Origin of the sequence: Butyrivibrio sp. INlla18, from assembly GCF_900103635.1 — a bacterium.
Lineage (GTDB): Bacteria > Bacillota > Clostridia > Lachnospirales > Lachnospiraceae > Butyrivibrio.
The window spans coordinates 1-115,343 of sequence record NZ_FMXK01000013.1 but is presented as its reverse complement, the minus strand read 5'-3'; the positions used below and the strand labels follow the sequence as shown (position 1 = coordinate 115,343).

The window sequence follows — 115,343 nt, the reverse complement described above, 5'->3', positions numbered from 1 at the left end:
GAACTTGAAATCAATCAGGTAAAAGAATATTTGAAAGAAAAAGGAGTGTCTGTAAGACTCTAAAAAGCTATGGCAATGATCTCAAATGACTGGCTCCCTGCACTGCAAGAGGAGTTCCACAAAGACTATTACAAAAAACTCTTTACTTTTGTAAAGGACGAATATAGTAAGCACGTGGTCTATCCACCATCAGAGGACATTTTCAATGCCCTTCACCTGACACCACTTAAGGATGTAAAGGTGCTGATCCTAGGACAGGACCCATACCATGAACCAGGTCAGGCTCACGGACTGTCTTTTTCTGTGCTTCCAGAAAAGGCAGATACACCACCATCACTTGTTAATATCTACAAGGAATTAAATGACGACCTTGGGCTTTATATACCAAATAATGGATACCTCAAGAAGTGGGCGGATCAGGGAGTTCTTTTATTAAATACCGTATTAACAGTTAGGGCGCACCAGGCCAATTCTCATAAGGGAAAAGGCTGGGAGCAGTTCACAGACGCCATCATAAGAGCTGTAAATGAGCAGGATAGACCTGTAGTTTACATGCTTTGGGGTAAGCCAGCTCAGAACAAAAAAGTCATGCTTAATAATCCAAAACATCTGATCCTAGAAGCTCCACATCCAAGCCCTCTTTCAGCATATAGAGGCTTCTTTGGATGCAAACACTTTAGCAAATGCAATGAATTTCTGGTACAGAACGGCCTTGAGCCAATCGATTGGCAAATTGAAAATATTTAGCAATTTTTTCTCTTGCATTTTTATACATTACCATGTTAAAGTGATTTGAATGCAATTTAATTGTAGTTTGGAGGATAGAGGATATTATGAAAAAACCATTTGTAACCAAAGCTCAGATTGAAGAGATCGTAAAAAAATACCCTACACCATTCCACATTTATGATGAAAAGGGAATCATCGAAAATGCCAAGGCAGTACATGACGCCTTCTCATGGAATAAGGGGTTCAAAGAATATTTCGCAGTAAAAGCTAATCCTAATCCTGTTCTTTTAGATATCTTGAGAAGTGTTGGATGCGGATTTGACTGCTCATCCAAGACAGAGCTCATGTTAAGTAGTGCTGTAGGAGCAAGTGGTGAAGAGATAATGTTCTCATCCAATGACACTCCAGCTGATGAGTATGTTTACGCAGACAAGATAAACGCTATCATCAACCTTGATGATTTCACACATATTGAATTTTTAGAGAAGACAATCGGCAAGATTCCAGAGACTATTTCTTGCAGATACAATCCAGGCGGAGTTTTCCAGATGAGTAACGGAATCATGGATAACCCTGGAGATGCCAAGTACGGAATGACCAAGGATCAGCTCATTGAAGGCTTCAAGATCTTGAAGGAAAAAGGAGCTAAGAGATTTGGAATCCATGCTTTCCTTGCTAGTAATACAGTAACCAACGAGTACTACCCACAGCTTGCTGGTCAGCTCTTTGAACTGGCTGTAGAGCTCAAGGAAAAGACAGGTGCTCATATCACATTCATCAATCTCTCAGGCGGCGTAGGAATACCTTACAAGCCAGATCAGACAGGCAATGATATCGCAGAGATCGGTAAGGGTGTTCACGAGCAGTACGACAAGATCCTTGTGCCAGCAGGAATGGACGACGTAGCAATCTACACTGAGATGGGAAGATTCATGATGGCACCTTACGGAGCCCTTGTTACAAAGGCTATCCATGAGAAGCACATCTACAAAGAGTACATAGGTGTTGATGCCTGTGCTGTTAACCTCATGAGACCAGCTATGTACGGCGCTTACCACCACATCACAGTTCTTGGAAAAGAGAATGCGCCACTTGATCATGTTTATGACGTAACAGGATCTCTTTGTGAGAACAACGATAAATTCGCCATTGAAAGAAGCCTTCCTGAAATTGAAAAAGGAGATTATCTCTTTATTCATGATACAGGTGCACACGGCTACGCAATGGGTTATAATTACAATGGAAAATTAAAAAGCGCAGAGCTTTTATTAAAGCAAGATGGTTCAGTTGAACTTATCAGAAGGGCAGAGACACCAAAGGACTATTTTGCAACACTTGATTGTCTTTCAGTTTCAGCTAAACTTAATAAGATAATCGACGAAGAAAAATGATAGATAAGTGAGGGGAAGTAGTGTATCTAGCCTTTTTTGCTTGTTGGATGATTCAGCTTTTAGTAGGAATTACCGTTAGAAATCCTCTAACGGTAGTTCTTTTTGTATGCCTTTATTTGCTAGGTAAAAAAGCTGATTCCTACACTTACAAGCTTTCAAACCTTAAGAATATCGGGATCATCATATCCCTTATTTTTTCGGGAGTATTTACCTTTGTATTTAGGAAAAGAGTTACAGAAGCCTTTACAAGCGCAGTCTTTAAGCTCCTTGCTGTAATGATCTTGTTTGTGGGAGCATTTAGCTTATTTTTTATAATCTACAAGTATCTGATATCTCTTTTTATCAAGGATAAAGAGCTGGGAGAGATCAAAGAAAACTCTAAGCTCACAAAGATAAGAGAACGCTATTATGAGCTCATAGATAGCCCAAAGAAAGTGTTTATCATTACCTTTGTACTTTGCCTCATAGGGTGGCTTCCATACTTCCTGTACGAGTTTCCTGGCATCATGACAGCAGATTCCCTCGTTCAGTTTGAGCAGATCACAGGAGTCAGAGACTATTCAAATCATCACCCTGTGGCTCATACTCTTTTGATAAAACTCTTTCATAGTATAGGAAGGCTCTTTACAGAGGATAGGAGCGTAGCCATAAGCTTCTATACTGTATTTCAAGAGCTATTCTTTGCTACGTGCCTTGCTACCGGCGTTAGAAAGGTAAGAGAACTACTTGATAGAGAAGGCTTTATTCTTGAAGTCATCAGCATCTTATTTTTTGCATTTGTGCCATTTAACGCAGTATTTGCAGTTACGATCTGGAAGGACATCCCATTTGCAACCATCACAATACTCCTTGTTTGCCACGTGATCACCATGCAAAAGAAATCTGAAGCACAAATAAAAGACTTTGTTATAATGGCAGTTCTTGGCATATTATTTGCACTCTTTAGATCAAATGCGTGGTATGCCTTCATTCTATGGACACCAATATTCATCTATACATTTAGAAAAGATCTCGTAAAAGCCATCATAACTATGACCGTAGTCTCTGTAACAGTTGCGGCAATAAAAGGCCCAGTTATGGACAGCCTTGGAGTAGGTAAGCCTGATTTTGTGGAGTCCTTATCTGTTCCAACAGCCCAGATTGCAAGAGTACTTGTTAATGATAGAAAGCTCACACCCAAGCAGCAGGAACTTATAGATAACTGCATTGATACAACCTATATTCACGAGCTCTACGCACCAGATTATGCTGATAATATCAAAGAGCTTGTAAGAGCAGGAAACGTAGAGTATTTGGAGACTCACAAGGGAGACTATCTTAAACTCTGGGCAGAGCTTGGAGCTTTGTATTTCCCTGACTATGTAGCAGCCTGGTACGACCTTCTTGGTGGCTACATTTATCCTGACTTTGCCTATAGTGTTGGAGATATAGATGGAATCATGACTAACGAAATGGACCTAGTCTGGAAGCCACAGATAGGCGGCAAGATAGTAGTTAAGTCAAAAGAGATACTGATAAAGCTTGGAGATTTCGTTCCGATTTATGGAATGATGTGGAGCATAGGAACTTACTTCTGGTTCCTTGTAGTTACGCTTATTATCTGCATCAGAAAAAAAATCTCGCACCTTGAGTCATGGCTTTTACTTCTCATGATGGGAACCCTTTTAATAGCAGCACCAAATCTTGAGTTTAGATATGCCTATTCACTTGTTTTGATCTGGCCAATTCTAATTGCAAAAGCTAAAGGCAAAAAAACTGTAAAAATGGCTTGATTGCTAGGGATTTCTGTAGTATCATAACTAAAGTGCATATTTGTATACAATTATCCAATGATGTGAAATATCAGAGACGGTGAGTTATGAGAAAGCAGATATCAGAATTTGTAGATTACTTACAAAAAGTGAAGAAAACGTCACATAACACCTGCCTGTCCTACAAACGTGATCTTGAGAGGCTTGCTGATTACATGAGCAGCCGCGGCGTTTTAGATGTAACACAGATCACTGAGGACAAGCTTTCTGATTATGCTGCAAGTCTAAAGGAAGAGCAGTTCGCTGCCTCCTCCATCACAAGACACTTTACTTCTATCAAAGCTTTTTTCCGTTATCTAGAAGAGAATGGCAATATATCTGAGAATCCATCAGATGTGCTTAAGAGTCCCAAAGTTGAAAAGCTGCCACCTCGAGTTCTCACAACAATCGAAATTGAAGAGTTATTGTCTCAGGACTTTGGTTCAGATGCCAAAGGCATCAGAGACAAGGCAATACTTGAGCTTCTCTATGCCACTGGACTCAAGGCAACGGAGATGATAAGCCTCAAACTGTCCAATATTGATCTGGCTCTTGCATGCGTGCGCTTACCAATGGCTACAGGGATCAATAAGGAAAGGCTCATTCCCTATGGCAAAAAAGCCAAGGACGCCCTTCAGGACTATTTATTATATGCACGTAAAGAACTGCTTGGTGATTTTCAGGATGATGAAACAGTATTCTTAAACTGTAACGGCTCATCCCTTAGTAGGCAGGGACTATGGAAACTTATAAAGTCATATGTGTATAAAGCAGGCATTAAGTCTGACATAACTTTATTTACACTTAGACATTCTTTTGCTTCCCATCTGGTAGAAAATGGTACAGATCTTGCGGCAGTGCAGGAGATGATGGGATATTCAGACAGCAATACGATTTCTCGTTATGTTACCAAAACTAAAAAAGCTAATGACCCATTCGAATGGGCTCGTATAAGAAATTGAGTTAAAGAGGAGATATGAAATGCCTGAAGTTCAAAATGTCACAAAAAAGTATGCTGAGATGAACAAGGAAGAGCTTGGAAAGGAGCTTGTGAAACTCAAGGCTGAGTACAAAAAGTACCAGGAAATGGAATTGTCACTTAATATGGCAAGAGGAAAGCCTTGTAGAGAGCAGCTCGATCTGTCAATGGGAATGATGGATACACTTAGCTCAGATGCTGATCTTTCATGTGAGGATGGCACAGATTGCCGTAACTATGGCGTTCTTGACGGAATCAGAGAGGCAAAGGTTCTCATTGGAGCAATGATGGAGAACAAGCCAGAGAATATCATCATCTATGGCAATTCTTCTTTGAATGTCATGTACGATACAGTTTCAAGAGCATATACACACGGTGTTATGGGCAATACACCATGGTGCAAGCTCGACAAGGTTAAGTTCCTTTGTCCTGTACCTGGATATGACAGACATTTTGCGATCACAGAGTACTTTGGAATTGAGATGATCCCAGTACAGATGACACCTACAGGACCAGACATGGATGAAGTAGAAAGACTCGTAGCAAGTGATGAGTCCATCAAAGGTATCTGGTGCGTTCCTAAGTATTCAAACCCTCAGGGATATTCATATTCAGACGAAACAGTTAGACGTTTTGCACGTCTCCGCCCAGCAGCTAGAGACTTCCGTATCTTCTGGGATAACGCATATGGTATTCACCACCTCTATGATGATGATCAGGATTATCTCATCGAGATCTTGGAGGAGTGCAAGAAGGCAGGAAGCCCTGATCTTGTATATAAGTTCTCATCAACATCCAAGATCACCTTCCCAGGAAGTGGAATAGCAGCCATTGCTACATCACTTAATAACCTTGAAGAGATCAAGACTCAGCTAAGCTATCAGACAATCGGTCACGATAAGGTTAATCAGCTAAGGCACGTTCGCTTCTTTGGCGATCTTAACGGCATGAAGGAGCACATGAGAAAGCATGCGGCTATCATCAGACCTAAGTTTGAGGCAGTTTTAAATGCTCTTGAGAGAGACTTAAAGCCATGCGGAATCGGAAGCTGGACCAATCCAAAGGGAGGATACTTCATCAGCTTTGATGCTCCAGAAGGATGCGCTAAGGCCATCGTAGACAGAGCCAAGAAAGCAGGCGTTACAATGACAGGAGCAGGAGCAACTTACCCATATGGTAAGGACCCTCACGACAGCAATATCCGTATTGCTCCTACATTCCCTTCAGTAACTGATCTCAAGCTTGCAATGGACATCTTCACAGTTTGTGTAAGACTTGTAGCAGTAGATAAGATGTTAAAAGAAATGAATTAAGAATTTTAGGCATAATAATAGGCCGGTTCACCAAGAACCGGCCATAATTTTTGTATTAAACTATCAGGCAAGATCTGCCATTTCAAGGAGAAGTCTTTCTGTATCGTTCCAACCAAGACATGGATCTGTGATGGACTTACCATAGATTCCCTCGCCAATCTTCTGATTGCCTTCCTCGATGTAGCTCTCGATCATAACACCCTTAACAAGATTCTTGATATCATTGTTGAGGTTTCTGGAGTGAAGAACCTCTTTTACGATTCTCACCTGCTCCTTGTACTGCTTGTTTGAGTTGTTGTGGTTAGCATCAATGATAGCAGCAGGATTGATGATCTCTCTCTGTTCATAGAGCTTAAGGAGAAGATTAAGATCCTCGTAGTGGTAATTAGGAATTGACTGACCATGCTTGTTGCTAGAACCTCTAAGTACGCAGTGTGCAAGAGGATTACCATTGGTCTTAACTTCGTAGCCTCTGTAAACAAAAGAGTGTGACTGCTGAGCAGCATATACTGAATTGAGCATTACACTAAATGTGCCGCTTGTAGGATTCTTCATACCAGCTGGTACGTCAAAACCACTAGCTGTCATTCGATGTTCCTGATCCTCTACAGATCTGGCACCGATTGCCACGTAGGAGAGGATATCAGCTACATAACCCCAGTTCTCAGGGTAGAGCATCTCATCAGCTGCTGTAAGGCCTGATTCCTCAATAGCCTTGATCTGCATATGTCTCATTGCAACAAGACCAGCATGGAAATCTGTCTTGCCCTCTGGATCAGGCTGAGAAGTGATTCCCTTGTATCCTTCACCAGTTGTACGAGGCTTGTTGGTATAGATTCTAGGAATAAGGATAAGCTTGTCCTTAACCTTGTCGTTTAACTTACCAAGTCTGCTAACGTAGTCACAAACAGCTTCTTCATTGTCTGCTGAACAAGGGCCAACAATTACAAGGAACTTGTCGCTCTTACCTGTAAATACGTCAGAGATCTCTTTATCGCGCTGCGCCTTTATTTTAGCCAGCTCCTTAGTAAGAGGGAACTCATCTCTTATCTCTTCAGGAGTTGGAAGCTTTTGAATGTATTCGAATGACATTTCATTTTCCTCCAGATATAAATTTACATTGTCATACTATAGCACTTTAAACCGCAAAAGTAAACCAAATAAATAACCAATTTTTATCAAGTATTCTCAAGTTCATTGGCAGAAATACCATATAACTCAAGGATCCTGCTGTTAAGAAGTTTAACTTTTGCGCTATTTTGTGCAGTATCTAAAACAATCTCCCTTGCTAGCTCTGAGATTTTAGTCTCGGTCTCATGGTCGCAGCAAGCAATAGGAAGGTCTTCAATAGCAGATCTAAGGACCTTTACGCTCTTATACGTATGCCTGTAATAAAAGCTCATAACAGGCGAATTGAGGATTGCCATAATATAAAGAGCGCTATAATCAGGTACTTTTGGGATGACAATATTTGCACTGTTTAAAGTTAACGTGCACTTATTATCATAGGCAAATACCGGCTCATTTGCAATAAATTTATAGATGAGTTTTTCCTTGGCACGGTAGTATTTTACTGGCGCTACCTGCTGGAATTTGTCTGGGGTAAAAGAAATATAGCTACCCGGCTCGTCAGCATAGTATTTATGGATATCTTTGCCCTTAAGGATGCCCTCATAGCCTGTTTTTTCTGTATCAGTTAAAAAAGCTTTATTAGAGCCTGTAACTATACCAAGAGCAAAGTCCGCCTTATCCTTTAAGGTAAAGTGCTGAGCACTTCTGATCTTTTTTAGAACCTCGTATTCCTCATTGTTTGCAAGTATATGGAAGCTCTGCTTACCAATCCTATCTGAAGGAACAGAGTAGGAGTCCACAAGAAAAAGACTAGCTCTTTTCTTTTGATACTTGTAAACATCTATATCATGCGTACTAATCTTTTTGCTTGAAGTCCTGGACAGCGTCAGGATAATGCATGGACACTGAACCTTTTCAAATATCTCATTAAGATAGTGGATATTCTGAACATGAGATTTACCAAGGATAACTGTTCTGATATCCTCATGGAAGTCCGCATCTAACAAGGTCTCTGGAAGGACAAAAGAGATGCTTCCAGACTTTGATACCACCTTAAGAGCCTTCTCGATAAATAAAGAAAAAGACTCAGGCTTGCCGCTTGTTTGGGCTGATAAATACAGCTCTTTTAACCTTCCAGATTCATCAGAGCTATAGCCATAGCCCCAAGGCGGGTTACCAAGAAGTATATCGCAGGAAGGCGCATTATCAGAAAAGATAAAGTCCCTAACTACGATGTTCTTTTTGATGATATCAAGGGTATCTAGGTCCTTAACGCCGTATTTCATGGCAAGATTGATCCTTGTTAATCTAACTGCGATCTCGTCGATGTCAGAGCCGTAAACCGCTGATAAAGGATGATCATCAGGAAGTCTTAATAGGAAATTGCCAGTTCCGCAGGCCGGGTCAAATACCGATCTGCCTGCAATATCTATAGAGCCAACCAGCGTATCTACCGCAAAGAAAGGGGTGTAGTAGGAGCCGCTTTTCTTTTTATCAGAAAGCCTTCTAAGGGATAGGTACAAAAGTCCCAGAGTATCTTCGCCCTTAATATATTTAAGTGGAAATAGATCCAAAAGCTCGCTGTCAAGGGCTTTATTGGCTTCTAGAGATAGCTCTTTTACCACCGTCTTATTAGTTAGAGCCTTATTCAAAAGAGCATTAGAATACAAGGTCAGAACTGAATAAAGATCGAAGCCCTTGCCTGAAAGATGCTCTATAAGCGCCTTGACGGTTTTGAGATTAACTGACTTTGGATCAATGTAGACATTTGGAACATAGTTAGAATTGTGGAGACTCTTGTTGCGGCGACTCTGAAGTAGACCAGATCCAGCCAGGTCCCCTGAGAAGCTGTTAAAAGAGGTTTCATCTATATAGTAGCGACCATTGGACTTTGTGGCCGATAGCCTTCCTAGCTTGATCCAGTTAAGGACTGTAGCCGGTGAAACGCCCATGATATCGCCTGCTTGTCTTGGAGTTAGATTTTTTGTCTTCATAAGGTTATTATCTTTGCTTGCTAGATTATTTGCAAGCAATTTATGGTATGATATAAGTGAATTTGCGAAGGAATCGAGGTAAAAAATGGACAGAACAAAACAGATAGTAAAAACAAGTATCGTAGGCATCATAGCAAATATTTTTTTAGCTGGATTTAAAGCTTTTGTAGGCGTTTTGACAAGTTCAGTAGCTATCACACTGGATGCAGTCAACAATTTAAGCGATGCCTTATCATCGATCATCACCATCGTCGGAACCAAGCTCGCAGACAAAGAGCCTGACAAGAAGCATCCCTTCGGATATGGAAGGATCGAGTATCTGTCAGCCATGGTGATAGGTTTCATCATCCTGTACGCAGGTATCACTTCATTTATAGAATCAGTTCAGAAGATCCTAAGGCCCGTAACACCTGAGTACGGTGCAGTTTCACTTATTATCATCACAGTAGCTATCTTTGTTAAGGTATTCCTTGGACTATATACCAAGAAAAATGGTGAGAAGCTAGACTCAGATTCACTTATAGCTTCAGGTAAGGACGCCCTTAACGATTCACTTATTTCATCATCAACACTCCTTGCAGCCATTATCTTCATCTTAACAGGAGTCAGCATTGAAGCCTTTGTAGGTATCCTTATTTCAATACTCATCATCAAGACAGGCTTTGAGAGCCTTCATGAGACAGTAAGTGCAACCCTTGGAGAGAGAATACCTTCAGATATTTCCAAGGCTATCAAGAAGTCCATCACATCTTTTCCAGAGATAGAGGGAGCTTACGACCTTGTAGTTCATAACTATGGCAAAGAGACTCTTATAGGCTCAGTTCATATTCAGGTGCCACAGACTCTCACAGCATTAGAGCTTGACTCACTTGAAAGAAAGGTAGTTGACAAAGTCTTCATGGATACAGGCGTTACCATCACTGGTATCAGCATATATTCAGCTAACATCAATGATAGCGAAGCTACAGAAATGAAAAAGAAGATCGTAGAGATCATCGGAGAGTATCAGTATATTCTTCAGATGCACGGTTTTTTCAAGGATGATGAGAAAAAGCTCCTTAAGTTTGATATAGTCATTGACTACGACGCACCTCAGAAGAAAGCCCTTAGGGATGAAGTTTCTAAGAGGGTAAAAGAGCTTTATCCAGAGTATGACAACTACATTTCAATAGACTACGCAGTATCTGATTAACATGAGTACTTAAGGAGCGATTCAAAGTCCTTAGTACTAAGCGGTTTTGAAAAATAATAGCCCTGAATAGCATCGCAACCTGCATTCTTTAAAAGAAGATACTGCTTGGAATTCTCAACGCCTTCAGCAATAACAGTAAGATTAAGAAGTTTGGCTATTTCCAGAATGCACTCAAGAAGATTCATTTCCTTGTTGTTTTCTGCAATTCCCTTGATAAAGCCAATGTCCAGCTTAAGAGCATTAAGTGGAAGAGTGGTGAGCATGTTAAAAGAAGAATAGCCCTTACCAAAGTCATCCATTTCAACCTTAAATCCGGCATCCTGCAGCTCTTTTACCACCTTGACGATCTGCTCAACATTCTCAGTATAGGCGGTCTCTGTAATCTCAAGATGAAGATCCTTGGGATCAATGTGGTACTCGCTTACAGTCTTCTTAAGGTAATCAATAAGGTCATTGTCAAAAATATCGATCCTGGACACATTCACAGAAAATGGAATATTAACACCGTAGGTCTGTCTCCATTTGTGCATCTGCTTGGCAGCTTCATGCCAAACGTAGCGGTCAAGCTGTCTGATAAGGCCGTTCTGCTCAAATAATGGGATAAAGAAATCTGGCTTAACCTCGCCAAACTCAGGATGATCCCATCTGATAAGGACCTCAGCACTAGACATTGTAGGTTTGTCGCACTGTATATCATATTTTGGCTGGAATACCAGCTTGAACTGATTCTCATTCAAAGCATCGTTGATACTGTCAAGGAGCATAGCTTCGTAGAGCTCCTTGCGATGCATATTGTCATCATAGATAGCGTAAGTAGCAGAGTGCTTGTTCTTGCTAGCTGAGTTGCAGGCCTGAATAGCTCTGTCAAAGCGCTGACGGATAGTAGCCACCCTTTTTAGATCAGGATAGATACCAATCCTGATGCGGATATCAGGAGTATTCATCAGCGACTGAAGTACGTCACAGACCTGGTCTGTAAGAAATGAGTAGCTCTCCTGATGTCTTATGTACATATAAAAAATATCTGCGTCATAGCGGCAGGCTATTCCCTCATGTTCATTAGCCGCCTTCTGGACGCAGTCTGCAATGGCGCACAGAACTCTGTCGCCAAAATTTCGACCATATAATTCATTTATAAGGTGGAATTTGTTGTAATTAAGAACGATGGCATCAACGCCCTCTTCGGGGTGGAGCCTGTCATAATCATCTGCTGCACTAAAGAACTGATCTCTAGATAGAAGACCAGTTAATGGGTCAAGGTCGCTGTGCCTTGCTAATTCATGGCTAGGTCTAAATTTGCTTTTGAACATTTTTAGGCTTTTAGTCATCGCTTTACCCAACTACTCCTTTAGTAATGTGACTTTTAGAATTAATTAAATTATACATACAATACAAACAAAAAACACAAAGTTCGCAGAAAAATCACAATTATAATATAATTTTGACAAATATAACAAAAATTATGATTGAGAAGTTAGTACTAATAGATGATAAAATGAATAGAGACTTAACAATTGGGGTGTAACATTGAAAAGAAAAAGTTTGGCTCTGTTACTGAGTTTATTAACAATATTAAATCTTGTTTCATGTAAAAATAACGCTGAGGAAAGTGAAATTTTATATGAAGATATTGAGGTTTCTCCTAAGATAGAAGCTTCTATCGATGATAGTACTAAGCAAAGTAACAAGGAAGAAAAACAGGAAAAAGTAGATAAGATATCTTTATATGAATCTAAATATGAGGAAGCTGGAATACGAAAAGAATCCTTGGAACTCATAGAAGATATCATAAATTCTGACATTGAAAACGGCTTTACCAGCACTCAGATAGCAGTTATGAAGGACGGAGAGCTTGTATTTGAGGATAGCTTTGGACTTTTAAATAGCTATGATCAAAATGGCCAGCGCTTAACAGGTGGAGACATGGTAACTAGCGATACCATGTATGACCTAGCCTCCATTTCCAAGATGATAGGCGTAAATTACCCACTTCAAAAGCTCTTTTCAGAAGGAAAGATCAGCCTAGATGACAAGGTAACTGACTATCTTGGGGATGAGTTCGTCGATGATACTATCTTCATAGCATACGAGGGAGGCGAAGCAAAGGACCTAGAGACCATCAAGACTTGGAAAAAGAATCTTACTATAAAACAGCTCCTTCTTCATAGAGGAGGCTTTCCAGCTTCTCCCAAGTACTTTAACCCTTACGTTGACCAGACCAAGCAGGAATACAATCCTGAGATGGAAAATGAGCTCTTTTCATCATATGCTGGGGATGAGGCGGCCAAAGAAGCTACTATCAAAGCCATAAATAAGACGCCTCTCATGTACGAGCCAGGAACCAAGACCGTTTACTCAGATGTAGACTACATGATCCTAGGTGTGATCGTTGAAAAGGTAAGTGGAAAGAGTCTTGATCAGTACCTTAAGGATGAATTTGCAGGGCCATTGGGACTTACGAGAGTAACCTACAATCCGCTCCAGAACGGCTTCACACAGGAAGACTGCGCTGCAACTGAATTAAACGGCAATACCAGAGATGGATACGTTAATTTTGAAGGAATCCGCAAATATACTATATGGGGCGAAGTTCACGACGAGACAGCCTACTACTGTATGGGCGGCGTTTCTGGACATGCAGGTATTTTTGCAAGCGCTACGGACCTAGCCAAACTTGGAAATCTCATGATAGATGGAAGTTACGCCGGCAAGACCTATTTTACAAAGGAAGCAATCGATACCTTTTTGTCATCAGAGTATAGCGGCGATAATACCTGGGGCCTTGGCTGGTGGAAGCAGGGAAGCCAGAAAAGAGCAAAGTACTTTGGAAGCCTTTGTAGCAGTAATACCTTTGGACATCAGGGCTGGACAGGAACGCTTCTCATGGTAGATCCAGAGGAAAGGCTTGTCATAGCTCTTTTGACAAATAAGATAAATTCGCCTGTTACGGACATAGAGGCCAATCCTAATAAGTTCGATGGAAACTGGTATACAACGGCAGGTCTTGGGTTTGCCCCTGAGATAATTTATACTGGAATGGGGACAGATGAAGATATAACTGACACGCTCCTTGAATTCTGTGATAAGCTTATTACAGAGGCTGAGGGGAAGGTCAAGGACAGCTACGATGAAGATCACCCCGCAAGACTTAACTTAAAGAGCAAGAAAGAAGTTTATGAAAAAGCAAGCATACGGTGGAATAAGTAATATATCCAAGTATCTTTTGGAAAAATATGGTGATAAGCCAGTAATGGTCAAAAGAGGAAGGCCAATCGTCATGAACAGCCAGTCTATGGAGACCATAAGCGGCAGACGCACCAGAAACTGCTCAGTTGTGGCAGTTACGAGAGTACTTGATTTTTATCGAAGAACTGGAGCGGTCACAGGCGTTCCAGAAAATATACAGGAAACCTACAAGGTAGTAGAAGAGATCGCAGAGTGCTACGGCTACACAGACAAAAGAGGCACCGTTCCATTTTTTATCTCAGGTATAGCTAGGGAAGCCTTTGGAGAGTACGGCGCCAAGGTCAGATGCAAGGGCGTGTACGTTTGGAGCTTTGAAAAGCAGGTGGTAGACGAGATATCCCATGGAAGGCCTGTTATCATGAATATAGCAAGAGGCTTTTATAAGGACCACACCATCGTGGTTGTAGGCTATAGCATCTGGCGAGTTGGAGACAAGCTCTATCCTATGCTACGGGTTATCGACGGCTGGAAGAGTGGCTATCACTACATAGATTATGAGGCTTTTGCAAAAGACATATCGCAGTCAATATTTGGTTCTTTTAACACGATTCATGTAAAAGAGGGCAAAAAGTGAAGAAAAAGAGATTGGTGCTAGTCTTAGTACTGGCGGGGGCAATTGCATTAGCGCTTATTGTGGCTATTATCTTTACGAATCATAATTCCGTTCAGACAGGTAATCCCTCAAGAAGAGATGAAAGCGGGCAGAATCTATCTGACGACGATCTTCTAGCAGTTGATGGAAGCGAGAACTTTGCCGATCCCTCCAATAGCCCTATCTATTCATCTGAGGGTAAATCTGCGCCACTTCTTGAAGGCTCCATTATAGGAGAAGCCAATAATCCAATCTCAGAAAATGTTGAAACAGTTAGAAGGATAGTGATTCCTGAGGCTGTTACAATATTTGACGGCGACAACGTGGGCTTTTACGCCAACGAAGACTTTAAGGATGTGATTCCATCAGATGTATCAAGCTTTTCAGATACTGATCTTCCGGCTCAGTACGATTCCAGAAACTACGAAGGCAAATGCTACGTTACAGAAGTAGAAGATCAGGGCTATACATATCTTTGCTGGTCCTATGCCGCAATTGGTGCCATAGAATCAGATATCTTGAAGCACTACGCAGATATTTCCTATAAAGACCTTGATCTATCGGAGAAGCACCTTGCCTATTACAATGTTCATAAGCAGGAAGATACAGTAAATAACGGTATCAAGGATGATTATAGAGAACTAGTTAATGCTGACAATGTAGAAGGAGCCTGGATCTTTGACTATGACACCAACTACGTGGCAGTTGGTGGCGTCAATGATTTTTGCATCAGCCTTTTGACAGCCTGGAAGGGTCCCGTTACAGAAGCCGATAATGACGCATTTCAGGCAATTTACGGTTCAGAGTATTTGTTCAAGAACAACACTTCACTTCCTTCAAATGCCTATAATAGCGAGTATCACATTCAGGATGTCATAGAAGTATGCGCATCTGAAGAAAATATAAGCCTTGTAAAGCAGATGGTCATGGAGCACGGCGCAGCATCTATTGGTGTAAACGCAGACAGCAAGTTCTGGTCCAAGAATAAGGGAAGCCTTTATTCATACTTTGATGGCAAGACTCCGCCAACAGCCAATCACGAGGTTTTAATAGTTGGCTGGGATGATGAATATAGTGCTTCTAACTTTAGCCATAGACCCAAGGCTGACGGAGCCTGGATCTGCAAGAATAGTTGGGGAGAGGTTTCGGGAAAAGACGGATATTTTTATCTGTCTTATTACGACGAGACCGCAGGTATCAGTAATGCAGCGGCTTATTCAGCAGTAAGGCCTGGTGCAAAGGGCTGGTATGACAATAACTATCAGGTGGCAGGCTTTATTACTAATGTGTCTAGCACTCTTGATGATGCTGAAAACTATGTAGTTATTTATTCAAGCTCCAAGAACCCTTACGGAGTAATATATGAAGCAAAGGGAAACGAGAGTCTAAAAGCCTTTGGACTTATGGCAATAGATTCTTACCAGCAATACGAAGTAGAGATTTATTTAAATCCAGTTATGGATGACGACAAGCTAAGCTTTTCTGACCTGGGAGAGCCTTTCTATACACAGAAGGTCTCAGCTATAGGCGGCGGGTATCACACCTTTGACCTTTCAAGGAGCATTAGCCTTGAGGCAGGAGATAAGTTCTTTATACTGATAAAACCTGCAACTAGCGGTCGCCTTGTTATGGAAGAGGCAGGGGATACAGTCTCACAGGCTAACTATGACGAATGGAATAATCTAACAGGTAACTTCCACAATTATTACACTGCAAGTGGGCAGAGTTATTACATTTCCGATGATGGGAATGCCATGGAAGCGCAGTCTGACAAGGATTTCTTCATTAAGGCATATACGACAAATGGATAACTAATTATTAAAAATCTATAAATTTTATTTGATTTTTATAAACAGTTATGATATATTACTGACTGGTACTATTTGTCGATGGGATTCAGAAAGGTATATAAAAATGGCAAAAGTAGAGAAAGAACTTGAAGAGATCACAACAACAGACAAGATTAAGGCTATGAAAGCTCTTAAAGATGCTGGATATAGAGTAGAGATGGCAGGGAGCGGCGTTCCTACGATAATTGTTACAAACGCAGATGAGATCGAGAAGTCGATCAAGACCATCAGAAGTTTATTAAAAGGAATCAGTTATGTAGGAAGCTTTGGTATCAGAGCTGTTAGAAAGACAGACATGATCGCTACAGATTCTGAAGAAGTAAAGACAGAAGAGCTCACAGCAATTTCTGCATAAAATTTAAGATCAAACACTCATAAAAAAACCACCTCGAAAGAGGTGGTACTTTTTTTGGGAGGAGGGGTCGATCGGTGGGGAGCCGATCGACCCGGTATGAAAAAAGTTTTGTTGGGGGAGTCAGAAGTTTTATACTTCTGATAATGATATAATATATTCTAAATTTGGACAAAATATGGACGTTTTCTAAATAAAGCATAAATTAAGTCGAAATAATAAATAACCAATATACGGTATTTAGTCAATTTTAACTTACTATTTTTTATATTTACGAAATATTGTATAATACTATATATTGATGAACATGCTCAATTGACACACATAAAGACATTTAAAGAAGGAACATATATGGATCCAAGTTTTGTTATCAGCCCGTTAACTACAGGAGATTGTGCAGCAGCAGCCGCAAGAGCTGCCGCAGTTTGCTTGCTCTTTAAAACGGATTATGAATATGTTTCTATCCAACATGGAGATAATAGTCCCAGGACTATTTCTGTTTATCAGGTATCTTCGGCTTGTAATGAGGACTCAGCCCATTACTATGCCATTATGGAAGGTGGCAATGCACCTGACATCAGAGAAAAGGCTGAGATTCACGTAACAGTTTCCAGGATCAAAAATTTATATGACGTAAGCGACAATGCTCATATCGACATGAGATATGGGAATCTTTTCCTATGCGGCGGCGAGGGAATCGGCACATCACAGATGGATACTGCAGATATCAAAAAAGGTGAGCCCCTTATCGAAAAAGACGCTAGAAAGCTCATTTTTGATGCAGTTGGTGAAGCCTGCGAGATCTCAGATGGAGCGCAGCTACTTCAGATCACAGTTAGCTGCCCTGACGGAATGATGATAGCTGCCAAGCAGACCATGGGACAGACCATGTTTACTGGCGGTATTACAATTCTTGGTGATTATGGCAAGATCTTTAGGATCCACCAAAGAGATATTACTAGCTCAATTGCAGAGCAGGTCAAGAAGCAGGCAAACCTTGGAGTCAAGAACTTCCTTGTAGCTCCAGGTAATTACTGTGCAAAAGAGATAAATGACAGCCTTCACGTATCTTTAAATACAGCAGTTAGATGCTTTAACTATCCAGGAGACGCCATTGATGCTATAGTTGCAAATGGCGGCGAAAATATGCTCCTTGTAGGAAATGTAGGTAAGCTTGTTAAGCTTGCGGCAGGCATTATGAACACTAATTCCTATGCTTCTGACGGAAGAAGAGAGATCTTTTCCGCACATACAGCAATAGTGGGCGGCACCTCAAGTCAGGTTAGAACTGTCATGGGATGCGATACAACAGATGAGATCCTTGCACTTCTTGATTCATGGGGAATTAGGGATAAAGTAATGGCAAGCATCATGTCAGAGATCACAAACGCCGTATACAGAAGGAGTCATGGCAAGCTCAAATTCGGCGTTGCGCTTTTTTCAAAAGAATTTGGACTTTTGGGACAGACTGCCGATACCAAGAACGTACTTGTTAAGGTATCTCAGGAGCAGTATGCACTGTCACTTAAGTTAAAATGATATAGTAGGAGATATAGGTATGAAGAATATTCTTTTTGTGGCATCAGAAGGAGTTCCTTTTATAAAGACGGGTGGACTGGCAGATGTAGTAGGCTCTCTTCCTAAGGAGATTGATAAACGATATTTCGATGTTAGGGTGGTATTGCCACTATATAAGTGCATAAGCCAACCTATGAAAGACAAAATGGAATATGTTTCAAATTTCTACATGGATTTCCATTGGAAAAACGAATATGTAGGAATCTTCAAAGCAGAGATTGACGGAATTAAGTATTATTTTATTGATAATGAGTTCTTTTTTAACGGAATGAAGCCTTATGGCGACGACGTTATTTTTGAGATAGAGAAGTTTGCCTTCTTTTCTAAGGCAGCTCTTTCTATACTTCCTGTAATTGACTTTAGACCTGACATCATCCACTGCCACGACTGGCAGACAGGACTTGTGCCAGTTTACTTAAAAGAAAGATTCCAGGGAAGCGAGTTCTACAGAGGAATTAAGGCTGTTATGACAATCCATAACCTTAAGTTCCAAGGAAAATACGACATCAAGACAGTTCAGGATATCACAGGACTTCCAGATTATTACTTCACACCTGATAAGCTAGGTCTTTACAAGGATGCGAATCTCTTAAAAGGCGGCATTGTCTACTCAGATGCCATCACTACAGTTAGTAAGGCCTATGCTGAGGAAATCAAGACTGAATTCTATGGCGAAGAGCTTGACGGACTCCTTCGTGCAAGGGCTAATGACCTTAGAGGTATCGTAAACGGTATCGACTACGACGAATTCAATCCTGAAACTGACAAGTACATTCCTTATAATTACAACGCTATCAACTTCCGCAAGGAGAAGGTTAAGAATAAAAAGGCTCTCCAAAAAGAGCTTGGACTTAAGGAAGATGAGAAGGTCATGATGATCGGTATCGTCTCAAGACTTACAGATCAGAAGGGCTTTGATCTTATCAACTACGTTCTTGATGAGCTGTGCCAGGATGCGATTCAGCTTGTAGTCCTCGGAACAGGTTCTGAGCAGTACGAGAACTCTTTTAGACACTTTGATTGGAAGTACAACGACAAAGTCTCTGCAAATATCTATTATTCTGAGCCTATGTCACACAAGATATATGCGGCTTCTGACGTGTTTTTGATGCCATCACTTTTTGAGCCCTGTGGACTTTCTCAGCTAATGGCGTTAAGATATGGTACAATACCGATTGTAAGACAGACAGGCGGACTTATTGATACCGTTGAGCCTTACAACAAATTTGAAAGCACAGGAACAGGTTTTGGCTTCCTTAACTACAATGCTCACGAGATGCTGGGTACTATCCGCGAAGCAGAGCATGTGTATTATGATCAGAAGCGCGAATGGAACAAGATGATCGATCGTGCCATGGCAGTTGACTTCTCATGGAAGGTATCTGCTGAGAAGTACCAGGAGATGTACGATTGGCTGAGACCTTAAATATTTTTTATGAATAGTAATATAGAACAACAGGAAAATTCAAAGAAAAATCTATTAAAGCAGGCTGGTATTCTTGCGATAGCTGGTATTATCTCAAGAGTTATCGGCCTGTTATATGGTAGTCCACTGGCAGCCATAATAGGCGACGAAGGAAACGGCTATTATGGAGCTGCTTATAATGTTTACACCATAATTCTCTTAATATCTGCATATAGCATTCCATCTGCTATGTCCAAGATCATTTCAGGTAAACTGGCGGTAAAAGAGTATAGGAACGCCCACAGGATCTTTAAATGTGCCCTTGTGTATGTGGCAATTGTAGGCGGTATCGGAAGTCTCATTCTGTTCTTTGGAGCAGACATTCTGGCAACCGGTAATTCTGCGGTTGTACTTAGATTTTTTGCCCCAACAATATTCATATTTGGGTTCCTAGGAGTACTTCGTGGATATTTCCAGGCTCACAGGACCATGGTTCCAACATCAATATCACAGCTCATTGAGCAGATATTAAATGCCATTGTCAGTGTCGGCGGAGCCCTTATTCTCACTAATATTGCAGGTAACGAAGATGCTACTAAAAGGGCTGTTTACGGTGCAATAGGTAGCGCCATCGGTACAGGATCAGGCGTTGTCATAGCTCTTTTGTTCATGTACTTTGTGTACTCTGTAAATAGAAAAGGTATCCACAAGAGAGTAAATGCGGATTCTCATGAAGACATGCCAACTTCTGAGATATTCAGAATGATACTCATGATCGTGACACCTTTCATCATCAGTACTGCAATATACAATCTTTCTTCATATCTGAATAATGTTTTCTTTAACAGAATCCTTATGCATGTGAGAAATATTGATGAGCAGCAGGTTGCAACTATGTATGGAATCTTCATTAGAAAGTCCATGCTCATTACAAATATTCCTATAGCCTTTGCCAGTGCTGCAGCTTCTGCTATGATGCCAGAATTATCAGCGGCATTTTCTAAAGGGGATAAGGCAGAAGTTAGAGACATTGTCTCAAGGGTGCTTCGTGTGATCTATATGATCTCAGTACCATGCGCTGTTGGACTCTTTGCCCTTGCTAGACCTGTAGTTACAATTCTGTTCCCACAAAGATCTTCAATAGGAGAGGCTTCAATGCTCCTTATGGTGCTGTCTGTAACAGTTATCTTTTATTCAATTTCTACTGTCACAAATGCAGTTCTTCAGGGAATTGGCAAGCTCATTGCACCTGTTATCAACGCAGCAATCTCACTTGTTGCCCAGGGCGTGATCCTGGTGCCACTTCTCTTATATACAAATTTGAATGATATTGCACTTTGTATCGTGACTATTGTTTATTCACTTATGATGTGCGTTCTCAACAATATTGTCATGAAGAAGCATATTCATGCCCGCAATGACTTTAGGAAGGCATACCTTCTTCCATCAATTTCCGCCGCAGTTATGGGCGGCGTAGCCTTCGGAGTATTCAAGCTCTTTGAGCTTTTGTTTGGCCTCTTTGTGCCTAGCTGGTACTTCGTGAACCTCTTTGCAACTATGTTTGCCGTCGCCGCCGCAATTCCATGCTACTTTGTGGTGCTCATCAAGTCAGGCGGCGCTTCAGAGGAAGACATTAGACGCTTCCCTAAGGGCGCAGCAATCGTGAGGCTATTGAAGAAGTTTAGGGTGTTGTGAGTGTTTTTGAGCCCTAGGGACGGAGGTTAGGGCTCATTTTTGGCCTCCAAAAGTGCCCATTCCATGCGGAATGATCCCTAGGGACGGAGGTTAGGGCTCATTTTTGTTAAAAATGATTCTTAAGAAAAATTAAGAATTTCCTACAATAAATCTTAAGATTTATCTGCTACACTTATTTTTGTGCTCATTCAGAGCGAAATGCAACTTTCTGTTGCAAAGGCAATTTATGCCGACAATCCCATAATCTGCTACAAAATTACTTAGTTGTTGATAAAAAAAGGCGGTGATATAATTACAATGACTGAAAGCGAAAAACAGCGACTGGACTGGCATTCCGGATTTGAAGGTGGCTTGATGCTGAGTTTGCGTGCTTATGCAAATGATATTGAAGTTGAGCGCGAACATCCTTTATCAAGCGAGCCACTTAGAATTGACTATCTGGTTATCAAGAAGCGCCACGATGTGTATGTTGATAATGCAATCGGGCGAGATTACAGGACTTACAATATCATTGAGTACAAGAATCCGAATGATGAGCTCAATGTTGATGTTCTGTGGAAGGTGATTGGATATACTTGTATTTTCAAAAGCCTTGGAAAGACGGTCGATGAGATCAAAGCAAGCGAGATAACAATATCGATATTCAGAGCGGCCAAGCCAGTTAAGTTATTTAAGTATTTAAGAGAAAAAGGTGTGAGAGTCGAAGAGCAGGACCATGGTGTATACAAGGTTTACGGAATGATTGACATTCCGATATCCATTGTTGTCATCAGTGAGCTTAGAGATTCAAGTTTAAAAGCTTTGTCTGTCATGAGAAAGAAGGCAGACGAAGATACAGTAAGACAATTCCTTGAAGAGGCAAGTAAATACACTGAGCCTGGAGATAAGCGTTTTGCTGACGCGGTGCTACAGATCAGTACCATGAGCAACAAGGAACTGTATGACAAGCTGAAAGGAGATACTAGTATGTGTGAAGCATTAAGAGAACTTATGGCTGATGAACTTAAGGATGCTGAGAACAAAGGTGTTGAACTGGGAATAGAAAAAGGAATAGTACAGGGTATAGAGCAAGGAATAGAACAAGGAATAGAGCAAGGAATAGAGCAAGGTATAGAACAGAGAGACTTTGATAAGATTTCTGACATGCTCCGAAGAGGAAAAAAGCCAGAAGAGATTGCGGAGTTCTGTGACTATCCATTAGAGCAAATCTTGGACGTACAGAGTAAATTATAATAATCCAAATGGGTAAAAAATAAGCAAAAACATGTAAATATTGACAAAAAAGGCGACAAAACTGTTGCTAAGAATAAAGAGGCTTCTACCATCTTGGTAGAAGCCTTTTTACATTACATTGCTCCAAGTGACATATATTCGTGCACTGTGTAAACAATGGCGTAGACTATGGATAACAAGATCCACCATGTGGTTTTATTTCTGATGGTCCATTTTATTTCGATAATCCAAAGAACGATACCTACAAGTAAAAGACCTACTAGAAATGCCCCCAATAACATTCCACATAGAAATGCCATGCGTTAATCCTCCCTTTCCTAGAATATATAAAAATGAGCCACAACCTCCGTCCCTAGGGCTCATTTTCTCTCAAGCCAGAATACATGGGCATCACAATTCAAGCGTTTGCCACAAAAATGAGCCCTAACCTCCGTCCCTAGGGCTCAAAAAAAATTCAGCAGCAATACCCGATGAGCAATTTCAGCGTATTCTCTGCGCCGTCTCTATGGCTGCGTTCGTAGCCGTGGGAAGCGTAGACGCCGGCGCCGATGAGTCCGTGGCGGAGATCATTGCCGGAGCGGAGAGTAGCTTCAACGTCGCTACCGTAGTGAGGGTAGATGTCTACAGCGTAGTCAGCGCCTGTGTCCTTGGCGGCCTGCATAAGAGCCTGGACGATAGGATAGCTGTAAGGGCCGCCGCTGTCCTTGGCGCAGATAGAAACCTGACGCTCTGTGCAGGTAAGACCATCGCCCACACAACCCATGTCAACTGAGATAGCTTCTGTGCAGCCCTCAGGAACTGAGCCGCAGCCGCCGTGTCCAACTTCCTCGAATACAGTAATATGAGCATAAAGAGCTCTCTTAGGAGTGATCTTGTTCTCCTTGATGTACTTAGCAAGACCTAGAAGTATACCTACGCTAAGCTTGTCGTCAAGGAAACGAGACTTGATGTAGCCTGACTTAGTAACGCGAACATTAGGCTCAAAGCAAACAATGTCGCCAACAGAGATGCCAAGCTTCTCCACATCCTCCTTAGAATTAACATCCTCATCAAGGACGACCTCGCAGCTCTCCCAAGTTCTCTTGGTATCGTCGTAATCGCCATTTACATGGATAGAAGCGTTATTTAGCTGGAAAGTTCCCTCATAGATGCCATTAAACTTAGTAACAACGCGGACATTCTCAGTCTCAGCATTGTTAGGATTCATGCCACCAAGGTTTGTAAGCTGGAGACGGCCATTTGACTTGATCGTAGCAACCATGCCGCCCAGAGTATCAGTGTGAGCCTCAAGTAAAAGACCATTCTTCTTGTCCTTACCTGTAAGATCAACAATAACGCCGCCCTTGTTAGTGAGAGTAGCCTTAAAACCAAGCTTCTCAAATTCCTTCTTGACCCAAGCTGCAGCCTCCTCAGTGTAGCCAGTAGGAGAGTCAATGCTTAGAAGATCTGAAGTCTCTTTGACAATAAAGTCAGTGTACTTTTTAAGATTCAATTTTTTCATTTGTTTTCTCCTTCATTTATAAGTCTAAGTCCCGAAATGTCAGGAGCTATAGCCATTGAATAATTAGTGTAATATACCACAAAACCAGGCTTGGCGCCGTTTGGCTTCTTGACATCCTTGCGCCTTAAATAGTCGATCTCAACCTTTTCCTGGTTCTTGCCCTTGGAATAGTAGGCAGCAAGTGCCGCAGCCTCCTCGAAGGCTCTATCTGGAACTTCCTTACCCCCTGTTAAAAGAACTACGTGTGACCCGGCAATCTTCTTGGAATGGAACCACCAGTCGCCCCCGTTAGCCATCTTGAAAGTAAGCTCATCGTTCTGAATATTATTCTTGCCAACAAAAATATCAAAACCATCAGAGCTCACATAGTGTAAAGGCTTGGAAGTAACCTTGTCCCTTCGGCCCTTCTTGCCATTATAGTGAGCTTTAAGATATCCGCTATCAACAAGCTCTTGCCTAATCTGAGCAAGGTCAGCCTCATTTTCTGCAATCTCAAGAGCTGACTCTATTGATTCAAGCTGTGAAACCGCCTCCGAAACCTCTTTGATCTGTTCATCAAGAGCCTCGGCGGTACGCTTAAGCTTGATATATTTGTCAAAATATTTCTTGGCATTTTGATTAGGTGAAAGAGTAGGATCAAGAGGAATCGTCACATCCTCCCCAGTGTTGTAGTCATTCACTGTGATAGACTTGTCACCCTCCTTGGCGCTGTAGCCATAAACAGTAAGAAGCTCGCCGTAAACTCTGTATTTATCTTTCTTTTCGCTATCAGCAAGCTGCTTGGTCTGAAGGTCAAGTTTACGAACATTACGTTCAAGGGCAGTCTGAACAATCTTACGAAGGTCAACAGATTTCTGGCGGATCCTGGTAGCCACGTCCTTCTCAGCGTAGTACTGCAGAATAAGCTCAGATATATCGGTAGCTTCCACACACTCAAATCTACCAGAAGCCTCACCAGAACCCCCATAAATCTTAAGCGGAATAGAAGAATATTCCTTTGGCACATCATCCTCATACACAATCTGAGGCACAAACTCCCCATTCCTCACAATACTCATAACCTCATCAAAAGCCTTGTAAACCGCAATAGCCTCAGAAGTCTCAAGCGAGATAGCAGATTTATCCGCATCAACCCCAGCTCTGTAGCAGATTTCCTGAGAAATGATAGGACTAAGACCAGTATAAGAACCATAAATAGCCTTAAATATAGGCATACCCTTACTTAAGACGCAGGATGAAAACTCATCTGCAGAAGTCTCAAGAGGATTGCACTTGTCCTGACTAGGAATAAAGTACTTCCTGCCAGGCAAAACCTCACGAACAGAGCTCACAGAAGCAGGGATGTGCTTGATAGAGTCAATGATCACATCCTCCTCATCAGTAAATATGATGTTACTATACTTGCCCATGATCTCGATGATAAGAGTCTTGTGACGAAGATCCCCCATTTCATCAAGGTGCTCAACCTCCATCCTGATGACCCTCTCAAGTCCGCCCGGCTGAGTCACAGACACAATGCGGCCATTCTGGATGTGCTTTCTAAGCAGCATGCAGAAATTAGGCGCAGTCATAGGTGAGTTTTTGTTGTCATCAGTCATGTACACAAGAGGAAGAGTAGCATCAGAAGACAGCACAAGCCTCTTTTGCTTGATTCCGTACTTGTCAGCGTTCTCGTAGGACAACTTAACAGTGATAACAAGCTCGTCACTTTCCGGCTGAGCAATCTTATATATACGACCACCAACAAGGTAGTCCCCTAAATCTTTGGTAAGATTTGCAATTGTAATTCCATCAAATGCCATAATAAAAGCCCTTTCTATAAAAACAAACTAAGTATAGCATAGAATCAGCATATAAGCCCAAATTTATGCTAAAAAAATCTTCTTGTAAACGCTTACATTTCTATGCTATAACTTAAGATGAAAATTAACATTTGAAACTACAATGTAAGAGGTTACATTTCAAGGAGGATATAGCAATGGAACAATTAAACTATGATGTCTTATCAAAATCAGGCTACGAAGGCTTCATCCAGAAGGAAGCCCCTGTCAAGGTGCTCCAGTTCGGCGAAGGTAACTTCCTTAGAGCCTTTGTTGATTACTTTTTTGACATCAGCAATGAGAAGGCAGGCTTTAACGGCAAGGTAGCCCTCGTGCAGCCAATCGCTCAGGGCCTCACAGACCTCATCAACAAGCAGGAAGGTCTCTACACCCTGTACCTTCGTGGCAGCGAGAACGGTCAGAAGGTGGATATGAAAAGAGTCATCTCAGCCGTAGACTGTTGCCTCAACCCATACAATAAGAGCGACTACGACAAGATGATGGAGATCGCAGCAAGCGACGACCTTGATATCATCGCATCTAACACTACAGAAGCAGGTATCGCCTATGATCCAGCCTGCAATTTCGCAGACACTCCAGCAAGTAGCTTTCCTGGTAAGCTTACTCAGGTCCTCTATAAGAGATTTACGGCCGGCAAGAAAGGCGTAGTAGTTCTTTCCTGCGAGCTCATTGATAATAACGGAAAAGAGCTCCTTAAGTGCGTAAATCAGTACATCGACCAGTGGAACCTTGGAGGCGATTTCAAGACATGGGTGAATAAAGAAAATATCTTTTGCTCAACCCTTGTAGATAGGATCGTTCCAGGTAGGATCCGCGACGAAAAAGAAGTAGCAAAGCTCGAAGAAGCAAACGGCTACCACGACGAACTAATCGACGTAGGCGAGATCTTTGGCGTGTGGATCATTGAAGGCCCACAGGAACTTGAAGACAGACTCCCATTCAAAAAAGCCGGCGTAAACGTCCACGTTGTTCCAGACGTTATGCCATACAAGCACAGAAAGGTTAGGATCTTAAACGGCGCTCACACAGGCTTTGTCCTTGGAGCATACCTTGCTGGCTTCGACATCGTAAGAGACTGCATGCACAACGAGACAGTAGCAGGCTTCATGAACAAGATGTTAAACGAAGAGGTAATCCCAACTCTCGTAGATCACCTTGATGAGAACGACCTCAATAACTTCGCTGCAGCAGTTAAGGATAGATTCAATAACCCATTCGTAAACCACGAGCTCATGTCAATTTCCCTTAACTCAACAAGTAAGTGGAAAGCCCGCAACATGCCATCATTCCTGCAGTACATTGACAAGAATCATAAGCTCCCGGCTTGCCTTACAATGTCTCTTGCTGCTTACATCGCATTTTATTCAAATGATGTGCAGGAGCTCACAGAGGCAGGCCTTGTATGTAAGAGACCGGGAGGCACCTCCTACACAGTAAGCGATGACAGATGGGCTCTTGAGTTCTACTACGACCACAGAAATGATTCGGCAAAAGAACTCGTGGCAGCAGTACTTGGTAATGAAAAGATGTGGGATCAGGACCTTAACAAGATCGAAGGCCTCACAGAGAAAGTAACAGAAAATTTACAGCTCATCAGAGAAAAAGGTGCCGAAAAAGCTTACGCTTCCTGCCTATAAAAAACCATGCTATAATATTGCCTGTTGCGATTAAAAATAGATGAGGTAAATAATGAGTATTTTAAACGTTGAACACTTAACTCACGGTTTTGGTGATAGAGCAATATTTGATGATGTGTCTTTTAGACTGTTAAAAGGCGAACATATAGGCCTAGTAGGAGCTAACGGCGAAGGTAAGTCAACCTTTATGAATATTATAATAGGTAAGCTCATGCCAGATGCGGGCAAGATCGAGTGGGCCAAGAATGTAAAGGTAGGCTACCTTGATCAGCACGCAGTCCTCCATGAAGGCATGACCATCAGGGACGTGCTAGCATCAGCCTATGAGCCACTTTATGACATGGAGCGCAGGATGAACGAAATCTGCGACGCCATGGGTGATGCTGATGAAAAGACCCTTGAAGAGTACATGGAAGAGCTTGGAACCATTCAGGACCTTCTTACCAACCACGACTTCTACCTTATAGATTCCAAGATAGAAGAAGTTTCAAGAGCACTGGGCTTTTTGGACCTTGGTCTTGATAGAGATGTTACAGAGCTTTCCGGAGGTCAGAGAACCAAGATCCTCCTTGCTAAGCTTCTTTTGGAAAAGCCTGATATCCTGCTCCTGGACGAGCCTACCAACTACCTGGATGCAGAGCACATCGTAGGGCTCACCAGATACCTTCAGGAATATGAGAACGCTTTTATCCTCATATCCCATGACATTCCATTCCTCAATAGCGTAGTCAACATCATCTACCACATGGATGGCCAGACTCATACCCTTGAGAGATACGTTGGTGACTACGACAAGTTCATGGAAGTCTATGAGATGAAAAAAGCTCAGAGAGAAGCGGCATATAATAGACAGCAGCAGGAGATTGCAGAACTCAAGGACTTCGTTGCAAGAAATAAGGCCCGCGTTGCAACCAGAAACATGGCAATGGCAAGGCAAAAGAAACTTGACAGCATGGACCTTATCGAAAAGGTTCAGGAAAAGCCAAAGCCAGAGTTTAACTTTAAGACTGCAAGGACTCCAGGCAAGATGATCTTTGAGACCAAAGACCTTGTGATAGGCTATGATGAACCACTTTCATCGCCGCTTAATATAAGCATGGAGAGAAACTCTAGGATCGTCCTTGTAGGAGCTAACGGTATCGGTAAGACAACACTCCTTAAGAGCATCCTGGGTCTCATCCCAGCAATAAGCGGCTCAGTAGAACTTGGAGAAAACGTAGAGATCGGCTATTTCCAGCAGGAGATGGACCCTAACATAGAGACAACCTGTATGGAAGAAATCTGGCAGGAATTCCCAGGCTTCTCCCAGTACGAAGTTCGCTCAGCCCTTGCTAAGTGCGGCCTCACAACCAAGCACATCGAAAGCAAGTGCAAAGTCCTCTCCGGTGGCGAGCAGGCAAAGGTGCGCCTATGCAAACTCATAAACCGTGAGTCAAACCTCTTAGTCCTTGACGAGCCAACAAACCACCTGGACGTAGATGCCAAGGACGAACTTAAAAGAGCTCTCAAAGAATATAAGGGCAGCATCCTAATGGTATGCCATGAACCAGATTTCTATGAGGATATAGCTACAGAGATCGTGGATTGTTCAAAGTGGACAACGAGAATTTGATAGTATTATAGAGAATAGTATTGAGCCAGCCCTGAAAGGGGCTGGCTTTTTGGTGTGGTATTTATAGGACATATGTTGATTTAAAATTTGAATCATAGAAAACTAATAGAATGTTGCTGGAACTTAGTTTTATTCAGAAAGGATCAGGTGAGCATTATGAAGAATAAGTTTTGTGTAATATCCGCGGTAACTATGATTGTTTTATTAGTTTGCTTATCAAGTATTACAGTTCATGCTGAAAACTATGACGACTACGCAGAGAAATGGCTTCAGAAACAGCTTAAACAGCAAGAAAAGTATATGGATGAGCTAGAAGCAGATGGTAATCTTACTCAAGAAGCAATAGATTCCATTAGTAAAGGCACTTCAAAAAGAAAGCCAAATAAATCTAGTCAAAGTAGTGAAAACAGTAGTAAAAATACTACTTCAACTACTGGCAGCACAACATCTTCAGGAAAAGGATGGGTATATTCCACTGACGAACTCCATGTTGTTGGGCTCCCAGAAGGAGAGAATGGCTATACAAAACCAGGATGGTATGGTGATGTGGATTAACGAAAGGCGGTGGTCTTATGTTAGTATGGTTCGAAATACTAATAGCTATTATCGTCGTTGTAGTAAGACATTACAGGAAAAATAAGAGTGAATACCAATCCAAAATAAAAAGAATTATTCTTAAGCTTATAGCTACTGTGTTAGCAATACTCCTTGCGATAACAGTATTATTGCAGGAGGTGATACAGCGAATCCTTGATAAGGTCAGTATTGAGGAAAAGAAGTTAAGACAACCTGAGCTAAACAGTAGAAATTCTAAAAAATGATAAGAATAATGAGTCTGTCACTACGTAATTTTGTTATAATAAATAATGGTATGACAAAATAATTGTAGCAGGTGCAGCTGTTATGAATCCAAAATATTCAGTTCTTCTATGCGGACAGTCTGTCCATGAATATAGTGATAAGATTGGGGCTTGGCTAAGTCAGGGGATTAAGATAATCTGGCTTGGCTCTGATGAATCCTGCAAAGGATTAAAAGAAAAATATGAGATATTTGCAAAAGCATATCTATTACAATGCTTTGTGAACAATGGTGGTTTACGTGATATTATTGTGGACGGTGATGACCAGAGAGGCACCATAAAGTGCCTCGAGTCATCATGTCCACTTTTTAATTCTGCTCAGTACATGGTTGAACATTGTAAGGCAGATTTGATAACTGATATAGATACAGAGGGAGGGGATTAAGATTAGTTCACATGTTACAAAGGGACAGCATACAATAGACGAAGGTACCAGAGGACAAATATCTTCGAGGTATCATAGAATAACAAAAGCAGTTAATCAAGCATTTTGGGGCAGTAACAGCGATGTGGATCATAGTATTTATGTTGGTTCATATGGAAGAGGAACCGCAATAAATACCAGTGATTTGGATGTGCTCATTCAATTGCCGGACAGTGAATTTAATCGTTTCTCATCCATGTATGGAAATGGTCAGTCTAGACTTCTTCAAGCAGTTAAGAATGCAATTTTAGACACATACCCGAATACAGATATTAAAGGCGACGGGCAAGTTGTTGTTGTGAGTTTTACTGATGGGATGAGATTTGAAATACTGCCGGCCTTCAAGGTTCAGAATTACTGGGGATATGATGAGACATACAGATATCCAGATACTCATATGGGTGGTAATTGGATGACAACAAATCCCAAGGCGGAGCAAAACGCTATGAAGCAGAAGAATAGCAGTACTAATGGTCTGCTATATGAGACTTGCAAGCATATACGATACATAAGGGGTACTAAGTATTCTAGCTACCATTTGTCTGGAATTCTTATAGATTCATTTGTTTATGAAGCTATGGGAGGTTGGCATTTTACAAGAGATGGCGAGGAGCATGTTCCATCGCAGAAGACATATGAAGAAACTTTGTTACAACATTACAATGATATTTCCATGTATGGGATGTTTACACCTCGAATAATTGCACCAGGAAGTGGGCTGCCAGTCGATTCCACAAAAGGATGGGATGTTTTAGGTAAAGTATTAAATTATATGGTTTAGTGTTGGAGGGAGAAGATGAAAAACGATATTAAAATGCTACAAAACGTAGTAAGACATTCATTCACTGCGGTAGCGGAGACTCACAAGATACATGAAGTTCAGGCGGATATATATATAGCGAGATATACGGTACTTGAGTGGATTCGAATAATTGTTGCGGGTGCTACATCAGCTGGATTGATAGCGATATTATTTGAAAAAGACGAATTTTGGATTAAGTTAATCACTGCTATCGCATCATTTATCACAGCTATTATTACAGGAGTTATGCAGTCGTTTGATTTGAAGGACGGGGAATCATCTCAAAAAGCAACTGCAAGAAAACTCTTAAGATTACGTGACGAGTATATTACGTTATTAATGGAAATACGTAATGGTAGACGTGATTATGAAAGTCTTTTAGAACAATATAAATCTTTGGAGAAGCAAAAGCATGAGATTTATGAAGATGCACCAAGAACTACAGATAAAGCAAGTCGAAAAGCAATGAAAAAGCTCCATGTAAATTTGGATAATCAATTCAGCGAAGAAGAGACGGATATTTTATTGCCAGAGTATTTGAGGGGAGAGGGTGAAGTTGTCACTAAGCAGTGATTTTAAGCAGTTTTGTAAGAAAATAAAACTTGATGATAGTGCTATGAGGACTACAGCAGGAGAGATAGCGAAAAAGCTTAATAAAGTATACTACGACATTATAGGGGAAGAATCCGACCATATGTATATTGTCGGATCTGTAGGGAGAAAGACAGCTATTAAGGGAAGTAGTGATCTTGATTTGCTGTTTGTTCTACCACAAGAGATTTATGACAAATACAATGGATATGAGAGCGGTGGTAAGTCGCAATTACTTCAAGAAGTTAAAAAAGTTTTAAAAGAAAGATATCCTAAAACAGATATAAGTGGAGATGGGCAAGTTGTAGTCATTGACTTTGATGCATATACGGTAGAACTAGTTCCAGCTTTTATAAACGATGAAAGTTCCTTTATTTATCCTGATACTCATGACGGTGGCAGTTGGAAGATTACAAAACCGATATTAGAGCAAGAAGCATGTAATGATTTTGATGATTCTTCCAATGGAGCATTTCGTGACTTTACTGGTATTTTACGAGCATGGAAAAATAATGTTGGGTTCTCATTTAGTGGATTATTAATAGATACACTTGTCGCGGAGTTTTTTGAGGACAATGATTCTTTTGAAAATGCTACTTACTATGATTATAGGGAGATGTTATTAAATCTATTTAGCTTTTTAAAAGAAGAAGATTCAAATCAGAGTTACTGGTTTGCACTAGGCAGTAACCAACATGTTTCAGATAAGGGAAAGGGTAAATTTGTTGAAAAGGCTAAACAAGCGTATGACAAGCTTGTTGAAGCTAACGATAACAATATAAATGAAGTTCTTCGAGGAATTCTGGGATACGATTTTCCGAAATTCGAAAAAGACCAGCAAATATATAACTATAAGAAGTTTAGAAATACAGAAGAGTTTATTATGGATAAATTTCCAGTCGATATTATTTACAATTTGGATATCGATTGTGAGGTAAAGCAAGATGGTTGGCGTCCAAATCTACTTTCAAAAATTATAAAAACGGATGGATTTTTGAAAATAGATAAAAACTTGGAATTTATGATTATGTCAACAGATTGTCCACAGCCTTATGATATTTATTGGAAAGTAAGAAATGTTGGAAGAGAAGCGGAAATTAGAGATGATATTAGAGGGCAAATTGTCAAAGGACAGACATCGCATAGAGAACATTCTTTGTTTAAAGGGCCGCATTATACGGAATGTTACCTTGTTAAAAGTGGAGTTTGCGTTGCTAAAGCAAGGATAGCTGTGCCAATTAAGAACCAAAGCACTGTAACGTAAATTTTCATTGCAATGATTAAACGAAGTTCAAAATAATAAAAAAAGCTAAGAAAAGTGAGGCATCATACGTTTGCATTACATGCAAAGAAGCCAATTATGGATCATAAAGGGGTGTATAAATTGTTTAAGATACTGCGCATAGTTTCACAAAATGTATATTCAAGCTATGAATTCACGGTAGAGGATACAATGAGCAGCCTCATATGGGGGATATGTATGGATTAAAAAGGGAGGTTTATTGTACATCTTATATGGATAATAGAGTATAGTGGGAATTTTGCCTGATGATTTGTATAAGATGGAGGAATAAAAATGGCAACAATATTGGTTGATTATGAAAATGTCTAAGGATTTCAGGGACTTAAAGGTGTTGAATATCTGAATGAGAATGATCACCTTATAATTTTTTATAGTGCTACCTGCATGAAGATTGCTGCTGAGTATATGGACCCAATAAGAGAGAGCGGATGCCAGTTTTCAATTTACAAACTTAAGACAGCTAGAAAGAATGCTTTGGATTTTTATATTGCTACTGAAGCTGGCCGACTTAGTGCTATGGGCAATTACCAGATTGCGCTTATAACAAGAGATAAAGGCTTTGATTCTATCTCAGACTTTTTTAGTGTTAATGAGAATCTCAGAACTACTAAGCTTGTAGTGTGCGATAATGTGGAGCATGGCTTGGAAAAGCTTACGGATCCTGAAGATATTGAGAGAAGAAGACTCATCCGCCAGAAAATGCAGACTGTAGATCTTGAAATTGAGTATGGAAAGATTCAGGAAAAGAACGCAGTTAGAGATAAGATATCACAGCTGTTACAGGATACTGAATATATGCCAATGACTGACAATATCATTAGATTTTTTGCTGATAACAATAAAGAGAGTAGCAAGAAGCTATATACCGGAACGCTTCACGAATTTGGTCTTAAAGATGGAGTTGCTATATATAGGCTGCTTAAGAATGTGGTATAAAACTGAACCGTAGGTATATTTTTTTCTAGTGAATGCTTATGGTATTATATAGGAACGGGATGGTGTCGTAGATTCTTTTTGTTAATGGAGGAGGCAACCATGGACATTTTTGAAGTATTTGTTGATATGCAGGCTACTGGTAATAAAATCAAGCAGCTTCGAAAACAGAACCATTACAAGGTATTTGACCTTGCAAATGCGCTGGGACTTGAATCAGAGCAGGCAATTTACAAGTGGCAGCGTGGACAGTGTTTACCTAATGCTGATAACCTTGTAAGGCTTAGTATTTTATTTGGATGTCACATCGATGACATTCTTGTTCATAACATGACAGCTGGAGAGGACGAAAGTCCTCTTCTTCCTTTATGTGCATGATTTTTTGATTTAGGAGAGCTATCGCTATAGATAGCTCTTTTCCTATGTCACAGGAAATAGTATTAATGTTATCATTGATTGTAGGGGCATTATCTAAGATTTGATAAACATAATAAGGTGAAAAGTATGGTTGGAAATTATCCAGTTGTAACATTATGCGGTAGCACCCGCTTCAAAGATGAATTCATGGAAGCTCAGAAGAGACTTACATTGGAAGGTAATATAGTGATCAGCGTTGGTCTCTTTGGACATTCAGGAGACAGGGAAGTCTGGGAGAATATGGACGAAGGAACTCTCACCAAGACCAAGGAAATGCTTGATGATATGCACAAGCGCAAGATAGATATGGCTGATTCTATTTATGTTATCAATGTTGGTGGTTATATCGGTGACAGTACTAGGTCAGAGATTGAGTATGCCAAGAGCCATAGTAAGGAAGTGCGTTACCTGGAGAGTTAAAGGGGGATTAAATCATGAACTTTATTGGAAATCTTATATGGATAATATGTGGTGGCTTATTAAGTGCCATCGGCTGGTGGATTGCAGGAGTATTTTGGTGTATCACAGTAGTGGGCATTCCTGTGGGGCTGCAATGCTTTAAGATGTCATCTTTATCACTTAATCCATTTGGAAAAGAGGTAGTAGATGAAGGTGGAGCAGTGTCTTTTTTACTGAATATCATATGGCTATTTGTTTCCGGACTAGAACTTGCTTTAGCTAATCTATTTATTGGATGTATTCTTTGCATTACTATTATTGGAATTCCTTTTGGTAAGCAGTTTTTCAAGATTGCCAAGCTTTCTTTGTTTCCATTTGGGGCTAGGATTGTACGAGAGAGGATTATTGCGTGATAGGAGAGGACAACAGCTTACCGATTCAAGGGGTTAAGATTGAGTGGGACAAGATAGACAGATTTAGCTATTTGCGGAATATAGATGCATTTAGGGATTTGGAGTATCTTTCTTTTAATAAGAATATCACGATATTTGTGGGAGAAAATGGCAGCGGCAAGTCTACTATGCTTGAAGCAATTGCTGTCAGCTATGGCTTTAATCCTGAAGGAGGGACCAAGAATTATAGCTTTTCAACCTATGATTCTCATTCAGAATTGTGCGATGCTATTAGATTATCTAGAGGTTATAATAAGCCTGGCTGGGGATATTTCCTAAGGGCTGAGAGCTTTTATAATGTTGCAACGGCCGAAGAAATGTATAGCAGAGAAGATCCTAGAGGTAGACAGGAACATTTTCATGAGCGCTCTCATGGAGAAAGCTTTTTGCAACTTGTTCAGAGCAATTTTAAAGGTCATGGCTTATATCTTTTGGACGAGCCAGAAGCAGCTCTTTCTCTTCAAAGACAGCTGACACTCCTTTTGGAAATCGTAAATTGTGCAAAGGAAGATTCTCAGTTTATTATGGTGACACATTCGCCCATTCTACTTGGTATACCTGGAGCTGAGATCCTGAGCTTTGATGATGGACAGATACATCCGATAGAGTACGAGGATACTGATAGTTATCAGGTTACAAAGATGTTTGTGGAAAATAAAGAACAGCTGCTGAAAAGATTATTGAGTGATGACTAAAAATTTTAGGAAGATTTGCAAGGTAAGTGCAACACCTTGATTCCCGTTGCACTAAATCTGACATTTTTATTAAATGTAAAACAATGTATTGCAAAAGTGATACATAATGATATTATTATCTTAGGAGGTGATAATTATGTCAGCTACATTGGTTAAAGATACAAATTTTAACATGAGAATGAATAAACAAAAGAAAACAAGCCTTGAGGAACTTTATGGTAATCTTGGCATGACTTTAGCGGAAGCAGTAAATATTTTCTTTGAGAAGTCATTAATGGAAGGCGGAATCCCGTTTGATGTAAGAGTTCCAAAGTATAATAAGGAAACATTAGCAGCTTTTAATGAAGCCAAAGATATAATGTCAGGAAAGGTTGAAGCTAAGGCATACAGCTCTGCAAAAGAACTGTTTGATGAGCTTGATGCAGAATGAGTGAGTATAAATATGAATTAAAATCTACTACTAAGTTTAAGAAAGACTACAAACTTGCTAAGAAGCGTGGCTTGAACTTGGAACAACTAGAGTATGTCATTGACGAATTACAATTAGGACATACGCTAGATGCTAAGTATCTTGATCACCCTTTACATGGCGACTATGAAGGGTTTAATGAATGCCATATACAGCCTGACTGGTTACTTATCTACGGTAAAGATGAAGGCAATCTTGTACTTACTGCTGTAAGGACTGGAACACATACTGATCTATTCAAAAAATATTAAGACCGCTATTTAGGCGGTCTTTTGTTCTGGGAGAAGTGAAGGACGAAGATTTGCTTCTGTTGAAACTTCAGTTGTTGAATCTACAGTCGAAATATTTCTTGGCCCAGGCTCATTAGTTGATGGCTGTAACTGTTCCTTGCCGCAGCCCATTAAGAGCATTGCCATGCATGTAAGTGCTATTAAGTTACGTTTTTTCATATCTCTCTCCTTTGTAATGCAAAATCAGTATCCATTTTATCACAATAATTGGATCTACTTATTTAGATTCTTTTGTCAGATCCTTCTCAGTGAAGTATCCCTGTTTATATTCGTAGATGTCTTCTAGATGATCAATGTATCTCAGTTCGTCATAATATCTCTTTTTGCCGCTCTCCTCATCAGTGTTATAGCCAAGGGCAGTGAATCTAAGTGTGGCGCCAGAAACGAAGGTATTCTTGTAGTCATAAAAGTCGATGAATGTATCCCAGGAATCATCTACATATCCTATAAATTTGTAACCGTCAATAATTGCGACCTGTTCTTCGTGGGGAATAACCCATGCAGTCATGAGTAGTAGAAGGCCAAGGCGTGTTTTTAGGAAAAGAACTATTGCAGCAATTATGGCCACAATGGAGCCGATTTTTAATTTGATGTTTTTGATCTTGAAGATCTGCTGCAGTATTCCTAAGATGAACACTAATGCTGTGATACCAAGCCACCATACATTTATCCAGGCTCTAAGCTGTAGATCAAATAATCTGAGGCTCCCCTGAACCAGGAGATATAGCGCCAGTAGGATGCCGCTAATGGCTAATAGGTTTTTGAAGAATTTTTTCATAAAATTTACCTCTGGATGTGATTATACACAATAAACAGATGGTAGGATAAAATTGTTGATAATGGAATGCAAAATGAAATGCTAAATGTTATCATTTACTAAAAGGTTAATGCCAATGAAGGATGATAAAACTATGATAGAAACTAAATCTTCAGTACCATTTTGTACATGTACAGACACGGCTTGTCCATGTCATCCAACAAATCATGATAAGGGATGTACTCCCTGTATTTCCAAGAATTTAGCACAGCGCGAGATACCAAGCTGCTTTTTCAAAAAAGCTGGAGGAGTAAAGCCAACAAAGGATTGGTACTTTGAGGATTTTGCAGCTCTTATGAATAGCTTGGATGAAACTAAATCAGAATAATTGGAGGGTATGAAAATGGTTAAACACGTGATTATTTGGACTTTAAAATCTGAACTTACAGCTGATGACAAGGTTAAGATCAAGCAGGGGATCAAGGATGGCCTTGAGGGCTTGAAGGGAAAGATACCGGGACTTATTGATATAAAGGTTGTCACTAACGGACTAGCATCATCTAATGCTGACCTTATGCTTGATTCAACCTTTGAAAATGAGGATGCCCTTAAGAACTATGCAACTCATCCAGCTCATGTGGAGGTTGCTGATAGGGATGTTAGACCTTTTACAGAAGTTAGAAGTTGTTTGGATTATGAGATATGATAGTATAGTAGTTAATAACAGGTATAGGAGAGAATAGATAGATGAATCAAGAATCATTCTCATTTGTAATATATATGATTCACGCTTGTGCTAATAAATGGGGAAAGCTTCCATCGGAGGTTTATTCATTACTTAGCAGCGTTGACTGCATCAACAATTATTTGGTGAAGCACTTTGATATTATTCATACACAGAGTACTTCATATATTATTGATGATATTACAGACTATTTGAATGCAAGAGGGGTGAAAATATGATGCCTCTTCGTATGAGGTCAAATAATGGACGATAGAGCATTGGAACAAGTATATCAGGAAAATTTGGAAGAAAGGTTGATTTCATATATAGCTGAGGAAAATGGCATATCTTTGGAGAAAGCTATGGCTATATATTATGGGAGCAAGCTTTCTAACAAAATAAATCAAGGTAACGAGGGTATGCAGTATCTGGATTATAAGGTGCTTGCTGATTTATTAAAAGAGACAGAGCCGGAGCTCTTTGAAAAATGATGTTTTTTAAAAAGAAAACAGAAAAGAAAACCTATGACAAGGGTGACAAGAAGCCAGTGATCAAGGCAAGCATTTGCAATGGGGAGCAAGTTGCTGGATTTCAGGACATCCATACTGGGGCCTTTGAGGAAGTTATGCTGATCAGGGATTCTGAGGATCTGTATAAGTTCAAGGAAGAGTATGGAATCAGTTGTGACATAGATAAGATTTACTGAGATTATGCATTTGGGGGATATGCATGAGGGGACTAAAGCAGAGGAAAGCTGAGATTAAAAGGTTAGTTCTTGCAAAGACTGATGGAGTGTGTGCGCGTTGTGGACGAGTATTGTCTTTTGAAAAGGCGACGATTGAGCATTATATTCCTAAGTATCGTGGTGGAAGTGATGATGAGAGAAATCTTTTGCCATTATGCAAGAACTGTAATAAGCAAAAGGGTTCAAGGATAGTAACTGTTGAGGATTACTATCCTTTTTTTAAGACTGAGTTTTACTCAGAGGCAAATGATTACAAATTAGAATGGGAGAGTGAGAAAAATATCAAGGTCACACCTTAGAGTTATGATGTACTTGCGTTTTTGGAAGTAGACAGCATTTAGACGTGTAATAATTTGCAAAAAAACAATTACTAGATAAGGAAATTGGTTAAAGGATAGATTAAAAAAGCAGAGACTAAAAAAGTCTCTGCTTTATTCTTACATATGAAGCACTGCTTCCTTCATTTCATCTTCAGTTTTTACAAAACTGTAAGGCTCATATTCACCATAAGCTGATGGCCTACTGATTGTTACAAGCTGTATTCTATCAAGACCGACCTGATCAATAAGTTCTTTTTTTAATGATACAAGTGCAGGACCATGTTTTGTTTTAAAAGCAACACAGCCGCGTTTGTTGATATCTTTAGCAACTAGATAGCACATTTTTTAGCACCTCCTCAAAATCTATATCGGATTTTATTTTTCCAAGTTCATATTCCTGACGCATTCTTTTTCCGATACTGTTATCATATCCCTTTTTATACAGGAAAGAATGGAGCCAGTTGTTTAATTGTCTGTCATAATATGTATTGTACTGTATCTCTATAGGATAATGGTAATGGTCAACCTGAAAGTACACGTGAACACCTCTGTATCCATCATCATTAGCCTTGCCTTTGGTCATATCAGCAACTCTGAAGTTATCTTCATTTGATAGAGCAAGTATGTCTGAATATGAATCGCAGAGAGATCTGAATCCTAGTAAATCATTAAAGACTTTTTCTGTCAACGTATCAGGATAATAGCGTTCATATTTGTGATGTGCGGATTGTTCCGATTTTATCCTATAATCGATAGCCAAATTTTCAAGAAGTTCTCCTTGATTATCCATAAATGAGATTGCTTCATCAACATCTTTTATAGAGTTTCTTTATCAAAATGATGAAGATTTCTCTTTAAGTTTTTATCAAGGCTTGTCTTATATGAAAGTGATGTAAGTGTTTCGATAGAAAGGCCATCTTTTTCAAGAAGTTTAATGGTTTCCATTGTTTATTTCCTTGTTTTTTATTAGCTTCAATATACCATAAAGGCTAAACTACTTCAATTGTGTTCAATTTTGAACGTTATATTTGGAAAAGATAAGATGTTATTGACCGAACAGTAAAATGCTATATATTAGAGAGTGTAGATTTTGGGTTAAATAATACTTGCGGTTTTGGAAGTAGGCAGCATTTGGAGGTTTGATGAACATACAGATTTTTGGCACTAAGAAGTGCAATGATACCAAGAAGGCAGAGCGTTTCTTTAAGGAGCGCGGGATCAAGTTTCAGTTTATCGACATGAAGGAAAAGGGCATGAGTAAGGGTGAGCTTACTTCTGTAGCTTCTGTGTGTGGTGGTCTATTAAATATGATAGATGAGAATGCCAAGGATAAGGACGCTATAGCTCTTTTACAATATATTGCTGATGAGGACAAGCTGGAGAAACTCCTGGAGAATCAGCATATTATCAAGACTCCGGTTGTGAGAAATGGAAGGCAGGCCACACTTGGCTATCAGCCGGATGTTTGGAAGAAGTGGGAGTGATGCAACATCTGGGGGTGGATGATGTGTTTCACTTGTAGATACGCTTGTGGAGGAACAATATGAAGAGAGTAAATATAGGAATTGCGGCGCTTTCTGTAGCTCTTTTAACAGGGTGCGCAGAGCCTGCGCCGGTAAATACGGAACTAGGCTGGCCTAGCGCTTATGCGGAATATATCAGGACTGAGTACGGCGAAGAGTATTTTAGGAAAGATGAAATGCCCTTTGCGCTTATATATGTTGATGATAATACTGAGCCGGAGCTTTTGATCGATTCGGGGACTGAGGCAGGCGGCGAGTACATTTTGACATATTATGATGGACAGGTTGTCGAGGGGCATTTTTCTAGGATTGGTTCCAAGTACATTCAGTACGGTGGCCTCATTTATACGGATACGGGGCATCAGGACTATTATCCAGTGGAGATCACAGAGCTCAAGGATGGCAAGTTTACGCTAATTGCTTCTGGCCTTAAGTACGTGTCCGATGAAGACTGGGAGAAGATGACAACTGATGAGAATTATCCCTACACGCTGACCTACGAGTGGAAGGGCGAGACTGTGACTGAGGAGGAGTTCAATGCGCACGTGGCGGAGTATGTGGATGAATTCAAGCTCCAATATGCTGAGAAGTATCATACCTACGAGGATATGCTTGATATTTTAGATAATTGGGGACAATAATATATTATTAGTTTTTAGGAGGAAAAAGAGTTATGGGCGGAGTTTTCTTTTTTGCAATGATCATTGCGTTAATCGTATTTATTTGCATTGCGTCTTTTGTAATCGGTGCGTTTTTTACCGGACTTATCGGTGGAGGAATCCTTCTTTTTACTGGTAAGCATTTCTCTAAGGATTCAAGGAGAAAGGTTCTAAGTAGAGTTTGTATCGTGATCGGTGTTATCCTGTTGTGTGTTGCTGGAGCTTCTGCAGGAGTTATCATTAACTTCATAATGTCTATTGTGGGATGAGCGTCATAATTGGACCAGCGAATAAAGAGGAGGTCATTGAGATGGGTGTGTTAGGATATAATGCTGAGAAGCATTTACAGGTTATACAGGATGAGAGTTTTGATACTGTTTTTGATTTATATGAATGGTTATTTGATAATGACCGAGTTTCTGATGCAAAAAGGGCTAGTAAAGATCGGGAATTTAGGAAGCAGTTATTAGAAGAGTATGCGTCAGCATCTAAGAATGAATAAGTTTATTATGATAAAAATGGCTTAGCAATATGCTGCTAAGCCATTTTTTAATATCTCAATCCTTGATCTCAACAAGTTCAATCTCAAAGTTAAGTGCCTTACCAGCCATCTCGTGGTTGGCATCAAGTGTGATTGTCTTATCTGTTTTCTCAACAACCTTAACTGGGAAAGGTCTTCCAAAAGTATCCTGTAGATAAACTTTCTGATCTACTGTAAGGTTTTCTGAACCTGGGAGTTCTTCAATCTCTACCGTGAAGATTGCCTCTGGATCAACTTCGCCGTAAGCTTCGTTTGGTTCAAGGTGAACGTTGACTTTCTCGCCAACCTTCATCTCTGCAACAGCTTTATCAAAACCGTGGATCATCATGCCCATACCACATACGAACTGGATTGGCTCACCTCTGTCATAGGATGAATCAAATACAGTTCCATCATCAAAAGTTCCCTTGTAGTGAGTGCTGCATGTTTTACCAACGTTTGTACCTTCAAAGAGTGGAGTAGTAGGATGGCAACCACCACAACCGCCGCAGCCACCGCCACAGCCTTCTGAATCGTCGTCACTACAGTTTCCACATGATCCCTCTTTGGAATCATCGTGACCACAGTGTCCACATCCACCGTCCTCGTGATGATGCTCATGTTCGTGATCATGATGGTCACAGTTAACTCCTGTGCTTGTGAGCTTTCCATCAAGGTAAGCTTCTACAGCATCATCTGTATTTCCTGATACGCCTGATACGTATTCAATACCACTTTCTTCTAGAGCAGCAACAGCGCCGCCGCCAATACCACCGCAGATGAGCACCTTTACATCGCTGTCTGCAAGGAGAGTAGCAAGAGCTTCATGGCCTGTGCCGTTAGTATTCATTACTTCTGAAGATACGATCTTGTTATCTTCAACGCTATAGATCTTAAATTCGCTTGTATGTCCAAAGTGCTGGAACACTTGTCCGTTTTCGTATGTTACTGCAATTTTCATCTCATTATTCCTTTCAAAACTGTTTGTTAAACCAACATTCCATATATTATCACATGCAAACGGTTAAATGAAGATTTTTTTCAATAAAAGGAAGCTATGGCAGCTTAAATTACATCTATTATTTCCTTCTTTGGCTTGCCACATATCTGTATGTCATCTACTTTGCAGATGAGGAACTCATTTTCGTACTTGGAGAAAAACTCTTTTGACAAGGTACCTTCGATAACCGCCCAGGAACCATGAATGAGTTCATCAATCTGATCATAGTCGCAGATAACGCCAAAGAGGGAAAGATCTTGTTCGCAGCAGGTCATGGCCATTCTTCCTGCAAGGAAGGATTTTCTCGTCTGGTCCTTGGTCTTCATGACCTGGGCTGTGAATCTGACTCTTTTACCAATGTATCTGTCTATATTGTCTAGTGAATCTAGGTAAAATGCCGCGAAGGCATCGTCTGTGATGTCGATCAGTGGGGCATTTAGGTCGTATGGAAGCTCGTCCTCAAAGCGAGTTACAATGTCGTCGCCGTCTCTGTCCTTGAAGACAATGTTGAGCTTGGGATTAACGGCCTTGACGTTTCGTCTGTAGGTCGCAAGCTTGTCCTTGAACCCATCAGCACTAAAGAACACCGCCATATATGCATTTCTCACCTGCTCAGATAGAAGAGACTTCATGTTTCTTGCGTACATGTCAAAGGATGGAGTATCGAAGATCGCAATCTCCATGATGTCGTTCCAGTACCAGGGAAATTCTAGGTCTTTTCTCATCCACATGCCGTTGAACTCGATGATAATGCGCTCTGGGGTTGATTCTTTTTCTATATTTGTGAGATTGTCAGGTGTGAAGTCTTCCTCGTTTTCAATCTTTTTGATCTCTACGTTTAGGTTTTGCATGAGATAATCGTCGTATTCAGTTTCACCTTCTTCGCAGAGTAGTAGAAGTGTCTTGCCTTTTATCTTGAAATAATCTTCCTCTAGAAGCTCCTGTATGAATCTGGTCTTGCCAGCTCCCAGGAAGCCGTTTACGAAATATACTTTCCCCATTGATGTTGTGCTCCTTGTTATTCTAGTTGCAAATCATTCGCATTTAAATATACGCTAGCTAGGTGGGGAAGTCAATATTTTTGAGCCCTAGGGACGGAGGTTAGGGCTCATTTTTGTTAAAAATGATTCTTAAGAAAAATTAAGAATTTCCTACAATAAATCTTAAGATTTATCTGCTACACTTATTTTTGTGCTCATTCAGAGCGAAATGCAACTTTCTGTTGCAAAGGCGATTTATGCCGACAATCCCATAATCTGCTACAAAATTACTTAGTTGTTGATAAAAAAAGGCGGTGATATAATTACAATGACTGAAAGCGAAAAACAGCGACTTGACTGGCATTCCGGATTTGAAGGTGGCTTGATGCTGAGTTTGCGTGCTTATGCAAAAGATATTGAGGTGGAGCGAGAACATCCACTATCAAGCGAGCCACTTAGAATTGACTATCTAGTTATCAAGAAGCGCCACGATGTGTATGTTGATAATGCAATTGGGCGAGATTACAGGACTTACAATATCATTGAGTACAAGAACCCAAATGATGAGCTCAATGTTGATGTTCTGTGGAAGGTGATTGGATATACTTGTATTTTCAAAAGCCTTGGAAAGACGGTCGATGAGATCAAAGCAAGCGAGATAACAATATCGATATTCAGAGCGGCCAAGCCGGTTAAGTTATTTAAGTATTTAAGAGAAAAAGGTGTGAGAGTTGGAGAGCAGGACCCTGGTGTATACAAGGTTTACGGAATGATTGACATTCCGATATCCATTGTTGTCATCAGTGAGCTCAGAGATTCAAGTTTAAAAGCTTTGTCTGTCATGAGAAAGAAGGCAGACGAAGATACAGTAAGACAATTCCTTGAAGAAGCAAGTAAATACACTGAGCCTGGAGACAAGCGTTTTGCTGACGCAGTACTTCAAATCAGTACCATGAGCAACAAGGAACTGTATGACAAGCTGAAAGGAGATACTAGTATGTGTGAAGCACTAAGAGAACTTATGGCTGATGAACTTAAGGATGCCGAGAACAAAGGCGTTGAACTGGGAATAGAGCAAGGAATAGAACAGAGAGACTTTGATAAGATTTCCGACATGCTTCGCAGAGGTAAAAGGCCTGAAGAAATTGCGGAGTTCTGTGATTATCCTTTGCAACAAATTCTTGATGTACAAAGTAAGTTAAAGAAAGAAAAATAACTGTAATTGAGAAGAGTTTCTACCGTGGGTAGAAGCTCTTTTTTGTTGTGCTTTATATGGTATTGCGATATAATATGTGTGGGGTTGCGTTATATTTTTAACATAATAAATTAAAGGAGGTATTTCAGTATGTCACGTTTCACACTACCTAGGGATGTCTATCACGGCAAGGGAGCATTGGAGGCATTAAAGACACTGGAAGGTAAGCGAGCAATTGTTTGTGTTGGTGGAAGTTCTATGAAAAAGGGCGGATTCCTTCAGAAGGTTGAAGATTACCTTAAGGAAGCTGGAATGGAAGTAGAACTCTTTGAAGGTATCGAGCCTGATCCTTCAGTTGAGACAGTTATGAAGGGCGCTGAAGCTATGCAGAAGTTCCAGCCTGACTGGATCGTTGCTATCGGCGGTGGCTCACCTATCGATGCTGCTAAGGCTATGTGGATCAAGTATGAATATCCTGAGACTACATTTGAAGATATGTGCAAGGTATTCGGCCTTCCAAAACTTCGTACAAAAGCTCATTTCTGTGCTATTCCTTCTACATCTGGAACAGCTACAGAAGTAACAGCTTTTTCAATCATCACTGATTACAACAAGGGCATCAAGTATCCTATCGCTGACTTCGAGATCACACCTGATGTTGCAATCGTTGATCCTGAGCTCACACATACAATGCCTGTTAAGCTTGTTGCTCATACAGGTATGGACGCTATCACACATGCTATTGAAGCTTACGTTTCTACAGCAAATTGCGAATACACAGATGCTCTTGCAATCCATGCAATCGAGATGATCCAGGCAAATCTTGTTAAGTCGTACAATGGCGACATGAATTCAAGAGACGCAATGCATGACGCTCAGTGTCTTGCGGGAATGGCATTCTCAAATGCTCTCCTTGGAATCGTTCACTCAATGGCTCACAAGACTGGTGCTGTATTTGCAGACCAGGGCGCACACATCATCCACGGCGCAGCTAATGCTATGTACCTTCCAAAGGTTATCGCATTCAACGCTAAGGATCCTACAGCTAAAAAGAGATACGGCGTGATCGCTGATTACATGAACCTCGGCGGATCAAATGATGACGAGAAGGTTAAACTTCTTATTGATTATCTCCGCAAGATGAATGATGACCTCAACATTCCTCACTGCATCCAGCACTATGGTGCTGATGGACTTCCAGCAGATCAGGGATTTGTATCTGAGTCTATCTTCAACGAGAGACTTCACGACATTGCAGCAAACGCTATCCTCGATGCTTGCACAGGATCAAATCCTCGCCAGCCATCACAGGAAGAGATGGAAAAACTCCTCAAGTGCTGCTATTACGACACGGAAGTTGATTTCTAAGATATATGAAAAGAGATTCTACCACACGGTAGGATCTCTTTTTTTGCCAAAAATGAGCCCCAACCTCCGTCCCTAGGGCTCAAAAATTCCTATTGCAAAACAAACGCAATAGGAATAAAATCATAAGTGTACTAGTTATGTTAGTACAGTTGGTTACGTTGATACTATTATTGTTAAACAATGGGTGAGGGATGAGATGAAACTTATTGATTATCAAGATAGCAGACCAATCTATGAGCAGATTGTAGAGAACTTCAAGGCGCAGATCTACAAGGGAATATTACAGGCTGATGATCAGATGCCATCTGTCAGGAGCCTTGCTATGGAGCTGTCTACTAATCCTAATACTGTTCAGAAGGCTTATGCTGAGCTTGAGAGACAGGGCTTTATTTACACTGTCAAAGGGCGCGGCAATTTCGTTAAGGGCAATGATTCCCTTAAGGAAAATAAGAAGGAAGAACTCATACAGCAGATTCTTGACCTTCTATTTGAAGCCAATGAGATTGGTATACCTATTGAGGATTTTATGAATGAAATAAAGATCCGCTTTAGCGGAAGCTTGGGAACTGGAGGTAGAGCATGATTGAATTACTAGATCTAGAAAAATCATTTGATGACATAAAAGCTGTCAATCGTGTTTCTCTTGGAATACTTGACGGTGAAGTATTCGGACTTGTTGGAACTAATGGTGCTGGTAAGAGTACTATCCTTAGAATTATTGCTGGTGTTATCAAGCCAGACAAGGGAATCGTACTTGTTGATAATAGACCTGTATATGACAATCCTGATGTCAAGAAGGATGTCTTTTACATTTCCGATGACCAGTATTTCCTTCCAAATTCAACACCAGAAGAGATGGCTACATATTATGAAGGAGTCTATGACACTTTTGATAAGCTGAGATTCCTTAAGATGTGCCAGGGCTTTGGACTTGATGCTAAGCGCAAGATATCAACCTTTTCAAAGGGAATGAAAAAGCAGGTATCTATCCTTCTTGGAATCTGCGCTGGAACCAAGTACCTTCTCTGTGACGAAACCTTTGATGGTCTTGATCCAGTAGTAAGACAGGGAGTTAAATCTCTTTTTGCTGCTGAGATGGAAGATAGAGGGCTGACACCTGTTATTGCATCTCATAACCTTAGAGAATTAGAAGATATCTGTGATCACATTGGTCTTCTCCATCAGGGCGGAGTTATCCTTTCAGAGGATATCGAGAACATGAAGCTTCAGATGCAGAAGGTACAGTGCGTATTCTCATCAGAAGAGGATGAAAAAAGAGCCCTTGAAGGCCTTAACGTTCTCCTTCATGAAAAGAGAGGAAGACTTCATACAATTACTATTAGAGGCGAGAGAGAAGATATTGAGACAGCCTTTAAGAGAGGCAATCCTATTTTCTTTGAAGTTCTTGCTCTTACATTAGAAGAAATCTTTATTAGTGAGACGGAGGTAGTTGGATATGACATCCGCAAATTTGTCCTTCAGTGATAAGGTTAAAAACCAGAAAAAATATGTTACAGGAACTCTTTGGACTTCACTTGTAACATTTCCATTTGTGTTTGCTTATTTTGTTCTTGGCGTCATCATGATGATCTCAAGATCCATCAATTATTACAGACTGTACAACCAGACTGACGCCGTGCTTGCCATGGAGAAGTGCAGAGCAGTCAGCAGAATCATGGGTCTTGATAGTATTACATTTATGCTTGTAATGCTCATCGGCGTTGTATTTGCTTTTCAGGGATTTTCATATCTCTTTAGCCAGAGCAGGATTGATTTCTATTTGAGCCAGCCTACAACAAGGGTTCAGAGAATCAAAAAGACATATGTCAGTGCGTTCCTTACGTATTTGACAATGTTTGGTATAAGCGAGCTCATTGCTTTGATCATTGCAGCATGCATGGGAGCAATCAATGAACAGGTTTTAGTTTCTGCATTAGTTGAATTTGTTCGCAACATAGTTCTTTACTTTGCAGTATATAACGTTACAGTTGTAGCTATCATGCTGTGTGGAACTTATGTTTCAGCAATATTGGTCACAGGTCTTTTCGCATTTGCTTCAATTGTCATTGCTGCTGAACTTGATTTCTTCAAGTCACTTTTTTATGCCACATATAGCTACAGCTCCAGGATGAATGTTTATCTTTCACCTGTATTTGATAGATTTTCAAGCCTCTTTGCTTTTAATTCAAGATTTGGCGGATTAAGTTCTGACAAGATGATTGAGAATATGAGCATTCTCCAGGCTAGGATCTTATCAAACCTTAGATTTGAGATAGATACCCTTTTAGTAGCTGTTATAGCTTTTATATTAGTCCTTCTTATCAGCAGCAAGCGTAAAGCTGAGATGGCAGGAAAGAGTATTGCCTTCAGACCATTTAGATGGTTTGTTAAAGTTACTATATGCGTAATAGTTGGTCTTGGGGCAGCATACCTTGTATACATAATGTACGAGAACGTATGGAACAAAAAACTCTGCATGCTCATGTGCTTTATCATGATCCTTGGAACTATCCTTGCTGGATGCATTTTTGAAGTGATCATTGATACTAATATCAGAAGGTTCTTTAAGGGAATTCCACAGACCATCATGGCTATTGCGATCGTGCTTCTTATCTTTGTTATCTTTAGGGGCGATCTTTTGGGCTATGATTCATATATTCCAAATCCTGAGAAGGTGGAGAGCTGCGCAATACTTGATTATTACGGTGAGTTCAATGTCTGGTCCAATGAAGATAATGACTTCGTTGAATCAGAGGTAAATCACATGTATATAACTAATGTGAATGATTTCATTCAGATTGCCAAGCTTGGAATGGACAACTCAAGAGAAGCTGCAAGAAACGGTGAGGACCATAATTCATATGCAGATGGATATGATGTGACTATTCTATACAGGATGAAGAGCGGTAGGAATATCTATAGAAGCATTGTTATTCCTTTTGATGTTGATCCAGAACTTATGGATAAGGTCTTAGCTTCAGATGAGTACTTGAAGGGCAGATTTGACGTCTTTTTCGACGATGAACTCAGAGCTTCTGATGAATTTAATTCCAAGAACAGGATCGTCAGATATAACACTATAAATGAGACACTTATTTCAACTGAGCTTTCTTATGAAGAACTTAGCGATGCACTTAGAGAAGATATTCTTAATGGTTTCTCATATTCATATATGCGTGATCACAGACCTATTGGCTGCATCGAATATTCAAATGATGGTTTATATTACGTAGATGCCAACATTCCTGTTTATGAAAACTATGAGAAGACTATTGCTCTTATGAAAAAATACGGAATATATTCTGGATCAGAGCTTGATATATCTAAGATTAAATCTATAGAAATTACAAACTATTATCCAGGCTATGATATGTCTGTTACTGATTATAATGAAGTTCCTTCAGATCTTGATTCTGTTTCTGTAATTTATACAGATCCTGAACAGATAAAAGAAATCTGTGAAACAGCATACTTTAACGATTTCCTTAATTACTGGAGTGATCACAGCAAACTCTGTGGGCAGTATTCTATTGTAGTTACAAGAGAAGGTGAGATACCAAATAGTGATTATGGTAGCTACGGTCAGTATATGTACTTTGACTATGGAATCGTCCCAGAATTTGTAGTAAAGGATACTAATAACTAAATTGGCCAAATTATTATCAAGGATCAAAAGAAAACTTCATAGGCTCAGAACAGGGACTATGTCTGCCAATGAAAAAAAGGGCATGATCTCCTGGCTGTTTTTGCTTCCTTCAATAGTGGGAGTGCTGCTGTTTTTCGTGGCTCCTTTCATGGTAGTTATCTATTACTCCATGATCAATAACCCTATTCAAAAGAGATTTGTAGGCTTTGCAAACTACATAAATGTTTGGGGGAACGATGCTTTTAAACTTGCTGGAATGAATACCCTAAAGTTTTCATTCATGGCAGTTCCATTGGCAGTTTTGCTTTCGCTTTTTTTGGCAGCTGTCATGGAATCAAGGATTCCATTTAAGAGCTACTTTAGGTCTTTCTTCTTAAGCCCTTTAATGGTTCCTACAGCCTCAATTGTCCTTATCTGGCAGGTAATGTTTCATTACAACGGTCTTGTAAATAACTTCACAGCTTTATTTGGAGCAGACAAGATCGACTGGCTAAAGTCAGATAAAGCCTACATCGTTATAGTAGCTCTTTTCCTATGGAAGAACCTAGGCTACAACATGATCCTGTTCATGTCGGCCCTTGCTAGTATTCCAAAAGAGCTCCTAGAAGTAGCGGCCCTTGAAAATGCATCCAAGATGCAGGTTTTCTGGCTTATCAAGGTCAGATACCTTTCATCGACGATACTATTTGTAACTATCATGTCGCTTATCAACTCATTTAAGGTATTTAGAGAGGTTTACCTTATGACTGGCGACTATCCGGTTACTTCGTTATATCTGCTGCAGCATTTCATGAATAATACTTTTGCCTCTCTCGATTATCAGAAATTGTCTGCGGCAGCAATCATAATGTTCATAGTTGTAACAGCCCTTGTATACGTCATGTACGCTGTTGAGAACTTCTATGGGAAAGACGTAGAGGGCTAAACTATGAATCTTTTACAAAAAATGTACAAGCGTAGGAAGAGGATAGATAACTACAAGACAGTGCTTGTAACTGTAGCGGCATTTATTTTTGCCTTCATATTCCTGCTTCCGATCATACTAACCATCACGAATTCATTTATGAGTTCGTCGGAAATTAGCGCCAATTATGGCTCAATATTTGCAACAACGGAAAAGGGCGGCAAGATCTTCATATCCAAGACTGTGAACCTTAAGTTCATACCTGATATGGTGACCTTTTCTCAGTACTTTACGGTGCTATTTAAGAGCCCTCAGTACCTTATAAAGTTTTGGAACTCAATTATCTATACAGTTCCTATCGTGGCAGTACAGCTGGGTATCGCAACCCTAGCAGCCTACGGCTTTTCAAGATACGACAGCAAGGTTAAAAGAGTTATTTTCTTTGCCTACATCATTATGATGCTGATGCCTTATCAGGTAACACTTGTTCCAAACTTCCTGGTATCAAAGGCCCTTGGCATCATAGATACAAGGTGGTCCATATGGCTTCCGGGATTCTTCTCACCCTTTGCGGTGTACCTTCTGACCAAGTTCATGCGAAGGATTCCTACAGAAGTCATAGAGGCGGCGTCTATAGACGGAGCTGGCGAGTGGTATATCTTTTCAAGGATCAACATGCCACTTTGTAAGGGCGGTATAGCATCAATTGCTATCTTAGTATTTTTTGATTTTTGGAACATGGTGGAGCAGCCACTGATTCTTTTGACCAATACTGATCTGCATCCGCTTTCAGTGTTCCTGTCCAAGATCAACTCAGGGGAGATATCACTTGCCTTTGCGGTTGCAGTAATATATCTGGTCCCACCACTTCTGATATTCCTATATGGTGAGGACTATCTGGTAGAGGGAATCTCGTACCAGGGCGGCATTAAGGGATGACAAAAAGTTTATAAAAGGGAGTAAATGTTATGTCCAAGGATTTAGAAAAAAAGCCTGTAAACAGGAAAGACATGGTGAAGAATATAGCGATAGCATTCCTTACAGTTATGCTGATCCTTACATTCTTTTCAAACACCATCATGAATTATTCGCTTCCTCAGGTAGCAACAGTTCAGATCGAGGAGGGCACCATTAGTCCACAGATCAGAGGTTCAGGAACTGTAACGGCTGAGGATCCATACAATATCACGGTAAAAGAGACTAGAAAGATCTCAGGCGTTGCTGTCAAAGAGGGCGCACATGTGGAGATCGGAGATGTCATCTATTATCTTGAGGACAAGGAATCTGAAGAGCTTTCCAAGGCAAAAGAGACTTTGGATACAATGGAACTTGAATATGAGCAGATGCTCTTTTCAGGAGATGTTCCAAGCAGCGTTATCACAAATGTAAGAAATGGTAAGACTGCTTCTTATGACACATATCAGGCGCAGGTTGGGGGTGTTCTTGATACTTATAATGCAGCCCTTGCAGAAGATAACGCAGCTCAGGCAGAGATTGATTATCTTACTCAGCTGCGTGCTTATGAGCAGGCTGGTATGAACTACAATACAGCAACTCCTGAGTATCTTTTGGCACAGGCTCAGGTAGATATCGAGAAAGCCAAGAATGATGGCGATGAAGACAGAGTGGTAGAGCTCAATAATTTCGTAGCTGAGCTTACAAGAGATAAGTCACAGCTTTCTACATACAGCTCACAGTCAGGCTTTAGCTATGATCAGAAGCTTGCAACAGCATCCGAGAAAAAAGCTAAGACAGCCGCAGCTTTAAAAGAAGCTGAGAGAGTAAAGACAGAGCAGCTTAAGAGTATCAATGTTGAGATCTCTCTTTGTGCAAAGCGCGATTCCATCGCAGAGCAGAAGGAAAAGATTGCAAAGCTTGAATCTGAGTCAGTTGGTTCATCAGTAAAGGCACCAGTTGCAGGTACTGTTAGCTCAATATCCAAGGTTGCTGGTGAGTCTACATCAGCTGATGAGACTATCGCAGTTATCCAGGTTGATGGCAAAGATATGACAACAAGCTTTTCTGTAACAAATGCTCAGGCAGCTAAACTAAAAGTTGGCGATGCAGCACAGCCACAGAATGCATGGCAGTTTAATTCAGACTTTAAGGCAACACTTACTCAGATCAAAAACGACAAGACTGATCCTGCAGGTAAAAAGCTTCTTACATTTAAGATCGAGAGTACAGAGGTTACTCCAGGTCAGACTCTTTCTCTTGCAATTGGTGAGAGAACCCAGAACTACGACATGATAGTTCCTAACAGTGCTATCAAATCTGATTCAAATGGTAAATTCGTTCTCATAGTTAAGAGTAAATCTAGTCCTCTTGGCAACAGATACACAGCTACAAGAGCAGATGTAACAGTAGTTGCATCAGATGACAAGAATTCAGCTATCACAGCTGCTATCGACAATTATGAGTACGTTATCACAACATCAAACAAACCTGTTAAGGCAGGAGAACAAGTAAGGCTGGCAAACGAGTAATGAAGTTTTTTAAGAATCTTGATAAAGAAAAGATAAAAAACAAAATACTAAAGATCATAAAGAGTAAAGCTTTCATCATTGTCATTACGCTGATCTTATTAGATCTTGTACTTGGTTTTATCAGCAGAGCTCTTATACACAAGCTTCCTGAACAGAGCGCAGCAGACAGGTGGTCTTCTGATGGCAAAAAGATGGCTCAGGTCAGTATCTTTTTTACCGAGGATCAGATGATCGATACGGACTTCATCAAGAAGATGGAGTACGTTATGGAATCCAAGATGACTGATGCGGGAATCGTAGAAGAGCAAGATGACGACGATCCAAAGCCACAAAAAGATCCACGGATCGTAGAAACTCAAAAGATCGGTGATAATGGCGCATCTGAAGATACTGAGGCGCCTGTAGATGACACCAAGCTATATTCTAGCTGTTATAGTGCTCAGGGGCTTGTATCAATATCTTTTGAAGGAAAGACTGCAGATAAGGTTACAGCAATAGGGACCTTCGGCGATTTTTTTCTCTTTCACCCACTTGAGCTTGTAAGCGGGAGCTACTACAACAAGGATGCCCTTATGAAGGATCAGATCGTTATTGATGAAGATCTTTCCTGGCAGCTCTTTGGTTCAAACGAAGTAGTGGGTCAGATGGTCACAATAGGTGATGTTCCTCATTACATTTCTGGTGTTGTTAAGAGGCAGGAAGGCAAGATGAGGACTGCAGCCGGTCAGCAAGGGGGACTAGCCTACATCTCATACGATAGCCTTTGTAAATATGGAGCTATCCTAAGCGGCAGAGCAGAGAAAGTAGAGATTTCAGAAGATGGTAAGACTGCTCTTACAGGAGGCATTAACTGTTATGAAGTTGTGATGCCAAGCCCAGTTGACGGCATTGTAAAGACTATAGTCAAAGAGAGCGCCGCTCTTGATGATAGATACATTTCAATAGTAGATAATACTGAGAGATTTTCAGCTTTTTCTATGTATGACATACTGACAAGCTTTGGTACAAGGAGCATGTGGAATAAGGCAATCTTTTATCCATATTGGGAGAACCTTGCAAGGGGCTATGAAGATATATTGGTAGTTCTTTTCGCTATCAGATGGATATGTAAGCTCATTGTAATATGCATGTTCTCTGTATATGTGGTTTATCTATATAGACACAAAACATGGACAGTTTCTGGCATCGTTAAGACTCTGTCCGACAAAAAATACGACTTTGAAGTAAAACAAAAGCAAAAGAAAGATGAAAAAGAGGCAAAAGAGAGGAGTTAAGTTATGAAAAAGAGAGATATTTTTAAAAGAATAACCAGTGTTTCTCTTGTACTTGCAATGTCAGTATCTCTAGTAACTGGTTGTGGTAAGGGGAAGCAAGATGAAGAAAGCATCTTGGGTGATGCTACAAAAGCTTCAAAAGATTATGTGTTTGCATCTGAGGACATAATTATTGATGGTCTTAATCCAGATAGAATGAATAGTCTTAGGATTGTTGGGGATAGAATCTATGGTACCTACTATGGTGATGAGGGAGAAACAGTAATCTATTCATTTAATTCTGATGGATCAGATGTTAAGTCGTTTAAGATTCCAGCTAAAAATGATGAGAGTTTTAGCTACATTGATTTTGATTCCGAAGGTAACTTCTATGCGGTAAAGGCCAAGTATAACTGGTTTGATGGCGCAGGATATACTGAGGCCTCTGAGGATGAAGAAGCTGGCGAAGAGGCTTCATCTGAGGCATCTGCATCTACAGCTTCAGAAGCAACCTCAGAATCAGCCTCAGAAGAGGAAGATAAAGAAATTGTTTCTTCTAAGGACACTGTTGCAAGTGACGCTAGTACAGAAGCTTCTTCAGGGGATACAGATCCTGAAGCTGTAGATGAAGATGGTGATGATGGATATGCTGGGGAGCATTACTACGATGAGGAGGTGGACGAAGAGTACACACTTGTTAAGTATGATAATGCTGGTAACGAGGTTTATAGCATAAAGCTCGGTGAGGATGTTGCAGAGGGTGATTATTATGCAGCATATGGCATTGCATATTCTGAGGAACATGGAGTTATCTTAAGCTCTAATCAGGGTATTGCTACATATGATGAAGATAAGGGCTTTACAACAATTATTGACCTTAATAGCAAATACACAGGATCTAATTTTGAAGTTACTAGAGGTTACAATGGAGATATCTTTGTAACAGGTTATACAGATGAAGGCAGGATTGTAGGAACTCTTGATTTTGATGCCAAAGATATTGGCCATAAGTCAGAAGTCTTTTCAAACACTAACTATTACACCTTCTTTGGCGGTAATGGCTACGACATTTATTGCGCTGATGATACAGCAATTTACGGTTATGACCTTAAATCTGATAAGCTTGTAAAACTCCTTGATTACATAGATTCAGATCTTTCTATTACATATAACCTTAATAATGCCGTTGCTGTAAGCGATACAGAGCTGGTTGCACTTGTACCGGATTTTGACTACAACTTTACTTTGACCAGACTTACAAAGGTTCCAGCTGATCAGGTCAAGGACAGACAGATCATCACTCTTGCTGGAGCGTATATTGATTATAATGTGAGACAGGCTGCAGTTAAGTTTAATAAGGACAATGATGAGTACAAGATTAAATTCGTTGACTACTCAACTTATGATACAGAAGATGACTATGATGCTGGTATAAAGAGATTTAACCTTGATATTGCATCTGGTAACGTGGCTGACATTATGGCTTTTGACCTTGAAAGCCCAGTAGAGAGTTATATTAACAAGGGACTTTTCCTTGATGTGGCACCATATTTTAGCTCTGATCCTGACATTGCAGATGCCAAGTACATTGATAATATCATGGATGCATTCAAGACTGGAGACAAGATGTATCAGGTAGTTCCTTACTTTGAAATTGCTACAGTTGCTTGTAAGGCATCACTTGTAAAGGGCCAGGACCTTCTTACTATGGAGGATTACAAGAATATCATCGAAGCTAAGGGTATAAAGAAGGCTAATGCTTTTGGAATGAACCTTAGAAAAGATATGCTTGATTATGGCGTAGCTTTTGCTGGTCCTGATTATATTGACTGGTCCAACAAGACTTGCAGTTTTAATAGCGACGAGTTTGTTGAGCTTATGGAATTCATGAAAGATTTCCCAGAAGAATATCAGGAAGATGATTACATGGATTATGACACAGCCTATAGATCAGATGAGGCCCTCTTTAACCAAACTAGCCTCTATGGATTTGATTCATTTAAAAGAATTAGATATGTAGTCTTTGGTGAAGATGTGTCCTTTATAGGATTCCCAGGATCTCATTACACATCAGTCATCTATCCTGGAACAAGACTTTGCATCTCAGCTCAGTCCAAGAACGCTGATGGTGCTTGGAAGTTCATCAAGTACTTCCTTTCAGAGGAATTCCAGGATTCACTTGATTGGGACTTCCCTATAAGAGAGTCAAGTTATGAGAAGATGAAAGCAAAAGCCATGGAGGCTGAGTACTACGAGGATGAAAATGGCAACAAAGTTGAATCCAAAGAGTATTATTACGTTGGTGATAAAGAGGTTGAGGTTCCAGTACTTACACAGGCTGACGTAGATCAGGTTGACGCTCTTGTCAAGAACTCACATTATGCTATGAGCTATAACATGAACGTTAGCAACATAATCTCTGAGGAGGCTTCCGCATTCTTTAGTGGTCAGAAGACTGCCAAAGAGGTATGCGACATCATTCAGAGCAGACTTTCAATCTACATAAATGAGAATTCATAAGTATTTAAAAAAGTATAGGCGGTGCTAGTCACCGCCTTTATTTTTCGAGGGAGTGTGCTATAATTTTCTCAGATACTGAAAAATTATTTCGTATATAGGGAGAGCAGGTATGACAGAAAAGGTTAAAGCAGTAGCAGGCAAGGGAAAGGGCCTTGCAGGGGAATTTCGTGAGTTTATAATGCGTGGCAACGTGCTGGATATGGCTGTTGGTGTTATCATTGGCGGTGCTTTCCAGAAGATCATCTCATCACTTGTAGATGACATTATCATGCCAGTTATCAGCCTTCTTACAGGGGGAATCGACTTTAACAACATGTTTGTAAGTCTTGATGGCTCAGAGTATGCAACACTTGACGCTGCCAAAGAGGCAGGAGCAGCAACACTTAACTATGGAACTTTTATTACAGTTGTCATCAACTTTATCCTGATGGCTCTTGTGATCTTCTTTATCGTTAAGTTCATGAACAAGCTTAGCGAGAAGCTTGCCAAGGAAAAGGCTGAGGCACCTGCAACAACCAAGATCTGCCCACGTTGTAAGAGTGAGATCAATATTGAAGCAACAAGATGTCCTCACTGCACATCAGAGCTTGATTAAGTTTTTGGTAGAATATGAATGGTGATGCCCTTATACTTAATTGTATAAGGGCATTTTTGAGGTAAAGATTATGGCAAAGGTTATCATGGTTCAGGGCACAATGTCCGGCGCAGGTAAGAGTCTTTTAGTTGCTGGACTTTGCAGGATATTTAGACAAGACGGATACAAGGCAGTTCCCTTTAAGTCCCAGAATATGGCGCTTAATTCCTATATCACTGAGGACGGTCTTGAAATGGGAAGGGCACAGGTCATGCAGGCGGAGTGCGCTGGCGTTAAGCCATCTGTCTATATGAATCCTATTTTGCTTAAGCCATCAAGTGATGCAGGCTCCCAGGTTATTGTAAACGGCGTAGCCCGTGGCAATATGAAGGCTAGGGACTATTTTGCTTACAAAAAGACTTTGATTCCTGATATCTTAAATGCCTTTCGTAAACTTTTTGAAGATGCTGATATTATCGTTATAGAAGGTGCTGGCAGCCCAGCAGAGATCAACCTTCGTGAAAATGACATTGTAAATATGGGCATGGCTGAGCTTGTTGATAGTCCTGTTCTTCTTGTTGGCGACATCGATAGAGGCGGCGTATTTGCCCAGCTCTATGGAACTGTGGAACTGCTTCAGCCCTCTGAGAGAGACAGGATAAAGGGACTTGTGATCAACAAGTTTAGAGGAGATAAGTCTCTTCTTGATAGCGGAATTGATTTTATTACAGATAAGCTTGGTATTGAGACTGTAGGCGTTATTCCTTACATGAACATCAAGGTTGATGATGAGGATTCCTTAACTTCAAGGTTTGATAGTAAAAGAGCTACTGGAGACCTTATTGATATTGCGGTCATCAGGTATCCTAGAATATCCAACTTTACTGATCTTGGTGCCTTCGAGATGCAGGAGGGAGTAACTGTTAGGTACGTTGATAGTGTCTACGAACTTGGTGATCCAGATATGATCATCCTTCCTGGTAGTAAGAACACTATTGAGGATCTTAAATATATCAGAGAATCTGGTCTTGAAAGAGAGATTATTAGATTTTCTAAGACTAAGCCTGTCTTTGGAATCTGCGGCGGTCTTCAGATGCTTGGAAATTCCATTTCAGATGAAGATAAGGTGGAATCAGGTCTTTTGTCTGAAATAAGAGGAATGGGGCTTCTTGATATAGATACCAAGATGAGTCCTTCAAAGACCACAGTTCAGAGGGAAGGTAGGATCTCTTTTCCTAAGGGAGTATTTGAGTCTATTACGGATAAAGAATATAAGGGCTACGAGATACATATGGGACAAAGCGGCGTAACTGATGTTGTTATCAGTAACGGCGCAAACGTGTATGCTTCCTACGTCCACGGAATCTTTGATGAGGGCGGAATTGCGGCGGACATCTTGAAGATTCTTGGCAAAAAGAGTATAAGTTTATTGTCGTACTCTGAGTTTAAAGAGTCTCAATATGATATACTAGCAGATACCATAAGAGCTAATATTGATATGGACAAGATTTACGGTATTCTAAGGGATGCCACTATAAAGGATTAAGAAATGAGTGAAAAGAAAAAAGCGCTTGTTGCCATGAGCGGCGGAGTTGATAGTAGCGTCGCAGCTTACCTTATGGCCAGCAAGGGATATGATTGCATGGGATGCACCATGCGTCTATATGAAAATGACATGATAGGCGAGGACCTTTTTGGAACCTGCTGTAGTCTTAATGATACACAGGATGCCAGAGCTGTCTGCGACAAGATAGGTATTGAGTACAATATCTATCACTACGAGGCGGAGTTTAGAGATAAAGTCATTGAGCCTTTTGTATGTAGCTATGAGATGGGGGAGACACCAAACCCATGTATCAGATGCAACAAATATCTTAAGTTTGATACCCTTTATCAAAAGGGAAGAGAGATGGGCTATGACGTTATCGTAACTGGTCACTACGCAAGGATAGAAGAGCGAGATGGACATTTTTATCTATTAAAGGCCAAGAATCTTGCCAAAGACCAGAGCTATGTTCTCTATGATCTTACTGAGGAGCAGCTTGCACACACAGCTTTCCCTCTTGGGGAATATACCAAGGATGAAGTTAGAGAGATCGCAGATTCTCAGGGCTTTGTAACTTCTCATAAAAAAGAAAGCCAGGACATCTGCTTTGTACCTGACGGCGATTATGCTGGCATGATCAAACGCTACCGCGGAAAAGATTACCCAAAGGGTAACTTCGTAGATAGAGACGGCAACGTCCTCGGAACCCACGACGGCATCATCGGATATACCATCGGTCAGCGCCGCGGTTTAGGTATCCCAGCGGAAAAAAGATTGTATGTTACAAAATTAGATGTACCTAACAATCAAGTTATATTAGGTGATAATGAAGATCTCTTTAAGAGAGAACTCACTATTAGAGATTTCCATTGGATTACTGGTGAAAAGCCAACGTCTGAATTTAGATGTTTAGCTAAGATTAGATATCGTCACAAAGAGCAGCCATGTACTGTTACTCCAACTTCTGATGGTGGCGCAACTATTATTTTTGATGAGCCACAACGAGCAGCTACACCAGGTCAGTCTTGTGTTTTCTATGATGACGATATTGTTCTTGGCGGTGGAATCATTACAAATTCATAACTAACAACACTAAAAAAGGTGCCGGTCCCAAAAAGGGGCTAGCACCTATTTTTTATAATTTTGTTGAGCCTCGCTCAATCAGTTCGCCGGAAAAGATAGTCTTTTGTGGCATTTCGTTTTGAGTGAGAACTCCAATAAGTGTTTTGACAAGCTGCAGGCACATGTCTTCTAGACGGTTATCAATAGAAGAGATGGCCGGCTCAGAGCAGTGGGCTAGGATTGAATTGTTGTAGCCTACGATCTGAAGGTCTTTTGGAACACTTATCTTGTTGGCACGAGCATATTTCATGGCACCAACTGCAAGGAAATCTTCGCTAGTTACGATAGCGTCGAATTCAATGCCTTTTTTGCTGTGAAGATCATTTAGGAAGTTCTTTACTCCATCGATGTCTTCGTGATTTCCATGGAAGCACTGCAGCATTTCCTTTTTTAGAGGAATGTCTTTTGTAAGGAGTGCGTTCTGGAAACCAGCTAGTTTCTTGAGTCCGCTGTAGGAGTTACTGTTGTAGAGATATAGTATCTTTTTACAACCAGCGGCTATGAGTTTCTCGGTTGCATCCTGTGTGGCTTTGTGGTCATCACAGAGAGTGCAGTATACATTTGGACAATCATAATCAGCGTTAAGGAGCATGATAGGTACTGATGCAGCGGCATCATTTACGTACTGATTGTCCTCAGGATTGTTCATAATGAAGTGTGAACCAACCATGACTACGCTATCTACGTGCTGTGATAACAGGAGATTCAAGGACTCTTTTCTTGATTCCATCTCATAGCCTGTACAGCATAGAACAGAGTGGTAGCCGTTTTCACGAAGGCTCTGCTCGATATAGTAGATAGCTTTGGCTAAATAAAGGTCCGAAGCATCAGCGCAGAGGATTCCGATGGTCTTCATTGAGTTAAGACCAAGGCCCCTTGCAAATGCATTTGGCTTGTAGCCGTATTGTTCTATGATATCCATTACCTTTTTACGGGTGCGAGGCTTAACGTTGGCGCTTCCGTTTAATACTCTTGAAACAGTAGCGATGGATACGCCAGCCTTTTTGGAAATGTCATAAATAGTCATCTGGTTGCTCATAAGTTTTTATCTAACCTCTAAAGGAAATTTGAAATATCTTACTGCGTTGTTGTATGAAATATCAGCAGCGATCTTACCAAGTGTGTCAATTTCTGACTCTGGGAATTCACCGTTATCTACAAGGCTTCCAAGGTAGTTGCAAAGAATTCTGCGGAAGTAGTCATGTCTTGTATAGGATGTGAAGCTTCTTGAGTCTGTGAGCATTCCTACGAAACCTGAGAGGTTACCTGATTCAGCTACGCACTGAAGCTGTTCTTCCATACCAAGCTTGGTATCATTGAACCACCAAGCGCTTCCCTGCTGGATCTTGGCAACTGCTGGTCCTTCGTTGAATGCATTAAGTGTTGTGTTGATGATCTTGTTATCGTTAGGGTTAAGGCTATAAAGAATAGTCTTTGGAAGGCTTCCTGTCTTCTGAAGTGCATCAAGGAAGTCTGCAAGCTCACCCATAGGATAGTATGCTCCTATTGTATCATATCCTGTGTCAGGTCCAAGCTTTTCATACATAGCTGTGTTATTATCACGCTTGCAACCAAAGTGAAGCTGCATTACCCAGTCACGCTTTGCAATCTCAGCGCCTTCAAAGAGCATGAATGCTGTCTGGAATTTAAGGCTCTCTTCATAAGAAACAGTCTCACCTTTGATTCTCTTAGCAAAGATAGCTTCAACTTCATCATCAGTAGCAGGGCGGTACATAACATACTCAAGAGCGTGGTCTGTTACGTTGCAGCCCTTTGTTCCAAAGTAATCAAGACGAATCTTGAGAGCTTCCTTAAGATCCTTGAAAGAAGAGATCTTAACGCCGCTAACTTCTGAGAGTTTACCAATATAATCTACAAAGTCAGGCTTTGTGATGTTCATTGCCTTATCAGGTCTCCAAGCTGGAAGAACCTTAACATCGAATGATGAGTCAGCCTTGATCTTGTCATGCCACTCAAGAGTGTCGATAGGATCATCTGTTGTGCAGATAAGTGTTACATCTGACATCTTGATGAGCTTTCTTGCGCCCATATCTGGAGCCTGAAGAACCTTGTTGCAAAGGTCATAAACTTCTTCAGCAGTCTTTTCATTTAAAACTCCGTCGTAACCGAAGTACTTACGAAGCTCAAGGTGTGCCCAGTGATAGAGTGGGTTACCAACAGCCTTACCAAGGCACTTAGCAAACATAAGGAACTTGTCCTTGTCAGAAGCATCGCCTGTGATGTACTTCTCATCAACACCAAAAGCACGCATGAGACGCCACTTGTAGTGATCGCCACCAAGCCATACCTGAGCGATGTTCTCAAAGTGTCTGTCCTCAGCAATTTCCTTTGGGCTGATGTGACAGTGGTAGTCGAGAATAGGCATATTCTCAGCGTAGTCATGATAGATTGTCTTAGCTGCGTCTGACTGCAGAAGGAAATCTGCATCCATAAATTTCTTCATTATGAACCCTCCAACAATATTGATTTTATTTGGCTTTACAAAAATGTAAGCATTTTCATATTTTATCCTCTAAATTATACAAAAGCCGATTTCTCTTTACAATAGCAAAAATTTGTTGACTCTAGGATTTAATGAAGATATGATTTTAATGTAAACGCTTACATTGATTATGAGAAAGGCTTGAAATTATGAGTAGATTTTTGCAGATCCATCCAGAGGATAACGTGGTAGTTTGCCTTGAACCTATGACAAAGGGAGAAAAAATCTCACTTTCTTCTGGGAAGGAAATTATTCTTTTAGAAGATGTTAATGCTGGTCATAAGGTTGCCATTAGAGACATTTCAGAAAATGAGAATGTCATAAAATATGGCTATGCAATTGGACATGCTATAAATGACATTAAGACTGGAAGCTGGGTTCACACTCATGATATCAAGACTAATCTTGAGGGAATCTTAGATTATAAATATGAGCCAGATGCTGATGATATTTCAGCAAAGCTATCTCGTATGGGCTCCAAAAACAGCACCTTTGAGGGCTTTGTAAGGGCAAATGGTAAGGTTGGTATCAGAAATGAAGTCTGGATCATACCTACTGTTGGCTGCGTTAATAACATAGCTACAGCTCTTGCTAAGGTAGCAAATTCCTATGTTAAGGGTAGCATTGATGAAGTTGTAGCTTTTACTCACAACTATGGTTGCTCTCAGACTGGCGATGATCAGGAGCATACAAGGACCATTTTGTCAGATCTTGTAAACCATCCAAATGCAGGGGGCGTTCTGGTTCTAGGACTTGGCTGTGAGAATAGTAATATTGATGTCTTAAAGCCTTACATTGGTAAGGTGGATGAATCAAGGGTTAAGTTCCTTGTTTGCCAGGAATCTGATGATGAAATGGAAGATGGTCTTAATTTGCTTAAAGAGATCATTGATGTAGCTTCAAATGATAAGAGAGAGACAGTTAGTGCTTCTAACCTTATCATCGGTCTTAAATGCGGCGGAAGTGACGGCTTTTCAGGTATAACAGCTAATCCACTTGTTGGTAGAATCTCTGATAGGATCATTGAAAATGGCGGCACATCTATTCTGACAGAAGTGCCTGAGATGTTTGGCGCAGAGACTATCCTTATGAACAGATGTAAGGATGAAGCTACTTTTAACGATACAGTCAATATGATCAACGGTTTCAAAGAGTATTTTACTAAGCAAGGAGAGCCTATCTATGAAAATCCATCTCCTGGAAACAAGGCTGGCGGTATTACAACTTTAGAAGATAAGTCTCTTGGTTGTACCCAGAAATCTGGAGATTATCCAGTTATGAAGGTTCTTGAATACGGCGAGAGAACAGATGAAAAGGGCCTTAACCTTTTATGTGCACCGGGTAATGACCTTTGTGCTGCAACGGCTCTGGCTTCTTCCGGGGCACAGATAGTTCTTTTCACAACGGGAAGAGGAACTCCATTTGCATGTCCAGTGCCTACTATGAAGATTGCTAGTAATAATGTGATCGCTGACAAAAAGAGCAACTGGATAGATTTTAGAGCTGGTCAGATCCTTGAGGGCAAGAGCTTTGAGGAGCTTACTGATGAGCTTTATGACAAGATCTTAAGGACAGCTTCTGGTGAAAAGCTTAAGAGTGAAATTGCAGGATTCCATGATATGGCTATCTGGAAGAGGGGCGTTACTTTATAAAAGTATGAAAAGATATTCGATATTGATGCAAGTATAGTAACTATTTTTGGATAGGAAACTACGCTATACTTTTCATGTTGATATTGATAAATGAAGTATAGTTTTTGGAGGATATAGATTATGATGCAGATTGGTATCAGATTCCATGATACAGTTGAACTTCCTTTTGAGGAGAGACTTAAGGAGATCAAAAAGCAGGGATTTTCCTGCGTTCATATAGCTCTTTCTAAGGTTCCTGGCTTTACAGCTGAGCCTTCAGCTCTTACTCCTGGATACGCTATGTATCTTAGAGATTCTTTTAGAAAGGCTGATCTTGAAGTGGCAGTTCTTGGTTGCTACTTGAATCTTGCAACTCCTGATCAGGAAGAGCTTAAAAAGACTCAGGAGAAGTACATGGCTCACATCCGTTTTGCAGCGCTAATGGGATGCGGCATGGTTGGAACAGAGACAGGTGCTCCAAATGTTGATTATCACTATGACAAAGAGGCTTGCCATTCCCAGGAAGCTCTTGATACCTTTATCACTAATTTGAGACCTGTTGTAGAGTATGCAGAGAAGATGGGTGTTATTGTGGCGATCGAACCTGTTTACAGACATATCGTACATACTCCAGCAAGAGCTAGAGAGGTTCTTGATAGAATTGGTTCACCAAACCTTCAGATCATCTATGATCCTGTAAACCTTCTTTGGACAGACAACTATGACAGAAAGTATGAAGTATTTGAGGAAGCTCACGAGCTTCTTGGTAAGGATATCTGCATGATACATCTTAAGGACTGTATCCTTACAGATGAAGGTGTTGTCAGCATGGGATGCGGTCTTGGAGAACTTGATTATTCAGGTATCGTTAAGTTTGCAATGGACAATAAGCCTTATATTCAGGCTACTTTGGAGGATACAACTCCTGATGTTGCTGTATCATCTAGAGAGTGCATTGAAAAGGCCGAGAAGGCTTACCTTAACAAGTAAAATTTGATTTATCCTCTTAAATTTGGTAATATAGCAAAGTCATTTTGCAAAAAGAAATCCAGATTATAAGAGGAGAGATAATTATGAAGAAGAAAATCTTAGTAGCTATGCTTGCTATGATGATCATGGCTTCTAGCGTAGCATGTGGTAACACAGACACAGATAAGGGACCTTTAAAGGCTGGCGAAGAGTCTTCAGAGGCAGCTTTTGAGATCAAAGAGGATAGCGCTGACGAGGCATCTTCAGAGGCTTCTGTAGAAGAGGCTGTAGAGGCTGCAAGCGAGGCTTCATCTGAGGAAGCTACAGAAGTTACAGCTGATGCTGCTGCTGGTTATGTTGATGGACAGGCTTATATCAACGAGAACTTCAACCTTAAGTTCAACGTTGATAGTGATATGACTTTTGCTGACGAGCAGGCTGTTGCAGATCTTAACAATGCAGCTGGCGACTTCACAAATGATACTATCAAGAAGTATGTTGATGAGGGTAAGGTTATGATCGTTGCTTATGCAGCAGATGATACAATGCTCAAGTCATTCAACGTAGCACTTCAGTCAGTTGGTTCAATCGTTAGCACACTTGTTGACGAGGAGACAGTTCTTAATGCTTCATCTACTTCAGTTGTTGAGATCCTTGAGCAGCAGGGATTTGAGAACGTTACAACTGAGATCGATAAGGTTAAGTTCATGGGTGAGGAGCATTCATCACTTCTTATCTCAGCCAAGATCCAGGGTATCGATTACTACGAGAGAGTATGCTGCCTTGTAGACAACGGATATGTAATGAGCCTTACAACAGGCGGTCTTACCAAGGAAGATGTTACACACCTTTTCGAGAATGCTGAGAAGCTCAACTAATTTTATAGAATAATTTAGGCGGCCAACTGGCCGCCTTTTTTATTTGCTTAGATGTTCAAGTTGTTTTGTTATCTGTTCTGGAATCTCAATTCCATCACGTTTAAGTTTACTTGCCATGTTCATAACAGGCTTTGCAAGGTTACCTATATGAGCCTGGTAGTGATTTATAAGCTCAGTATACTGAGGATTATCTGAAACTTTTTCTCTTAGTTCTTTTGCAAAAGGACAGAAGGTAAAGAGAATCTCTCTTGCAACCTTATTAAGTCTTGGCGATCCGTTTGCCTCGAACTTTACATAAGCCAAATAATCGGCAATAAACACGTTCTTGTAGTTATTAGAATACTTCTTAAGGTCAGTCTTTAGCTTTTCCTTATTTTCTGTAGAAAGAGCTGAGTTCTTTTTGAAGAACTGCAGATAATCGCAGTACATAGAAGTAAGAGATGGGTCAGTAACGTCGTTCCAGTGAACGCCCTGTTCAGTTTTGCACATTTCCCATCTAAACTCACCAAAGAGTCTTACCATGCATTCTTCAGTATTTTCTGTGTTGAATATTGAAACCAGCATTCTGGCTTTGGTACTACGTTTTTTGCCCTCAATTTCCTGCCAAAGGGAAGCTCTGCTACCAACGTTTGGCATGAGGATCATATAAGGTGTGATATCATCAGCGTAAAAGAGCTGCGTAACACCGATCTCTGGATTTGAATAAACAGCCTGTCTGCAGAATACTCCGTAGTCAACGGCTCTGATATTTGCAAAATATTCATTGATCTTGCTGTAGGTCAGATAGGCCATATCAAGAGGCCTAAGTACGTTCATTTCATCAAATACAGGAACGAAGGAAGAGATTCTACCAAAGGTCATTCTGTTACCTAAAGAGAAGAGGTTGTGAATCTCAAAATCAAGTCTGCTCTTAGGGTCATTGACCATTGCATCTATTTGAGCCTGCTTCAAATTACCTGTAGCTTTTTGCTCGCGAAGATAACCTTCCCAGTCCTGGTCAAATTCGTTTCTTGAAGGCTCAACTTCAAGGTTGTAGATTTTTTTGAGCCATTCGTATAATGTGACTACGTTGCCTTCTGGATCTGGCACGTAGGCTTTTGCCATGTTATAAAGAATTCTAGTGTTCTTTTCACCTGCAAGTTCTTCGTCTACAAAGCCGAACATGAAGAACATCTTAACTTCCATAGGATAGTTGTCGTCATTTAGACTTTTTATGAAAGCAGGTGTAAATACTTCGTAGAAGGTATTTCCAAGATTACGTCTAAGGGCTCTTGCTTCGTCCTCAGAATCGTATCTGTTGTCATTGTGCTTGAACTCACCAATCTGTTCTTCAAACTTGGCTGCGACTTCAGGTGATACACCAGAATAAGCAAGGATGGTGCTAAGGGCGTTAACAACGGTAACAACACTTGAGCCTCCATCTGCATTCTTTTCCATGTCGGAGAGCTTAGCGTTTATCATCTTCATGTTAGCAGTGAAGTTAGCAGTTTTCTTTTTTAGAGCTTTTCTGTATTCCCCAAGAAGCTGGTTTTCCTTTGATATGTTTTCGTAGATATAGAAAGTGGACATTACGATACCAGCTGCAATGTCGATGTTTATGTTGTATAAAGACTTTTTGAGGATTGCCTCATTTTCTTTTAAACTTCTGATATAAGGAAATGCCCATTCACCGATCTTTTCTGACTTCTCAGGTGGAATGATCTCGTCGACCTCGTTAAAGATCATTGGGGTTTCGCCAACCTTTATGCAAAGACTAGGGTAGTCAGCGTAATCAGCGATGATCTTTTCATATTCAGAAAGGGCATCATCATACTCTTTTTCGTATACGTCGCAGCATTTAGAAGCAGTAGCAACAGACTGTGCAGCCAGTATTGGCGCAATCTTTGGATTGGATCTTACTATTGGTGGTATATCTGTTAAGTCTTCAAATGGATATGAATAAACTGCTGAATCTTCAAGTGCTTCGTAGGAGTAAATATATTTTTTGCCAGGTGATTCTACAATTCCAATAAAGCTTCCGACACTCATGGTAATGGAAGAGAATTGATCGTATATTTTTATACTTCCCTTTACAAGGATCTCGATGGTACCTACGGTATCTTCGCCTGCCTTGTGTATTATCGTGCCTTTTTCTATCTTCTCAAGTCCCATTTTTTCCTCCAAGTGTTCATAAAAGCATATATATTAATGTTATCACGTTAAAAAAATTACTTCAATCAAAGAATTATCGGTTGTAGCCTATATTCGTTTACATTTTCGCCTTTAAATTCAAGGCTGTATAACTTATTTGCAAAAAGAGTTTCGTTAAGTAGTCGCATTTCCAGTTCTGAAAGATTCTCTTTAGCTTCCTTTAATTGATTAAAGATCTTGATATTTCCTATATTTTTGACTGTCTTAATGCTAGGAGATATGTCTTTTTTCATGCCAAGGATACGGGCATAACCAGTATAACCATCAGCCTTGTATTCCTCCATGTTAGAAGCCTTCATATCTAGGACTATATGCATAAGGCTCCTAGAAATCCTTGAATAGGTCATATTCTTGGACTTACATTTTGCGCAGAGCTCATCAAATGTTTTGAATGTTTGTGCTGCGTCCAGAATCTTATTGGAAAGTTCTTCGTTTATATCAAGGTATTCAGTAAGGCCTTTTTCACCTGCTTGCATGATCTTGTAATACAAGTACTTAGTGAAATTATCTGTATTTCCAAAACTTCCCTGGTAATTAATTATCTGGTCAAAAGAGCTTTTGGAAACCATTTCTTTTAACTCATCCTGAAGCTTTGTGCCATTTTTTGCGATAAAAGAGCGGATGGCAGTTGCGCTTGGTATGTTAGACAATTCTTTTGAATTATAATCAGAGCCTACGCGCTTTATGGTGTGGGGCTCTATAGTGCTATTAAGCCTTTTTAGTGCCTTTAGATATTCAAGGGATAAGATACTATTTGGGCTAGATAGGATGTCTTTTACCTTGGAATCATCTGTGTGAAGTGCCTGTAATACAGCCTTCTCACGGGCAAGGGCAAAGCTATCGCCGTTTTTTAATTGTTCCTGGAGCTTTTCTTTGAATTCCTCTGGCTCTTTTACTAGAATATCTGCGATATCTGATAGGAGAGCAAGGTCATCGCATTCGCTACCAAATACAAGGTCAGTGACGATGCCTAGTCTATCAAGTATAGAAACAGCGCCCTGAGCAAAGTACTCAGCACTTCCAAGACTATAATAGATTGGAAGCTCCAAAACAAGGTCTGCACCTGAATTTAGGGCGCAAATAGTCCTAGAGAACTTATCCATGAATGCAGGAGCGCCTCTTTGAACGAAGTCGCCGCTCATTATTACGATCACGTTTTCTGCATTTGTTATCTCTTTTGCCTTCTCTAATATGTAATTATGCCCATTATGAAATGGGTTGAATTCAGCTATTACAGCTACAGTCTTCATCATGATGTAAGCACTTTCAATAAAATACAATTTTTGTGCAACTTTTTCCTTGTTATAAAATAATACCTTGGTAAAATATATAAGTAAACATATATTAAATTTTATTTTAATTAGGAGAATCGTTAAGATGAAAATATTGGTTATCAATTGTGGTAGTTCATCACTGAAGTTCCAGCTTATTGATTCAGACTCAGAGCAGGTAATCTGCAAGGGATTATGCGAGAGAATCGGAATTGACGGAAGCCAGATCAGTTATACACCTGCAGGCAAGGATAAAGTTACTAAAGTTACTCCTATGCCAGATCACAACAAGGCAATCGAGCTTGTAATTGAAGCTCTTACAAACGCAGAAACAGGCGTTGTTTCTTCACTTTCAGAGATTGGAGCTGTTGGACATCGTATCGTTCACGGCGGAGAGAAGTTCACAAAGTCTGTTGTTATTACAGAAGAGGTTATCAAGGCTATCGAAGAGGTTTCAGATCTTGCACCACTTCACAACCCAGCAAACCTCATTGGTATCAGAGCTTGCCAGAAGGTTATGCCTGGTGTTCCTATGGTTGCTGTATTTGACACAGCATTCCATCAGACAATGCCTCAGGATGCATACCTTTATGGACTTCCATATTCATACTATGAAAAGTACGGCATCAGAAGATACGGCTTCCACGGAACAAGCCATTCATATGTTTCTAAGCGAGCAGTAGAGCTTCTTGGCAAAGATGCTAAGGACCTTAAGCTCATTGTTTGCCACCTTGGAAATGGTGCTTCAATCTCAGCTGTTGACGGTGGTAAGTGCGTAGATACTTCAATGGGACTTACTCCACTTGAAGGTCTTATCATGGGTACAAGATCAGGTGACATCGATCCTTCAGTTGTAGAATTCATCATGAAGAAGGAGAATTCTACAGTGGCTGACGTTACTAACCTTCTTAACAAGAAGTCTGGTGTATTTGGTCTTTCTGATGAGCTTTCTTCTGACTTTAGAGATCTTGAGGATGGTTACAACAAGGGACACGCTGGTGCACATAGAGCAGTTGATGCATTCGTATACAGAGTAGTTAAGTACATCGGTTCATACACAGCAGCTATGGGCGGTGTTGATGCTATCTGCTTCACAGCTGGTGTTGGTGAGAACAGCGGATTTGTTCGTAAGCTTATCTGTGACAGACTTGGATTTATCGGAGCCAAGATCGATGTAGAGGCCAACAAGGTTCGCGGCGAGGAGAAGACAATCTCTACTCCAGATAGTAAGGTTACTCTTTTAGTTGTTCCTACAAACGAAGAGCTTGCTATTGCTCGTGATACATATGCGCTTTGCAAATAAAATTTTTTAAAAAACTTCAAGTCAATCGTACCCAAGCGGTGCGATTGGCTTTTTTGTTTCCAATATTTTCTATAAAAACTGATACCAAATATAAAAAACTTGAAAATAGTGAAGCATTACTATAACATAAAGGTATTATATTTTAGATTATATTGAAATAAAGAGGTAGTAATGAGAGAACTAAATTCGTGCAAGGACGCTATGGCGGCAAGTATTGAAAATAAGTATTTCAGTATTGCCCACTTGTATAAGGATGAGAAGGCCATGGAGATGCATATCCATGACTGCTATGAAGTCTATTTTTCAATTTCCGGAGGCAAACAGTTTCTTATTGATAATAAGATCTATGATATTGCGCCAGGAGATCTTTTCCTGATCAATCAGTATGATTCACATTATCTTACTCAGATAGATCAAGAACTCCACGAGAGAATCGTTATCATGATAGACCCTGATTTTATGCAGAGTATATCTTCCAAAGAGACCAATCTGGACGCATGTTTCCAGAAGAGAACGGAAGAGTTTTCTCACAAGATAAGTCTTTCTTCTGAGCAGCAGGGTAGATTTCTTTATTTTGTAAACAAGATCCTTTCAAGCAATGACTACGGCCATGATTTGCTTGAGAAGGCTACTTTTACTGAGCTTTTTGTTATGATCAATCAGATCATCAATGATAAGCTTAGTGACAATGTGCCTAATAAGCTTTCTACTTATAATGATCAGGTCGATGCTATACTTTCATATCTTAACAATAATATCCAGTATCCTATCAGTATTGGTGACCTTTCCAGACAGTTTTTTATAAGTGAATCATATATATGTAGATTGTTTAAGTCCGCAACTGGTACTACAATCAATAAGTACATGACTGCAAGGAGAATATCCATTGCCAAATCTCTTTTGGCAGAGGGCATTGGCGTTAGCGAAGTCTGTGAGAGATGCGGATTTAGTGATTACAGCAATTTCCTTAAGTCATTTACCAAGTCTGTGGGCATTTCGCCAAAGAAATACTCTCAGAACTGCAACAGATAAATAGCATAAAAGGTACTTTTACAAACAACAAGGGGGCTAACATGGCAGAATTAAGATTTGTACCTATCAGTGAAGTTAGTAACATCAACATTTTTGGAAGACTTGGAAAGGTGAGAGATCCGCTTCCTCTTTTATTCAATGGTAGTGCTGTGGAGGTTGTTGTCACAGGTTCTGACCTTTGGATCGATTTTGAGACAGACAATGATTTCCATGAGCCATGGGTTGCTTATGAGCTTAACGGAGCTTTCATGGGTAGACAGATGGTTCTTGCCGGTGAGCACAGCATTTGCCTATTTAGAAATATGGAGCCTGGAACTCCAAAGAGAGTTAGATTTTATAGAGAACTTCAGGCTATGAGCGAGGATGATAAGTGTAAGGTACTTGTTAAGGGCTTTAGGCTTGATGGCGAGTTTATGGAAGTTCCTAAGTATGATCTCAAGATCGAATTTATCGGAGACAGCATCACCTCTGGTGAAGGCAGCTACGGCGCTGTATCTGATGTTGACTGGCTTGCAATGTACATGAGCGCATCAGTTAACTATGCAACTATGACAGCTAAGGCGTTAAATGCAGACTATCACATTGTTTCTCAGGGCGGATGGGGAGTTTACTGCGGCTGGGACAATGATGTTAGACACAACATTCCTTCAATATATGAAAAGGTGTGTGGTCTTGCCATGGGACCTTCTAATGAGGCCATTGGAACGCAGGAACCTTATGACTTTGACAGTTGGCAGCCTGATGTTATCGTGGTCAACCTTGGAACTAATGATGCATCCGCTTTTGAACAGCCACCTCTTTATATAGATGAGCTTGGGGCTACCTTCAAGCAGCGCAAAAATGAGGATGGCTCATATAATAGAGAAGATGAGCTAAAGGTTGTAAATGCGGCAATAGCTTTCCTTGAGATGTTAAGGAAACACAATCATCATGCCCATATCATCTGGGCTTACGGAATGCTTGGAAGCAATCTTAATCTGACTCTTACAGAGGCTATTAACAAATATAGAGAAAAGAGCGGTGACAACAACGTATCTTTCTTCCAGCTTCCAAATACCACAATGAGAACCTTTGGAGCACACATGCATCCTGGCGCACAGGCTCATGCCGAGGCCAGTGAAGTTCTCACATATTATATAAAAGAAATTTTGAATCGTTAATTGGAGCTTATTTAGTAATGAGAAAAGCTAGAAATGAAAAAGAAAATGCCATTAGAGAAAAGCTTATAGCTGAGCTTTATGGCAACAAGTACAACCAGTTTATTGGTTTTGAGATCCTTGAACTTAGCAGTACCTATAGTAAATCTAGGATCAAATGCGATGAGAGGCTTCACAACAGCTATGGAAGTATCCATGGCGGAGCACTTCTTTCATTTGTAGATGCCATGGCTGGTGCAACAGGAAGTATGAGCGGAAGATATGTGACTACAGTTTCTGCCAATCTTAATTTCCTTTTACCTGCAGTTAATACAGAATATATTTATTGTGAATGCATGAAGCTCAAGACTGGCAAACATATTCTTGTATTTGATATCAGAGTTACTGATGACAATGGAAATCTCCTTGATAGCGGCGAGTTTTCATTTTTTGCAAGCAAGGTAAATGTCCTTGAAGACAATCTTAAAATAGGTCAATAAAAAAACTGTTGACAAATAGTAGTCTCATGGGTATACTACATAGGTATGCTAATGAATAAACGTAAACAATTGCCTTAAAACATAGGCAGTTTCTTATACGGTTACTGTAAGGAGGTGTTACTCAAATGTCAATCTGTCCAAAGAATAAGTCATCAAAAGGCCACAGAGACCAGAGAAGAGCTAACTGGAAAATGACAGCTCCAACTCTTGTTAAGTGCAGTCATTGTGGAGCTCTTATGCAGCCACACATGGCATGCAAGAAGTGCGGCTATTATAACAAGAAGAGCATTGTAGAAGTTGAGGCTTAATTAGTTTTTGTTTCACCTTATATGTTCCGATTTATAAGGCTTTCCGATTTGATTCGGAGAGCCTTTTGTTATGCTCAAAATACCCTCAAATATTGCTTTTTTATTCTATTGATTTTTGGTTTTTAACCTAGTATATTAGAATAAGTCAAAAATCAGACAGGGGGATGCGTACATGTCAGAGCTTGTAAGAGTTGCTGTTGATGCAATGGGTGGAGATAATGCTCCATTCGTCACAGTAAAGGGAGCTGTTGATGCGGTCAGTGAATCAGATAACCTTAAGGTTTTCCTTGTTGGTCAGAAGGAAGTTGTTGAGAAGGAACTTTCAGCATACCAGTATGACAAGGACAAGATCGAGGTTGTTGATGCTACTGAGGTTATAGAGATGGCTGAGCCACCAGTAATGGCCATCAGGAAAAAGAAAGACTCATCCATTGTTAAGGCTATGTACATGGTCAATCATGGTGAGGCAGATGCCTATGTTTCAGCTGGTAGTACCGGCGCTACACTTGTAGGTGGTCAGGTTATCGTAGGCAGATTAAAGGGCGTAGACAGAGCCCCACTTGCTCCACTTATTCCTACGGAGAAGGGAAGCTCACTACTTATAGATTGCGGCGCAAACGTTGATGCCAGATCCAATCATCTTGTTCAGTTTGCCAAGATGGGAACTGTATACATGGAGAATATCATGGGCATCAAGAATCCAACAGTTGCTATCGTCAACATTGGTGCCGAGGAGGAGAAGGGTAACGCTCTTGTTAAGGAGACATTCCCACTTCTTAAAAATTGTCCAGATATTAACTTTATCGGAAGTATCGAGGCTAGAGATATTCCAGCTGGTTTCGCAGATGTTATCGTTTGCGAGGCTTTCACAGGTAACGTTATCCTCAAGATGTATGAGGGTGTTGCCAAGTCACTTATGCATGTTATCAAGAAGAGTCTTATGAGCAGTCTCAAGACCAAGATCGGTGCACTTCTTATTAAGGATGATCTCAAGAAGTCGCTTTCAAACTATAGCATGGATCAGTACGGCGGAGCTCCTATGCTGGGACTTAAAGGTCTTGTAGTCAAGACTCATGGAAGTGCTAACGCAGTTGAAGTTAAGAATTCGATCCTTCAGTGCGTAACCTTCACTGAGCAAAAGATCAGCGAGAAAATTAGTGCAAAGATTTCGCAAGAAAACTAAGGCATTGATTATATTTTATATTTTATTTTTGACAGTAAGAGAGGTCGATTATTATGGAATTCGAAAAGATGAAAGAAGTTATTGCAAATGTTTTAAATGTTGATCCTGAGGAGATTACACTTGAGACAACATTTACTGAGGATCTTGGGGCTGATTCACTTGATCTTTTCCAGATCATCATGGGTCTTGAAGATGAGTTTGATGTTCAGATTGATCCTGAGAAGACAGAAAACATCACAACTGTTGGCGAGGCTGTAGAGCTTCTTAAGACAGCACTTTCAGATAAATAATTTTTATTCGGATTTGATAATGCATTTTGGATGAGGCAGAATAAAAGCTGCCTCATTTCCATTTAAAAGAGGTAATTATGCTTACAGCAGCAGATATTGAAAATTTTGAAAAAGCAATCGGATATACATTTAAGGACAAGGCACTTATTACACAGGCTTTTACCCACAGCTCTTTTGTTAATGAGCAAAAGATCAACAAAAAGCCAGATTATGAGAGACTTGAGTTCCTTGGAGATGCAGTTCTTGAGATGATCTCAAGTGCATTTCTTTTTAGAAAATATCCTCAGAAAAAGGAAGGCGAGCTTTCCAAGATCAGAGCATCACTTGTTTGTGAGCCTGCACTTGCTTTTGCTTCTGAGAAACTTAACATCAGGAAATATATGCAGCTTGGTAAGGGTGAAGAGGCCACAGGAGGCAGGAATAAAGAGTCTATCATCGCAGATATGATGGAAGCTGTTATAGGAGCTCTTTTCCTGGATGGCGGAATTGAAGAGTCCAAGCGCTTTATTGATACATATGTACTTACAAACGTTGAGAGCATGCAGATGTTCAGCGACAGCAAGTCTATACTTCAGGAGATTGCTCAGGGGCAAAATTTGGGAGCAGTTACATATGAAATATGTGGCGAAAGTGGTCCTGAACATGATAAAATATTTGATGTCCGCGTTTTTGTTGGAGATAAGAATTTGGGAGAGGGGTCAGGAAAAACCAAAAAAGCTGCCGAGCAAAAGGCTGCTTATGAGGCGCTTCTTGTATTAAAGAAAAAGAATAATGTATTTAAAGAGCATTGAGATACACGGCTTTAAGTCATTTGCTAATAAAATAAAATTTGATTTTCACAACGGAATCACCGGTATTGTAGGACCTAACGGCTCAGGTAAGAGTAATGTTGCCGATGCTGTCAGATGGGTTCTTGGTGAGCAACGTATCAAACAGCTGCGTGGCGGATCCATGCAGGATGTTATCTTTTCGGGAACTGAGCTTCGTAAGCCACTAGGCTACGCTTATGTTGCCATCACTTTGGATAATTCAGATCATTCTCTTGCAATCGATTATGATGAAGTAACTGTCTCCAGACGTCTCTATCGTTCTGGAGAGAGTGAATATATGATCAACGGCTCAGCATGCCGTCTCAAGGACGTTAACGAACTCTTTATGGATACTGGTATTGGTAAAGAGGGCTATTCTATCATTGGACAGGGTCAGATCGACCAGATCCTTTCTAGTAAACCAGAGGATAGACGTAATCTTTTTGATGAGGCTGCTGGTATCGTTAAGTTCAAGTCCCGCAAGGAGACTGCTATCAAGAAGCTTGAAGAGGAAAAGATCAACCTCACAAGACTTAGCGATATCTTATCAGAGCTTGAGAAGCAGATCGGACCTTTGGAGAAGCAGTCAGAGGTTGCTAAGGAATATCTTAAGCTTCGTGAAAGACTCAAGACTTTGGATGTTAACATGTTCCTTGTTGAGAACAAGAATCAGAAGGAACAGCTCGATGCAGCTGAGAAGAACCTTGAAATTGCTAACGGTTCACTTGCTGAAGCTAAGGACAATTACGAGAATGCCAAGGTCAGCTATGAAGAGATCCAGAAGGAACTTGAAACTCTTGATAGAGAGATCGATGAAGCAAGAGCCAAGATCACAGATTCTTCTGTTAAAAGAGAAAAGCTCGAAGGTCAGATCGGTATCTTAAATGAGAAGATCAAGGCAGCTTCTACTAATGATGAGCATTACAAGAGCCGTATCAAGGACGAAGAGGCCAAGATTGCTGACAAGAACAAAGAAAAAGAAAAGTATAAGGCTGAAAAAGACGTAATAGATTCAGAAGCTGAAAAGCTCTCTGAGAGCAGAAATGAAGCTAGAAAAGAGCTTGATAGAGTACTTACTCAGATCTCTAACATCAATGACGAGATCGAGGAGTGTAAGAGCACTATCATCGAGACTCTTAATAATAGAGCTACTATCAAGTCCAAACTTTCATCTCTTGATACTATGAAGGAACAGGTCAACATCAGAAAGGCTGAGCTTACTGGTAAGCTTGTTAGAGCCCAGTCTGATGAGTCCAAGCAGCAGGAGACTATCCAGAAGCTCAAGGATGAATTTGACAGGATCACAGCTGAAATCTCTGAGATGAACAAAAAGCAAAAAGAGACAGATCAGGAGATCGTTTCTATCAGAGAGAGCATGACGCAGAAGGATGCTGAGCTTCGTAAGACTCAAGGTCTTTATCAGCAGGAGAAGTCAAGACTTGAAGTTCTTGCTAACCTTACTGAGAGATATGAAGGCTACGGCGGTTCTGTTAAGAAAGTCATGGAAAGAAAGGATGATACTAAGGGTATCATCGGTGTTGTAGCTGATATCATCAAGACACAGCCAAAGTACGAGACAGCTATCGAGGTTGCTCTTGGCGGTAATATTCAGAACATCGTTACTGACGATGAAGAGACAGCCAAGAAGATGATCAGATATCTGAAGGATACCAAGGCAGGTAGAGCTACATTCCTTCCACTTACATCCCTTGACAATCCTCCAGAACTCAAGGCTAAAGAGGCACTTAATGAGCCTGGCGTTTTGGGTATGGCTGATGAGCTTGTAGACACAGATCCTAAGTACAGATCTGTTGCTAAGGCTATGCTTGGCAGGATCGTTGCTGTAGACAATGTAGACAATGCGGTCAAGATCGCAAGAAAATATAATTACACTGTTCGTATGGTTACCCTTGAGGGTGAACTTCTTGTTCCTGGTGGTGCTATCAGTGGTGGTGCTTTCAAGAACAACAGTAATCTCCTTGGAAGACGTCGTGAGATGGACGACATGGAAAAGAACGTCAAGAAGTACAAAGAGCAGATGGATACTCTTCAGAAAGAGATTGAGGATGCTAAGGCTAAGAGAAATGAACTTAGAACTCTTTCAGAAGAGCTTAGAACTGAGCTCCAGGGCAAGTTCATCGAGCAGAACACTGCAAGACTTAATGTTCAGAATGAGGAAGAGAGACAGAAGGAACAGAAGGCTGGCTATAGTGACCTCAAGGCTGAGAATGATGAGATAGAGAATAAGATCGAGGAGATTGCTAGAGAAAAAGAAGCGGCCCAGGCAGCTCTTTTATCATCTGAAAATACTGAAAAGCTCTGCACAGAAAAGGTTGAGAAGTTCCAGAAGGAACTTGAAGGCCTTCATCAGATTGAAGAAGCTGAGAACGAAAAGGTTTCTAAGTGGGACATTGAGTACGAGAAGATCGCTCAGAAGCAGGAATTCCAGCAGCAGAATATCGACCGTGTAGATGCTGATATCGAAACTGAAGAGAAAGCTCTTTTGGAGATTCAGGAAGCAATGGCTGAAAATGCCGCAGCTCTTGAACAGAACAAGCATGATATCGAAGAGATCAAGCTTACTATTGAGGCTTCTGCAGACGTTCAGTCTGGAGCTACCAAGGAACTTGATGAAAAGAAAGAAAAGAAACTTGCTCTTTCTGAGTCACAGAAGGAATTCTTTGGTAAGACAGAAGAACTCAACAAGCAGATGTCTGACCTTGAGAAGGAAGTAATAAGACTTACTTCTAAAAAGGAAAAGTGTCAGGAATCTATAGAGTCACACATCAACTATATGTGGAATGAGTATGAGATAACTCTTTCTGATGCAGCTGAGCTCAGAGATGAGGAGATGACTGATGTTCCTGCCATGAGAAAAGAGACTAATTCTCTTAAGGACTCCATCAGAAAACTTGGTGATGTAAACGTCAACGCCATCGAGGATTACAAGAACCTCATGGAGAGATATACATTCATGAAGACTCAGCATGATGACCTTGTTGAAGCTGAGAGACAGCTCAAAGAGATCATCAAAGAGCTTGATGAGTCAATGCGTAAGCAGTTTATTGAGCAGTTCAGACTTATTAACAACGAGTTTGATAAGGTATTTAAAGAGATGTTTGGAGGCGGTAAAGGTAGCCTTGAGCTTGCTGAGGATGAGGACGTCCTTGAGGCAGGAATCAGGATCAATGCTCAGCCACCAGGAAAGAAGCTTGTTAACATGATGCAGATGTCCGGTGGTGAGAAGGCGCTTACAGCTATTGCACTTCTTTTTGCTATCCAGAATCTTAAGCCTTCACCATTCTGTCTTCTTGATGAGATCGAGGCGGCTCTTGATGAGAACAACGTAGTACGTTTTGCCAAGTACCTGCACAAGCTCTCAAGCACACAGTTTATTGTAATCACCCACAGGCGTGGTACAATGGAAAGTGCCGACAGACTTTATGGTATCACTATGCAGGAGAAGGGTGTATCTACTCTTGTTAGTGTCAACCTTATTGATAAGGAGCTTACGAATTAATGGCTAATAATTTTTTTAGTAGATTACAGGAAGGCCTGTCAAAGACAAGGGATAACATTACCAAGGGCTTTGACAATGTATTTAACGGCTTTTCAAGTATTGATGAGGACTTCTACGAAGAGCTTGAAGAAATCCTGATCATGGGAGACATTGGTGTCAATGCCACCAGCAGGATCATGGATAAGCTCAGAGAAGAGGTCAAGAAGCAAAGAATAAATAATCCTAATGATTGTAGGGAACTTCTCATCTCTATCATCAGAGAACAGATGAAGACTGACGAGAACGCCTATGATTTTGAGGACAAGAAAACAGTTATATTTGTTATCGGTGTAAATGGCGTTGGTAAGACAACATCAGTTGGTAAGCTTGCGTCTATTTACAAGAACAGAGGCAAGAAGGTTCTGATCGCTGCAGCAGATACATATAGAGCAGCTGCAACAGAACAGCTCAGAGAGTGGGCTAACAGAGCTGATGTACCTCTTATTGCGGGCAAAGAAGGTGCTGACCCTGCCAGCGTTATCTATGACGCGGTAGGTGCATATAAGGCAAGAGGCTGTGATATTCTAATAGTTGATACAGCCGGCAGACTCCATAACAAAAAGAACCTTATGGAAGAGCTTGCCAAGATGAACAGGATCATTGATAAGGAGCTTTCTGATATCTGCAGAGAGAACTTTATCGTTCTTGATGGAACAACTGGCCAGAATGCTATCATTCAGGCTAGAGAGTTTGGAGAGGTTGCTGACCTTACAGGTATTATCCTTACCAAGCTTGATGGAACATCAAAGGGCGGAATTGCAGTAGCAATCGTATCAGAACTTAATATTCCTGTTAAATTTATTGGAGTTGGTGAAGGAATCGATGATCTCCAGAGATTTAACTCTGATGAATTTGTTACAGCACTTACTGAATTCGACAAAAAAGACTAAATAGTGAGGAGACTTGAAATGGCAGACGATAGCAAGATGACACTTGATAAATTTGAAGAAGCTTATGAAGATGTAAAAAAAGTAACTCTTGAAACTAAGCTTATTTACAGCGATTATTTTAGTAACTTATCTGGCAACAAGGTTTATCTCAAGCCTGAGAACCTTCAGAGAACTGGTGCTTACAAGGTTAGAGGCGCTTATTATAAGATCACAACTCTTTCAGATGAAGAGAGAAAGAAAGGTCTTATTACAGCTTCTGCTGGTAACCATGCTCAGGGTGTTGCCTATGCTGCCAAAGCTTACGGAGTTAAAGCTACTATCGTAATGCCAACTTCTACACCTCTTATTAAGGTTAATAGAACTAAGGCTCTTGGAGCTGAGGTTGTTTTACATGGTAATGTCTTTGATGAAGCTTACGAGCACGCTTGCAAGCTTGCAAAAGAGAATGGCTATACAATGGTTCATCCTTTTGATGACCTTGATGTAGCTACAGGACAGGGCACAATTGCTATGGAGATCATCAAGGAGCTTCCAACAGTTGACTACATCCTTGTTCCTATTGGAGGTGGCGGACTTGCTACAGGTGTTTCTACACTTGCCAAGCTCCTTAATCCTAAGATCAAAGTTATTGGTGTTGAGCCAGCTGGTGCTAACTGCATGCAGGAGTCCCTTAAGGCTGGACACGTTGTAACACTTCCTACAGTTAATACTATCGCAGATGGTACAGCTGTTAAGAAGCCAGGAGAGAAGATATTCCCATATATCTCCAAGAATATTGATGAGATCATCACAGTTCCTGACGAGGATCTTGTAGTTTCTTTCCTTGATATGGTAGAGAATCACAAGATGGTAGTTGAGAATTCAGGTCTTTTATCAGTGGCTGCACTTAAGCAGCTTGATGTTAAAGATAAAAAGGTTGCCTGTGTATTATCAGGTGGTAATATGGATATTATAACAATGTCTTCTGTTGTACAGCAGGGACTTATTATGAGAGACAGAATCTTTACAGTCTCAGTTCTTTTACCAGATAAGCCAGGTGAACTTTCAAGAGTTTCTGGAATCATCGCAGATGTAAATGGTAATGTTATCAAGCTTGAGCATAACCAGTTTGTATCTATTAACAGAAGTGCAGCCGTTGAGCTTAGAATTACACTTGAGGCCTTCGGTACAGAGCACAAAGAGCAGATCATGAATGCTCTTAATGAAAACGGCTATCAGCCAAGAATAGTAAGGACAAATATTTAAAAATGAAATTCGGTAAATCTAAAGCAACAAAAAGAATCGCAGAGTATGGACTTATCACTTTAGGCGCTATTTTATATGGAGCAGCGACAGCTCTTATGATCGATCCCAATAATATAGCTCCTGGAGGACTTACTGGTCTTGCCATTGTACTTAATCGTATCGTTAATATCGGTACTGGTATGTGGTTCATGATCATGAATATTCCTATTCTGATAATCGCAATATGGAAGTTTGGAATTAGATTTACTATTTCTACGATTTATTGCACTGCAGTTATTTCCTGGGTTACAGACCTTTGTACCAAGTATTTATCAGGCTATATTGTTAGGGATACTTTTCTTGGAGCGTCTTTTGGAAGTGCTATACTTGCAGTTGCTATTGGATTTGTTTTTAAATGTCATGCCACAACAGGTGGTACAGATGTTATAATCAAACTACTTAGGATCAAATACCCACACATCAAAACAGGAATGCTGTATCTTCTTACAGATGTAGTGATCCTTATGATCGCGGGTGTTGTATTTGGAGATTTTAAAGCATCACTTTATTCATTTATGTCAGTAATGGTTACATCCTATTGTCTTGACCTTGTTTTATACGGAAGAGATGAGGCCAAGCTTATCTACATCATTTCTGACAAGCCTGATATCATTACTTCTAGACTTCTTGAAGAACTTGATATCGGTGCAACACATGTTTTTGCCAAAGGTGCATACAGCGGCGAAGACAAGAAGGTTATCATGTGCGCTATCAAAAAGAGACTTTCACCTCTTGCTGAGGATATTGTAAGAGACGAGGATCCAAATGCATTTATGATCATCTCAAGTGCAAGTGAGATCTACGGTGAAGGATACAAAAGCTACTTTGATGAGAGAATCTAATTATGAATAATACTAGCTTGGACACTCGTGAAAGACGAGGAGTGCGTAATACTCATAACATAATTTCTATAATATTTTTGAGCTTACTTGCTGTAATGGCTTTTATCTTTAGTATCACTCTGCTTATCAAGAATGCTACTCTTCAAAGGGAAGAGGAGGCAGTTAGGAGCGAACTAGATGCCCTTAACAACGAGGGATATTATACTGAGGCAGAAGCTAGGATCATGCTTGATGAAGCCAAAAAAGAGGCTGAGGAAAAGACCAAGAAGTCTTTTAGAGATATGATCCAGCAAAAGCTTGAGGCTGGTGAAGGAACAACAGCAACTATCAGATCTCTTTTCCCTGATCAGATTGTTGTAGCTAGTGCGGGAAGATATTACTTTTTCCCAATCTCAGACCAGATCGAACATCACGGATTCTCAGAGGGAGACTTTGCTTACAATGACAAGGGATTCCTTGAGTATTTAGGTCCTGATATCAATGTTAATGTCAAGCAAGGCGTTGATGTATCAAGGTTCCAGGGAAATATCAACTGGGAAAAGGTTGCTGCTTCTGGTATTGACTTTGCATTTATCAGAGTTGGCTTTAGAGGTAATACTGAGGGCAAGATCGTTCTTGATGACTGCTTTACAGACAATATTGAAGGAGCACTTGCTAACGGAATTGATGTTGGCGTTTACTTCTATACACAGGCTATCAATGAGCAAGAGGCTCTTGAGGAAGTTCAGATACTTCTTGATATGATAGAGCCTTATGATATTAAATTCCCTGTAGTTATTGATGTTGAGTCTGCTGAGTCTGATTCAGCCAGAACTTTGAACTTAACTACTGATGAATATGAACTTGTTGCCAAGACTTTCTGTGAAACAGTCAAGAAGGCTGGCTATACTCCTATGATCTATGGTAATGTTAAGTCCTTTACATTACTTATGGATGCGGCAGATGTTGATGATTATGATATCTGGATCGCATATTATGGAGAATCACAGTATTATCCATATCACTTTAATATCTGGCAGTACACAGATTCCGGTAAGGTAGATGGAATCGATGGAAACGTTGACCTTAACATTTGCATAACTGATTATTGATACTATGAATAATATTGATAAAAGCTACGAACAAAAGGGTTATTTGAATCAGGATTACAAGTTTTTTCATATCAAAAATAGTGAGAAGCTTGATGTGCCTTTTCATTACCATGATTTTCATAAGTTGATCCTTGTTCTTGGCGGAAATGTTAAATATATAATCGAAGGACGAGAGTATGATCTTTTGCCCTTCGATTTTGTGCTTGTAAACAGGTATGCCATCCATAAGCCTGTTTTTGAGGCTGATGATGACAAGGACTACGATAGGATCATTCTATATCTTAGCAATGATTTCCTTGAAAAATATGGACTTTTAAATGCCTTTGATAAGACAGAAGAAGTGGCAAGCCATGTTGTGAGATTTCCAGCAAATGTAAGTGCTGATATCTATGATTCTCTAAAGAAGATTGAAGAGGACCTTAATATAGAGGACAAAGAATACGCAGGTAAGCTTACTACTAGAATAGATGTGCTTCGTTTCCTTATTTCTTTTAACAAGGCTTGTATCGATGAAAACTTTGGATTTAAGCCAGAGGCTAGATACAACAGAAAGGTTGTGGACCTCATTGAATATATAAATGAGAATCTTAGCAAAGACCTTTCTATTGACTTTCTTGCTGATCATTTCTATATGAGTAAGTACCATATGATGAGGATCTTCAAGAACGAGACTGGATATTCTGTTCATCAGTACATTTCTGAAAAGAGGATACTGATGGCTAGAAATCTTATAATGTCAGGAACTCCAGCTACTACAGCCTGCCTAGAATGTGGCTTTAAGGATTATTCCTCTTTTAGCAGAGCATTTAAAAATCAACTTGGAATATTACCATCTGATGTTAAGATATAGGTGTCAAGAAAAAATACTTGACACCTATTGTTTTTTTGTATAATATAGTCAATGTGCAATTTTGCCGGAAGAGGTCATTCATGAAAAAAATCGTAGAGCAAGGCTTGTTGTATGATTTTTACGGCGAGCTTCTAACTGAACATCAGAGAAAAGTATATGAAGCAGCTGTTTATGACGACCTGTCACTGACTGAGATTGCAGATGAACACGGTATCAGCAAGCAGGGTGTACATGATCTTATCAAGAGATGTACCAAGACCATGCAGGGATATGAAGATAGACTTCACATGATCAGGAGATTTGAAGCTATCAAGGAAAATGCTGAAGAGCTTCAGGAACTTTCCAAGAACCATGCTGATATCAGTGATATGGAACTTCGAGACAAAGTAAACACTATTTCCAGTAATATATTAGAGGAGCTAAATAGTTAATGGCTTTTGAAAGTCTTACAGATAAATTACAAAATGCCTTTAAGGGGCTTAAGAGTAAGGGTAAGTTAACAGAAGATGACGTTAAGCTCGCGTTGAAAGAAGTCAAGATGGCACTTCTTGAAGCTGACGTATCTTTTAAGGTTGTTAAGCAGTTCATTAACGCTGTACAGGAGAAGGCAATTGGCGAGGAAGTTTTGAACGGACTCAATCCTGCACAGATGGTCATCAAGATCGTTAATGAAGAGATGACTAATCTCATGGGTTCTGAAGCTACTGAACTTCAGCTTCAGGACAGCAAGTACATTACAGTTATCATGATGTGCGGTCTTCAGGGTGCTGGTAAGACTACCACAGCAGCCAAGCTTGCAGGCAAGCTTAAGAACAGAAGAAAACCTCTTCTCGTAGCCTGCGATATTTACAGACCAGCTGCTATTGATCAGTTGGAAGTAAATGCCAAGAAACAGGAAGTTGACTTCTTCTCAATGGGTACAGATGTTAGCCCTGTTAAGATTGCTAAGTCAGCTATGGAGTATGCCAAGGAACACGGCCACAATGTAGTAATTCTTGATACTGCTGGTCGTCTTCAGATAGATGAAGCTATGATGAAGGAGCTTAGGGACATCAAGGATGCCGTTACAGTTCATCACACACTTCTTGTAGTTGATGCCATGACTGGTCAGGAAGCAGTTAATGTTGCTGAGCAGTTCAATGAAAAGGTTGGTATCAACGGAATCATCCTTTCCAAGATGGATGGTGATTCACGAGGTGGTGCAGCTCTTTCAACTAAGGCTGTTACAGGTAAGCCTATCATCTACGTATGTATGGGTGAGAAGCTTACAGATATTGAGCAGTTCTATCCAGATAGAATGGCAAGTCGTATCCTTGGAATGGGAGATGTCTTAAGCCTTATTGATAAGGCTGTAGAGGCCAATCAGGACCGCGATATCGAAAAGGATCGCGAGATGGCTTCCAAGATGAAGAAGGGCAAGATCGATTTTGAGATGTACCTTGAGAGCATGAAACAGATGCGCAACATGGGCGGCCTTTCAGCAATCATGGGAATGCTTCCAGGAATGGGCAAGATCAGTGATGATCAGCTTCCAGATGAAAAGAAACTTGCGAGAATTGAAGCAATCGTGCTTTCAATGACACCTGAGGAACGCAAGAATCCTAAGCTTATGAGCCCACAGAGAAAGTTCAGAATAGCTAAGGGATCAGGTAATGACATTGCAGAGGTTAACCGCTTTATCAAGCAGTTTGAACAGATGCAGAAGATGATGAAACAGATGCCAGGACTTATGGGCGGCAAGAGAGGCTTTGGTAAATTTGGTGGCCTCGGCGGCTTTGGCAAAGGTGGATTCCCATTTTGATATGTCTTTCAGCGAATAGCTGTTTAACACATATAATATTAAAAATTCTATTTTATTTATTTAATGGAGGAAGTTTAAAATGGCAGTAAAGATCAGATTAAAGAGAATTGGTAAGAAGAAGGTTCCTTTCTACAGAATCATCGTTTCTGATTCAAAGTTCCCTGTACAGGGTAAGTTCATCGAGGAGATCGGAACATACGATCCTAACACAGATCCTAGCACAGTTAAGGTTAACGAGGAGCTTGCAAAGAAGTGGATCGCTAACGGTGCTCAGCCTACAGAGTCTGTTGCAAAGCTTTTCAGACAGGCCGGTATCACAAAGTAATTTGTATTGATATTTAAAAAATTACTTATGCCGGAGGTTAACATATGAAAGAGTTAGTTGAAGTAATCGCAAGAGCGCTTGTTGATAATCCTGACGAGGTGGTTGTTATCGAGAAGGCAGACGGGCGTAATATTATGATCGAGCTTCATGTTGCACCTTCAGACATGGGCAAGGTAATTGGCAAACAGGGCCGTATTGCTAAGGCAATCAGAGCTGTGGTTAAAGCAGCATCTACTAGAGAAAACGTTAAGGTTGATGTTGAAATAGTTTAAGCCAGATATGAGTCGAATAGAGTTAATACTTTATTCGACTCATTTTTAAGAGAAAGATTTATGAATTTTCACATTATGACTTTGTTTCCTGAGATGATACAGCAGAGTCTTTCCAATAGTATTACTGGAAGGGCCAGCGATAAGGGATATATTTCCTTTAATGCTGTCAATATCAGGGATTATACTAACGACTACAAACATCATAAGGTTGATGATTATACATATGGTGGCGGAGCAGGTATGCTTATGCAGGCTCAGCCTATTTATGATTGCTATCTGTCGATCAAGGACAAGATTTCCGAGAAAACAGATAAAAAGCCTCGTGTGATCTATGTTACTCCTCAGGGAAGCGTTTTTAACCAGAAAATGGCTTCAGAACTTGCAAAGGAAGAGGACATTATTTTCCTTTGTGGCCATTATGAAGGCGTTGATGAGAGAGTTCTTGAAGAGATCGTGACAGATTATGTTTCTATTGGCGATTATGTCCTTACTGGCGGCGAACTGCCGGCTATGGTCATGATCGACGCCATCTCCAGACTTGTTCCTGGGGTTCTCAGTAATGATGAATCAGCTATGACTGAGAGTTTTAACAACAATCTTCTTGAATACCCACAGTATTCTAGACCTGAAGAGTGGATGGGCAAAAAAGTCCCTGCAATACTGCTTTCAGGAGATCACAAAAAAGTTGATGAATGGCGCTTAGAACAGTCTATAATTAGAACTAAGGAACGTAGACCTGATCTCTATGAAAAATGGCTTTTGGAAAATCCTCCAAAGCCTGAGAAAAAGAAGAGAAAGAGGTAATTAATGACAGATAGATTCCAAGTAGGTGTAATAGCCTCTACCCATGGACTTCACGGTGAAGTAAATGTTTTTCCTACCACTGAGGATCCAAACAGATTTAAAAAGTTAAAAAAAATTACTCTTCATACAAAGCGTGGTGAGGAGATAGAGCTTGATGTTCAGAGCGCTAAATTTTTCAAGAAATTTGTTATCGTTAAGTTCAAGCAGTTTAACGATATCAATGAAGTTGAGAAGTTAAAGGGCTGTGAACTTACGATTGAACGTAAGGACGCAATTAAGCTTCAGCCTGGGGAATATTATTGCGCTGATCTTATTGGCCTTTCAATCGTAGATGAAGAGGGGAAAGTTCTCGGAACATTAGTAGATGTCATTCAGACTGGGGCCAATGACGTCTATGAGATGAAAAGAGAAGATGGCGAGGAGAATGTTCTTATTCCAGCTATTAAGGATTGTATCTTGGACGTTGATATTGAAAACAAGCAGATCAAGATTCATGTAATTCCTGGTCTTTTATAATTGATGATGACTTTTATTATCAATTAATCTATAATAATAATGAATTTTTTTAAATTATCTTTTAATTTTAGTGGAGTGAATTAAGGTATTTATGGTAGATTATACAGAAGGTGCTGGTTATCAGTACCACACACATGTTGGTAAGGGGGATGTTGGCAGATATGTCATTCTTACAGGTGATCCTGGAAGATGTGAATATATTGCTAGTTTCTTTGATGATCCCAAATTTGTTGCATATAACAGAGAATATAATTGTTACACTGGTACTTTGAATGGTGAAAAGGTCAGTGTAATTTCTCATGGTATTGGCGGAGCTTCTACAGCAATCTGTGTTGAAGAGCTTGCTAAGTGCGGAGCTGATACTTTTATCAGAATGGGCACATCGGGCGGAATGCAGGATGATGTCATTGGCGGAGATGTAGTCATCGCATCTGGTGCTATCAGAGCAGAAGGTACTTCTAAGGAGTATGCTCCTATTGAGTATCCAGCAGTAGCTACATTTGATGTTGTAACAGCACTTGTACAGGGTGCCAAGAAGACTGGCGCTAAGTATCACGTTGGAGTTGCACAGTGCAAGGATTCATTCTTTGGTCAGCACGAGCCAGAGACCAAGCCTGTGGGACCAGAGCTTTTGTATAAATGGGATGCATGGATAAAGTGCGGTGCCCTTTGTTCTGAGATGGAGAGTTCTACACTCTTTGTTGTAGGAGATTATTTAAGAGTTAGAACAGGTTCGATCCTTTTAGTAGTTGCCAATCAGGAGAGAGCCAAGAAGGGACTTTCTAATCCTCAGGTCCATGATATGGACATAGTTTATAAGACCACAATTGAAGCGGTTAAGTATCTTATTGAGTGGGATAAAGCCTAATAGGTTTTATTATAAAAAATTTTCATCAATCAAAAAATGGAGGACGATTATGAAAAAGAAAATCCTTGCAGTACTTATGGCTGCAACAATGGTAGCTTCTCTTGTAGCATGTGGTTCAACAGAAGCACCTGCAACAGAGACACCTGCAACAGAAGAGCCTGCAACAGAAGAAGCAGCTCCTGAAGCAGACAACACAGAGGCAACATCTGACATTAAGATCGCTATGATCACAGATTCTGGTGACATTACAGATATGTCATTCAACCAGACAACTTACGAGGCTTCAGATGCTTTCGCTAAGGCAAATGGTCTTGATTTTCAGTACTACAAGCCAACAGAGGACTCTGATGAGGCTCGTACAGCTGCTTTCAACAATGCTGTAGCTGATGGTTATAACGTAATTGTTGTTCCTGGATATCTTTTTGCTGGAATGATCGCATCAGTAGCTGATTCTAACCCAGAAGTAAAGATCATTGCTCTTGACGTTTCACAGGGCGACTTCGAAGGTGCTGGTGTTACAGAGCTTCCTGCTAACGTTTGCTCATTCACATACCAGGAAGAGCTTGCTGGTTACATGGCTGGATATGCTGTAGTTAAGGAAGGTTACAAGAAGCTTGGTTTCCTTGGCGGTATGGCAGTTCCTGCTGTTGTTCGTTATGGTTATGGTTTCGTTCAGGGTGCAGATGCTGCAGCTTCAGAGCTTGGCATTTCTTCTGACGTAGAAGTTAACTATGTATACGGCGGACAGTTCTTCGGTGACGAAGCTATCACAGCTACAATGGATACATGGTATTCTAACGGAACAGAAATCGTATTTGCTTGCGGTGGCGGTATCTTCACATCAGCTGGTGAGGCTGCTAAGAAGGTAGACGGTAAGCTTGTTGGTGTTGACGTTGATCAGTCTGGCACAATTGATGGACTTTATGGCGAAGGTGTATGCGTAACATCAGCTATGAAGGGTCTTGCTGCTACAGTTAATGCAACACTTACAGATGTAGTTGCTGGTAACTGGGATGCACACTCAGGAAAGATTGAGAACCTTGGTATCGTTTCAGGTGATGATCCAACAGTTAACTATGTTCAGCTTCCAACAGAGACATGGTCAATGAAGAACTTCACAGTTGACGATTACAAGGCTCTTGTTAAGTCAATGGCTGATGGTACTGTAACAGTAGATAGCAATATCGATGCTATGCCTACAACATCTATCAAGGTTACAACATTTGATAACATTCACTAATTAAATATTTCTAATTTATGTTGTTCTTCAAAAGGGAAGGGAACTTTATTCCTTCCCTTTTTTCAAGAACATAATAATTTCTATTACAGATCAGTAGTGGAAATTATTATGGTTTTGCCATGAAAAAAATTTGTTAGGAAGGTGTTTTTAATTATGGATGATTATGTAATTGAGATGTTGCATATCACTAAAGAGTTTCCTGGCATAATTGCAAATGATGATATCACTTTGCAGTTAAAGAAAGGTGAGATTCATGCACTTCTTGGAGAAAACGGTGCAGGAAAATCGACTCTTATGAGTGTTCTCTTTGGACTTTACACACCAGAGAAGGGCGTGATCAAGAAAGATGGTAAAGAGGTTACCATCAAAAATCCTAATGATGCTACTGACCTTGGTATAGGTATGGTGCATCAGCATTTTATGTTGGTAGATATTTTCTCAGTTCTTGATAATATTATTCTTGGAGCTGAACCTAGTAAATTTGGCTTTTTGACAAAAAAAGATGCAAGAAAAAAGGTTCTTGCTCTTTCTGAGAAATATAATCTTAAGGTTGATCCTGATGCTCTTATTGAGGATATTACTGTTGGTATGCAGCAACGTGTTGAAATCCTTAAGATGTTATACAGAGACAATGATATCCTTATTTTTGATGAACCAACTGCGGTACTCACACCTCAGGAGATTGATGAGCTCATGAAGATCATGAAGAATCTTGCTGCAGAAGGTAAGTCAATTCTTTTCATCACTCATAAGCTTAATGAGATCATGGAAGTTGCAGATCGTTGTACTATCCTTAGAAGAGGTAAGTATATTGGTACTGTTAATGTTGCAGATACTACCAAGGAAGAGCTGTCTTCTATGATGGTTGGACGTGATGTTAAATTTGCGGTTGATAAGGAAGTGGCTAAACCTGGTAAGGAAATACTCAGAGTAGAGAATGTTTGCGTTAAGAGTAAGATCCATCAGAATGATTCAGTTCACAATGTTTCCTTTAATGTTCGAGAGGGCGAGATCGTTTGTATCGCCGGTATTGATGGAAATGGTCAGACTGAGTTTATTGGAGCGCTTACAGGTCTTGATGATATTTCAAGTGGTACTATCAAATTTATGGGTGATGATATCACACATAAGTCTATCAGATACAAGAATACACATGGTATGAGCCATGTTCCTGAAGATAGGCATAAGCATGGTCTTGTTCTTGACTATACCCTTGAAGAGAACATGATCCTTCAGAGATACTTTGAACCTCAGTTTTCTAACCATGGCTTCATCAAGAAAAATGAGATGAGGGAGTATTCAGATAGGCTATCAGAAGAGTTTGATGTAAGATCTGGTCGTGGGGCTCAGACAATCGTTAGATCCATGTCTGGCGGTAATCAGCAGAAAGCTATTATTGCAAGAGAAATGGACAGAAATCATAAGCTTTTGGTAGCTGTACAGCCAACACGAGGACTTGATGTTGGTGCTATTGAATATATTCACAAAGAAATTGTTAAGCAGCGCGATGAGGGATGTGCTATCTTGTTGGTTTCACTTGAGCTTGAAGAGGTTATGAACCTTTCTGACAGAATTCTGGTAATGCATGATGGTGAGATCGTTGGTGAAGTTGATCCTAAGACAACAACACTTCAGGAACTTGGACTTTATATGTCCGGAGCTAAACATGATGAGAGAAAGGAGGTATTTAGGTAATGAAAGAGAAGTCTAGTTTCTTTAAGAAACCTGCAATTCAGACTATATTTGCATCAATCCTATGTGCCGTCCTTGGTATTATTTTAGGTTATATTATTCTTCTTTGTATGAATCCAGCTCATGCAACAGAAGGAATGGTGGCAATCCTTAAGAACTTCTTTAAGTTCAGTGCTAAACCTCAGCAGCTTAAGTATTATCTTGGATCAACCCTTGTTAAGGCTGTTCCTGTTATCCTTTGCTCAGAAGCTATCCTTTTTGCATATAAGGCAGGCCTTTTCAATATAGGTGCAGCAGGACAGTATACAGTAGGTATTCTTGCAAGCCTTTATACTTCACTAGCTCTTGGCTGGAACTGGTTTTTCTGTCTACTTGCAGCAGTGGTTGCAGGAGCTTTGTGGGGAGCTATTTGCGGTTTGTTCAAGGCATTTTGTAATGTTAACGAAGTTATTGCCGGTATCATGCTTAACTGGATATCACTTTATATCTGTAATATCATTCTTGGAAACGAGACTTGTATGAATACAACCAAGTCTGAGACATATGATATAGCAGCCAAGAACCCATCAGGAATTCTTCCTGGATTTTTGCAGGAACTTTTTGGTAAGAACCAGTATATGACTATTGCCGTTCCTATTACAGTAATTATTGCTATCATTATTTTGCTTGTTCTAAATAAGACAACTTTTGGTTATGAGCTCAAAGCTACCGGACATAACAAGGATGCAGCCAAGTATGCAGGTATGAACGCCAAGAGAAATATTGTACTTACACTTCTTATTTCAGGCGCTATTTCAGGTCTTGCAGCTGCTCTTTATTATCTTACAAGTATTGAGCATTACAAGATTGCTTCATCTGTTCCAGGAATGGGCTTTTCAGGAATTGCTGTTGCTTTCCTTGGAGGTCTTCATCCTATTGGAGCGATCGTTGCTGGCCTTTTTGTTGAGTATATTACACTTGGTGGTCAGTACCTTAATACAAATTATTTCAATCCACAGGTTGCTGATCTGATGATCGCTATCATCATTTACCTCTGCGGATTTGTGCTTTTCTTTAAATCTATTATCAATAAGCCTAAAAAGGTACAAAAGTCTAATGCTGAGGCTGATAAGAATGCATCAGCAAAGAAGGAGGTGCAGAGATGATACTACTGATCCAATACACACTCATCTTCTCAGCAGTACTTATCCTTGTTGCTTTGGGCGGAATGTTTTCAGAGCGAAGCGGTATTATCAATCTTGGACTTGAAGGAATAATGGTATTTGGAGCAATGGCTGGAGCTATGGTAATGGTTCTTTTGCCGGAGTCAGCTTCTAAATTTACATTAGTGTTTCTTACACTTTTAGCAGCCGCTCTTGCAGGAATGATCTCTTCACTGCTCATTGGTGTTGCATGTATCTATTTCAAGGCAGATCAGACACTTATTGGTACAGCTGTAAACATGCTTGCTACAGCTGCTGCTACAGTTATTGTTAAGGCATTTAACACTAACCGTTCAAAGGGATCAGATTTTTCTGCTAAGCTTGATTATGTTAGAGGACACGATGCATTTATGTTTAACATCGGACCTTTACAGCTTAGCTGGTTTATAGTAATTGCTGCAGTTCTTCTTGTAGCTGCCATTATCTTTTTCTACAAAACGAAATTTGCACTTAGACTTCGTGCTTGCGGTGAGCATCCTCAGGCTGCTGATTCTGTAGGTATCAATGTTTATGTTATGAGATATTCAGGAGTGCTTTTATCAGGATTTCTTGCTGGCCTTGGCGGTATTATATATATTGCAGCTGCCAACTCTACATGGCACTTTGATTATGGTGTTGCAGGCGCAGGTTTCCTTGCTCTTGCTGTTATGATCTTTGGTCAGTGGAAGCCTGAGAGAATTGCATGGTCTGCTGTACTATTTGCAGTGTTTAGATCACTGTCAAATGTATATATGGGAATTGATTTCCTTCAGGCACTTAAGATTCCAGGAACTGTTTATAATATGTTCCCTTATATTGTTTCTCTTATCGTACTTGCATTTACATCACAGAAATCAAGAGCACCTAAGGCAGAGGGTATTCCATACGATAAGGGTTCTAGGTGATTTTTATGAATGAGAATGAAATAAAGAGTTTAGTACGCAGAGCGCTTGATATGAGAATTTTCTCATACACACCATATTCCCGCTTTAATGTGGGAGCAGCGCTTCTTGCTAAAAATGGTGAAGTATATACAGGTTGCAACATAGAAAATGCCTCATATACACCTACTAACTGCGCTGAGAGAACAGCATTTTTCAAGGCTGTAAGCGAAGGAGTTAAAGAATTTAAGGCTATTGCTATTGTTGGTGGTGAAGATGGTGCCACAGAACTTGATTATTGCCCACCTTGCGGTGTCTGCAGACAGGTTATGAGCGAGTTTTGTGATGACGAGTTTATCATCATTCTTGCAAAGTCAGAGGATGAGTACAAAACCTATACTTTACCTGAAATACTTCCAGAAAGATTCGGGCCTAAAGATCTTTTAGGTTGACTTTTGACATAATATTGTGTTATATTATACTGCGTTGTATAAATCAGACGGTCCTCTGTTGCAATAGGTGCATTAAGAACGTCCATAGAATAGGAGAAAAGATATGAGTACAATTATCGAAGAGCTCGAGAAAGAGCAGTTGAACGCAAACGCACCTGAGTTCAACACAGGTGACACAGTAAGAGTTCACGCTAAGATCAAGGAAGGAAACCGTGAAAGAGTACAGATTTTCGAAGGAACTGTTAAGAAGATCCAGGGTGGTAGCAACCGTACAACATTCACAGTTAGAAAAGAGTCTTACGGCGTTGGCGTTGAGAAGACTTGGCCACTTCACTCACCTATCGTTGAGAAGGTTGAGGTTGTTAGAAGAGGTAAGGTTAGAAGAGCTAAGCTTAACTACCTTAAGGGTCTCACAGGTAAGAAGGCTAAGGTTAAGGAACTTGTTACCAGATAATTTGTGTTTTAAAAGGGCAGTTACTTTTTAGTAATTGCCTTTTTTCATATAAAAGTATGAGGTGTGGGGTATGTTTAGAAGGAAAAGAAACAGATATTCTTTCTATCAAAAAAAGAAGACTATAACACCTAAGATCATCAGAGAGGTGTTGTCTTGGCTTTCAGTAACTGTAATTGCAGTTGCACTAGCTTTTGTCTTTGTCAGTGTATTTGGCATGCAGGTCAGCAATATAGGAGATTCTATGACTCCTACTTTTTCTAATGGCCAGATTCTCTTAGTAAATAGACTTTCATACAAGATCCTTAGACCATCTAAGGGTGATATCATAGTTTTTTTACCAAATGGAAATACTAATTCTCATTACTATGTTAAGAGAGTTGTTGCAGTCTCCGGTGATAAGGTTCAGATCATCGATGGTAAACTTTATGTAAACGGAGAAATCGCTGAGGAAGATAACAAATTATATGATAAAATGGAAGATGCAGGTATAGCTGCTAATGAGATCAAGCTTAAGAGCGGAGAATATTTCGTTCTTGGTGATAACAGAAATAGCAGTGAGGACTCGCGAAGTGCCAACATTGGTGTTGTTACAGGCAAGATGATTGTTGGAAAGGTTTGGTTCAAATTTAAAGCGGCTGATGTAGGCGGCGGATTTGTTCTCAAATGATCGGAAAGGTAGTTAGATGAATTTACAGTGGTATCCTGGTCACATGACTAAGGCAATCAGAATGATGCAGGAGAATATCAAGCTTATCGATATCATTATCGAGATTACTGATGCCAGAATTCCAGCATCGGGTAGGAATCCTGATATTGATGAACTTGGCAAGAACAAGTTCAGGCTCATCATTTTGAACAAGGCTGATCTTGCAGATCCAGCTATTACTAAAAGATGGAAAGAATATTATCAGAAACAGGGCTATTTTGTAATGGAGATGAATTCCAAGACTGGCAATGAAGCCGGTAAGGTCAAGGAGCTCATTCAAAGTGCCTGTGCTGAAAAGATAGAAAAGGATAAAAAAAGAGGTATTGTAGGAAGACCTATAAGAGCTATGGTTGCAGGTATTCCTAACGTTGGTAAGTCTACATTTATCAATAAGCTTGCTGGTAAGGCTTCTGCCAAGACAGGTAATAAGCCTGGTGTTACTAAGGGCAAGCAGTGGATCTCCCTTGGCAAGAACCTTCAGCTTCTTGATACTCCAGGTATCTTGTGGCCAAAGTTTGAGGACCAGACAGTTGGACTTCATCTTGCATTTATCGGTTCTATGAACGACGAGAACATCGATACTGATGAGCTTGCCTGTGAACTTATCAAGATATTAAAACAGTACTATCCTAATGCTATTTCTGAGAAGTATAATATTACTGATGAGCAGATAGATGAGCTTATGGAGGATCAGTATCAGACTCCAGCAAGCGCTGTTTTGTCAGCTATTGCTATCAATAGAAAATGCTTTAAACAGGGGGCTACTCCTGATATTTCAAGAGCTTCTGCGCTACTTCTTGATGACTTTAGAAATGGAAGACTTGGCAGATTGTCTCTTGAAAGACCAGATTAATAAGTGTATCAAACACGGAAACGGCGGAATGTATGAAAAAGGTCTTAAAGGAAATTCTTAGTACAGTAGCGTATATTGTGGTTATCTTTTGCCTTACATATCTTTTTATTACATTTGTAATGCAGAGAACTGAGGTTAGCGGAACTTCAATGGAGCCTACTCTTCAAAATGGGGATTCACTTCTTATTGAGAAGGTATCCTATAGATTTAGTGGACCCAAGCGCTTTGAGATAATCGTATTTCCTTACAAATATGGGGATCAGCAGTACTTTATCAAAAGAGTCATCGGTCTTCCTGGGGAAACAGTAAGGATCGATTACGCTGGTAATATCTATATCAATGGCGAGATACTTGAAGAGGACTATGGCGCTGAGATCATGAGAGACCCAGGTAGAGCAGAGACAGAGGTTGTACTTGGTGATGATGAGTATTTTGTTCTTGGAGATAATAGAAATAACAGTATGGACAGCAGAGATATCTCTGTTGGAAGTATCAAGAAAAAAGATATAATGGGACATGCGCTTGTTAGAATCTATCCTTTCGATAAGATGGGAGGATTGGATTGATGAAGTCTATGTCTGATATCAAGTCACTTCTTTCAGGACTTGGTACTATCGATGAATATTCCTTATTTATTGATGAGTTTTCTTCTGATGAGAGAGCTGGAGTTCAGAAGATGGTTGCTACTGCCAACAAGAAGGTAGAAGCCATTCAAAAAGAGCTTTTGCGTCTCGAAGAAATGAAAAAATATGAAAAGGAATATGCTTCTTTAGGCTATCTGTGTGGTATTGATGAAGTTGGTAGAGGCCCTCTTGCAGGTCCTGTGTATGCAGCCGCAGTTATTTTGCCTCCTGATTCCAACATTCTTTATATTAACGATTCCAAGAAATTATCCGAAAAAAAGAGAGAAGAGCTTTATGACATCATCATGGATGAGGCTATTGCTGTAGGTATTGGATGCAATTCTCCTAAGAGAATTGATGAGATCAATATCCTGCAGGCTACCTATGAAGCTATGACTATGGCTGTTAATAGCCTTAAGGTTAAGCCAAATGCTCTTTTGATCGATGCTGTACATATTCCTCAGCTTGAAGAGTACAAGCAGATCTCAATTATCAAAGGTGATGCCAAGAGCATGTCTATTGCTGCAGCTAGTATCATTGCTAAGGTTACAAGGGACAGGCTCATGAAGGAGTATGCACAAAAGTATCCTGAATATGGATTTGATTCAAATAAGGGATACGGAAGTGCAGATCATATTCAAGCTCTCAAGAAGTACGGACCTTGTGAATTACATCGCAGATCATTTATAGGTAACTTTGTATGAGTAATATACAGAGCGTATCACAATCAAATAATACTATCCTTGTGAATGGCAGAGAGCTTAGCCAGGTAGGAGCTGATAAACAGCCTCTTGAGCTAAGGAATGGTTCTACCATTCAGGGTAAGGTATTGTCTATAGAAGATGCAGAAGGCGAGAAGATAGTTAATATCAGTGTTGGCGATAATGTATTGTCAGCGAGGCTTTCTGAGGGCATGGGCCTAAGAGAAGGTCAGATGCTTAATTTTGTTGTAAGATCTCTTTCATCTAACAATGTTTCTATTACTCCATTGTATGAGAATACATCTATTGATCAGAGCACAGAGAAGGCTCTAAATGCCGCTGGGCTCGAGATTACTCGCGACAATGTCCAGATGGTGAAGACTATGATGGAGCATTCGCTTCCAATCGACAAGAATTCACTTCAGGATATGAGTAAGGCTCTTTCTACATTTCCAAACACTTCAATCGATACTCTTGTAGAGATGAAGGCCCTTAATATTCCAATTACTGATAACAATATAAAAGGTTACGAGAGCTATAGAAACTACGAGCATCAGGTTATAAATGAGATGCAGAGTATCATAGATGAACTTCCAAATGCCTATGAAACCCTGACTAATAGCGGCAATTCTGATGCTGCTATGAAGCTATATGGCGAAGTACTTAAGCTCTTTGGAAATGAAGAGAATGCTGAAGCTGTGGTTTCTGAAAATTTACAGGCAAAAGAGCTCCCAGGTGAAGCTATATTAAATGAAGCTGGTGAAATGGGCGAATCAGAAGCTTTAAAGCAGGATGCGTCAGCTGTAAAAGCTCAAAATACCGCAACATTTGCAGATACTTTAAAAGAGCTTGGCATAAAAGAAGAGACCATAAATAAATTTGTATATGATGTTAAGAGTGGACAAGGCTCTTTGCCAGCAAAAGAGCTACTTGGAGAGCTTGCTAAAGCCTTTAACGAGGCAGACCTTACTAATACAACAGAAGCTACTGCCTGGAAAAAGCTCTTTTCCTCAAACGAATACAATAAACTCCTTAAGGATAACATATCGAATCAGTGGATGCTAAAGCCTGATGAAGTAGAAAATAAGGAGAACATCCAGAATCTGTATCAAAGGCTTGGTAAACAGATAAATAACCTTGCTGAGACCATAAACAATACAATGGGAGCTGAGTCCAAGCTTGGACAGGCTGCCAATAATCTTCAGAACAACTTAGATTTCATGAATCAGCTAAATCAGATGTTCCAATATGTTCAGCTTCCGCTTCAGATGACTGGGCAGAACGCTCACGGAGATCTGTATGTTTATAGAAACAAGAATAAGCGCATGAGTGAAGATGGCTCAGTTAGTGCCATGCTTCACCTTGATATGGAGAATCTTGGACCAGTTGATGTTTATGTTAAGATGCTGGATAAGAAGGTTTCTACTCATTTTTATGTGGCGGATGACTCTGTTCTTGACCTTATAAACGACAACATTCATATTCTTAATGAAAGGCTTGAAAAGCGTGGATATTCTATGCAGGTCACAATGAAGCTTCATACAGATGAAGATGGCAAGGACATGGCAGTTGATGAGATGCTGGATGTTAGTAAGATGCCTATCATCTCCACAGCTTCTTTTGATGCAAGGGCATAGTTTGAGGACTATAAATGGAAAATAAGAAAAATAAGACTGCGGTGGCACTTGGATATGATCCAAATGAAGATGGCGCGCCTAAGGTAATTGCTTCTGGTAAAGGCGCTCTTGCTGAAAAAATCATTGAAAAGGCCAAAGAAAATAAAATACCTGTCCATGAGGATGACAAGCTGGCAGATACTTTGTCGAGACTTGAGATTGGCGAGATGATCCCGCCTGAGCTCTACGAAGTAGTTGCTGAGATCCTTGTATTTGTGGATGCTATGGACAAGATCAAAGCAAAGGATAAGACTAGGTGAACAATAGGAAAGTTGGCTCCTGGTATGAAAGACTAGCCAGGGAATATGTTAAGAAAAATGGTGGTAGAATAGTTGCTACTAACTATAGGCTCCGAAACGGAGAGATTGATATTATAGCTTATGATGATAGCTATTTGTGTTTCATAGAAGTTAAGTACCGAAAAGATAAAAAATATGGCGGCCCTGAGGCCGCCGTAAATCTGTCTAAACAAAAGAAAATCTGTAAAACATCTTTATTTTATCTATATAGTCAAGGCCTTTCTGAAGACATTCCCATTAGATATGATGTAATATGCGTTTCTGGAGAACAGGAATCTGTAAGCGTATACTGGCACAAGAACTCATTTGACTTCATATAACCAAATGCTGTATGGAGAGTTTTTATCAGTATATTTGCTAAGTAGCTTAAGACCAAGTTCTTCATTGTTTGAAAGGTCAATTCTAGAGAAAATGTATTTTCCATTCAGATTTTTAAAGGCGTTTACATCAATTAAAAGTCTTTTATCACTAACCATCTTGGTTCTTACTGGAGACCAGATTGAATCGACTGTTCCAGAGAAGATATAAGCTCTAGCTCCCCATTCGTCGTAGTAGGCTCTTGCTGCTTCATTTTCGTTAAGAGCAGGTGCAATGATCTTTCTAAATTCTTCTTTGTAATCCTGATAGTAATAACTAAGGCATCCGTCTAAGGTAGATATACCGTTGTATGACAGCACTGATGGATGGAAGCCATAGGCAACAGAGTACTCACCTTCATAGCCGATATCTTTTTTTATCTTGGTAAAAAGATCTGTTGAATAAAACTCGCCATAGGACAGAGTTTCTGACTTTTTATTCTTTGCTATCTGCCATGTATTTACGTAGACTGTGTTATAAAAATCATTGTATAGAGACTGATTTCCAATAACAGACAATAGTACCAGTAGGACTAAGAGTATAGCGAATTTCTTTTTGTATTCACATAGGCGTTTTGCAATGAACACGATCTCTAAATACCAGAGAAATGGGTTAAAGAATAGGGTTCTATTAAACTGCCATCCCTTAAGTGGCTTAAATATCATTTCAAATAATTCCCTTACGATCTGACAATAGTACAGACCGTAGATCACGCAATTAAAGATGATGAAGTACATAACAAGGTTTATTGGATCTGTAAGGAGCTTTTTAATGTCTTTTTCCTTGATATGTATGAAATTTATGATGATCACTGAGACTAGGACGATTGGCATTACCACAAATCGATGGAGATCTTCGCAGTGGAACATATTTTTAACAAATACATCTACTATGGTCAAAAGAATCTTAGATAAACTATAATTATCCACCACCATAGTATCCCTTATTGTCTTTTGATCGCCTGCAAATATCAGCAGGAATAATCGATATTCTATGAGAATATAGCTGACCGATAAAAGTGCCATACTGATGATAAGTGAAAAGCTAACTTTTTTGTCTTTTAATGATCTATAGATAAAGTAGATCAGTATATATCCGATAATGAAGGGACCAAAGAAAGTAAAATATGATAAAACAGGGTAAAAGAATAAGAGAACGTAGTATCTTATTCCTTCATTGTTTGCAATCTTTCTGAGCAAGTAGATCAGTAGCGGAATTGAAGCAAAAGCAAATGAAAATGCTGGATATAGAGGAAGGAGACCGTAGATAAAGCTTCCAAGTACTATAAGCCACTCGTATTTTTCATATTTGTTTTCTAAAACATCCTTGCCAAGGAGTATTCCTGAGATCAGAGCAATCATGATCTTAAGGAAATAGCAAGTTATATATGCAGTAAAATTAGGTAGAACTGCATATATAAGTGAATACAGATAGAATTCAGATAATAAAAAGTTTCTGTCTATTCCTCCAAGTAGTGGTAAGGTCTTTGCGTGAGAAAAAAATGCATTATTAAGACGCATTATTTGATAGTCGGCAATATGTATATCTAGATTGTCATGCACACCTATATAGGTGTGCTTAGGCCCAGCAATCAAAAAGGTTGCAAGTTCTACTAAAGTTATAATTATTACAATTCCCCAGTACCATGTGATCTTAAAACTTCTTTTTTTCATTTTTACTCCATAAAAAAAGCAGCAAAATACAAAAAACAAAGACATATCACTATGTCTTGATCTTCGTATTTTGCTGCTTCACACAATTCTTTTCACAATATTGAGTTTCTGATCATCCAAATGAAATCAGACAAGCTCTTTATCTTAAAAGCATTAACCCCTTATAAGGCGTGTTAAGATGCAAATTCAACTGCCATCAATTATAGCACAATTTCAGTAATTGTAACAACGATTAAAGGCTTTCTCATTATTTTTTTCCAAATATAGTCTTCGATAGAGGATTTGATGTTCTTTGATAGCCTATCATCGCGAACTCCCTGAGAAATCGATTTGCTGATCTCAGTTCTAACAAGGTCTTGCAGTTCATCGATGAGTCCAAAATCATTTTCATTGTTTATAAAGCCTTTAGTTACGATCGATGGCTTGGCTGCAAGTCTTCCAGATTTATGGTCAAAGCAAAGCTGAGTAATCACTATGCCAGAGTCTGAAAGTATTTTTCTTTCTTTTAGGATGAGTCCACCTATATCACCAATTCCAAGTCCATCTATAAGTATTTCATCAACCTTTATATGGTCAGTTACTTTACAGGAGTTTTCGCTTATTTCAAGTACGTCGCCATTTTTGATAAGATATGTATTTTCGTGAGGAACTCCGATGCTTTCAGCTATCTTGGCAGACGCTTTTCTGTATCTATACTGACCGTGAGCTGGGATCACAAATTTTGGATTTAGGAGAGTATAGATAAGCTTAAGCTCTTCAGAACAGGCGTGACCTGTTGCATGGATCTCCTGGAAGATAATATTTGCACCTTGTTCTTCGAGCTTGTTCATGGTCTGTTCGAAACTCTTTTCACTTCCCATTACAGGAATGGAGCTAAACAAAATGGTGTCATCCTTTTTGATCTTGATATGCTCATGGGTTCCATCTGCAATCTGGGCAAGGCAAGTGATAGGTTCGCCATGATTTCCAGTTGTGATATAAACTAGTGAGTTATCAGGATATTTTGACGCATCCTCAATGTTTATTATGGTATCTTTTGGAAGAACTATGTAACCAAGCGTTTCTGCGGCATTAAATATGTCCAGCATGGCTTTTCCTTGTAATATTACTTTTTTGCCATATTTATTTGCAATCTCGATGATCTGCTGAACTCTGTCCATGTTTGATGCAAAAGTTGCGATGATCATGCGATTATTTTTGTAGGCATTAAATATATGGTCGATTGAGTTACTAACTGCTGTTTCAGAAGGAGAGTAGCCTTCGATCATGGCATTGGTACTATCTGCCATTACAGCAAGGACACCCTTTGAGCCTATGGCTGCAAGGCGCTTAAGATTTATGGCATCACCATTTATAGGTGTCAGGTCCATCTTAAAATCTCCAGTGTGAATGATGGTTCCTACAGGAGTATTGATGGAAAGAGACACTGCATCTGGAATACTATGGTTTGTCTTGATGAATTCAATCTTGAAGTCACCTAGAACAATGGAGGCACCCTGTTTTATTACTTTAGTCCTGGCCTTCTTTATGCTTAGTGCTTTTAATTTATTTTCTACAAGAAGTATAGTAAGAGGTGTTCCATATATTGGGACATTTAGATCAGAAATAACATAAGGAATAGCTCCAATGTGGTCTTCATGTCCATGAGTTACAATAAGACCCTTTAGTTTGTCTTTATTTTGCATAATATAAGATATGTCAGGAATTGACGTATCAATTCCAGGCATATTATTAGGTGGAAAGCTGGTTCCACAATCTATGATGATCATTGAGTCCTGATATTCAAGGAGAGTCATGTTCATACCTATCTTATCAAAACCACCTAATGGTATTATCTTTACACTTTTTTCCATATTGCCTCCAAAGCCTTTGCCACTGCTATATGGTAGAGTTTATCAAATTATGTTAAAGTGTGTAAATATAAGAATATATTGTTGAGGATGATTTTCACATGAGTTTGAATATAAAAAGAACTGGTGCTCCTTTGACCATGGAACTTAGAGATAATAATGAACTTAAATACCTTGTTTTTCCAAGACTTGAAGAGCTTGGAATTGTAGACCATCTCTTTAGTACAAGGCTTGGGGGTGTTTCAACTGGGTACTTCTCAGAGTGTAACTTAAGCTACACAAGAGGTGATGACAAGGAACACGTGGATGAAAACTACAGGAGAGTAGCTAATGCACTGGGGCATGGCAGAACACTTGATGACTTTGTTCTGACATTTCAGACTCATACTACTAATATCAAGGTTGTAACTAAGGAGGATAGAGGAAAGGGACCAGCAAGGGCTCGCGACTATACTGATATAGACGGCCTTATTACAAATGTACCAGGTATCATACTTGGAACCTTTCACGCTGATTGCCCGCCTATATACATAGTAGATCCAGTTCATAAGGCCATCGGAATGGTACATTCTGGTTGGAAGGGCACCAAAGGTAAGATTGGAGCCATTGCTATTAAAAAGATGCATGAAGAGTATGGAACTGAAGCAAAAGATTGTATCTGTGCTATTGGCCCTTCAATCTGCGGCGATTGCTATGAGATTGGCGATGACGTAGCAAAAGAGTTTTCTGAAAGCTTTACAGATGCTGAGCTTTCATATGAACATATTTTGATTCCATATCCAAATGGCAAGTACAGGCTCTTTTTATGGAATGCTATTAAACTGACACTTAGGCAAGCAGGCGTCTTAGATGAAAACATCTTAGTTACAGATATCTGTACAAAATGTAATCCTGACCTATTATTTTCACACAGGGTTCACCATGAAGAGCGCGGAAATCTCTGCGCATTTTTGTCACTAAAGAAATAAATTGTAATTCTTAAGAAATCTTAAGAAATTTCGTAGGTAAATCTTAAGATTTTAATGGTTTAATTGATTATAGGAATATGTGAGGTTGATATGGAAAATATTTTAGTTTGCGATGATGATAAAGAAATAGTTGATGCTATTGAGATCTATCTTCAGCAGGAAGGGTACAGAGTTTATAAGGCTTATGACGGCGAGCAGGGTCTTGAAATCTTAAAGACAGCCAGCATACAGCTTGCTATCGTAGACGTTATGATGCCTGTACTTGATGGTATCCATCTTGTAATGGAGCTTAGGAAATTTAGCACAGTTCCAGTTATCTTTTTATCTGCTAAGTCAGAAGACTCTGACAAGATCCTTGGGCTTAATATCGGGGCAGATGACTACATTACCAAGCCTTTTAATCCGCTTGAGCTTGTAGCCAGGGTTAAGTCTAATCTTCGCAGATACATGAAACTTGGAAGCAGAGAGAGTCAGGAAAATGTCTATTCAACTGGCGGACTTGTTGTGGATGAGAACTCCAAAGAGGTTACAGTTTATGGAGAGAGCATCAGACTTACTCCTATTGAATACAGTATTTTGGCTTTCCTTGTAAAAAATAAGGGAAAGGTATATTCCATCAACCAGATCTATGAGCAGATCTGGAGAGATTCAGCGGTTTGTGCTGACAATACCATCGCAGTCCATATCAGACATATCAGAGAAAAAATTGAAATTAATCCTAAGGATCCAAAGTACCTTAAGGTGGTTTGGGGAGTTGGGTACAAGATTGAGGACGAAGTTATATGACAAAGTATTTAAAACACCCTAAATTACTAAGCTTTATTCAGCATCTTATGGTAGCTTTTATTGCCTTTACTTACTTTTATGTATTTGCTGGATCAAGCATCATTATCTCAGGTGTTAGAGGAGATTATTCTTATAATCTTTATGAGTCTGACAGAACTAAGAGCTATGAAGACTCATATCTTTTTAACAATATTCTTGGAAATAATATCTCAGATGTATTAAAGCTTGTGGCAGAGCGAAGCCAGCTTGAAACTCAAGGAGAGTATGATGGCAAAAAGAAGATCGATGTCACTGCCTACGTAAATAGGGGAACTACACTTCCTGGAGATTATATTACTGCCACTTTTTATCTTTCTGATCTTCTTAAATGGGGACAGAGCGGATTTGAGTATGAGACAAGGGATTTTAGTGATGAAGAAAGCGCCAAGTTCCTTAGTAAGTCAACTACTTACACTCATCTTAAGAACAATATCGTATCTGGCGGCATGAACTCTTATCTTAGTTCACAACTAGAAGATAATAGCATGACCTTTACAATTACAAGCAGCACTCAGCCTGAAGGTGGCAAGCACAATATCCTTGTTTCTAGGTATGAGACAGTTGATGGCAAGAAAATTGAGGACCTTGTATCTAACTGGGAGGAGTACAACTTGCTTTGCTCCTACGTAGAAGAGGCAGCACTTACACTTACTAACAATTTTGAGGATTACGGCAAGCTTATTTCATATTATAGTTACCAGAACAGTAACCTTAGATATTTTGTATCAAGGACCATAAATGGTAAGACAGAGACTTATACTAATGTTGATGAGCTCTCTAAAGAGACAACTGGAATCGACATTAAGGGAATGTTCGAGGGTTATGGCAAATATATCTATTATTGCCCATACGACCTACAGTATGAGTCCAATACTCTTATAAAGGAGAGCGTGGTTCGTTCGCTGGTAAAGAGCTACAAATATGCCTTTCCTGATCAGTTAAAGATCTATATAGCAGTTGATACCAATGACTATCCTTGTATAGATGGCTTTACTCAGGGTAAGATCAGCTTTTCAAAATATATGCCATACAGAACGCAGCTTTATATCCTTAGTTTTGTTGCAGCTGTCGTATATCTTTTAATCCTGGTTCTGAGATTAAAGGCACAGAATCTTGGAGCAGAGGAGGAAAATAAAAAGCCTTTGTATACAGGTGCAATCATTGGAGTAGGCTTAGGTATAATACTGATTCCATTTGTAGCATTTGTGATTGCAAGCCTTATTATGGATATCAGCTATGGCAAGCTTCTTCAGATAGCACATTTTCCTGTGTATGCCGCTGCCGGAGCCTTTGTATTTGACATTGGCCTTTTGTACCTTGTCTACGGACTTGTCAAGAAGTATAAGGAAAAGAGCCTGTGGAAGGATTCATTTACAAGACAGGTGATCATAAAGGCTAAAAAGCTTATTCTTTCAACAACTGATAATGCCAACGTTATTATCAGAACCTGGATTCCTTATGTGGGATTTGTGGTACTTAATTTACTTCTTTTCAAGATCGGACTTGCTGGAATAGTGTTGGCAGCTATATTAGATGCTTTGGTGGGAGTATATCTCTATAGGCAGAACCTTGATAGAGACAAGATCATACATGTGATCGAGAATATCCAAAATGGTGACGTCAAAGCCAAGGTTAAGATTGATAACCTCCATGCAGATAATATCTCTCTTGCAGAAGCTGTTAATACCATTGGTGAAGGTATAGACAGAGCGGTTGATACCAGCATGAAGGATGAAAAGCTAAAGGCTGACCTTATTACTAACGTATCCCACGATATCAAGACACCTCTTACATCTATCATCAACTATGTTGACCTCATTAAGAGAGAGGATATCGACAATGTAAGAGTTAGAGAGTATGTGGCTGTTCTTGAGTCCAAGTCACAGAAGCTCAAGCAGCTTACAGAAGACCTTGTTGAAGCTTCTAAGATAAGTTCAGGTAATATAAGCATTCAACTTGAAAGAATCGATTTTGTAGAGCTTGTTAATCAGACAATTGGAGAGTTCTTTGAAAAGCTAGAAGCTAGTAAACTTACTCCAGTATTTAAGTCAGAACGACCATCTATCATTATTATGGCAGATGCAAGGCACCTTTGGAGAGTTGTTGAGAATCTTATCAATAACGTTTGCAAGTACGCACTTCCTGGCACAAGAGTTTACATGGATATGCGTATCAAGGAAGAAAATGACAAGAAATACGTTGTATTTTCAATCAAGAATATCTCAGCTAATGAGCTTAACGTAGATGAAGGAGAGCTTACAGAGAGATTTATAAGAGGAGATGAGTCCAGAACTACAGAAGGTAGCGGACTTGGTCTTTCAATTGCCAAGAATCTTACAACATCTCAGGGTGGTAAGTTTGATATCAAGCTTGATGGAGATCTTTTCAAGGCAATGCTTACCTTTGAAGTAATAGAATGATAAAGGCAATAAAAAACGAGGCTGTAAAAGCCTCGTTTTATTTTGCAAAAGATTATTCAAATAACTCTTCAGGAGTCTTGCAGCCTGAGTTGTACTTACCAACGATCTCGTGGATCTTGTCTGTTGGCATGTTGACTGTAGACATTGAAGCATCGTGATTGAGGAAATCAATGATAGTTGCAAGGAATTTACCCATATCAGCGATGAATACATATTCTTTTGAAGTAATCTCTTCGTTCATGTATGTGAGGTTAGTAGTGATGACTGCGTCGAAGTAGCCATTCTTGTAGCCTTCATCAAACTTACTCATACCATTTGTGAAAAGACCAAAGGTTGTGCATATGAATACTCGCTTAGCGCCCATATTCTTGAGCTGTTTGGCTGTATCTATCATACTTGATCCTGATGAGATCATATCATCGATTACGATAACGTCACGACCTGAAATATCAGAACCAAGGAATTCGTGAGCAACAATAGGGTTAGAACCGTTAACTACGTGTGCGTAGTCACGTCTTTTGTAGAACATACCAGTGTCAGCACCGATTACGTTGGCAAAGTATACGGCTCTGTCCAAAGCACCTTCATCCGGGCTGATAACAGTAAGGTGATCCTTGTCTACGATAAGGTCATCAATGTGAGATAAAAGAGCCTTCATAAACTGATATGATGCAAGGAAATTATCAAATCCGCCAAGTGGCTTAGCGTTTGAAATTCTTGGATCATGAGCATCAAAAGTGATGAAGTTTGAAATACCCATGTCATGAAGTTCCTTGAACATCTGAGCTGCATCAAGAGATTCCATTCCATTTCTCTTATGCTGACGGCCTTCATAAAGGAAAGGCATGATAACATTTATTCTTTTGGCTTTACCTGTGATAGCACCAATGACTCTCTTAAGATCCTGATAATGATCGTCAGGAGATTTGTGATTGATATAGTTGTACATCTTGTATGTAATGCTGTAGTTACATACATCAGTGAGAATATAAACATCGCTTCCGCGAACACTCTCGTTGATGGTACATTTAGCTTCGCCACTTCCGAATCTGTCGAGGCTGTAAGCTGTCTGATAAGTATTTTTTACATATCCATGAAAAGCGGGATCATTCTCTGGCATTTTATATAAGTCGTGTCTGAACTCTGAAATATAGCGGTCTACGCTATCACCAAGTTCCCTTGCTGACTCCATAACAATAAGACTAAGTGGGGCAACTGGAATAGTACCTTCCAGCTTGTGAAAATCTGGCATAATAATCCCTTCCTTTTTGTGATTTATAAAAGAACATAATTCTACATTTATTGTTTTACCATCATGAATGCTGACACGTCAATAAAAAAAATGTATAATATTGTGGCGAAGTATTTAAAGTTAAAGGAAATTTTTATGCCAAAAGAAAAAGGTCATCTTATCGGAAGAATAGATGAGAATAGTATTGCTGAAGAATTAAATATCGAACCAGGAGACAGACTTCTTAAGATAAACGATCAGGAGATCACAGATATCTTTGACTACCAGTATCTTGTTCAGGATGAACATCTTGATGTGCTGATCCTCAAAGAAAATGGCGAAGAGTGGCTACTTGATATAGACAAGGATTATTACGAAGATCTTGGTATTGAATTTGAAAATGGACTTATGGACAACTACAGACGTTGTTCCAATAATTGTATCTTTTGCTTCATAGACCAGATGCCAAAGGGTATGAGAGATACTCTTTATTTTAAAGATGATGATTCAAGACTTTCATTTTTGCAGGGTAATTACGTAACACTTACTAACATGTCTGATGCAGATATAGACAGGATCCTTAAGTATCACTTATCGCCTATCAATGTATCTTTTCAGACTACCAATCCAGAGCTTCGTTGCAAGATGCTTGGTAACAGATTTGCAGGTGAAGCACTCAAGAAAGTGGACAGACTCTGCGCACCAGGTTCTGGTATAGAGCTTAATGGCCAGATTGTTCTGTGTAAGGGAGTTAACGACGGAGCAGAGCTTGAGAGATCTATTAGGGATATGTCCAAGTACATTCCTAATCTTCAGAGCGTATCTGTAGTTCCGGTTGGTCTTTCCAAGTATAGAGACGGTCTTTATCCTCTTGAACCATTTAATGCTGAGGATGCTGCTGAGGTTATTGATCTTATCGAGAGCTGGCAGCGCAAGATATACGACGAGCATGGCATCCACTTTATTCACGCCAGTGACGAGTGGTACTTCCTTGCTGGAAGGGATTTTCCAGAGGCAGAGAGGTATGACGGATATATCCAGCTTGAAAACGGCGTAGGAATGGTCAGACTTTTGATGGATGAGTTTGATGAAGCTCTTGAGATCGCTGTTTCTGAGCACGCTGATCACCTTGCAGGACTTAACAGAGAGATTTCCCTTGCTACAGGTAGACTCGTGTATCCTTGCATAAAAGAGCTGGTTGAAAAAGCTATGAAAGTTTCAACTGGACTTAAGGTACATGTTTATGAGATAATAAATGAGTTTTTTGGCGAGAGGATCACAGTTTCCGGGCTTTTAACTGGTCAGGACATTATTAAACAGCTTAAGGGCAGGGAACTTGGCAGCACTTTGTATCTTCCAGAGAATCTCTTAAGAAGTGGCGAGGATTATCTCTTAGATGATGTTCGCATTGGAGATATAGAGAAGGCTCTTGATACTAATGTAGGAATATCCAAGTGTGATGGACACAATCTTGTATCCCTCCTTTTAGATATTCCAGAAGATGAATTATATAAAGGATAAGAAATGAGTAGAAAAAATATTGTTGCAGTAGTAGGAAGGCCAAACGTTGGTAAATCTACTTTGTTTAATGCTCTTGCTGGTAGCAGGATCGCTATTGTTCAGGATACACCTGGCGTAACAAGAGATAGGATCTATCAGGACGTTGAATGGCTTAATCATAACTTTACACTTATTGATACAGGTGGTATCGAGCCTGATTCAAAGGATGTTATCTTGTCTCAGATGAGAGAACAGGCTCAGATCGCTATTGATACAGCTGATGTCATCATCTTTATGGTTGATGTCAAGCAGGGACTTACTGATTCTGATTCAAAGGTAGCTGATATGCTCCGTAAATCAGGTAAGCCGATCGTACTTTGTGTCAATAAGGTTGATAACTACAATAGAGATAGCCTTGATGTTTATGAATTCTATAACCTTGGAATTGGCGAGCCATTCCCTATTTCAGCTATCAACAAGCAGGGAATCGGTGATCTTTTAGAAGAGGTTGTAAGCCACTTTGTAAAGGATTCGATAGGCGACACTGAGGATGACACTACCAAGATCGCTATCATTGGTAAGCCAAACGTTGGTAAGTCATCTATCATCAATAAGCTTATTGGCGAGAACAGACTTATCGTTTCTGATATTGCAGGTACTACACGTGATGCCATCGACACAGAAGTTAAGTACAATGGCAAGAAATACACCTTCATTGATACAGCTGGTCTTCGTAGAAAGAACAAGATCAAGGATGAGCTTGAGCATTACATGATCGTTAGAACTGTAGGCGCTGTAGAAAGAGCTGATATAGCAATCCTTGTTATCAATGCAGAAGAAGGCGTAACAGAGCAGGATGCCAAGATTGCAGGTATAGCACACGAAAGTGGTAAAGCTGTTATCATTGCTGTTAATAAGTGGGATCTTATTGAAAAAGACAATCACTCAGTAAAAGAGTTCACCAAGGATATCAGAAACACACTTGCCTTCATGAACTATGCCGAGATCATCTTTATTTCAGCTGAGACAGGTCAGAGACTTGTAAAGCTCTATGACATGATCGATATGGTCAGCGAGAACCATGCACTTAGAGTTGCAACAGGTGTACTTAATGAGATCATGACACAGGCAGTTGTTATGCAGCAGCCACCTAGTGATAAGGGCAAGATCCTTAAGCTTTATTACATCACTCAGGCTTCAGTTAAGCCTCCGACATTTGTAATATTTGTTAATGACAAGAAGCTTATGCACTTTAGTTACACTAGATATATTGAGAACCAGATAAGAGAGGCCTTTGGATTTAAGGGCACACCACTTAGATTCATTATCAGGGAGAGAAAAGAGGATAAATAAAGACATGAACAGCTTAAGTTTGTTTGGGGTTAGATTATTTTGCCTTGTTGTTGGATATGCATTTGGTATGTTCCAGACAGCAGTTTTGTATGGAAGACTTAAAGGAGTAGATATCCGCAAGGTTGGAAGTGGTAACGCAGGTACTACAAATACTTTGAGAGTACTTGGAACTAAGGCTGGTTTCATAGTTCTTTTTGGAGATATGATCAAGTGCATCTTTGCTATATTCCTTACAGGATTTGTATTTAAGCAGATGTTTGGAAGTGAAGTATATACTAGCTACAATTACTTCCTTAAGATCTACACAGCTGCTGGATGCGTACTTGGACATGATTTCCCATTCTTCCTTAAGTTTAAGGGTGGCAAAGGGATAGCAGTTACATCAGGCTATATCATTGCAACAGGAACTCCTTTCGTTGTAGTTGGTCTTCTTGCTTTCCTTATTCCATTTAATATTACACATTATGTATCACTTGGAAGCCTTTGCCTTTATACATGCTTTTTTATCCAGCTTATTGTTGAAGGTCAGACAGGAATCTGCAAGATGGCTATCGATGCTATGCCTCAGGGCATTAGAATCGAGATGTATATAGTAGCATTCCTTATGACTGTTCTTGCTTTTTATCAGCATAGAACCAATATCCAGAAGCTTTTATCTGGAAATGAGAGAAAAACATATTTGTTTAAAAAGAACAAGATTGACTAAATGAGGGAAAATTGTGAGTAAAAACATCGGAATAATTGGTGCAGGAAGCTGGGGTATAGCCCTTGCATACCTACTTACCAATAATGGACACAAGGTTACTATCTGGTCCAGAAGTGATTCTACAGTAGAAAAACTTAAAAGTTATCACGGCAATGAAGATAAGCTCCCTGAAGTTAAGCTTCCAGAGGATGTTATCTACACCTCCAAGATTCAGGAAGCTGTCGAAGACAAGGACATCATCGTTCTTGTTATTCCTTCTGCCCATATGAGAGAGACAGTTAAGCTTATTGCTCCATATATCAATCCTACTAAGGAAAGTAAGCAGATCATCGTCAACTGTTCAAAGGGTATCGAGGAAGACACTATGATGCTCATGTCTGACGTCATCCTTGATGAGATTCCAGGATGTAATGTATGCGTACTTTCAGGACCTTCTCATGCTGAGGAGGTAGGACGCAAAATGCCAACATCTATAGTTGTTGGTGCTTTTGACAAAGATATTGCTAGATACGTACAGAACGTATTTATGAATAATGTATTTAGAGTCTATACAAGTCCTGATATGCTGGGAATTGAGATAGGCGCAGCCCTCAAGAATGTAATTGCTCTTGCTGCTGGTATAGCTGATGGTCTTGGATGTGGAGATAACGCCAAGGCAGCTCTTATTACAAGAGGAATCGCCGAAATGTCCAGACTTGGAATGGCTATGGGCGGCAAACTTGAGACCTTTAGCGGACTTTCAGGAATAGGTGATCTTATTGTTACCTGCGCTTCTATGCATTCTAGAAACAGAAGAGCAGGAATCCTTATTGGACAGGGCAAATCCTATCAGGAAGCCATGGACGAAGTTAAGATGGTTGTAGAAGGCGTATATAGTGCCAAAGCTGCACTTAAACTTGCTGATAAATACGAAGTTGAGATGCCTATAGTGGCAGAAGTAAATGAGATACTCTTTAAAGGTAAGAAACCAGAAGATGCTCTTAGCGATCTGATGGAAAGAGATAAGAGAACAGAAAACAGCTCCCTCGATTGGTGAGGAAGCTGTTTTTTTCTTTGCTATATTCCTGTAATTATTAGTTTTCCTTTGGCTTGCATACTACATTGCCATGTGGCTTTCTGCTTGATTCAAACTCTGGTCTTATGATCTTGTTGATGATAGGTAAGAGGATGAGCATGATGGCTACGTCACATGGAAGCTTACCAGCATTTGTAAGTACTCTTGGAAGCATGATAGCTTTAAAGGCATTTCCTGTTGTGAGCATGATGAAATAGGTGTTCATCCCAAGGTTACAGATGATCTTAACAAGAAGCTCTGCAACAAAGATATTCCAGATCTTAATAGGCCTTTTGTAAAGGAAGAATCCGTAAATAAGACCACTTACCATTGGTACTAAAGTGAACAAGAAGTTAAACTGTCCATCAGGGTGAACCATGAACTTTACTATATCCATGGCGCCGCCAAAGATCATACCGATCCATGGTCCAAAGAGGAAAGCGACTATCTGGTTTGGAATACTTGAAAAACCAATCCTTAAGAAGTCGCCGATCTTGATAGTTGCAACTGAGCTAAGGACAACAGCAATTGCTCCCATGACTCCGCAAAATACCATAACTCTGGTATCAGTAAGCTGATTCATGTTTTTTGGACTTAATCTTTCTTTACTTAGTAATTTGGAGTTTGTGCTAGATTCTAGAAATTCATTCATAATAATACCTCCTTTGCAGTTATTCCTTTACCACATCGGAGGACAAAAGATATTCAATCGATGTAGCAGCGGGATGCGAGACGTAAACCGCGGATAATCCTTCGTCCTAATGACAACTCCCTGTTCAAAAGGCACTTAACGCTTATGTCTCTACTCTGCGTTTGATTTTTATTTTCTAGCATCATAATACTTTAGTATAATTTTTTTTTCAATAGCTTTTTTGTAGTTACCATTCACAGTTTGGGGATAGCCGCTGGCTGGTTCACTGGGGCCGCGCCATGCCTCTGCCTAGTTCAGCTAAGTGGGGCCGCCAGCCTGAAGTTTATTTTTGTTCATCCTTTGGATTTTTATGTTCATGGCATTATATTTCTTACTTTAAATTCTTTGAAACAAACTCGTCTTTGAGGCACATT

At 40.0% G+C, this 115,343-nt stretch carries 117 protein-coding genes, 1 pseudogene and 1 riboswitch (1 of these 119 running past the window's edge); of the genes and pseudogenes, 97 read left to right on the top strand and 21 right to left on the bottom strand.

Annotated features, from left to right (window positions below; all coding sequences use genetic code 11):
* From hisF to BLS24_RS10685, 6 genes are all read left to right on the top strand, one after another.
* On the top strand, window positions 1-63 hold the 3' portion of the coding sequence (hisF, locus tag BLS24_RS10710) for an imidazole glycerol phosphate synthase subunit HisF (RefSeq protein ID WP_091758900.1). Its footprint begins 699 nt before the window's first position; only the last 63 of its 762 coding nucleotides appear in the window; the start codon falls outside the window, past its left edge; its stop codon occupies window positions 61-63.
* 6 nt (window positions 64-69) lie between these two features.
* Window positions 70-747 carry a uracil-DNA glycosylase gene (locus BLS24_RS10705; protein ID WP_091758898.1) on the top strand — a complete coding sequence of 226 codons (678 nt, stop codon included), beginning with the start codon at window positions 70-72 and terminating at the stop codon, window positions 745-747.
* A gap of 83 nt (window positions 748-830) precedes the next feature.
* Window positions 831-2,120: a diaminopimelate decarboxylase gene (locus BLS24_RS10700; protein ID WP_091758896.1), complete on the top strand. Its 1,290-nt coding sequence runs from the start codon at window positions 831-833 to the stop codon at window positions 2,118-2,120.
* 20 nt (window positions 2,121-2,140) lie between these two features.
* Window positions 2,141-3,892, top strand: a complete 1,752-nt coding sequence (locus BLS24_RS10695) for a DUF6020 family protein (RefSeq protein WP_143015167.1) — start codon at window positions 2,141-2,143, stop codon at window positions 3,890-3,892.
* A gap of 86 nt (window positions 3,893-3,978) precedes the next feature.
* The gene (locus BLS24_RS10690) at window positions 3,979-4,872 is read left to right on the top strand and encodes a tyrosine-type recombinase/integrase (protein ID WP_091758892.1); all 894 of its coding nucleotides are present in this window, start codon (window positions 3,979-3,981) and stop codon (window positions 4,870-4,872) included.
* A 19-nt stretch (window positions 4,873-4,891) separates the two neighbouring features.
* Entirely contained in the window at window positions 4,892-6,202 is a 1,311-nt protein-coding gene (locus tag BLS24_RS10685; protein WP_091758890.1) for an aspartate aminotransferase type Ic, read from the top strand.
* Between the two features lie 63 nt (window positions 6,203-6,265).
* Here BLS24_RS10685 and BLS24_RS10680 read toward each other — a convergent pair whose 3' ends face one another.
* Together BLS24_RS10680 and BLS24_RS10675 are read right to left on the bottom strand one after the other, a co-directional pair.
* Complete coding sequence (locus BLS24_RS10680; RefSeq protein ID WP_091758888.1) at window positions 6,266-7,294, bottom strand: 3-deoxy-7-phosphoheptulonate synthase; 1,029 nt, start codon at window positions 7,292-7,294, stop codon at window positions 6,266-6,268.
* An 86-nt stretch (window positions 7,295-7,380) separates the two neighbouring features.
* Entirely contained in the window at window positions 7,381-9,267 is a 1,887-nt protein-coding gene (locus tag BLS24_RS10675; RefSeq protein WP_176764416.1) for a TaqI-like C-terminal specificity domain-containing protein, read from the bottom strand.
* An 85-nt stretch (window positions 9,268-9,352) separates the two neighbouring features.
* Here BLS24_RS10675 and BLS24_RS10670 point away from each other — a divergent pair, with 85 nt between their 5' ends.
* On the top strand, window positions 9,353-10,459 hold the full coding sequence (locus BLS24_RS10670) for a cation diffusion facilitator family transporter (RefSeq protein WP_091758884.1): 1,107 nt from the start codon (window positions 9,353-9,355) through the stop codon (window positions 10,457-10,459).
* Here the strand turns inward: BLS24_RS10670 and BLS24_RS10665 are convergent.
* Window positions 10,456-11,769 carry a putative bifunctional diguanylate cyclase/phosphodiesterase gene (locus tag BLS24_RS10665; protein WP_176764415.1) on the bottom strand — a complete coding sequence of 438 codons (1,314 nt, stop codon included), beginning with the start codon at window positions 11,767-11,769 and terminating at the stop codon, window positions 10,456-10,458. The two genes, BLS24_RS10670 and BLS24_RS10665, sit on opposite strands and share 4 nt — an antisense overlap.
* Window positions 11,770-11,986: 217 nt before the next feature.
* Here BLS24_RS10665 and pbp4b point away from each other — a divergent pair, with 217 nt between their 5' ends.
* The 8 genes from pbp4b (at window position 11,987) to BLS24_RS10625 (ending at window position 22,410) form a co-directional block, all read left to right on the top strand.
* Window positions 11,987-13,666: a penicillin binding protein PBP4B gene (gene pbp4b, locus BLS24_RS10660; protein WP_091758880.1), complete on the top strand. Its 1,680-nt coding sequence runs from the start codon at window positions 11,987-11,989 to the stop codon at window positions 13,664-13,666.
* Window positions 13,635-14,279: a C39 family peptidase gene (locus BLS24_RS10655; protein ID WP_091758878.1), complete on the top strand. Its 645-nt coding sequence runs from the start codon at window positions 13,635-13,637 to the stop codon at window positions 14,277-14,279. Before pbp4b ends, BLS24_RS10655 begins: the two co-directional genes overlap by 32 nt.
* Window positions 14,276-16,108 (top strand): C1 family peptidase, encoded by a 1,833-nt coding sequence (locus BLS24_RS10650; protein ID WP_091758876.1) that lies wholly within the window; start codon window positions 14,276-14,278, stop codon window positions 16,106-16,108. Before BLS24_RS10655 ends, BLS24_RS10650 begins: the two co-directional genes overlap by 4 nt.
* Before the next feature lie 103 nt (window positions 16,109-16,211).
* Window positions 16,212-16,502: a hypothetical protein gene (locus tag BLS24_RS10645; protein ID WP_071175919.1), complete on the top strand. Its 291-nt coding sequence runs from the start codon at window positions 16,212-16,214 to the stop codon at window positions 16,500-16,502.
* Between the two features lie 348 nt (window positions 16,503-16,850).
* Window positions 16,851-18,038 (top strand): cobalt-precorrin-5B (C(1))-methyltransferase CbiD, encoded by a 1,188-nt coding sequence (gene cbiD / locus BLS24_RS10640; RefSeq protein ID WP_091758874.1) that lies wholly within the window; start codon window positions 16,851-16,853, stop codon window positions 18,036-18,038.
* A 19-nt stretch (window positions 18,039-18,057) separates the two neighbouring features.
* On the top strand, window positions 18,058-19,503 hold the full coding sequence (gene glgA, locus BLS24_RS10635) for a glycogen synthase GlgA (protein ID WP_091758872.1): 1,446 nt from the start codon (window positions 18,058-18,060) through the stop codon (window positions 19,501-19,503).
* A gap of 9 nt (window positions 19,504-19,512) precedes the next feature.
* Window positions 19,513-21,177 carry a putative polysaccharide biosynthesis protein gene (locus BLS24_RS10630; protein WP_091758869.1) on the top strand — a complete coding sequence of 555 codons (1,665 nt, stop codon included), beginning with the start codon at window positions 19,513-19,515 and terminating at the stop codon, window positions 21,175-21,177.
* A gap of 297 nt (window positions 21,178-21,474) precedes the next feature.
* The gene (locus BLS24_RS10625; RefSeq protein ID WP_091758867.1) at window positions 21,475-22,410 is read left to right on the top strand and encodes a hypothetical protein; all 936 of its coding nucleotides are present in this window, start codon (window positions 21,475-21,477) and stop codon (window positions 22,408-22,410) included.
* Window positions 22,411-22,523: 113 nt separating this feature from the next.
* Here the strand turns inward: BLS24_RS10625 and BLS24_RS10620 are convergent, their stop codons facing one another.
* The 3 genes from BLS24_RS10620 to BLS24_RS10610 all read right to left on the bottom strand — a co-directional run bounded on the left by BLS24_RS10620 (window position 22,524) and on the right by BLS24_RS10610 (window position 25,713).
* The gene (locus BLS24_RS10620) at window positions 22,524-22,709 is read right to left on the bottom strand and encodes a hypothetical protein (protein ID WP_091758865.1); all 186 of its coding nucleotides are present in this window, start codon (window positions 22,707-22,709) and stop codon (window positions 22,524-22,526) included.
* 155 nt (window positions 22,710-22,864) lie between these two features.
* A complete protein-coding gene (locus BLS24_RS10615; protein ID WP_091758863.1) occupies window positions 22,865-23,911 on the bottom strand; it encodes a M42 family metallopeptidase in 1,047 nt (348 codons plus the stop codon).
* Complete coding sequence (locus BLS24_RS10610; RefSeq protein ID WP_091758861.1) at window positions 23,908-25,713, bottom strand: Rqc2 family fibronectin-binding protein; 1,806 nt, start codon at window positions 25,711-25,713, stop codon at window positions 23,908-23,910. Before BLS24_RS10610 ends, BLS24_RS10615 begins: the two co-directional genes overlap by 4 nt.
* 176 nt (window positions 25,714-25,889) lie before the next feature.
* On the opposite strand from BLS24_RS10610, the gene BLS24_RS10605 reads away from it, so the two are divergent.
* From BLS24_RS10605 to BLS24_RS10535, 15 genes and pseudogenes are all read left to right on the top strand, one after another.
* Window positions 25,890-27,389, top strand: a complete 1,500-nt coding sequence (locus tag BLS24_RS10605) for a tagaturonate reductase (RefSeq protein ID WP_091758859.1) — start codon at window positions 25,890-25,892, stop codon at window positions 27,387-27,389.
* A 52-nt stretch (window positions 27,390-27,441) separates the two neighbouring features.
* Window positions 27,442-29,001, top strand: a complete 1,560-nt coding sequence (locus BLS24_RS10600; RefSeq protein ID WP_091758857.1) for an ABC-F family ATP-binding cassette domain-containing protein — start codon at window positions 27,442-27,444, stop codon at window positions 28,999-29,001.
* Between the two features lie 192 nt (window positions 29,002-29,193).
* The gene (locus BLS24_RS10595; RefSeq protein ID WP_143015165.1) at window positions 29,194-29,556 is read left to right on the top strand and encodes a hypothetical protein; all 363 of its coding nucleotides are present in this window, start codon (window positions 29,194-29,196) and stop codon (window positions 29,554-29,556) included.
* Between the two features lie 17 nt (window positions 29,557-29,573).
* Window positions 29,574-29,822 carry a hypothetical protein gene (locus tag BLS24_RS10590; protein WP_091758853.1) on the top strand — a complete coding sequence of 83 codons (249 nt, stop codon included), beginning with the start codon at window positions 29,574-29,576 and terminating at the stop codon, window positions 29,820-29,822.
* A gap of 82 nt (window positions 29,823-29,904) precedes the next feature.
* Window positions 29,905-30,246, top strand: a complete 342-nt coding sequence (locus BLS24_RS10585; protein WP_091758851.1) for a hypothetical protein — start codon at window positions 29,905-29,907, stop codon at window positions 30,244-30,246.
* Complete coding sequence (locus BLS24_RS10580) at window positions 30,227-31,066, top strand: SMODS domain-containing nucleotidyltransferase (protein WP_207647973.1); 840 nt, start codon at window positions 30,227-30,229, stop codon at window positions 31,064-31,066. The genes BLS24_RS10585 and BLS24_RS10580 overlap by 20 nt, the downstream gene beginning before the upstream one ends.
* Before the next feature lie 15 nt (window positions 31,067-31,081).
* Window positions 31,082-31,660 carry an SLATT domain-containing protein gene (locus tag BLS24_RS10575; protein WP_091758847.1) on the top strand — a complete coding sequence of 193 codons (579 nt, stop codon included), beginning with the start codon at window positions 31,082-31,084 and terminating at the stop codon, window positions 31,658-31,660.
* Window positions 31,644-32,942 (top strand): nucleotide-binding domain-containing protein, encoded by a 1,299-nt coding sequence (locus BLS24_RS10570; RefSeq protein WP_091758845.1) that lies wholly within the window; start codon window positions 31,644-31,646, stop codon window positions 32,940-32,942. The genes BLS24_RS10575 and BLS24_RS10570 overlap by 17 nt, the downstream gene beginning before the upstream one ends.
* A 375-nt stretch (window positions 32,943-33,317) precedes the next feature.
* Window positions 33,318-33,917: pseudogene (locus BLS24_RS10565) on the top strand (PIN domain-containing protein); the annotation flags it as partial.
* A gap of 99 nt (window positions 33,918-34,016) precedes the next feature.
* Window positions 34,017-34,292, top strand: coding sequence for a helix-turn-helix transcriptional regulator (locus tag BLS24_RS10560; protein ID WP_026496638.1), 276 nt, complete (start codon window positions 34,017-34,019; stop codon window positions 34,290-34,292).
* Window positions 34,293-34,418: 126 nt separating this feature from the next.
* A complete protein-coding gene (locus BLS24_RS10555) occupies window positions 34,419-34,751 on the top strand; it encodes a hypothetical protein (RefSeq protein WP_091758838.1) in 333 nt (110 codons plus the stop codon).
* A 14-nt stretch (window positions 34,752-34,765) separates the two neighbouring features.
* Entirely contained in the window at window positions 34,766-35,143 is a 378-nt protein-coding gene (locus BLS24_RS10550; protein ID WP_091758836.1) for a YccF domain-containing protein, read from the top strand.
* Window positions 35,143-35,877 carry an AAA family ATPase gene (locus tag BLS24_RS10545; RefSeq protein WP_334292955.1) on the top strand — a complete coding sequence of 245 codons (735 nt, stop codon included), beginning with the start codon at window positions 35,143-35,145 and terminating at the stop codon, window positions 35,875-35,877. The genes BLS24_RS10550 and BLS24_RS10545 overlap by 1 nt, the downstream gene beginning before the upstream one ends.
* Before the next feature lie 136 nt (window positions 35,878-36,013).
* The gene (locus BLS24_RS10540; RefSeq protein WP_176764414.1) at window positions 36,014-36,307 is read left to right on the top strand and encodes a type II toxin-antitoxin system RelB/DinJ family antitoxin; all 294 of its coding nucleotides are present in this window, start codon (window positions 36,014-36,016) and stop codon (window positions 36,305-36,307) included.
* Window positions 36,304-36,597, top strand: a complete 294-nt coding sequence (locus BLS24_RS10535) for a type II toxin-antitoxin system YafQ family toxin (protein ID WP_091758832.1) — start codon at window positions 36,304-36,306, stop codon at window positions 36,595-36,597. The genes BLS24_RS10540 and BLS24_RS10535 overlap by 4 nt, the downstream gene beginning before the upstream one ends.
* Window positions 36,598-36,606: 9 nt before the next feature.
* On the opposite strand, the gene BLS24_RS10530 is transcribed toward BLS24_RS10535, so the two are convergent.
* Window positions 36,607-36,795 carry a hypothetical protein gene (locus BLS24_RS10530; protein WP_091758830.1) on the bottom strand — a complete coding sequence of 63 codons (189 nt, stop codon included), beginning with the start codon at window positions 36,793-36,795 and terminating at the stop codon, window positions 36,607-36,609.
* A 58-nt stretch (window positions 36,796-36,853) separates the two neighbouring features.
* Window positions 36,854-37,414, bottom strand: coding sequence for a hypothetical protein (locus BLS24_RS10525; protein WP_091758826.1), 561 nt, complete (start codon window positions 37,412-37,414; stop codon window positions 36,854-36,856).
* Window positions 37,415-37,547: 133 nt separating this feature from the next.
* On the opposite strand from BLS24_RS10525, the gene BLS24_RS10520 reads away from it, so the two are divergent.
* Genes BLS24_RS10520 through BLS24_RS10495 form a run of 6 tightly spaced genes read left to right on the top strand, consistent with a single transcriptional unit; the run spans window position 37,548 to window position 39,161 of the window.
* Window positions 37,548-37,781, top strand: coding sequence for a DUF6485 family protein (locus BLS24_RS10520; RefSeq protein WP_091758917.1), 234 nt, complete (start codon window positions 37,548-37,550; stop codon window positions 37,779-37,781).
* Window positions 37,782-37,796: 15 nt separating this feature from the next.
* On the top strand, window positions 37,797-38,099 hold the full coding sequence (locus BLS24_RS10515; protein WP_091758824.1) for a Dabb family protein: 303 nt from the start codon (window positions 37,797-37,799) through the stop codon (window positions 38,097-38,099).
* Between the two features lie 41 nt (window positions 38,100-38,140).
* Entirely contained in the window at window positions 38,141-38,356 is a 216-nt protein-coding gene (locus BLS24_RS10510; protein WP_091758822.1) for a DUF3791 domain-containing protein, read from the top strand.
* 24 nt (window positions 38,357-38,380) lie between these two features.
* Entirely contained in the window at window positions 38,381-38,608 is a 228-nt protein-coding gene (locus tag BLS24_RS10505; protein ID WP_091758820.1) for a hypothetical protein, read from the top strand.
* Window positions 38,605-38,823 (top strand): aspartate dehydrogenase, encoded by a 219-nt coding sequence (locus BLS24_RS10500; protein ID WP_091758818.1) that lies wholly within the window; start codon window positions 38,605-38,607, stop codon window positions 38,821-38,823. Before BLS24_RS10505 ends, BLS24_RS10500 begins: the two co-directional genes overlap by 4 nt.
* A 23-nt stretch (window positions 38,824-38,846) precedes the next feature.
* Entirely contained in the window at window positions 38,847-39,161 is a 315-nt protein-coding gene (locus tag BLS24_RS10495; RefSeq protein WP_091758816.1) for an HNH endonuclease, read from the top strand.
* A 138-nt stretch (window positions 39,162-39,299) separates the two neighbouring features.
* Here the strand turns inward: BLS24_RS10495 and BLS24_RS10490 are convergent, their stop codons facing one another.
* The 3 genes from BLS24_RS10490 to BLS24_RS15485 are packed head-to-tail and all read right to left on the bottom strand — an operon-like array spanning window position 39,300 to window position 40,127.
* Entirely contained in the window at window positions 39,300-39,524 is a 225-nt protein-coding gene (locus BLS24_RS10490; protein WP_091758814.1) for a DUF6718 family protein, read from the bottom strand.
* Entirely contained in the window at window positions 39,505-39,972 is a 468-nt protein-coding gene (locus BLS24_RS10485) for a nucleotidyltransferase family protein (RefSeq protein WP_242872277.1), read from the bottom strand. The genes BLS24_RS10490 and BLS24_RS10485 overlap by 20 nt, the downstream gene beginning before the upstream one ends.
* 26 nt (window positions 39,973-39,998) lie before the next feature.
* On the bottom strand, window positions 39,999-40,127 hold the full coding sequence (locus BLS24_RS15485; RefSeq protein WP_278289825.1) for a hypothetical protein: 129 nt from the start codon (window positions 40,125-40,127) through the stop codon (window positions 39,999-40,001).
* Window positions 40,128-40,324: 197 nt separating this feature from the next.
* Between BLS24_RS15485 and BLS24_RS10480 the strand changes: the two genes are divergently transcribed.
* From BLS24_RS10480 to BLS24_RS10465, 4 genes are read left to right on the top strand one after another with little or no spacing between them, the layout of a single operon-like run.
* Complete coding sequence (locus BLS24_RS10480; protein WP_091758812.1) at window positions 40,325-40,666, top strand: arsenate reductase family protein; 342 nt, start codon at window positions 40,325-40,327, stop codon at window positions 40,664-40,666.
* 59 nt (window positions 40,667-40,725) lie between these two features.
* A complete protein-coding gene (locus tag BLS24_RS10475) occupies window positions 40,726-41,346 on the top strand; it encodes a hypothetical protein (protein ID WP_091758810.1) in 621 nt (206 codons plus the stop codon).
* Between the two features lie 32 nt (window positions 41,347-41,378).
* The gene (locus BLS24_RS10470; protein WP_091758808.1) at window positions 41,379-41,633 is read left to right on the top strand and encodes a hypothetical protein; all 255 of its coding nucleotides are present in this window, start codon (window positions 41,379-41,381) and stop codon (window positions 41,631-41,633) included.
* Between the two features lie 41 nt (window positions 41,634-41,674).
* On the top strand, window positions 41,675-41,866 hold the full coding sequence (locus BLS24_RS10465; RefSeq protein WP_143015163.1) for a hypothetical protein: 192 nt from the start codon (window positions 41,675-41,677) through the stop codon (window positions 41,864-41,866).
* Between the two features lie 55 nt (window positions 41,867-41,921).
* Here the strand turns inward: BLS24_RS10465 and BLS24_RS10460 are convergent, their stop codons facing one another.
* Entirely contained in the window at window positions 41,922-42,845 is a 924-nt protein-coding gene (locus tag BLS24_RS10460; RefSeq protein WP_091758804.1) for an FKBP-type peptidyl-prolyl cis-trans isomerase, read from the bottom strand.
* Window positions 42,846-42,949: 104 nt separating this feature from the next.
* On the bottom strand, window positions 42,950-43,885 hold the full coding sequence (locus tag BLS24_RS10455; RefSeq protein ID WP_091758802.1) for a TIGR03943 family putative permease subunit: 936 nt from the start codon (window positions 43,883-43,885) through the stop codon (window positions 42,950-42,952).
* A 307-nt stretch (window positions 43,886-44,192) separates the two neighbouring features.
* Between BLS24_RS10455 and BLS24_RS10450 the strand changes: the two genes are divergently transcribed.
* The 13 genes from BLS24_RS10450 (at window position 44,193) to mnmA (ending at window position 60,439) form a co-directional block, all read left to right on the top strand.
* Complete coding sequence (locus BLS24_RS10450) at window positions 44,193-45,080, top strand: hypothetical protein (protein WP_091758800.1); 888 nt, start codon at window positions 44,193-44,195, stop codon at window positions 45,078-45,080.
* 129 nt (window positions 45,081-45,209) lie between these two features.
* A complete protein-coding gene (locus BLS24_RS10445; RefSeq protein WP_091758798.1) occupies window positions 45,210-46,427 on the top strand; it encodes an iron-containing alcohol dehydrogenase in 1,218 nt (405 codons plus the stop codon).
* Window positions 46,428-46,623: 196 nt separating this feature from the next.
* Window positions 46,624-47,010 carry a GntR family transcriptional regulator gene (locus BLS24_RS10440; protein ID WP_091758796.1) on the top strand — a complete coding sequence of 129 codons (387 nt, stop codon included), beginning with the start codon at window positions 46,624-46,626 and terminating at the stop codon, window positions 47,008-47,010.
* Window positions 47,007-47,912: an ABC transporter ATP-binding protein gene (locus tag BLS24_RS10435; protein WP_091758794.1), complete on the top strand. Its 906-nt coding sequence runs from the start codon at window positions 47,007-47,009 to the stop codon at window positions 47,910-47,912. The genes BLS24_RS10440 and BLS24_RS10435 overlap by 4 nt, the downstream gene beginning before the upstream one ends.
* Complete coding sequence (locus tag BLS24_RS10430) at window positions 47,884-50,073, top strand: hypothetical protein (protein ID WP_091758792.1); 2,190 nt, start codon at window positions 47,884-47,886, stop codon at window positions 50,071-50,073. Before BLS24_RS10435 ends, BLS24_RS10430 begins: the two co-directional genes overlap by 29 nt.
* 1 nt (window position 50,074) lies before the next feature.
* Window positions 50,075-50,998, top strand: a complete 924-nt coding sequence (locus BLS24_RS10425) for a carbohydrate ABC transporter permease (RefSeq protein ID WP_242872276.1) — start codon at window positions 50,075-50,077, stop codon at window positions 50,996-50,998.
* Window positions 50,999-51,001: 3 nt separating this feature from the next.
* The gene (locus BLS24_RS10420; RefSeq protein ID WP_242872275.1) at window positions 51,002-51,916 is read left to right on the top strand and encodes a carbohydrate ABC transporter permease; all 915 of its coding nucleotides are present in this window, start codon (window positions 51,002-51,004) and stop codon (window positions 51,914-51,916) included.
* A gap of 29 nt (window positions 51,917-51,945) precedes the next feature.
* On the top strand, window positions 51,946-53,463 hold the full coding sequence (locus BLS24_RS10415; RefSeq protein ID WP_091758788.1) for an HlyD family efflux transporter periplasmic adaptor subunit: 1,518 nt from the start codon (window positions 51,946-51,948) through the stop codon (window positions 53,461-53,463).
* A complete protein-coding gene (locus BLS24_RS10410; protein WP_091758786.1) occupies window positions 53,463-54,737 on the top strand; it encodes an ABC transporter permease in 1,275 nt (424 codons plus the stop codon). Before BLS24_RS10415 ends, BLS24_RS10410 begins: the two co-directional genes overlap by 1 nt.
* 3 nt (window positions 54,738-54,740) lie before the next feature.
* Window positions 54,741-57,236, top strand: coding sequence for an ABC transporter substrate-binding protein (locus tag BLS24_RS10405; RefSeq protein ID WP_091758784.1), 2,496 nt, complete (start codon window positions 54,741-54,743; stop codon window positions 57,234-57,236).
* 109 nt (window positions 57,237-57,345) lie between these two features.
* Entirely contained in the window at window positions 57,346-57,831 is a 486-nt protein-coding gene (mscL, locus tag BLS24_RS10400) for a large conductance mechanosensitive channel protein MscL (protein WP_091758782.1), read from the top strand.
* A 70-nt stretch (window positions 57,832-57,901) separates the two neighbouring features.
* The gene (locus BLS24_RS10395) at window positions 57,902-59,356 is read left to right on the top strand and encodes a cobyric acid synthase (protein WP_091758780.1); all 1,455 of its coding nucleotides are present in this window, start codon (window positions 57,902-57,904) and stop codon (window positions 59,354-59,356) included.
* A 3-nt stretch (window positions 59,357-59,359) separates the two neighbouring features.
* Window positions 59,360-60,439 carry a tRNA 2-thiouridine(34) synthase MnmA gene (mnmA, locus tag BLS24_RS10390; protein WP_091758778.1) on the top strand — a complete coding sequence of 360 codons (1,080 nt, stop codon included), beginning with the start codon at window positions 59,360-59,362 and terminating at the stop codon, window positions 60,437-60,439.
* Between the two features lie 52 nt (window positions 60,440-60,491).
* Here the strand turns inward: mnmA and BLS24_RS10385 are convergent, their stop codons facing one another.
* Window positions 60,492-61,517 carry a LacI family DNA-binding transcriptional regulator gene (locus BLS24_RS10385; RefSeq protein ID WP_242872274.1) on the bottom strand — a complete coding sequence of 342 codons (1,026 nt, stop codon included), beginning with the start codon at window positions 61,515-61,517 and terminating at the stop codon, window positions 60,492-60,494.
* 6 nt (window positions 61,518-61,523) lie between these two features.
* Window positions 61,524-62,942, bottom strand: a complete 1,419-nt coding sequence (gene uxaC / locus BLS24_RS10380; RefSeq protein WP_091758776.1) for a glucuronate isomerase — start codon at window positions 62,940-62,942, stop codon at window positions 61,524-61,526.
* Window positions 62,943-63,130: 188 nt separating this feature from the next.
* On the opposite strand from uxaC, the gene BLS24_RS10375 reads away from it, so the two are divergent.
* The 3 genes from BLS24_RS10375 (at window position 63,131) to BLS24_RS10365 (ending at window position 66,459) form a co-directional block, all read left to right on the top strand.
* Window positions 63,131-64,633 carry a UxaA family hydrolase gene (locus BLS24_RS10375; RefSeq protein WP_091758775.1) on the top strand — a complete coding sequence of 501 codons (1,503 nt, stop codon included), beginning with the start codon at window positions 63,131-63,133 and terminating at the stop codon, window positions 64,631-64,633.
* 120 nt (window positions 64,634-64,753) lie between these two features.
* Window positions 64,754-65,602, top strand: a complete 849-nt coding sequence (locus tag BLS24_RS10370) for a sugar phosphate isomerase/epimerase family protein (protein WP_330388248.1) — start codon at window positions 64,754-64,756, stop codon at window positions 65,600-65,602.
* A gap of 83 nt (window positions 65,603-65,685) precedes the next feature.
* Window positions 65,686-66,459, top strand: a complete 774-nt coding sequence (locus BLS24_RS10365; RefSeq protein WP_091758773.1) for a hypothetical protein — start codon at window positions 65,686-65,688, stop codon at window positions 66,457-66,459.
* A gap of 39 nt (window positions 66,460-66,498) precedes the next feature.
* Here the strand turns inward: BLS24_RS10365 and BLS24_RS10360 are convergent, their stop codons facing one another.
* Both BLS24_RS10360 and BLS24_RS10355 read right to left on the bottom strand, forming a co-directional pair.
* A complete protein-coding gene (locus BLS24_RS10360) occupies window positions 66,499-68,610 on the bottom strand; it encodes a cyclic nucleotide-binding domain-containing protein (RefSeq protein ID WP_091758771.1) in 2,112 nt (703 codons plus the stop codon).
* Window positions 68,611-68,675: 65 nt separating this feature from the next.
* A complete protein-coding gene (locus tag BLS24_RS10355; protein WP_143015161.1) occupies window positions 68,676-69,902 on the bottom strand; it encodes a nucleotidyltransferase in 1,227 nt (408 codons plus the stop codon).
* A gap of 124 nt (window positions 69,903-70,026) precedes the next feature.
* Between BLS24_RS10355 and BLS24_RS10350 the strand changes: the two genes are divergently transcribed.
* The 34 genes from BLS24_RS10350 (at window position 70,027) to BLS24_RS10185 (ending at window position 100,661) form a co-directional block, all read left to right on the top strand.
* The gene (locus BLS24_RS10350; protein WP_091758766.1) at window positions 70,027-71,223 is read left to right on the top strand and encodes an acetate/propionate family kinase; all 1,197 of its coding nucleotides are present in this window, start codon (window positions 70,027-70,029) and stop codon (window positions 71,221-71,223) included.
* A 171-nt stretch (window positions 71,224-71,394) separates the two neighbouring features.
* The gene (locus BLS24_RS10345) at window positions 71,395-72,255 is read left to right on the top strand and encodes an AraC family transcriptional regulator (RefSeq protein WP_091758764.1); all 861 of its coding nucleotides are present in this window, start codon (window positions 71,395-71,397) and stop codon (window positions 72,253-72,255) included.
* Between the two features lie 41 nt (window positions 72,256-72,296).
* Window positions 72,297-73,415, top strand: coding sequence for an SGNH/GDSL hydrolase family protein (locus tag BLS24_RS10340; protein WP_091758762.1), 1,119 nt, complete (start codon window positions 72,297-72,299; stop codon window positions 73,413-73,415).
* A gap of 17 nt (window positions 73,416-73,432) precedes the next feature.
* Window positions 73,433-73,891, top strand: a complete 459-nt coding sequence (locus BLS24_RS10335) for a PaaI family thioesterase (RefSeq protein WP_091758760.1) — start codon at window positions 73,433-73,435, stop codon at window positions 73,889-73,891.
* A 125-nt stretch (window positions 73,892-74,016) separates the two neighbouring features.
* On the top strand, window positions 74,017-74,199 hold the full coding sequence (gene rpmF / locus BLS24_RS10330; protein WP_071175982.1) for a 50S ribosomal protein L32: 183 nt from the start codon (window positions 74,017-74,019) through the stop codon (window positions 74,197-74,199).
* A 172-nt stretch (window positions 74,200-74,371) separates the two neighbouring features.
* Entirely contained in the window at window positions 74,372-75,382 is a 1,011-nt protein-coding gene (gene plsX / locus BLS24_RS10325; RefSeq protein WP_091758758.1) for a phosphate acyltransferase PlsX, read from the top strand.
* 53 nt (window positions 75,383-75,435) lie between these two features.
* Window positions 75,436-75,672 carry an acyl carrier protein gene (acpP, locus tag BLS24_RS10320; RefSeq protein ID WP_091758756.1) on the top strand — a complete coding sequence of 79 codons (237 nt, stop codon included), beginning with the start codon at window positions 75,436-75,438 and terminating at the stop codon, window positions 75,670-75,672.
* Between the two features lie 77 nt (window positions 75,673-75,749).
* Window positions 75,750-76,463, top strand: coding sequence for a ribonuclease III (gene rnc / locus BLS24_RS10315; protein ID WP_091758754.1), 714 nt, complete (start codon window positions 75,750-75,752; stop codon window positions 76,461-76,463).
* Window positions 76,444-80,001 carry a chromosome segregation protein SMC gene (gene smc, locus BLS24_RS10310; protein ID WP_091758752.1) on the top strand — a complete coding sequence of 1,186 codons (3,558 nt, stop codon included), beginning with the start codon at window positions 76,444-76,446 and terminating at the stop codon, window positions 79,999-80,001. Before rnc ends, smc begins: the two co-directional genes overlap by 20 nt.
* Entirely contained in the window at window positions 80,001-80,930 is a 930-nt protein-coding gene (ftsY, locus tag BLS24_RS10305) for a signal recognition particle-docking protein FtsY (RefSeq protein WP_091758751.1), read from the top strand. Before smc ends, ftsY begins: the two co-directional genes overlap by 1 nt.
* A gap of 18 nt (window positions 80,931-80,948) precedes the next feature.
* Window positions 80,949-82,175, top strand: a complete 1,227-nt coding sequence (ilvA, locus tag BLS24_RS10300; RefSeq protein WP_091758749.1) for a threonine ammonia-lyase — start codon at window positions 80,949-80,951, stop codon at window positions 82,173-82,175.
* A gap of 2 nt (window positions 82,176-82,177) precedes the next feature.
* Window positions 82,178-83,056: a YitT family protein gene (locus BLS24_RS10295; RefSeq protein ID WP_091758747.1), complete on the top strand. Its 879-nt coding sequence runs from the start codon at window positions 82,178-82,180 to the stop codon at window positions 83,054-83,056.
* Window positions 83,057-83,058: 2 nt separating this feature from the next.
* Window positions 83,059-84,147 carry a glycoside hydrolase family 25 protein gene (locus BLS24_RS10290; RefSeq protein WP_091758745.1) on the top strand — a complete coding sequence of 363 codons (1,089 nt, stop codon included), beginning with the start codon at window positions 83,059-83,061 and terminating at the stop codon, window positions 84,145-84,147.
* A gap of 43 nt (window positions 84,148-84,190) precedes the next feature.
* Window positions 84,191-84,997: an AraC family transcriptional regulator gene (locus BLS24_RS10285; protein ID WP_176764413.1), complete on the top strand. Its 807-nt coding sequence runs from the start codon at window positions 84,191-84,193 to the stop codon at window positions 84,995-84,997.
* An 80-nt stretch (window positions 84,998-85,077) separates the two neighbouring features.
* The gene (gene ylxM, locus BLS24_RS10280) at window positions 85,078-85,428 is read left to right on the top strand and encodes a YlxM family DNA-binding protein (RefSeq protein WP_091758741.1); all 351 of its coding nucleotides are present in this window, start codon (window positions 85,078-85,080) and stop codon (window positions 85,426-85,428) included.
* Entirely contained in the window at window positions 85,428-86,798 is a 1,371-nt protein-coding gene (gene ffh, locus BLS24_RS10275; RefSeq protein WP_091758739.1) for a signal recognition particle protein, read from the top strand. The genes ylxM and ffh overlap by 1 nt, the downstream gene beginning before the upstream one ends.
* 79 nt (window positions 86,799-86,877) lie before the next feature.
* Window positions 86,878-87,123 (top strand): 30S ribosomal protein S16, encoded by a 246-nt coding sequence (gene rpsP, locus BLS24_RS10270; protein WP_071175994.1) that lies wholly within the window; start codon window positions 86,878-86,880, stop codon window positions 87,121-87,123.
* A gap of 44 nt (window positions 87,124-87,167) precedes the next feature.
* Window positions 87,168-87,395, top strand: coding sequence for a KH domain-containing protein (locus tag BLS24_RS10265; RefSeq protein WP_091758737.1), 228 nt, complete (start codon window positions 87,168-87,170; stop codon window positions 87,393-87,395).
* 60 nt (window positions 87,396-87,455) lie between these two features.
* Window positions 87,456-88,199, top strand: a complete 744-nt coding sequence (trmD, locus tag BLS24_RS10260; protein ID WP_091758735.1) for a tRNA (guanosine(37)-N1)-methyltransferase TrmD — start codon at window positions 87,456-87,458, stop codon at window positions 88,197-88,199.
* A gap of 3 nt (window positions 88,200-88,202) precedes the next feature.
* The gene (gene rimM / locus BLS24_RS10255) at window positions 88,203-88,715 is read left to right on the top strand and encodes a ribosome maturation factor RimM (RefSeq protein WP_091758733.1); all 513 of its coding nucleotides are present in this window, start codon (window positions 88,203-88,205) and stop codon (window positions 88,713-88,715) included.
* 91 nt (window positions 88,716-88,806) lie between these two features.
* Window positions 88,807-89,583: a uridine phosphorylase gene (udp, locus tag BLS24_RS10250; protein ID WP_091758731.1), complete on the top strand. Its 777-nt coding sequence runs from the start codon at window positions 88,807-88,809 to the stop codon at window positions 89,581-89,583.
* 49 nt (window positions 89,584-89,632) lie between these two features.
* Window positions 89,633-90,823 carry a BMP family lipoprotein gene (locus BLS24_RS10245; RefSeq protein ID WP_176764412.1) on the top strand — a complete coding sequence of 397 codons (1,191 nt, stop codon included), beginning with the start codon at window positions 89,633-89,635 and terminating at the stop codon, window positions 90,821-90,823.
* Between the two features lie 153 nt (window positions 90,824-90,976).
* Window positions 90,977-92,518, top strand: coding sequence for an ABC transporter ATP-binding protein (locus BLS24_RS10240; RefSeq protein ID WP_091758729.1), 1,542 nt, complete (start codon window positions 90,977-90,979; stop codon window positions 92,516-92,518).
* Window positions 92,518-93,660: an ABC transporter permease gene (locus BLS24_RS10235; protein WP_091758727.1), complete on the top strand. Its 1,143-nt coding sequence runs from the start codon at window positions 92,518-92,520 to the stop codon at window positions 93,658-93,660. Before BLS24_RS10240 ends, BLS24_RS10235 begins: the two co-directional genes overlap by 1 nt.
* The gene (locus tag BLS24_RS10230) at window positions 93,657-94,601 is read left to right on the top strand and encodes an ABC transporter permease (protein ID WP_091758725.1); all 945 of its coding nucleotides are present in this window, start codon (window positions 93,657-93,659) and stop codon (window positions 94,599-94,601) included. The genes BLS24_RS10235 and BLS24_RS10230 overlap by 4 nt, the downstream gene beginning before the upstream one ends.
* Before the next feature lie 5 nt (window positions 94,602-94,606).
* A complete protein-coding gene (locus BLS24_RS10225) occupies window positions 94,607-95,029 on the top strand; it encodes a cytidine deaminase (RefSeq protein ID WP_091758723.1) in 423 nt (140 codons plus the stop codon).
* A gap of 103 nt (window positions 95,030-95,132) precedes the next feature.
* A complete protein-coding gene (gene rplS, locus BLS24_RS10220) occupies window positions 95,133-95,483 on the top strand; it encodes a 50S ribosomal protein L19 (protein ID WP_071176004.1) in 351 nt (116 codons plus the stop codon).
* Window positions 95,484-95,553: 70 nt separating this feature from the next.
* Complete coding sequence (gene lepB / locus BLS24_RS10215) at window positions 95,554-96,150, top strand: signal peptidase I (protein ID WP_091758721.1); 597 nt, start codon at window positions 95,554-95,556, stop codon at window positions 96,148-96,150.
* A 16-nt stretch (window positions 96,151-96,166) separates the two neighbouring features.
* On the top strand, window positions 96,167-97,042 hold the full coding sequence (gene ylqF, locus BLS24_RS10210; protein WP_091758719.1) for a ribosome biogenesis GTPase YlqF: 876 nt from the start codon (window positions 96,167-96,169) through the stop codon (window positions 97,040-97,042).
* Between the two features lie 32 nt (window positions 97,043-97,074).
* On the top strand, window positions 97,075-97,608 hold the full coding sequence (gene lepB, locus BLS24_RS10205) for a signal peptidase I (protein ID WP_091758717.1): 534 nt from the start codon (window positions 97,075-97,077) through the stop codon (window positions 97,606-97,608).
* Window positions 97,608-98,369 carry a ribonuclease HII gene (locus BLS24_RS10200; protein ID WP_091758715.1) on the top strand — a complete coding sequence of 254 codons (762 nt, stop codon included), beginning with the start codon at window positions 97,608-97,610 and terminating at the stop codon, window positions 98,367-98,369. Before lepB (BLS24_RS10205) ends, BLS24_RS10200 begins: the two co-directional genes overlap by 1 nt.
* Window positions 98,366-100,003 carry a flagellar hook-length control protein FliK gene (gene fliK, locus BLS24_RS10195; protein ID WP_091758713.1) on the top strand — a complete coding sequence of 546 codons (1,638 nt, stop codon included), beginning with the start codon at window positions 98,366-98,368 and terminating at the stop codon, window positions 100,001-100,003. The genes BLS24_RS10200 and fliK overlap by 4 nt, the downstream gene beginning before the upstream one ends.
* A gap of 14 nt (window positions 100,004-100,017) precedes the next feature.
* Window positions 100,018-100,302, top strand: coding sequence for an EscU/YscU/HrcU family type III secretion system export apparatus switch protein (locus BLS24_RS10190; protein WP_071176010.1), 285 nt, complete (start codon window positions 100,018-100,020; stop codon window positions 100,300-100,302).
* Window positions 100,299-100,661 carry a YraN family protein gene (locus BLS24_RS10185; RefSeq protein ID WP_091758711.1) on the top strand — a complete coding sequence of 121 codons (363 nt, stop codon included), beginning with the start codon at window positions 100,299-100,301 and terminating at the stop codon, window positions 100,659-100,661. Before BLS24_RS10190 ends, BLS24_RS10185 begins: the two co-directional genes overlap by 4 nt.
* Here the strand turns inward: BLS24_RS10185 and BLS24_RS10180 are convergent.
* On the bottom strand, window positions 100,644-102,371 hold the full coding sequence (locus BLS24_RS10180; protein ID WP_091758709.1) for a DUF6044 family protein: 1,728 nt from the start codon (window positions 102,369-102,371) through the stop codon (window positions 100,644-100,646). The genes BLS24_RS10185 and BLS24_RS10180 overlap by 18 nt on opposite strands.
* Window positions 102,372-102,571: 200 nt before the next feature.
* Window positions 102,572-104,224 carry a ribonuclease J gene (locus BLS24_RS10175; RefSeq protein WP_091758707.1) on the bottom strand — a complete coding sequence of 551 codons (1,653 nt, stop codon included), beginning with the start codon at window positions 104,222-104,224 and terminating at the stop codon, window positions 102,572-102,574.
* A gap of 98 nt (window positions 104,225-104,322) precedes the next feature.
* On the opposite strand from BLS24_RS10175, the gene pgeF reads away from it, so the two are divergent.
* From pgeF to BLS24_RS10160, 3 genes are all read left to right on the top strand, one after another.
* Window positions 104,323-105,189: a peptidoglycan editing factor PgeF gene (pgeF, locus tag BLS24_RS10170; RefSeq protein WP_091758705.1), complete on the top strand. Its 867-nt coding sequence runs from the start codon at window positions 104,323-104,325 to the stop codon at window positions 105,187-105,189.
* Window positions 105,190-105,279: 90 nt separating this feature from the next.
* Complete coding sequence (locus tag BLS24_RS10165; protein WP_091758703.1) at window positions 105,280-105,975, top strand: response regulator transcription factor; 696 nt, start codon at window positions 105,280-105,282, stop codon at window positions 105,973-105,975.
* Window positions 105,972-108,434 carry a HAMP domain-containing sensor histidine kinase gene (locus BLS24_RS10160; protein ID WP_091758701.1) on the top strand — a complete coding sequence of 821 codons (2,463 nt, stop codon included), beginning with the start codon at window positions 105,972-105,974 and terminating at the stop codon, window positions 108,432-108,434. Before BLS24_RS10165 ends, BLS24_RS10160 begins: the two co-directional genes overlap by 4 nt.
* 52 nt (window positions 108,435-108,486) lie before the next feature.
* Here the strand turns inward: BLS24_RS10160 and BLS24_RS10155 are convergent, their stop codons facing one another.
* Window positions 108,487-109,686, bottom strand: a complete 1,200-nt coding sequence (locus tag BLS24_RS10155; protein WP_091758699.1) for a ribose-phosphate pyrophosphokinase — start codon at window positions 109,684-109,686, stop codon at window positions 108,487-108,489.
* 135 nt (window positions 109,687-109,821) lie between these two features.
* Here BLS24_RS10155 and BLS24_RS10150 point away from each other — a divergent pair, with 135 nt between their 5' ends.
* The 4 genes from BLS24_RS10150 to BLS24_RS10135 are packed head-to-tail and all read left to right on the top strand — an operon-like array spanning window position 109,822 to window position 114,260.
* Complete coding sequence (locus BLS24_RS10150; protein WP_091758697.1) at window positions 109,822-111,186, top strand: DUF512 domain-containing protein; 1,365 nt, start codon at window positions 109,822-109,824, stop codon at window positions 111,184-111,186.
* A gap of 3 nt (window positions 111,187-111,189) precedes the next feature.
* The gene (gene der, locus BLS24_RS10145; protein WP_091758695.1) at window positions 111,190-112,518 is read left to right on the top strand and encodes a ribosome biogenesis GTPase Der; all 1,329 of its coding nucleotides are present in this window, start codon (window positions 111,190-111,192) and stop codon (window positions 112,516-112,518) included.
* Between the two features lie 4 nt (window positions 112,519-112,522).
* Window positions 112,523-113,224 (top strand): glycerol-3-phosphate 1-O-acyltransferase PlsY, encoded by a 702-nt coding sequence (gene plsY, locus BLS24_RS10140; protein WP_091758693.1) that lies wholly within the window; start codon window positions 112,523-112,525, stop codon window positions 113,222-113,224.
* A gap of 13 nt (window positions 113,225-113,237) precedes the next feature.
* Window positions 113,238-114,260, top strand: a complete 1,023-nt coding sequence (locus BLS24_RS10135) for an NAD(P)H-dependent glycerol-3-phosphate dehydrogenase (RefSeq protein WP_091758691.1) — start codon at window positions 113,238-113,240, stop codon at window positions 114,258-114,260.
* A gap of 37 nt (window positions 114,261-114,297) precedes the next feature.
* Here BLS24_RS10135 and BLS24_RS10130 read toward each other — a convergent pair whose 3' ends face one another.
* Complete coding sequence (locus BLS24_RS10130; protein WP_091758689.1) at window positions 114,298-114,930, bottom strand: folate family ECF transporter S component; 633 nt, start codon at window positions 114,928-114,930, stop codon at window positions 114,298-114,300.
* Window positions 114,931-114,994: 64 nt separating this feature from the next.
* Window positions 114,995-115,090, bottom strand: a riboswitch (THF riboswitch).
* Between the last annotated feature and the right edge of the window lie 253 nt (window positions 115,091-115,343).

Excerpts from the sequence above, each read along its gene's own strand:
- BLS24_RS10585 (WP_091758851.1), top strand. The coding sequence starts at position 29,905 with ATGAATCCAAAATATTCAGTTCTTCTATGCGGACAGTCTGTCCATGAA.
- BLS24_RS10560 (WP_026496638.1), top strand. The coding sequence starts at position 34,017 with ATGGACATTTTTGAAGTATTTGTTGATATGCAGGCTACTGGTAATAAA.
- rplS (WP_071176004.1), top strand. The coding sequence starts at position 95,133 with ATGAGTACAATTATCGAAGAGCTCGAGAAAGAGCAGTTGAACGCAAAC.
- BLS24_RS10630 (WP_091758869.1), top strand. The coding sequence starts at position 19,513 with ATGAATAGTAATATAGAACAACAGGAAAATTCAAAGAAAAATCTATTA.
- lepB (WP_091758717.1), top strand. The coding sequence starts at position 97,075 with ATGAAAAAGGTCTTAAAGGAAATTCTTAGTACAGTAGCGTATATTGTG.
- BLS24_RS10535 (WP_091758832.1), top strand. The coding sequence starts at position 36,304 with ATGAGTGAGTATAAATATGAATTAAAATCTACTACTAAGTTTAAGAAA.
- BLS24_RS10515 (WP_091758824.1), top strand. The coding sequence starts at position 37,797 with ATGGTTAAACACGTGATTATTTGGACTTTAAAATCTGAACTTACAGCT.
- rimM (WP_091758733.1), top strand. The coding sequence starts at position 88,203 with ATGACAGATAGATTCCAAGTAGGTGTAATAGCCTCTACCCATGGACTT.
- BLS24_RS10430 (WP_091758792.1), top strand. The coding sequence starts at position 47,884 with ATGACATCCGCAAATTTGTCCTTCAGTGATAAGGTTAAAAACCAGAAA.
- rnc (WP_091758754.1), top strand. The coding sequence starts at position 75,750 with ATGCTTACAGCAGCAGATATTGAAAATTTTGAAAAAGCAATCGGATAT.
- BLS24_RS10510 (WP_091758822.1), top strand. The coding sequence starts at position 38,141 with ATGAATCAAGAATCATTCTCATTTGTAATATATATGATTCACGCTTGT.
- rpsP (WP_071175994.1), top strand. The coding sequence starts at position 86,878 with ATGGCAGTAAAGATCAGATTAAAGAGAATTGGTAAGAAGAAGGTTCCT.
- glgA (WP_091758872.1), top strand. The coding sequence starts at position 18,058 with ATGAAGAATATTCTTTTTGTGGCATCAGAAGGAGTTCCTTTTATAAAG.
- BLS24_RS10505 (WP_091758820.1), top strand. The coding sequence starts at position 38,381 with ATGGACGATAGAGCATTGGAACAAGTATATCAGGAAAATTTGGAAGAA.
- BLS24_RS10690 (WP_091758892.1), top strand. The coding sequence starts at position 3,979 with ATGAGAAAGCAGATATCAGAATTTGTAGATTACTTACAAAAAGTGAAG.
- BLS24_RS10445 (WP_091758798.1), top strand. The coding sequence starts at position 45,210 with ATGTCACGTTTCACACTACCTAGGGATGTCTATCACGGCAAGGGAGCA.
- BLS24_RS10490 (WP_091758814.1), bottom strand. The coding sequence starts at position 39,524 with ATGTGCTATCTAGTTGCTAAAGATATCAACAAACGCGGCTGTGTTGCT.
- BLS24_RS10180 (WP_091758709.1), bottom strand. The coding sequence starts at position 102,371 with ATGAAAAAAAGAAGTTTTAAGATCACATGGTACTGGGGAATTGTAATA.
- BLS24_RS10500 (WP_091758818.1), top strand. The coding sequence starts at position 38,605 with ATGATGTTTTTTAAAAAGAAAACAGAAAAGAAAACCTATGACAAGGGT.
- BLS24_RS10455 (WP_091758802.1), bottom strand. The coding sequence starts at position 43,885 with ATGGGGAAAGTATATTTCGTAAACGGCTTCCTGGGAGCTGGCAAGACC.
- BLS24_RS10480 (WP_091758812.1), top strand. The coding sequence starts at position 40,325 with ATGAACATACAGATTTTTGGCACTAAGAAGTGCAATGATACCAAGAAG.
- plsX (WP_091758758.1), top strand. The coding sequence starts at position 74,372 with ATGTCAGAGCTTGTAAGAGTTGCTGTTGATGCAATGGGTGGAGATAAT.
- lepB (WP_091758721.1), top strand. The coding sequence starts at position 95,554 with ATGTTTAGAAGGAAAAGAAACAGATATTCTTTCTATCAAAAAAAGAAG.
- ftsY (WP_091758751.1), top strand. The coding sequence starts at position 80,001 with ATGGCTAATAATTTTTTTAGTAGATTACAGGAAGGCCTGTCAAAGACA.
- BLS24_RS10600 (WP_091758857.1), top strand. The coding sequence starts at position 27,442 with ATGAGTATTTTAAACGTTGAACACTTAACTCACGGTTTTGGTGATAGA.
- BLS24_RS10200 (WP_091758715.1), top strand. The coding sequence starts at position 97,608 with ATGAAGTCTATGTCTGATATCAAGTCACTTCTTTCAGGACTTGGTACT.
- BLS24_RS10680 (WP_091758888.1), bottom strand. The coding sequence starts at position 7,294 with ATGTCATTCGAATACATTCAAAAGCTTCCAACTCCTGAAGAGATAAGA.
- BLS24_RS15485 (WP_278289825.1), bottom strand. The coding sequence starts at position 40,127 with ATGGAAACCATTAAACTTCTTGAAAAAGATGGCCTTTCTATCGAAACA.
- rpmF (WP_071175982.1), top strand. The coding sequence starts at position 74,017 with ATGTCAATCTGTCCAAAGAATAAGTCATCAAAAGGCCACAGAGACCAG.
- BLS24_RS10295 (WP_091758747.1), top strand. The coding sequence starts at position 82,178 with ATGAAATTCGGTAAATCTAAAGCAACAAAAAGAATCGCAGAGTATGGA.
- BLS24_RS10610 (WP_091758861.1), bottom strand. The coding sequence starts at position 25,713 with ATGGCATTTGATGGAATTACAATTGCAAATCTTACCAAAGATTTAGGG.
- BLS24_RS10435 (WP_091758794.1), top strand. The coding sequence starts at position 47,007 with ATGATTGAATTACTAGATCTAGAAAAATCATTTGATGACATAAAAGCT.
- BLS24_RS10175 (WP_091758707.1), bottom strand. The coding sequence starts at position 104,224 with ATGGAAAAAAGTGTAAAGATAATACCATTAGGTGGTTTTGATAAGATA.
- BLS24_RS10525 (WP_091758826.1), bottom strand. The coding sequence starts at position 37,414 with ATGAAAAAATTCTTCAAAAACCTATTAGCCATTAGCGGCATCCTACTG.
- BLS24_RS10235 (WP_091758727.1), top strand. The coding sequence starts at position 92,518 with ATGAAAGAGAAGTCTAGTTTCTTTAAGAAACCTGCAATTCAGACTATA.
- BLS24_RS10670 (WP_091758884.1), top strand. The coding sequence starts at position 9,353 with ATGGACAGAACAAAACAGATAGTAAAAACAAGTATCGTAGGCATCATA.
- BLS24_RS10595 (WP_143015165.1), top strand. The coding sequence starts at position 29,194 with ATGATTGTTTTATTAGTTTGCTTATCAAGTATTACAGTTCATGCTGAA.
- BLS24_RS10530 (WP_091758830.1), bottom strand. The coding sequence starts at position 36,795 with ATGAAAAAACGTAACTTAATAGCACTTACATGCATGGCAATGCTCTTA.
- BLS24_RS10130 (WP_091758689.1), bottom strand. The coding sequence starts at position 114,930 with ATGAATGAATTTCTAGAATCTAGCACAAACTCCAAATTACTAAGTAAA.
- BLS24_RS10475 (WP_091758810.1), top strand. The coding sequence starts at position 40,726 with ATGAAGAGAGTAAATATAGGAATTGCGGCGCTTTCTGTAGCTCTTTTA.
- BLS24_RS10360 (WP_091758771.1), bottom strand. The coding sequence starts at position 68,610 with ATGGGACTTGAGAAGATAGAAAAAGGCACGATAATACACAAGGCAGGC.
- BLS24_RS10290 (WP_091758745.1), top strand. The coding sequence starts at position 83,059 with ATGAATAATACTAGCTTGGACACTCGTGAAAGACGAGGAGTGCGTAAT.
- BLS24_RS10240 (WP_091758729.1), top strand. The coding sequence starts at position 90,977 with ATGGATGATTATGTAATTGAGATGTTGCATATCACTAAAGAGTTTCCT.
- cbiD (WP_091758874.1), top strand. The coding sequence starts at position 16,851 with ATGGATCCAAGTTTTGTTATCAGCCCGTTAACTACAGGAGATTGTGCA.
- BLS24_RS10395 (WP_091758780.1), top strand. The coding sequence starts at position 57,902 with ATGGCAAAGGTTATCATGGTTCAGGGCACAATGTCCGGCGCAGGTAAG.
- BLS24_RS10385 (WP_242872274.1), bottom strand. The coding sequence starts at position 61,517 with ATGAGCAACCAGATGACTATTTATGACATTTCCAAAAAGGCTGGCGTA.
- BLS24_RS10625 (WP_091758867.1), top strand. The coding sequence starts at position 21,475 with ATGACTGAAAGCGAAAAACAGCGACTGGACTGGCATTCCGGATTTGAA.
- BLS24_RS10230 (WP_091758725.1), top strand. The coding sequence starts at position 93,657 with ATGATACTACTGATCCAATACACACTCATCTTCTCAGCAGTACTTATC.
- BLS24_RS10350 (WP_091758766.1), top strand. The coding sequence starts at position 70,027 with ATGAAAATATTGGTTATCAATTGTGGTAGTTCATCACTGAAGTTCCAG.
- BLS24_RS10485 (WP_242872277.1), bottom strand. The coding sequence starts at position 39,972 with ATGGATAATCAAGGAGAACTTCTTGAAAATTTGGCTATCGATTATAGG.
- pgeF (WP_091758705.1), top strand. The coding sequence starts at position 104,323 with ATGAGTTTGAATATAAAAAGAACTGGTGCTCCTTTGACCATGGAACTT.
- acpP (WP_091758756.1), top strand. The coding sequence starts at position 75,436 with ATGGAATTCGAAAAGATGAAAGAAGTTATTGCAAATGTTTTAAATGTT.
- BLS24_RS10605 (WP_091758859.1), top strand. The coding sequence starts at position 25,890 with ATGGAACAATTAAACTATGATGTCTTATCAAAATCAGGCTACGAAGGC.
- fliK (WP_091758713.1), top strand. The coding sequence starts at position 98,366 with ATGAGTAATATACAGAGCGTATCACAATCAAATAATACTATCCTTGTG.
- BLS24_RS10540 (WP_176764414.1), top strand. The coding sequence starts at position 36,014 with ATGTCAGCTACATTGGTTAAAGATACAAATTTTAACATGAGAATGAAT.
- mnmA (WP_091758778.1), top strand. The coding sequence starts at position 59,360 with ATGAGTGAAAAGAAAAAAGCGCTTGTTGCCATGAGCGGCGGAGTTGAT.
- uxaC (WP_091758776.1), bottom strand. The coding sequence starts at position 62,942 with ATGAAGAAATTTATGGATGCAGATTTCCTTCTGCAGTCAGACGCAGCT.
- BLS24_RS10160 (WP_091758701.1), top strand. The coding sequence starts at position 105,972 with ATGACAAAGTATTTAAAACACCCTAAATTACTAAGCTTTATTCAGCAT.
- plsY (WP_091758693.1), top strand. The coding sequence starts at position 112,523 with ATGAACAGCTTAAGTTTGTTTGGGGTTAGATTATTTTGCCTTGTTGTT.
- BLS24_RS10550 (WP_091758836.1), top strand. The coding sequence starts at position 34,766 with ATGAACTTTATTGGAAATCTTATATGGATAATATGTGGTGGCTTATTA.
- BLS24_RS10575 (WP_091758847.1), top strand. The coding sequence starts at position 31,082 with ATGAAAAACGATATTAAAATGCTACAAAACGTAGTAAGACATTCATTC.
- ylqF (WP_091758719.1), top strand. The coding sequence starts at position 96,167 with ATGAATTTACAGTGGTATCCTGGTCACATGACTAAGGCAATCAGAATG.
- udp (WP_091758731.1), top strand. The coding sequence starts at position 88,807 with ATGGTAGATTATACAGAAGGTGCTGGTTATCAGTACCACACACATGTT.
- BLS24_RS10190 (WP_071176010.1), top strand. The coding sequence starts at position 100,018 with ATGGAAAATAAGAAAAATAAGACTGCGGTGGCACTTGGATATGATCCA.
- BLS24_RS10520 (WP_091758917.1), top strand. The coding sequence starts at position 37,548 with ATGATAGAAACTAAATCTTCAGTACCATTTTGTACATGTACAGACACG.
- BLS24_RS10665 (WP_176764415.1), bottom strand. The coding sequence starts at position 11,769 with ATGTTCAAAAGCAAATTTAGACCTAGCCATGAATTAGCAAGGCACAGC.
- BLS24_RS10685 (WP_091758890.1), top strand. The coding sequence starts at position 4,892 with ATGCCTGAAGTTCAAAATGTCACAAAAAAGTATGCTGAGATGAACAAG.
- BLS24_RS10405 (WP_091758784.1), top strand. The coding sequence starts at position 54,741 with ATGAAAAAGAGAGATATTTTTAAAAGAATAACCAGTGTTTCTCTTGTA.
- BLS24_RS10155 (WP_091758699.1), bottom strand. The coding sequence starts at position 109,686 with ATGCCAGATTTTCACAAGCTGGAAGGTACTATTCCAGTTGCCCCACTT.
- BLS24_RS10340 (WP_091758762.1), top strand. The coding sequence starts at position 72,297 with ATGGCAGAATTAAGATTTGTACCTATCAGTGAAGTTAGTAACATCAAC.
- BLS24_RS10335 (WP_091758760.1), top strand. The coding sequence starts at position 73,433 with ATGAGAAAAGCTAGAAATGAAAAAGAAAATGCCATTAGAGAAAAGCTT.
- BLS24_RS10245 (WP_176764412.1), top strand. The coding sequence starts at position 89,633 with ATGAAAAAGAAAATCCTTGCAGTACTTATGGCTGCAACAATGGTAGCT.
- BLS24_RS10420 (WP_242872275.1), top strand. The coding sequence starts at position 51,002 with ATGAATCTTTTACAAAAAATGTACAAGCGTAGGAAGAGGATAGATAAC.
- BLS24_RS10450 (WP_091758800.1), top strand. The coding sequence starts at position 44,193 with ATGACTGAAAGCGAAAAACAGCGACTTGACTGGCATTCCGGATTTGAA.
- trmD (WP_091758735.1), top strand. The coding sequence starts at position 87,456 with ATGAATTTTCACATTATGACTTTGTTTCCTGAGATGATACAGCAGAGT.
- BLS24_RS10165 (WP_091758703.1), top strand. The coding sequence starts at position 105,280 with ATGGAAAATATTTTAGTTTGCGATGATGATAAAGAAATAGTTGATGCT.
- BLS24_RS10225 (WP_091758723.1), top strand. The coding sequence starts at position 94,607 with ATGAATGAGAATGAAATAAAGAGTTTAGTACGCAGAGCGCTTGATATG.
- BLS24_RS10470 (WP_091758808.1), top strand. The coding sequence starts at position 41,379 with ATGGGCGGAGTTTTCTTTTTTGCAATGATCATTGCGTTAATCGTATTT.
- BLS24_RS10465 (WP_143015163.1), top strand. The coding sequence starts at position 41,675 with ATGGGTGTGTTAGGATATAATGCTGAGAAGCATTTACAGGTTATACAG.
- BLS24_RS10345 (WP_091758764.1), top strand. The coding sequence starts at position 71,395 with ATGAGAGAACTAAATTCGTGCAAGGACGCTATGGCGGCAAGTATTGAA.
- mscL (WP_091758782.1), top strand. The coding sequence starts at position 57,346 with ATGACAGAAAAGGTTAAAGCAGTAGCAGGCAAGGGAAAGGGCCTTGCA.
- BLS24_RS10655 (WP_091758878.1), top strand. The coding sequence starts at position 13,635 with ATGAAAAAGCAAGCATACGGTGGAATAAGTAATATATCCAAGTATCTT.
- smc (WP_091758752.1), top strand. The coding sequence starts at position 76,444 with ATGTATTTAAAGAGCATTGAGATACACGGCTTTAAGTCATTTGCTAAT.
- BLS24_RS10675 (WP_176764416.1), bottom strand. The coding sequence starts at position 9,267 with ATGAAGACAAAAAATCTAACTCCAAGACAAGCAGGCGATATCATGGGC.
- BLS24_RS10440 (WP_091758796.1), top strand. The coding sequence starts at position 46,624 with ATGAAACTTATTGATTATCAAGATAGCAGACCAATCTATGAGCAGATT.
- BLS24_RS10265 (WP_091758737.1), top strand. The coding sequence starts at position 87,168 with ATGAAAGAGTTAGTTGAAGTAATCGCAAGAGCGCTTGTTGATAATCCT.
- der (WP_091758695.1), top strand. The coding sequence starts at position 111,190 with ATGAGTAGAAAAAATATTGTTGCAGTAGTAGGAAGGCCAAACGTTGGT.
- BLS24_RS10645 (WP_071175919.1), top strand. The coding sequence starts at position 16,212 with ATGGCAAAAGTAGAGAAAGAACTTGAAGAGATCACAACAACAGACAAG.
- ffh (WP_091758739.1), top strand. The coding sequence starts at position 85,428 with ATGGCTTTTGAAAGTCTTACAGATAAATTACAAAATGCCTTTAAGGGG.
- BLS24_RS10555 (WP_091758838.1), top strand. The coding sequence starts at position 34,419 with ATGGTTGGAAATTATCCAGTTGTAACATTATGCGGTAGCACCCGCTTC.
- BLS24_RS10415 (WP_091758788.1), top strand. The coding sequence starts at position 51,946 with ATGTCCAAGGATTTAGAAAAAAAGCCTGTAAACAGGAAAGACATGGTG.
- BLS24_RS10410 (WP_091758786.1), top strand. The coding sequence starts at position 53,463 with ATGAAGTTTTTTAAGAATCTTGATAAAGAAAAGATAAAAAACAAAATA.
- BLS24_RS10365 (WP_091758773.1), top strand. The coding sequence starts at position 65,686 with ATGAAGAAGAAAATCTTAGTAGCTATGCTTGCTATGATGATCATGGCT.
- BLS24_RS10375 (WP_091758775.1), top strand. The coding sequence starts at position 63,131 with ATGAGTAGATTTTTGCAGATCCATCCAGAGGATAACGTGGTAGTTTGC.
- BLS24_RS10460 (WP_091758804.1), bottom strand. The coding sequence starts at position 42,845 with ATGAAAATTGCAGTAACATACGAAAACGGACAAGTGTTCCAGCACTTT.
- BLS24_RS10705 (WP_091758898.1), top strand. The coding sequence starts at position 70 with ATGGCAATGATCTCAAATGACTGGCTCCCTGCACTGCAAGAGGAGTTC.
- BLS24_RS10495 (WP_091758816.1), top strand. The coding sequence starts at position 38,847 with ATGAGGGGACTAAAGCAGAGGAAAGCTGAGATTAAAAGGTTAGTTCTT.
- ilvA (WP_091758749.1), top strand. The coding sequence starts at position 80,949 with ATGGCAGACGATAGCAAGATGACACTTGATAAATTTGAAGAAGCTTAT.
- BLS24_RS10150 (WP_091758697.1), top strand. The coding sequence starts at position 109,822 with ATGCCAAAAGAAAAAGGTCATCTTATCGGAAGAATAGATGAGAATAGT.
- BLS24_RS10615 (WP_091758863.1), bottom strand. The coding sequence starts at position 23,911 with ATGAAAAAATTGAATCTTAAAAAGTACACTGACTTTATTGTCAAAGAG.
- BLS24_RS10620 (WP_091758865.1), bottom strand. The coding sequence starts at position 22,709 with ATGGCATTTCTATGTGGAATGTTATTGGGGGCATTTCTAGTAGGTCTT.
- BLS24_RS10355 (WP_143015161.1), bottom strand. The coding sequence starts at position 69,902 with ATGATGAAGACTGTAGCTGTAATAGCTGAATTCAACCCATTTCATAAT.
- ylxM (WP_091758741.1), top strand. The coding sequence starts at position 85,078 with ATGAAAAAAATCGTAGAGCAAGGCTTGTTGTATGATTTTTACGGCGAG.
- BLS24_RS10370 (WP_330388248.1), top strand. The coding sequence starts at position 64,754 with ATGATGCAGATTGGTATCAGATTCCATGATACAGTTGAACTTCCTTTT.
- BLS24_RS10590 (WP_091758853.1), top strand. The coding sequence starts at position 29,574 with ATGTTAGTATGGTTCGAAATACTAATAGCTATTATCGTCGTTGTAGTA.